Here is a 115,343-nt window from a genome sequence, read left to right on the forward strand (position 1 = left end):
CAAGGCTAAATACTCTCTAGTGACCGATAGTGAACCAGTACCGTGAGGGAAAGGTGAAAAGCACCCCGGAAGGGGAGTGAAATAGAACCTGAAACCGTGTGCCTACAAGTTGTCAGAGCCCGTTAATGGGTGATGGCGTGCCTTTTGTAGAATGAACCGGCGAGTTACGATTCCATGCAAGGTTAAGCAGCGAATGCGGAGCCGCAGCGAAAGCGAGTCTGAATAGGGCGAATGAGTATGGGGTCGTAGACCCGAAACCAGGTGATCTACCCATGTCCAGGGTGAAGGTAAGGTAACACTTACTGGAGGCCCGAACCCACGTACGTTGAAAAGTGCGGGGATGAGGTGTGGGTAGCGGTGAAATTCCAATCGAACCTGGAGATAGCTGGTTCTCTCCGAAATAGCTTTAGGGCTAGCCTCAAACGAAAGAATCTCGGAGGTAGAGCACTGTTTGGACTAGGGGCCCATCCCGGGTTACCGAATTCAGACAAACTCCGAATGCCGATGATTTATGTTTGGGAGTCAGACTGCGGGTGATAAGATCCGTAGTCGAGAGGGAAACAGCCCAGACCGCCAGTTAAGGTCCCCAAGTATCCGTTGAGTGGAAAAGGATGTGGCGCTGCCCAGACAACCAGGATGTTGGCTTAGAAGCAGCCACCATTTAAAGAGTGCGTAATAGCTCACTGGTCGAGTGGCGCTGCGCCGAAAATGTACCGGGGCTAAACGGATCACCGAAACTGCGGATTGACACCTATGGTGTCAGTGGTAGGAGAGCGTTCCAAGGGCGTTGAAGCTAGACCGTAAGGACTGGTGGAGCGCTTGGAAGTGAGAATGCCGGTATGAGTAGCGAAAGAAGGGTGAGAATCCCTTCCACCGAATGCCTAAGGTTTCCTGAGGAAGGCTCGTCCGCTCAGGGTCAGTCGGGACCTAAGTCGAGGCCGAAAGGCGTAGACGATGGACAACAGGTTGATATTCCTGTACCACCTCCCCGCCGTTATCAGCAATGGGGGGACGCAGAAGGATAGGGTGAGCGCGCTGTTGGTCATGCGCGTCTAAGCAGTGAGGTGTGGAACGAGGAAAATCCCGTTCCTATAACATTGAGCTGTGATGGCAAGGGGAATTATCCCCGGAGTCCCTGATTTCACACTGCCAAGAAAAGCCTCTAGCGAGGCGGGAGGTGCCCGTACCGCAAACCGACACAGGTAGGCGAGGAGAGAATCCTAAGGTGATCGAGAGAACTCTCGTTAAGGAACTCGGCAAAATGACCCCGTAACTTCGGGAGAAGGGGTGCTCTGGTAGGGTGTTAAAGCCCGAGAGAGCCGCAGTGAATAGGCCCAGGCGACTGTTTAGCAAAAACACAGGTCTCTGCAAAACCGTAAGGTGACGTATAGGGGCTGACGCCTGCCCGGTGCTGGAAGGTTAAGAGGAGAGGTCAGCGCAAGCGAAGCTTCGAATTGAAGCCCCAGTAAACGGCGGCCGTAACTATAACGGTCCTAAGGTAGCGAAATTCCTTGTCGGGTAAGTTCCGACCCGCACGAAAGGCGTAACGATCTGGGCACTGTCTCAACGAGAGACTCGGTGAAATTATAATATGCGTGAAGATGCGCATTACCCGCGACAGGACGGAAAGACCCCGTGGAGCTTTACTGTAGCCTGATATTGAATTCCGGTGCAGCCTGTACAGGATAGGTAGGAGCCTTGGAATCCGGAGCGCCAGCTTCGGAGGAGGCAATGGTGGGATACTACCCTGGCTGTATTGGACTTCTAACCCTTGCCCGTGATCCGGGCAGGAGACAGTGTCAGGTGGGCAGTTTGACTGGGGCGGTCGCCTCCTAAAGTGTAACGGAGGCGCCCAAAGGTTCCCTCAGAATGGTTGGACATCATTCGTAGAGTGCAAAGGCATAAGGGAGCTTGACTGCGAGACCTACAAGTCGAGCAGGGTCGAAAGACGGGCTTAGTGATCCGGTGGTTCCGCATGGAAGGGCCATCGCTCAACGGATAAAAGCTACCCCGGGGATAACAGGCTTATCTCCCCCAAGAGTCCACATCGACGGGGAGGTTTGGCACCTCGATGTCGGCTCATCGCATCCTGGGGCTGTAGTCGGTCCCAAGGGTTGGGCTGTTCGCCCATTAAAGCGGTACGCGAGCTGGGTTCAGAACGTCGTGAGACAGTTCGGTCCCTATCCGTCGCGGGCGCAGGAAATTTGAGAGGAGCTGTCCTTAGTACGAGAGGACCGGGATGGACATACCGCTGGTGTACCAGTTGTCTTGCCAAAGGCATCGCTGGGTAGCTATGTATGGACGGGATAAATGCTGAAAGCATCTAAGCATGAAGCCCCCCTCAAGATGAGATTTCCCATTACGCAAGTAAGTAAGATCCCTCAAAGAAGATGAGGTGGATAGGTCCGGGGTGGAAGCGTGGCGACACGTGCAGCTGACGGATACTAATCGATCGAGGACTTAACCTTATGTTATTTAAGTACGGTTGAACTTGAAGTTCAGCAACAATGTTGGTTTTATCCGGTTTTGAACGAACAAGAGTCGTTCAATTGTCTGGTGACGACGGCGAAGAGGTCACACCCGTTCCCATACCGAACACGGAAGTTAAGCTCTTCAGCGCCGATGGTAGTAGGGGGCTTCCCCCTGTGAGAGTAGGACGTCGCCGGGCAACCCAATCCTTTTCGATAAGAATGTCTATAGGTTAGAATTGATCAAGTAAATGAATTTGCAGTTAGCGAACCTTGCATTCTATCGGAAAGTATACATATTAATGGTCCCGTGGTGTAGCGGTTAACATGCCTGCCTGTCACGCAGGAGATCGCCGGTTCGATCCCGGTCGGGACCGCCATTTTAATTTAACCTTGTCAACCGATTATGGATTTATTCCAGAGTCGGTTTTTTATTATTTATATTTACAAAAAATCCTCCAAACCTCATAGCTTTCGAAATTGGCGTATTTTCGGTACACTAAAGCAAAGTGGAGATGAAAGGAACATACGATGACTATAGAATTCAATGTTCATTCCCTAGAGGAGACTGAACACATCGCGAATATATTGGCAGGCTTGCTATCGCCTCCAGACGTTGTGACGTTGGAAGGCGATCTTGGTGCTGGAAAAACGACGTTTACAAAAGCGCTAGCGCGTAGCCTTGGCGTCACACGGACGGTGAACAGTCCGACATTTACAATCTTGAAACAATACGAAGGCAATGTCCCTTTCAATCATTTGGATGTCTATCGATTGGCGGACAGTGATGAGGATCTCGGTTGGGACGAGCTGTTTTATGGGGACGCGGTGTCCGTCGTTGAATGGGCACATTTAATAGAAGCTGATTTGCCGGAAGAACGCTTGGATATCCAGATACAGCATACAGGGGAAACTTCGAGAAAGATTGTACTGATTCCTAAAGGGGAACGTTTTGAAAAGATTTGTGAGGCGATGACGTTATGATATGGTTAGGAATAGATACGGCGAACACGCCTTTGTCTGTTGCGATTGTTAAGGACGGAGCCATTTTGGCTGAGGTGAATTCTTCAATGGCTGTCAATCATTCGCTGCGTGCGATGCCGGTGATTGAGGAATTGTTTGCGACGGTGCAGCTGCAGCCTAAAGATATTGATGCGATTGCAGTGTCGGAAGGACCTGGATCTTATACAGGTGTCCGCATCGGTGTAACAATAGCAAAGACATTGGCTTGGACGTTGAAGAAGCCTTTGTTTGGTGTCTCAACCTTGAAGGTGCTTGCCGCGAATGCTTTTTATTTTGACGGGTTGATCTGCCCGATTGTGGACGCGCGAAGGAATAATGTGTACGCAGGGGTATATGAATTCGTGGATGGCGGATTGACCGCCATCGCGGAGGATGGGCATTTTGCGATTGAAAATCTGATGGATGTTTTAGCAAGCAAGGAGCGACCTGTCCTTTTTGTCGGCAAGGATGTTGCCATGCATGAAGAGCTCATGAAGGAAAGGTTACAGGAGAATGCCGTCATTGCTCCGTTCCCGATGCAGCTCCCGCGGGCATCTGCGTTGGTTTTCATCGCGCAGCAAGATGGATTGGAAGAGAATACACATGCATTTACGCCGGAATACCGCCGTATCGCTGAGGCGGAGGCGAACTGGCTGATGCAGCAACGGAAGGAAAAGGGCCGTGAATAACACCATATCATATCGGAAGATGACGTTGGAAGATATTCCAGCGGTCGTTGAAATCGAGCAGGAGGCGTTTGCGACGCCATGGACGCAAGAAGTCTTCGAACATGAGATGACTGGAAATGATTATGCCCATTACATTGTCGCAGTTTCGGATGATGAGGTGATTGGGCATTGCGGGATGTGGGTTGTGCTGGATGAGAGCCATATTACGAATGTGGCGGTGAGGACGCATATGAGGGGCCATGGGATTGGTGAGGCGCTTATGCGGAGGGCGATGGAGTTGTGCAAGGCGAATGAAGTGAGACTGATGACGCTTGAAGTGCGCGTGAGCAATCATACGGCGCAGAACTTGTATCGCAAGCTCGGTTTCCAGGATGGCGGCATACGGAAAAACTATTATACGGACGACCATGAAGATGCGCTCGTCATGTGGGTGGAATTGTGATGGATAAAGATATGTATATACTAGGAATTGAAACGAGCTGTGATGAGACGGCGGCTTCGGTCGTGAAGAACGGACATGAAATCGTCTCGAATGTTGTTGCGTCGCAAATTCAGAGTCAGCAACGCTTCGGAGGAGTGGTGCCTGAAATCGCTTCGAGGCATCATGTTGAACAGATTACGCTCGTCATAGAGGAAGCGTTGGCTGTGGCAGACCTTGAGCCTTCTGATTTGGATGCAGTCGCTGTGACGGAGGGACCTGGGCTTGTCGGCGCTTTATTGATCGGCATCAATGCTGCGAAGGCATTCGCGTTTGCCAATGGGTTACCGGTCATCGGAGTCCACCATATTGCGGGACATATTTATGCGAATCAGTTGATGCAGCCTATGGAGTTTCCGTTGTTAGCGCTTATCGTCTCCGGAGGGCATACGGAATTGGTCCTTATGGAACAGCATGGGTCATTTAACTTGATCGGTGAAACGCGTGATGATGCAGCGGGGGAAGCGTATGACAAAGTGGCACGCGTCCTCGGGCTGCCGTATCCGGGAGGGCCGCATATCGATAAGCTTGCGCTTGAGAGCGATGAAGCGGTCGACTTTCCGAGAGCGTGGCTTGAGCCGGATTCGTATGATTTCAGCTTCAGCGGGTTGAAATCCGCAGTGATCAATTATAAGCATAATCTTGAGCAAAAAGGCGAAGAGGTCGTGCCTGCTCATGTGGCGGCGGGCTTCCAGCAAAGTGTCGTTGAGGTGTTGACAGAGAAAACGTTGAGGGCAGCGAAGGAATATGGCGTGAAGCAAGTCATCGCTGCGGGAGGCGTAGCTGCGAATAAAGGCTTGCGCGCTTCATTGGATGAAGTTTTTGAAAAAGAGGGGATACCTTTTTACGTACCTCCAATCTCGCTTTGCACGGACAATGCGGCAATGATTGCAGCTGCAGGTACTTCGATGTTCCAAAGTGGAAAGCTCGGTACGATGGAAATGAATGGCCGACCGGGCATGGAGCTTGCTTCATGGAATAGTGAGAATAAATGAGTAAATGAATGAAGGAAATCGTCGAGTTCTGACGATTTCCGTTTTTATTTGTCCCGAAATGAATCCGACTTGTCAAGAGGGAACATTCGTACTTATGCACAATTGTTGATAAGTTGTGGATAGTTCAAAGATTCGTGTGTATGACCGATTCATGTTTTGGATAACTGCGTTGGTAATCGCTACAGAAAATGTGGATAACGTGGATAACTATGTTCATATCCTATTATATCAACGTGTGGACTGTTGATAAGATTGTGGAAATCAAATGGATGGGATGTCGAAAACGGAAAAAAGCTGTCGAATGGCGTTCATTCCAGTCGACAGCTATTTTTAGGCTTCCAAATTCAATTTTTCGAGCTCTTCCTGCAAATTCAGCCATTCCTCAGAAAGGTTGTCGTGTTGCAGCTGGAGTTCGTCGATCTGTTCCTGCAGCTCCATCAGCTTTACATGATCGTCTGCAAAAACAGGATTCAGCAACTCTTCCTGCAGAACGGAGATTTCGGCATCCAATTTGCCGAGCGACTCTTCGATTTCCGCAATCGCCCTTGTCAATCGGCGCTCTTGCCGTTTAACTTCTTTATCCTCTTCATTCCGCCGGTTCTTCGGCTGGGCTTTTTGATTTGAAGCTGCTTGTTCTGCCTGCAGTTCCTCAAGCTCATTTTTCTTTTCAATGAAGTAATCGTAATCGCCGAGATACTCCGTAACGCCAATAGGGCCGACGTCAATCACTTTCGTAGCAATCCGGTTGATGAAGTAGCGGTCATGGGAGACGAAGAGGATCGTGCCTGGGAAGTCATCCAATGCATTTTCCAACACTTCCTTGCTGTCGAGGTCGAGATGGTTCGTCGGCTCGTCAAGCACGAGCGTATTCGATTTTTGTAGCATGAGTTTCGCTAATGAAAGACGCGCCTTCTCGCCGCCAGATAATGAAGCGACTGGCTTTTCGACGTCTTCTCCAGTGAACAGGAAACGCCCGAGTACTGAGCGGACATCCTTTTCATTCATCATCGGCCACTCATCCCATAACTCATGGAGAACTGTCCCCGTACCAAGGATTGTCGCTTGGTTCTGGTCATAATAACCGAACTGGACATTCGTTCCGTAGCGGATCGTCCCGTCAACCGGCTCCTGCCTTTTGACGATCGTTTTCAGCAATGTCGACTTGCCAATCCCGTTCGGACCGATGATCGCAATCCGGTCTCCTTTGTATGCATGCATGTTAATATGCTTGGAAACAGGTTTGCCGTCATAGCCGACAGCGATGTTATCCAATGTAAGCACATCGTTGCCGCTTGGCCGATCGATTGAGAAAGAAAAGCTTGCGGACTTCTCATCCCCATCTGGCGCATCCATCCATTCCGTCCGTTCAAGCTGCTTCCGGCGGCTTTTTGCCATCTTGGAAGTCGATGCGCGTGCGATATTCCGTTGGATGAAATCCTCGAGCTTCGCTTTTTCGCTCGTCTCGCGCTCATATAACTTCTTGTCCCGCTCATAGTTCTTCGCCTTTTCAACAAGATAGGCGCTATAGTTGCCGACATACTTCGTCACTTTCCGCCTCGACACTTCATACGTGATCGTCACGATCTGATCGAGGAAATAACGGTCATGGGAAACGATGAGGATCGCCCCTTCATAGGAGACGAGGTATTTTTCAAGCCAGCCGAGTGTCTCGATGTCCAAATGGTTCGTCGGCTCGTCCAAGATAAGGAGATCCGGTTTGCTGAGCAGCATTTTTGCAAGCGCCAACCGCGTTTTCTGTCCGCCTGACAACAGATTGACGTTCTTCTCGTAGTCTTCGGGATAAAAACGCATGCCATGCAGGACTGAACGCATATCTGACTCGTACTGATACCCGCCGGAATCCTTGAAGTCAATTTGCAATGCGTCATAATCCTTCATGACCCGCTCGTATTCTTGCGGATTCCCGTAAACGGTAGGATCCGCCATTTGTGCTTCGAGCTTGCGGAGCCTCTTTTCCATTTCAAGCAGCGGCCCGAAAACGGTCAGCATCTCATCCCAGATGTTGAGGGGGGAATCAATGCCCGCGTGCTGTTCAAGATAGCCTACCTGTACATCTTTCGGCATGATGATATCGCCAGAGTCCGCGGACATCTCTCCCGCAATGATTTTCAGCAATGTCGACTTGCCGGCACCGTTCCGTCCAACGAGCGCAACTCTGTCACGGTGCTGCACTTCGAGTCGGACATTATTCAATATGTCAGTTCCTGAGAACGATTTCGTAATTCCATTCACTTGTAATACGATCATTGAGCACACCTCTATTCCACTTTTAGTGTAATCGAATGGGCGTGCCGGTGCAATCGTTGGCTTTACTTCAGCACGTATCTGGAGTACGATAAAATGAGCTCATTGCACGTACGTACAGGAGGTAAGAAATGGCTGAATCGACTCCAAGAGTTCCGCAGGCGACGTCTAAACGCCTTCCTTTATATTATAGATTCCTACAAAACTTCGCGAATGCCGGCAAGAAGCGAGTATCGTCCAGCGAATTGAGCGAGGCGATGAAAATCGATGCCGCGACGATCCGCCGTGACTTCTCCCATTTTGGAGCGCTCGGGCGCAAAGGCTACGGCTATGATGTGAACGACCTCCTTTTATTCTTCCGAAGGGCACTGAATCAGGATGAAGAGACGGATGTTGCATTGATCGGCGTAGGAAGCTTAGGAAACGCATTTCTTAAATATAATTTCCAGAAGAACCATAATACGCGTATTGTTGTTGCGTTCGACCCGAAGGCTCCGAAAGAAGGGAAGACGATTAGTAATATCCCGGTGTTTCATCCGGACATGATGGAAGAGAAGATTAAGGAATTGGGCATTAATCTTGTCATTCTCACCGTTCCGACGAGGGCGGCGCAGGAAATTGCGGATCGGATGGTCGATATCGGTGTAAAAGGAATCCTCAATTTCACCCCTGTCCGTCTGACAGCGCCTGACTGGATGCGCATCCATACGATCGATTTGTCGGTAGAGTTGCAGACATTGATTTATTTCATAAAAAATGACGAAAAAGATTCACAAATAGAGTGACCTGTTCAATAGTAATAGAAGTTGTTTTCATGTAAAATGGATTACATATGAAGGAGGTGTCCGAAATGGCTCCAGGAGTAACTAGTTTAATTCTAATCGCAATCATAGCATTGCTCATTTTTGGACCGAAGAAGTTGCCGGAGATCGGAAAAGCGTTCGGCTCTTCATTGCGTGAATTCAAATCAGCGACGAAAGGACTTGTGTCCGATGATGACGACACGGTCAAAAAAGTGGAAGACAAGAAAAATGATGTGCAATAAGTAAGGATGTCTGTCCGATGAAAGAGAAAAATTTAACAGTCATTGAACATATAGATGAAATTAGAAAACGACTGATGGTAATCGTCGTTTTCTTTGTTATTGCGGTAATCGGGAGCTTTTTCATCGCGAAGCCGATCATCAAGTTCCTGCAATCAGAGGCAGGATATGAGGAATTCCATGCGTTCAACGTAGTCGATCCGATAGCCCTGTACTTGAAGGTCATCATCTTCTTAGCGGTCGTCATCATTTCGCCGGTCATCATGTACCAGTTCTGGTCGTTCATTTCACCGGGGTTGCATGAGACGGAGCGCAAAGTGACGTTGAGCTATATCCCGTTCGCTTTTATGCTATTGCTCGTTGGAATTGCGTTTTCTTATTTTGTCCTTGTGCCGTTCGTCATGAATTTCATGAAGGAACTTTCCGCGGAGCTCGGCATAACGCAGACGGTCGGTATTAATGAATATTTCACTTTCCTGTTTCAAATACTGATTCCGTTCGGCGTTATATTCCAGCTTCCGATCGTCCTATTATTTCTGTCGAGACTCGGCATATTGGATCCTGTGAAACTGGTGAAAATCCGAAAGGTAGCATATTTTGTCCTGTTCGTCATTGCGGCATTCATCACGCCGCCGGACATCATGTCGCATTTATTGGTGACTGTTCCCTTGTTCTTGCTTTACGAACTGAGCATCATCATCTGCCGCGTCGGCTATCGAAAATTCCTGAAAGCCGAGGAAAAGCGGAAGCTTGAAGAAATAAAGGCTGAACAGCAACGTCAGATTGATGAAGTGATGGGGAATTTGGAGAAATAAACTGGAGTCCCGCTTTCCGGGTGTTGGGAGTGGGACTTTTTTGTGGAGTTCGGATAGTTAGAAAGTCCCGAAATGAGCATAACTATATGAAAGTTGCGCAAAACTCGTTGGGAAACTCGCGCATAACTCCGTCCAATTACGCCATAAGTCGTCTAGATTGCGTCATAACAGATGCAAATTTGCGTAAAACTTATTGTATCCACTTGGTAGATTGTAATGAAATCCCAGTATGATTCCAGTATGATAGGTAGTGAAGGACTTACATATACATAAGAAGTAAAGGGGGAACAAACATGAATCCATTGTTATCCATATGGAGCCAGCCGACGAAGACGCTTCAATACATGCTTGAGAAGAAGTCGGTTGGATACGGATTTCTCATTTTTTTATTAGGATCAATCAGCACGGGTGTTATCTCTACGGCAACAACAGGTTGGTTTAATGGACTGCCATTGTTTATAATTGTTTTCATGTCAATTGTAACGTCATATGCCGGAGCATTGCTCGGATGGGTGATTGTGTCCGCGCTGTATACATGGATTGGGAAATGGCTTGGGGGGACTGGGAAGTATTCCGAAATGATCCACGTGACGCCAGCCGCAACAATTCCGATGATCTGGCTCGCTCCGATGAACTTCCTTATTCTTGCTATATACGGCTCACGTTTATTCGAAGTGCCGACGGAGAACTTTGGAGTCACTAATCTGCCGCTTGGGGTTTATTTCTTAATGAACCTTATCTCACTAGGAGTAGGTATTTACGGGACGGTAATTTCTTGTAAGGGAATTGGGCTTGTCCATAATTTCTCAGCATGGCGTGGATTCGGTGTCGTTGCAATTCTAATGGGTATTGGCATAGTTCTTACGATCGTATTCTCACTAATTATCGGTCTTGCTCTCATTTCATTTTTTATGGCTTTAGGATGAATTAAAAACGGCTTCCCGCGATGGGGATGCCGTTTTTTATTGCAGAAAATGAATAAATGTTTGCTGAAGATTTTTTTGCCATTGCTCAAGCTTCTCATAATTCAGTTGGACGACCATGACGAAACCGTTCATGAGGAAGTGGGCAATCATTGGTGCCCAAATACGCTTCGTATGATGGTAGATGAATGCAAACACCATTCCAGGTGCCATATAGATGAGCAGATGTTGAAGTTCTCCGTGGACGGCCGCGAATACAATACCGCTTACAATCGCCGCGATCCAGAAATTCGTCTTTGTATAAATGCCTCCGAATAAAACCCTTCTGAAAATGATCTCTTCCAAAAGCGGTGCGAAGATGACGATTGAAAAGATGATGATCGGTGACAGTTTGGCGACTTCGCTTAGTAAAGCGGTATTTTCAGAGCCAGGCTCGATACCGAGAGCGATTTCGATGATGCCGGCAATCATTTGCCCAGCCATCGCCATGAAAAATCCTAATACTCCCCAGAGGATTGTCATCAAGGGCGTCGCTTTCTTCCCTTTGAAAATATCCCAGAACCGTTTGTTCCGCGTTGTCATGAAGAGGATGATCGGTGCGGCGATCATGTTGGTAATAAACAGCGCCCAAGCGAAGCCATAAAATGCCGCGTCTTCCTTTTCCATGCCGGCGGTGTTTTGAAAGTAGGTGAAGAATCCTTTCGAGACAGGAATGCTTCCGAACTGCATTGCTATGTATAAAAGAACGATCGAAATAGAGATTTTCCAGTTTTTCATTGCCAACTTCCTTTCTTCTATTGTCCATTTTAGCCTTTCTAAGAAGACAAGCAAAGTGAAAAGGGTATTACGGTTTGAGACTGTCTGCACGCGTAGATAGGGGGCGGCTGACATTTTGTTTTATCCTACCTTCAGCGAGTATTTTGCTTGCAATTTTTGGGCAACTTTATTATGATTAGAAATGTATTAGCACTCTTGATTGATGAGTGCTAAATAGAAGATAATTTGTCGAGGAGGGTGTTTCACTTGTTGAAACCATTAGGTGACCGTATCGTAATCGAACTGATCGAAGCAGAAGAAAAAACGTCAAGCGGTATCGTATTGCCGGATTCTGCAAAAGAGAAACCGCAAGAAGGAAAAGTTGTAGCGGCAGGTACTGGACGAGTTCTTGAAAACGGCCAGCGTGTTGACCTGGAAGTAAAAGAAGGCGACCGCATCATCTTCTCAAAATATGCTGGAACTGAAGTGAAATATGAAGGCAATGAATATTTGATCCTGCGTGAAAGCGACGTTCTGGCTATCATCGGTTAAGTCGCCCTTATAAATAAGTACACGAAAAAACAGGAGGAATTCATAAATGGCTAAAGAAATTAAATTTAATGAAGACGCGCGCGGCGCAATGCTACGCGGTGTAGATACACTTGCTGACGCTGTTAAAGTGACGCTTGGACCAAAAGGACGCAACGTCGTTCTTGAGAGAAAATTTGGTTCACCACTTATCACAAACGACGGTGTGACGATCGCAAAAGAAATCGAGCTTGAAGATGCATTCGAAAACATGGGTGCAAAACTCGTAGCAGAAGTCGCTTCCAAAACGAACGAAATCGCTGGTGACGGTACGACGACTGCGACTGTTCTTGCGCAGGCGATGATCCGTGAAGGCTTGAAAAACGTAACAGCTGGTGCAAACCCTGTCGGCATCCGTAAAGGAATCGAAAAAGCGGTTGCAACGGCAATTGAAGAGTTGAAAGGCATTTCCGATGAAATCGAAAGCAAGCAGGAAATTGCACAAGTTGCAGCTATTTCTTCAGGCGACGAAGAAGTCGGCGAATTGATCGCTGAAGCGATGGAGCGCGTCGGCAACGATGGCGTCATCACAATCGAAGAGTCGAAAGGCTTCACGACTGAGCTTGATGTTGTAGAAGGTATGCAATTCGATCGCGGCTACGCATCTGCTTACATGGCGACAGACACGGACAAAATGGAAGCGGTTCTTGACAACCCATATATTTTGATCACAGATAAAAAGATTTCTAACATCCAAGAAATCCTGCCGGTTCTTGAGCAAGTCGTTCAACAAGGCAAGCCGTTGTTGATGATTGCGGAAGACGTGGAAGGCGAAGCACTTGCAACTCTCGTTGTGAATAAACTTCGCGGTACATTCAACGCAGTAGCTGTTAAAGCACCAGGATTCGGCGATCGCCGTAAAGCGATGCTTGAAGATATCGCAATCCTTACAGGCGGAGAAGTCATCACGGAAGACCTTGGCCTAGATCTTAAATCCGCTGACATCAATCAGCTTGGACGCGCTGCGAAAGTCGTTGTCACAAAAGACCATACGACAATCGTTGAAGGAAATGGAGATTCACAGCAAATCGCTTCACGTGTCGGCCAAATCCGTGCGCAACTTGAAGAATCAACTTCCGAGTTCGACAAAGAGAAGCTGCAAGAACGCCTTGCGAAACTTGCTGGCGGCGTAGCAGTTATCAAAGTCGGAGCGGCAACTGAAACTGAATTGAAAGAGCGCAAACTTCGCATCGAAGACGCATTGAACTCTACTCGTGCGGCTGTTGAGGAAGGTATTGTATCCGGTGGTGGTACAGCGCTTGTGAACGTATATTCAAAAGTTGAAACACTTCTTGAAAGCACAGAAGGCGATGTCGCAACAGGCGTGAAAATCGTTCTTCGTGCACTTGAAGAGCCAGTTCGCCAAATTGCGAACAACGCAGGCCTCGAAGGCTCTATCGTTGTTGACCGCTTGAAACGCGAAGAAGTCGGCATCGGCTTCAACGCAGCGAACGGCGAATGGGTCAACATGATGCAAGCCGGTATCGTGGACCCGACTAAAGTTACTCGTTCTGCACTTCAAAATGCAGCATCCGTTGCGGCAATGCTCCTATCTACAGAAGCAGTCGTTGCAGATATCCCGGAACCAGCTGGAATGGGCGGCGGCATGCCTGACATGGGCGGAATGGGCGGCATGATGTAACAAGAAAAGCGCAAGCGGCTTGCTTAGCCCTGACACCTCGAGGGGCTAGCCGATTGAGTTGGATATGAAAGCTCCTCATAAGTCAGTGGACTTGTGAGGAGCTTTTTTTCATTCTATTTGTCAGTCTGGAATTATCTCATAAGCCATCTTTAAGATGACGTCTTTATGTTGAGGATATTTCAGTAAAAGCTCTTCCTGTGTAAACAACTCAAAGTCCTTGTACTCAAAACCAGGCGAAACCATACATCCGACTAAAGAGAAAGTATCCGGATCCATCACTGATGATCCGAAAATAGTGTTTTTTGGAACTAACGCCTGTGGGACTTCTCCTTTATCCAAATTCAATCCTAATTTAATTTCTTTATACCCCCCATTTTCCTCAATCACATGAATGGTTAGAGGACTTCCCGCATGATAATACCATACTTCATCAGATTTCAAACGATGGAAATGGGAGATGTCTTTCGAAGTTAAGAGAAAGTAAATACTCGTATAGAGCATGCGTTTCCCCTCGAAATTCATCGTTACTTCCTGATCGGAAATCGTTTCGGTCGAATGGAATGATTGTTTATAATAACCGCCCTCTCGATGTGGAGTTAATCCAAGGTTGGATATGAAAAATTGTGCATTATGGCTATTCACTTTTAACTACCTCCAATTGTTATTCTGACAATACCAATTTACTACTTCATTGCTACCTCTACTCTGAAGCATTCTCTAATTGTACAAATTCAGTTGGCTAGTTGCAAACATTTAAAACATTAAGAAGGCGAATATTACCTATACTTTTGGCTATAATTCTAGTCGTTCGCACAATTAGCGAACGATATAACGTTTTTTAAATTAATCATTCGGTTTTTTATTGACACCTTGATTTCCAGGTGTTATTATTGGGTAGTAAAAATTGAATAATATTCTCGTATAATATTGGGGATAGGGCCCAAAAGTTTCTACCAAGCTGCCGTAAATAGCTTGACTACGAGGTAGTATATATAACGATAGAGATAAATGACTTATTTATTTCTATTGTCTACCTTCCTGAAGTCAAGCACCGGTATCTACACGGTGCTTTTTTTAATTTTTACACAAGCAATTCAATCATATTAACAGGGAGGATCATTTAGATGACAAAAAATACAAAGAAAATAGCAATGCTATTATTCACTGTTTTAGTGACTGTCGTTATGGCCGCTTGCGGAAATAACTCAACTAATAAAAAGGAAGATAAGGCTGGAGCTGGCGAAGAAGGCTTGAAAATTGCAATTGTAACAAGCCCATCTGGCGTAGATGATGGCAGCTTCAATGAAGATAACTATAACGGTATTTTGAACTTTATTAAAAACAATCCAACAGCAACAGTAAAGGCTGTTAAAGAGCCAACAGGCGATCCAGCAGCTGCTGTACAAGCTGTTGCCGATATCGTGGCAGATTATGATGTAATTGTTACACCTGGTTTCCAATTTGCTGGGGTTTCGAGCATCGCTGTAGAAAATCCGGATAAGATCTTTATCATGAATGACACTGAGCCAGCTCCTGTAGATGGCCAAACTGATTTCGACAATATTTATGCAATGAATTTCGCCGAGCAAGAGAGTGGTTTCTTTGCAGGAATGGCTGCAGCACTTGAAACGAAGACAAACAAAGTAGCGGTTGTAAATGGGATTGCTTATCCTTCAAATGTAAACTATCAATTCGGTTTTGAATCAGGCGTGAATTACGCGAACAAGGTTTATGGAAAAAATGTTGAACTTGTTGAACTATCTGGTTATGCAGGAACTGATGTAACGGGTGCTAATGTTGGCGGTAACTACGCAGGATCCTTTGCGGATGAAGCGACTGGTAAAGTAATCGGCAATGCATTGATTAAACAAGGTGCTGATATTATCTTTGTTGCTGCAGGTGGAACTGGTAATGGTGTATTCACAGCAGTTAAGGAAGCGAAGGGCGATGTTAAAGTAATTGGTGTGGATGTTGACCAATATGATGACGGTGCAACTGGTTCTGAAAATATCGTTTTAACGTCTGGTGTAAAATTCATGGCTATGAATATTGAAAAGGCTTTGAATTCGGTTGCTGATGGATCCTTTACAGGCGGAAATGTAGTTCTTCATGCAGATACAGATTCCACAGGTTTTATTAAAGAAGAAGGTCGTCACCAATTATCTGAGGATACGCTAAGCAAATTGAATGAGGCGTACGAGTTAGTGAAAGATGGCACAATCGTACCTGCATCTAACTTTAATGAACATACTCCAGAAAAGTTTCCAGGACTATAACAGTAAGTAAAGACACAATGACAATAGAAGTTTATCAGTTCCCTACTAAATGTTTAGGGAATGATGAACTTCTATTATTTTTCCGATTTCCGAGGGAGGAGAATGAATGATGTCTGAATATATCGTGGAGATGAAACATATTACGAAACGTTTCCCTGGAATCGTAGCAAATGATGACGTATCCATTGGCATTAGGAAAGGTGAAATTTTTGCCTTGCTTGGTGAAAATGGTGCAGGCAAATCAACATTGATGAGTATTCTGTGCGGGATGTACGAACCCGATGAAGGAGAAATCTATATTCGGGGAGAGAAGGTACAAATCAGTTCGCCGAACCACGCGGCAAATCTTAACATCGGAATGGTCCATCAGCATTTTAAGTTAGTCGATGATTATACGATTACAGAGAATATCATTTTAGGGGTTGAGCCCACCAGCAAATTCGCCGGTCTCTTTCCTTACGTAGGTATTCGAAGTGCTAACCGTAAAATTGAAGAACTGTCCAAAAGCTTTGGTTTGGAAGTGGAGCCTACGAAAAAAGTAGCCGATCTTACCGTTTCCATGCAGCAACGTGTTGAGATTTTAAAAGTGCTCTACCGTGAAGCTGAAATCCTTATTTTTGATGAACCAACGGCAGTCCTAACGCCACAAGAAATTGATTTTCTCCTCGGTATTATCGAAGGTCTCCGAAATAGTGGAAAAACAATCATTCTCATCACACATAAGTTAGAAGAGATTAAGAAAGTGGCCGACCGATGCGCGGTATTGAACAAAGGTAAATTGATTGATGTGTTGGATGTGAAGACAACATCGACGAATCTTATGGCTCAATTAATGGTCGGTAGGGAAGTAAGTTTTGAATCTGAAAAAGCACCTGCTCAATTTAAAGAAGAAGTATTGAAAGTAGAACAGTTAACCGTGAAAAATGAGGACGGATTTGAAGTAGTCAAAGACGTTTCCTTTACGATACGCAGTGGCGAAATATTCGCGATTGCAGGGGTCGCAGATAATGGCCAAGTTGAAATAGCGGATGCCATTGCCGGTTTAGTAAAGGCGAGCGGCGGAAAGATCTTCCTCAATGGGCAGGACATTACGAATGACAGTATACGAAACAGAACTGAATCCGGAATCTCGTATGTACCTGAAGATCGTCAACGATTTGGACTGTTTTTGGATTTTGATGTAGCGACGAATTTAGGTTCAAAGCAGTATTACAAAGAGCCGTTTTCGAATAAAGGAATTCTGAATAAACAGGAATTCGATCAATTTGGCAGTCAGTTGATTGATAAATATGATATTCGAAGTGGACAAGGGATTAAGACGCAAGTTCGTTCGATGAGTGGCGGCAACCAGCAAAAAGCAATAATTGCCCGTGAGATCGAATTGCAATCCCCGCTTATGATTTTCGTTCAGCCAACACGGGGAGTAGATATCGGTGCTATCGAAAACATTCATAAGATGATTATCGAACAACGCGATCAAGGAAAAGCGATCTTACTTGTTTCGTTAGAGCTGGACGAAATTATGAATGTAGCGGATACAATCGGTGTTATCTATAATGGCCAATTTCAAAAGATCGCAAGCAGTGAATCATTAACGACAAATGAAGTCGGCGAATATATGATGGGGGCAAAGCATGAGTAAGGATAAAAAGAAAACAAGTCTACGTTATCGTCTGATTTGGCCACTAAGAAATGAAAAATGGCAACCAATCAGCATTCCGGTTGCCTCTATACTAGTCAGTTTCATAGCTGCGGCGATTATCATCCTGTTGCTCGGTAAAAATCCGTTCCAAGCATTTTACAACTTGTTCCAAGGAGCAGGAATCTTGCCGAAGCCAACGTACGCCGGCTACAAGAGCATGTTTACCGACTTTTTGCAATTGCTGAACGCCATGACGCCAATGGTATTTGCCAGTCTGGCAGTGGCCGTTGCCCTTAGAGCAGGACTATTTAATATTGGGGTTTCCGGTCAAATGCTATTCTCCGGGTTTTTAGCGACCGTTATTGTCGGTTACAGCGGGTTGGATGCTTTTATTGCAAAACCGCTTGTATTGCTGGTCGGAATGGTTGCCGGCGGCTTGATGGGTGGATTAGTAGGATGGCTAAAATATAAATTTAACATTCATGAAGTCGTAACGACGATTATGTTCAATTACATTGCTCAATACGTCATAAGCTTCTTTATTCATATGTATTATATTGATCCGATTTCAAGACAGTCTAAATATATTACGGAAGCAGCGCGATTGACGTTAGTAAATGTTGAGATCGCAAACTTGAAAATGAATATTCCATTGGGCTTTATTTTGGCCATCGCAATCGCGATTATCATCAAGTTTCTTATGGACAAAACAGTTGTTGGTTTTGAAATTAAAGCAGTAGGATCCAACCGGGATGCGGCGAAGTATACAGGAATAAAGGTCGGTAGCAATACGGTCTTAGCCATGGTCATTTCAGGCGGTTTAGCCGGTCTGGCAGGTGTGACGTATTATTTAGGCTATTTTGGTTCCATACAGCCAAAAGTGTTAACAAATATCGGTTTTGACTCCATTGCGGTGGCACTATTAGGAAACGCTCATCCAATCGGGATTATTTTTTCATCTTTCTTAATATCGATTATTGACCAAGGAAGCACGTATATGAGTTCACAGGCTGGAATCAGACAAGAAATTGCTTCTGTGATCATCGGGTTAATCCTATTGTTTAGTGCATGTGGTGCGTACGTGAAACATAAAGTCAGCCGCTTGAAGGAAAAAGAAGTGGATCGAAAGGACAGTGAATCATAAATGGATACGATTATTATTGATGGATTATCCTTTGCTCTACCTCTTTTTATCATGGCGATCGGCGGTATATATAGTGAGAAAAGTGGGATTACCAATTTAGCGCTTGAAGGCTTTCAAGGGTTCGGTGCATTCATCGGAGCTATGTCAGCTGTTTTGATCGCAAATGCTTCTGGAGCAGCTATTGAGGATATGTTCTACGTGGCGTTACTGTTTGCGATGATTGGCGGAATGGGATTTTCCATTATTCATGCTGTACTAAGTATTAAATTTAAGGCAAATCAAGTCATCAGCGGTGTCGTCATTAATATTTTGGCGTTAGCCCTAACGACATTCTTAACAACACAGATCAATGCCCTCGTATTCGGAGCGGCTTCGGACAAGTTCCGATTAGGTGTATCGGAGCGATTTACGATTGACGGTTTAGCCAATATACCTGTGGTTGGTGCGGTATTTACGAATGTGTATCCGTTCCAAGTAATCATCGTTGTCATTGCTATTTTTGCATGGTATGTCTTATATAAAACAAAGTTTGGATTGCGCCTACGAGCGAGTGGGGAAAATCCTCAATCCGTTGATGCAGCAGGTGTAAGTGTATCGAAAATACGGTTTTCTGCGGTTCTTATATCAGGACTCTTATCAGGTCTCGCTGGTATGTGTTTTGCCTATTCCATTTCAGCCCAATTTTCTTCAGGCATTTATATGGGATATGGATTCTTGGCGATTGCAGCGTTAATCTTTGGTAACTGGAGAATCCTGCCGACGTTGGGAGCTTGTCTTTTATTTGGTTTTGCTAAATCGGGTGGCATGTTTATTGCCCAGTCGATGGCATTACCAAGTAGTTTCACTGATTTATTCATGATTTTACCGTATGTAGTAACGTTGTTGTTATTGATCTTTTTCTCTAAATCAAATCGAGCTCCAAGAGCGTTGGGCGAAATTTATGATAAAGGGAAGAGATAATTCAACTTTCCAAATTAGCTTTATCAAATATGAAGAAGCTTCTCTTTAGTCATATTGACTTTTGAGGAGCTTCATTTTTTATTCTCAAGTATGTATTTCACATAAATTAACGTAATTTTGCGTAATTCATGCACAAGCATTTGTGCAGTGTTGACAAATCGGAAATTTCTGTTGTGTTACTTCAACAATGTAATTGTATTTTATTGGCTACAAGGTCTAACGACTCTTACGTAAGGAGCTTGTATAATAAGGCTGAGATACATGAAACAACAAAACTACGGGCTACTAGTAGATTCATTAGTAGTCTGTAAAACACAAACTAAGTTTGGAGGTTTCAATATGACAAAGGAAAAGGGCAATAAAAAGAAGTTTCAACTTCCTCATATTTATGTCATTCTTTTTACATTCAGTGCGCTTGCAGCCATTTCGACGTACTTTATTCCTGCAGGTCAGTTTGACCGTGTGCCAGGTCCTGACGGAAGAACATCGATTGACCCGAACTCATTTACAGAAGTCGACGCTGCACCAATTGGCATAGCTGATTTCCTTACTGTTATTCCGCGGGGACTGATTGATGCGGGGGAAATTGTCTTTTTCACGTTTATTATCGGTGGTATGTTCGCGGTGCTGAAGACGACCGGAATCATTGAAGTGGTCGTGGACAGGATGGCAAACCGTTTTGCGAAAAACAGTATTTTGCTCATACCGATTTTAACAACAGTGTTTGCGATTGGGGCAACATTAATTGGAACCCCTGAGCTATCGCTCGTTTATATCCCTGTTATCATGCCGTTAATCATTGCTTTGGGGTATGATTCCATAGTGGCTGCATCGATTGCTCTTGTCGGTACGGTCGTCGGGTTTACTACTGGGGTTTTAAACCCGATTAACGTAGGATTATCGCAAAAGATTGTCGGTATCCCGGTGTTTTCAGGATTGCCGCTTCGTTTAGCTCTATTTATTGTTTGTGTATCGGTGGGAGTCTTCTTCATCATGCGCTATGCAAAAAAGGTTCAGCAGAATCCTTTATACAGTTATGTGTATGAAGATGATCAAGAAAAAAGGCAACTTTACAAGCAGAGAGATAAAATTGAAGCGAAAAGCATGAACAAAAGACAGCAATATGCTTCAGTTGCTGCACTCCTCTTCCTTGGCTTCTTAGTGTATGGTGTGCTTCAGCACGGTTGGTTCATGGTTGAGATGGCAGGATTATTCATCTTTATGGGGATTGTTGTTGGCCTGATTGCCGGACTGAACGCTACCCAGATTTCAAACGCTTTCACGGAAGGATTCCGAGATGTGCTTATGGGAGCCATTATTATTGGGCTTGCCCGATCTGTCGCTGTTGTGCTTGAAGACGGACAAATTATGGATACGATCGTTTACAGCCTCGGTTCAATGGTCGGTGAGATGCCATCTGTTCTCGGTGCAGTAGGGATGTATCTGGTCCAGTTGGCCATTAACTTTATTATCCCGTCCGGAAGTGGACAGGCCTTAGTCACGATGCCGATCATGGGGCCACTTTCAGACCTGCTCGGCGTAACAAGACAGACAGCTGTACTTGCGTTCCAGTTCGGAGACGGCTTTGCCCATATTCTATTCCCGACGTCTGGATACTTTATGGCTGCACTCGTTATCGCCGGCGTATCTTGGCAAAAATGGATTCGTTTCTATATGCCGCTATTCCTTGTGTTCTCAGCAATTGGGATTGTCACATTAGTGGTCGCTCAACTGATTCAATACACAGGCTGAACGCCAATAAAAAATCCCCTTCCGCTTCTTTTAATAGAAGTGGAAGGGGATTTTTCGCTGTTTCGTGTTCCAGGGTCCATTCATTTTTAGCAAGGGTCCATTCTTTCGAGTCCAGGGTCCATTCTTTTCAACGACGGTCCATTCTTTCGAGTCCAGGGTCCATTCTTCGCGTTCAGGGTCAATTCACGACGAGGGCTGATCAATACTGCACGCCATGCCGGGAGTGTGTCTTGAATGCTTCATCATTCGGCTCGAAGTAATCTTCTGTGTATTTCGCTACGAATTCACCATTGGCGATGTGGCCCGCACCCCATGTCGGGTCCATTGTGAGCCATTCGCCATCCACTTTAACTTCCACCCATGCGTGTCGGGAGAAATTGAAGCCGGACCCGGCCGTTCCTGCTATATATCTTGCTTCCATGCCTGACGCGCGGAGCAAGGCGAGGGCGAGATACGTATAGTCCTGGCAAATCCCTTTTTCAAGCTGTAACACTTTTAACGCACTATCATCCCATTCAAACTCGCTGTTTTTCTGTTTTTGTACATCATAGGCAATTGACTTAGCCGTAAATTCATAGATGGCTTTAGCTTTCTCGCGATCTGACATATCTTCAGTTATGAGCTCTTTCACAATCGCGATAATTTCAGGGGCATCGGATTGAACTCCACGTGATGGCAGCACATCACGTTGGTCCTCCGTTGCTGTACTTTTTACTGTGAACTTGGCTACATCATAATAATAAAACTTAGCACTGTTTTTCTCTTTTATTTTCGGAACACTAACGGTTACGTCGTAGGTTCCAGGTCCGAAGCGTAAATAGAATTCATCGTCGAATTTGTAATTATCGACGGGAATAACGGACAGCGCCTCGTCGCCATCTTTTTTCGTCGTTATATAAAGATGTGTCGTCTCTTTTGCAAATGGGGCATCTTTGTCAATACTGCCTTTTATGCGATACGTTAAATTGGTTTCTTCACCGCCGGCTGTCGGATAGGTGAGATTGACGCCTCGTTCCTCATATGTCGTCATGTACTTGATCGGTTCAGTGACAAGGTCGGATTCATTATCGATATAAAGAATCGTTCCCTCTTGAAAATAATTGTTTCTCTCCTCGTCAGGAACGTAGACTTTTAATTGATGGACACCTTTTCCGTAAAATAAAGGGACATCATACGCGAATTTGCCGTTCTTAACTGTTAGTATGTGCTTCCACGTTTCTCCGTCTTTTTTGAGTTCAAGCATCAGTTGTTCGTTTGGTCCTTTAATGGAAGGGATTTCCCCTTTGAGTGCGAAGATTTCGCTTTCTTTTACATAACCGCTATCCGGAGCCTCAAGTGATAATCCTGCTTCCTGGGCAAAGGGGGTGTATGTAAGGTCTCGGTGGATCGCAGGGTTGACGTTGAAAACAGTGAATTTTGCAAGGTCATAGTAATAATTTTTCTGTTTCGTACTCGGGAGCATTACGGAAACTTGGTATTCTCCCTCTCCATTGAACAGCCTTACGTCCTGTTTGAATTTACCCTCTTTAATTGGCGCATAGTATTCCATCGAGTCATCGGAAAGCGCTTCTCCTGTATATCTAATTTTGATCCATACAAAGTCTTCTTGTAATTGGTCCTGATTCTCGACCGTTCCTTCAATGGTGACAATTTCATTTACCGCGAAGTTTGTGTGGGTTGGTTCGAGTAACGCAGCGCCGACTTCCTCGCTGTAGGATGTCAGTTCCAATGGCGTCAATTCAAGTTCAGCGTTTTTCTTATCCACTGCCGCTTGATAATCAATCTTCTGTTCCTGCTTTTTTTGCTCGGGCGTTGGCTGCGGTTCTTTTATGGCTGCAGACTTATCCGAGCATGCTCCTACTAAAAGCAGGCATAGCATTGAAACAATTAGTATATGGTTTTTTTTCATAGAGATCGGATTCCCCCTTGGAATTTTTCGGTATCTATACTATATCAAGTTTTCGCAATTAAATCTTAGGCCTGTCGATTGAGGTATTAAGTACTGTTTAACAAGTTGGTTGAACCGTTATTGTTAATTACCCCTAACAAAATGTTAATAAAACTTTACATAGTGTTAAGAATAACATACATTAGAAGTGGGAGGAATTGACATGCTGAATAACAAGGTTCGAGAGCTGCGTGCCCGTCATGAGTATACGCAAAGCGATCTCGCCAAAATGGTTGGTGTCACGCGGCAAACGATCGGCTTTATTGAAAAAGGAGAGTTTTCTCCTTCGGTCACGTTGGCCCTGAAAATTGCGCAAGCATTCCAATGTGATATGAACGAAGTATTTTGGTTGGAAGGGAAGGAATGAAATGAAAGGCGATATGAGGTATACGTATCCGATCTGGCAAATGGGGTTCATATTATTACTGATTGCACTCACGACGATAATTGGATTCACCTTGGATTATGAATTATCAAATGGTACGGATAGCTTCCTGTTTCAGTTTAGTTTGGAGGGCGTCGGGTTTTGGTGCCTTGCCGCTTGGCTCGTCCTTTTAGTTATCTATCTACTTATATTTGGCTGGAAAATGCATTATCATAATAAACGGAATCCGAGTCGACAGATGAAATTCTTGACGTTGAAACCGCAGGAATATATGGAGGATGACGAATTGTTTGAGGAAGTCACAAGACGGGCAACACAGAAAGTCTATTCTTACTTCACGGTCGCACTTCCGTTCCTAGCAAGCTTATTTCTGATTTTACCGATTGGGAAGTTTGGTATGCTGAACGCATTACTATTGCTTGCGTTTGGACAATATTTTATTTATTACCGATCTATTCGGCAGTATATGGAAAAGGATGCCGAATAACTAGGGGAGAAGTAGGTTCGTGAATAAAGAAAAGGGGTTTATGGGGTTATTTCCTTATTCGGATGACACAACATTTGATGCTGCCTACAAGTCTTAAATTGTTTGGGTGCCTCTGAGGCACGCGATTCAGACAATACACTACAGTTGCATGAAGTAAACGAAGAAGCTGATCATCTTTGGTCAGCCTCTTTTTGTATTTATGTTGAGTTGTCATAAATGTATGCCGCACAGGCACCGATACAATTACTCCTGATTTTCCAATCCAAATCTTTTTGCATTACGAGCTCGAGCCCGTTCGGCTTCAATTTCTCGATTTCGAGGTTCGGAATTCGTGACCAATGAGTTTAGTAATTTTTGTGTAGCGATAACGACTTCCTCAACAGCAAGATTAATAGCATCCTCGTTTGCCTTCGATGGCTTGCTGTAACCAGAAACCTTCCGCACATACTGGAGCGAAGCGGAATAAATTTCATCCGTAGTAGCCGGAGGGCTAAAATTAAACAGCGTTTTAATGTTTCGGCACATATCATTTACCTCATTTGTTTGTTATTTTCTCGATTGTATCATATTCCACTAAATCGTATCATTGCATGCACAGGAGGCTGAAGAAGGTGGCGACCTCTTGGTTCTGGTATAATGGAAAGCAGACTACGCATAGTGGAGGAGACAAATGAACTTTATTCGTAATCGGCTATTAGGTTACGGAGTGGATGATACCTTGGTTGACCCGCTGTCCTTTGTCATCCTGGTTACTGTCATCACACTCCTTTGCATCATCGCGAATTTTATTACAAAACATATGATTATTCGATTCATCGCTCATATTGTGAAAAAGCATAAAATCCAGTGGGGCAATATTCTGTTGGAACGAAAAGTGCTTCGCAGATTATCCCATTTTGTGCCTGCACTCATCATTTATTACTTCGCTGCAACTTTTCCGACGTATCAGAAGGTGATTGAAACGTTGGCGCTGACGTATATTATGATTGTTGCATTTAGTGTTATCAATCGATTACTTAGCGTGTTCAACGACATTTATCAGACGTACGAGATTGCAAAAACGAAGCCGATTAAAGGATATGTGCAAGTAGCTAAAATTATTGTTGTAATTGTTGGTGCAATTTTGGTGATTGCCAATCTGATGGGGGAAAGTCCGATTATCCTGCTGAGTGGGATTGGTGCTCTGTCGGCAGTATTTATGTTGGTTTTTAAGGATTCCTTATTAGGATTAGTGGCGGGAATCCAGTTGTCGGCAACCGAAATGGTTCGAATGGGCGATTGGATTGAAGTGCCGAATTATGGCGCAAATGGGGATATCATCGATATTTCCTTGAATACGGTGGCGGTGCGGAACTTTGACCAGACGGTGACGATGATCCCGAGCTATGCGCTCATTTCGGATCACTTCATCAACTGGCGCGGAATGCAGGAATCCGGCGGCAGGCGAATTAAGCGTGCGTTGTATATCGATATGTCCAGTATCCAGTTTTGCACGGAGGAAATGATTGAGCATTATAAACAGATCCACTTTCTTTCGGAGTATATCGTTGAACGGGAACGAGAGATTGAGGAGTACAACGTTACGAATAAAATCGACAGGAATAATCTTGTGAACGGGAGGGCGATGACGAATATCGGGGTCTTCCGGGCTTACATTAGTGAATACCTTCGACGCCATCCAGGCATCCATCAGGAAAAGACATTGATGGTCCGGCAACTGGCACCGGGGGAGCATGGACTGCCGATTGAAATTTACGCCTTTGCGAATAGTGTTCAATGGACCGTCTATGAAACTGTGCAAGCTGATATTTTCGATCATCTCTTTGCTGTTGCAGGGGAATTTGGACTCCACGTGTTTCAAAATCCGACGGGCAGTGACCTGAAAGCGTTGAGCCATGAAATAAAAGGCGAGTAAATTGTTCGCAAATTGTTTGGGTGCCTGTGCGATGAACGATTCAGATAATACACTACAATTGTATGAAATAAATGAAGAAGCCGACTAAATCAACATTTAGTCGGCCTCTTTCCGCATTACTATAACTTTTGTTGAATTGTCATTAATGTGTGATGCACAGGCACCGAAGTTAACAGCCATCAATACCGCACGCCATGCCGTCGGGGAAGTCAGGCTTTTGTTTGCGGATTTCCTGATCGATGATTTGTTCAAGTGTTTCCTTGGAATGAATGCCTGCAAACTTAGTGTCACCAATGATGAAAGTCGGCACCGAAGTAATAGTTGCTTCTTCGTATGCTTGGCGAAGTGCTTCTTGATGGACCTCTTTGTATTTTCTCGTTTCTAATGCTTCGCGGTACTCTTTTTGATCTAAGCCGAGTTCACCGGCTAATCGGGTTAGCACGTCGATTTTGCCAATGTCTTGTTCTTCTTGGAAGAAAGCTCGGAGCATCCGGTCATTATATTTATTTCCTATGCCTTTTTCCTTGGCAAATTGATACCCTTCGAATGCCAAGTGTGTGTATGGTTGAGGGGACACTTTTGGAAGGACAATATGAACACCCATCTGTTCAGCCATCGGATAGACGGCCTGTTTCCATGTGCTTTGCAAATAATGATCCTCGGGCTTTAACGTTTCATTTGGATATGGACGCAACTCAAACGGCATCCACTCAACTTCCACGTCTTTTCCTTGGATTGCTTCTAGTAACGGTTTTTCCGCGAGAAGACAAAATGGACATACATAATCGGAATATACCTTTATTTTCACTGTCATCGTTACGACCTCCTTATTCCCTACGGGGTATACAAGTTCAGCTTAACATAAAGATATATGGCTTTGTCCGAGTGGGGCTTGCACATGAATAAAGCCCTTGAAAACTCCGAATGGAGTTGACAAGGGCTTTGGTTCAGACAGGGAATACTAACATTTCCTGTTATGGGATGCAATGCTTTAAATTGTTGTTGCTATCTTATTTTTTGAGCAATCCGAAGAATGAGCTGTAAGCTGCAGCAACTTGGTTGTAATATCCGACAAGCTTGTCCCAAACTGTTGTTTGAACAGTTTGAACAGCTTCTACAGCTGGCTCCTCAGCAGTTTCTTCGTCAGTAGCAGTTTCTTCTGTTACATCCTCAACTTCAGCAGGTACTTCTGCAACGTCGTCGCCTTCAACAGCGTCATCGCCTTCAACAGCGTCGTCGCCTTCAACAGCGTCATCGCCTTCAACAGCGTCGTCACCTTCAACAGCGTCGTCGCCTTCAACAGCGTCGTCGCCTTCAACAGCGTCGTCACCTTCAACAGCGTCGTCGCCTTCAACAGCATCGTCGCCTTCAACAGCATCGTCGCCTTCAACAGCATCGTCACCTTCAACAGCGTCGTCGCCTTCAACAGCATCGTCACCTTCAACAGCGTCGTCGCCTTCAACAGCATCGTCGCCTTCAACAGCGTCGTCGCCTTCAACAGCGTCGTCACCTTCAACAGCATCGTCGCCTTCAACAGCGTCTTCGCCTTCAACAACGTCATCGCCTTCAACAGCGTCGTCGCCTTCAACAGCGTCGTCACCTTCAGCAGGTACTTCTTCTGCCTCTTCACCTGGCAAGACAATTCCGAGGTGATCTTGGATTGCAAGGTTATAGTACTCAATCAAACTTACATAATTTTGTAAGATAGATTTGTACTCATTAATTTGGTCATCTGTTATAATTGAATCGGCTTGGTCAGTTGACGACGTATCTTCAGTGATATTCTCGTCAGCTGGCTTTTCTGTTTCTTCAGCATCTACTTCAGCATCTTCTTCAGCAGGTGCGTCTGTTGCATCTTCTTCATTTACAGGTGCTTCATTAGAATCTTCTTCGTCAACCGGTGACTCTACAGCTTGATCTCCGTCGACAGCTTCGTCTTCTTCAGCAGGTACTTCTACATCTTCGTCAACTGGAGTTTCTTCAACTTCTTCTTCGTCAGCTGGAGTTTCTTCAACTTCTTCTTCGTCAGCTGGAGTTTCGTCAACTTCTTCTTCGTCAACTGGAGTTTCGTCAACTTCTTCTTCGTCAACTGGTGTTTCCTCAACTTCCTCTTCGTCAACTGGAGTTTCGTCAACTTCTTCTTCGTCAGCTGGAGTTTCGTCAACTTCTTCTTCGTCAACTGGTGTTTCCTCAACTTCTTCGTCAACTGGAGTTTCTTCAACTACTTCTTCGTCAGCTGGAGTTTCATCAACTTCCTCTTCATCAGCTGGTGTGTCTGTACCTTCTTCATCTACAGGTACATCTGTATCTTCGTCATCGTTATTAGGTGCGTCTGTGTCATCTTCATCTGTTGTATCATCTTCACCCGGCTCTGCAGCTACGAAGTTTTTATTTGCAATCGTACGCATGAATTTCCCTTTTTCAGGTGAACCCGGAATGCTTGTTGCATAATAGGAAACTTTTTCACCGTGGTTTTTGAACTCTTTTTCACCATTTTCAGCTGCTAAAGCTGAACCGCCAGCTCCAAAAATAGCTGCAGTTAGCATTGACGTCGACATGACAAACGGCAAAATTTTCTTTTTCGTGTTCTTCTCATTACGATTCGTTTCGTTAACCAAGAATGATCAAACTCCCTTTTTTGTTTTTTTTTAACTCGACTACCAGATCATGAAGCGAAAAATAACACTCAGTTTAGTAAGTTGTTATGTACATCCGCCTCCTTCTCAAGATGTTGGAGCGTTTTTTATTATCCTTGCAATAGTTTCACTCGGATAGGTTGCAGTGCCCCATCTGCACATTACCAACAATAACAAAAGTAAATAACAGTAGTGTGACAACCAATTAACAAGTATTCATGGAAATATTAACCTTTGTAATAATAAAAAAGCGTAAGAAAGACTAAAAAGAGGGTAAAAACTAATCGATTTGTCCCTTGTAAGACATTTTATTCCAGTTAGTAAAATGCATAAATTATGCTCACCTTATATGTCCCGTTACTTTATTAACATGTAGAATGAATGGTCTGAATGGTCTAACGTTATATGTTACCAAATATTACATAGACCTTGCATGACTAGTAATCTATGTTATAGTGTAGTAGAAAACTGAAAAGAGTTAACCACTGGGGGAGTCTTTGTGAAAGACTGAGACGTGTATCGATACGCGGACCCTTCGAACCTGATCTGGCTCATACCAGCGTAGGGAAGTGGGTCGCACGTCTTCCAAAGGTTATCTTACGCCGATATGCGAGCCGCTTCTTCAACGATTGTGTTGAGTGAAGCGGCTTTTTTGGTTTTCCAAAACTTTAAAGGAGTGGTTGGAATGACGTTTTGTGAAGAGGTACGGAAGGAATGTGACGATGTTTGGGAGGCAAGCTTCCATCATCCGTTCATCGCAGCGCTTGCTGAAGGGACTTTGCCAGAGGATGTGTTCAAACAGTATGTCCTGCAAGACTCGTACTATTTGAAGCACTTTGCGAAAGTGCATGCAATGGCAGCAGTGCAGGCAACGGATTTATTGACGGTGCAACGGTTTGCACAACATGCGGATGGAACATGCGGGGCAGAGATTTCATTGCATGAAGGTTTCTTTGGCTTGTTGGGAGTTACGGATGAGGACATTGAAAACTTTGAGCCGGCGCCGACAGCGTATGCGTACACTTCGCATTTATACCGGGCGGCGTTGGAAGGTGACTTGGCCACGACGTTGTCCGCATTGCTTCCATGTTATTGGTTGTATTACGAAATCGGCGAGCGGCTGAAGGACGCGAAACCGGACCACCCGATTTATGACAAATGGATTGCCACGTACAGTTCTGAATGGTTCGAACAGGCAACCCGTGAACAGATCGACCGTTTGAATAAATTGACGGAAGATCTTTCGGATAAAAGACGCGGACAATTAAAAGCTCATTTCATTAAAAGCGTCCACTATGAATTGCAGTTTTGGGAAATGGCTTGGACAAAGCAATCATGGTCTCTTGAAACAAAAGGGGTGCATGTATAAATGGCTCAATTTTCATTGCTGAAAGAACTGCGTACGCAAAACCCGTTAGTTCATTGCATCACGAATATGGTCGTTGCAAACTTTCAAGCGAATGGCCTGCTGGCATTGGGCGCTTCTCCGATCATGGCGGAAGCAATCGAGGAGGCGGCGGATGTATCCTCCGTTTCCTCCTGTACGTTGCTCAACATCGGGACGCTAGATCCTTCGGCTGTTGAATCAATGATTGCTGCTGGAAAAGTTTCTTCTATTAAAGGGCGGCCACTCGTATTGGATCCGGTGGGAGCTGGGGCAACCGCTTTCCGAAAACAGACGGTCGCTACACTTCTGAAGGAATTGGATATTACGCTTATCCGCGGAAATGCCGGTGAAATTGCATCCATTGCGGGTGTTGAATGGGAAGTGAAAGGTGTCGATGCAGGAGACGGATCGGCAAATATTGAGGAGGCGGCGAAAGATGTGGCTCGCCGCCACCGTTGCCTCGTCGCTGTTACCGGCGAGACCGACATCGTGACAGATGGTGAAAAGCTCATCCGGATCACAGGAGGGCATCCGCTCATGAGTAAAATTACAGGTATGGGCTGCCTGTTAAGCGCGGTTTCCGCCGCATTCCTGTCCGTCGGTAAACATTCGCCGATTGACGCGGTTGCTTACAGTCTCGCCTTTTACAAAAGAGCGGGTGAATTAGCGGCTGAACTAGCTTCGGGTCCGGGGGATTTTGCGGTTTATTTCCTGAATGCTTTACACCAATTGGGCGATGAAGCAATCGATGCCGACCGATTCATTGTTGAAGAGGGGGTTGTGAAATGACTTCAGTTGCTCTGACGATTGCAGGTTCGGATAGTGGCGGCGGGGCAGGGATCCAAGCCGATCTGAAAACATTCCAGGAGCTTGGCACGTTCGGAACATCCGTATTGACGGCAGTAACTGCACAGAATACGCTTGGCGTTCATGCAGTTCAACCGATTGAGACGGACATCGTCATCGCGCAGATTGATGCAGTGCTGAATGATTTCACAGTTGGTGCTGCTAAAACGGGAATGCTGTTTTCAGGTGAAATTATCGAGGCAGTCGCGGATACATTGAGCCAATATGAAAGGATCCCTTTAGTCATTGATCCCGTCATGATTGCGAAAGGCGGCGCTTCGCTTCTTCAGGAGGCAGCGATTGCAGCTTTGAAGGAGCGCCTCATTCCGACGGCGACCCTTCTGACGCCCAATATACCTGAAGCGGAAGTGCTGACGGGAATGACGATTGTGTCAATGCACGATATGGAGAATGCCGCGAATCAATTGCTTCGGATGGGGGCCGGGGCCGTTCTGCTGAAAGGGGGGCATCGGATGGATACCCGTGACGCGGAGGATTTATTCATGTCGGCGGATGGCGAGTGCTTTCTAATGAGAAGCAAGCGGATCAAAACGAAAGACACGCATGGCACGGGCTGTACGTTCGCCGCTGCTGTTACAGCAGAGCTTGCGAAAGGTGCACCGATGCGTGACGCAGTCGTTACCGCAAAACACTTTATCCATGCGGCGATTGAAGATGGGCTTTACCTTGGGAATGGACACGGGCCGACAAACCATGCGGCATTTCGTGATCGGGGCATTGTGGAACGGAAGGATGTTGAATTGATTGGAAAACGTTGACGTTACGCTTTATTTCATTATGGGATCGATAAATGCTGAGAAGCCGCTATCTGTTTTGGAAGATGCCTTAAAAGGCGGGATCACTTGCTTCCAGCTGAGAGAGAAGGGGGCGCGTGCACTCGTCGGGATTGAAAAGAAAGCATTTGCAGAGAGCTGTCAACGATTGTGTGCGCAATATGGAGTGCCGTTCATCGTTAATGATGATGTGGATCTTGTTGTTGAGATTGACGCGGACGGCGTCCATGTCGGCCAGGACGATGTTGAGGCGCGATTCGTCCGAAAAAGAATTGGATCTGAAAAGATCTTGGGTATTTCCGTTCATACAGTAGATGAAGCGAATCAGGCAATTGCGGATGGGGCGGATTATGTCGGCATGGGGCCAGTCTATCCGACGATAACGAAAGTTGATGCGAAGCCGGTTGCGGGTACAGCGATGATCGAGGAAGTCGCGGGGGTGTATCCTAGCTTGCCGATTGTCGGAATCGGAGGCATTACGGCAGAGAATGCTGAACCGGTCTTCCGGGCGGGAGCGAGCGGAATATCCGTCATTTCAGCGATTGCTTCATCTGCTGACCCTGAAATGGCGGCGAGGCGGCTGGCGGAAGTGTCATTGAAATGGAGCTGGGAAAGGGGGGTGCTGCGATGAATACGCGGAAGCTTGTTCTGATGACCGTGTTTACGGCGATTGCGGTGGCGGGATCCGCGTTCGTCTCGTTTCCTGCGGGGATAGCCCGCGCGTACCCGATCCAGCACGCGGTCAATGTCATCGCGGCGATCTTGCTAGGGCCGGTTCCAGCTGTCATTATTGCCTTCATGACCGGCTTAGTGCGCATATTGACAGGCACCGGATCACTGCTCGCCTTTCCGGGTGGGATGATCGGCGCCGCGCTTGCCGGGCTGCTCTATAAGCAGTCGGGGAAGTCGTGGTTGGCGGCACTCGGGGAAATCATCGGGACGGGGGTCATTGCATCCCTCTTCGCAGTTCCGTATGCGGCCGTGCTTATGGGAACGACAGTCACCGCCTTCTTCTTCATGCCGCCATTCCTCGTCTCCAGCGTAAGCGGGGCAGTCATAGGGGTTGTCGTTGCGCTCAGGTTGCAAGCCGTGCCAATGGGGAAGAGGATACAGAGTTATTAGAATCTTTCGGGTGCCTGTGTAATACACTATTCAGATAATGCACTACAATTGCATGAAATAAATGGTGGAGCCGACCAGATCAATCTTTGGTCGGCTCCTTTCTGCATGAATATGATTATTGTTGAATTGTCATAAATGTGTGGTGCACAGGCACCGACACAATTATGCTTTTGCTTTTCGGTAGCTGTCGTAGATTTCGATGGCCACGGTTACGATGATGGTTGCGATGATCGTCCACACCGCCCAATCGATGAAATTCTGGACGGAGGACGAATTGATTTCTAGTACATTTGCTAAGTATGGAATCATCGCGTCGTTGATGAGGGCAGGGTTGCTGGCAATGACGATGAAAACGATCAAGCTGACTACTTTACTGACAGCATTTATCGTTACGAGCTTCATTGTCCATTGTCGTTCTTTCCATTTGAAGAGCGCCAATCCAATTTCGAGCAAAGCAAATGGTAAAACAATCGGCAAATACGACATCAATACCGATTGATTCAGAGCTGGCATTACCATTTGCAACCCCTCGCCATCTATTGATCGATAGACGCCTGCAAGTCGGTCCGCATTGAAATAAAGAATGACCCAAATCGCGGTCCAGACAAGTCCAAAAATGATCTCACTCCTTGGAATCACCTTTTTTTTCGAAATGACATGAACATATTTCAATTGTTCGGGAGTCCACTCCGACCCGTATGTTGTGATGGAACCATTGCTTTTTGCCAACCCGATTCTTTCAATGAAAATAAATACGATGGTCACCCAGAAGAACGTCTGGATCAGCACATGTATAATATTTGCGATGATGATTCCAATGCTTTTTATTACAACCGAGAGTATGCTTTCTTCTCCAGAAAAGAGGACAATCGTTTCAACGACATGAACTAATATGGTAATTAAGATTGCCCATGGGACAATCATTTTCATTGTCCATAGATAAGCATCGTATACTTTCGGGCCGATTAAGTGCATCGGTGTGTCGCGGTAGCTTGCGGCGAGGCGAGCGGGGTCGCCTAGTTTCGAAAGGGCTTCCTTTACTTCATCCTCAGAAAAATGCTCGGGCAGCATATCCTCGATCGTGGATCTGAGTTCCAAGGCAATATCTTCCCGTAATTTCTCCGGCAGTCTTCGCGTTACTTCATATATATAGGCTACAATCAGTTTCATCATTCTCATCTCCTTCCAATAATGTTTTCAGTTCCGCTGTCATCGTTTCCCATTCCTTTTTCAATTGCTCATAAATATTACTGCCGTACTCACTAATTACGTAATACTTCCGGGGTCTGCTTTCCGTTGTATCCCAACTGCTCGTTAAGAGTTCTTGTTTCTCTAATCGGCGAAGCAGCGGATATAACGTGCTTTGCTCAATGGCTACGCCTGCCTTTTCAAGACGCTGGACTAATGAATATCCATATTGAGGCGTCCGCAATTGACTCAATACAGCAAGAGTCAATGTTCCTCTCCGTAATTCTGTCGTGAATGATTCCATCAATGGCTCCATAGTTGTCACCTCGTGTTCTTATACTATGCATCGTACACTATTATGATTCCGCTAACAATAGGGAAGATTGAATATGTGTGGTTCGAATTGTTTGGGAATTGTTCGGGTGCCTGTGCAGCACACTATTCAGATAATGCACTACAATTGCATATAATAAATGGAGAAGCTAACCAAATCAAAATTCGGTTAGCTTCTATCTGTATATATATTACTTTTATTGAATTGTCATAAATGTGTGGCGCACAGGCACCGTAAAAGGGGCTTTGCAAGGGGTTATTATATTATATGTATTCAATATCTTTTAAATAGTTAATAAACGATAACCTGTCGAGGTAATTGAGAATTGGTGGTTTGGATAAAAATCTTATTATCTTGTAAATAATATGGAATCAATAATGGTGGAATGCTCCTAAAACGATTGATGTAGAAGGGTTTGTGGAGACGGAAGTGTATCTGTTGACAAAAGTACAGTTCTATATGATAATGAGTATGTAATTAGAATTATTATAGTTAAGCGGTTGAGAATACAACATAATTCTTGCTGCGGTTTAGGTTTTAATGAATTAACCTAGACTAACTATGAAAAATCACATTAGGAGGAATTTTTTTATGTCACTTATCGGAAAAGAAATACTACCATTCAGAGCGCAAGCTTACCATAGCGGTACAGGTGAATTCATCGAGGTAACTGATGACAACCTAAAAGGGAAATGGAGCATCGTTTGCTTCTACCCAGCAGACTTCACATTCGTTTGCCCGACTGAGCTTGGAGATCTTCAAGACCAATATGCAACTCTAAAAGAGCTAGGTGCTGAAGTTTATTCCGTTTCAACTGACACGCACTTCACGCATAAAGCTTGGCACGACCACTCTGAGACAATCAGCAAGCTTGAATATATTATGATTGGTGACCCTTCACAAACGATTTCCCGTAACTTCGATGTATTGGACGAGGAGTCCGGCCTAGCAGATCGCGGTACGTTCATCATTGATCCAGACGGTGTTGTTCAAACTGTTGAAATCAATGCTGGCGGAATTGGTCGCGATGCGAGCACGCTTGTCGACAAAATCAAAGCTGCACAATACGTGCGCAACAATCCAGGCGAAGTTTGCCCTGCAAAATGGAAAGAGGGCGAAGAAACACTTAAGCCTAGCCTTGACCTTGTAGGTAAGATTTAAGTACCAATAGCAGGCTAACGGGGATGGCCCCTTCCTTTCTTGGATAGGGGCTCCCTTTATTTTTGAAAAGTTTTCGGCAGTTGTCTTAGATTTTGAAGTGAATCATCGCATTCTTGATTCAAAATTTAAGGCAATCATGCCGAGTTTTCTATGGTTAAAATACAAGTTAAGGAGTAGATTACATGATTTTAGATGCAGATATAAAACAACAATTAGCCCAATATCTAGAGTTGATGGAAGGCGATGTATTACTTAAAGTGAGCGTCGGGGAAGATAAAGTTTCTCGTGAAATGACGGAGCTTGTGGATGAACTGGCGACAATGTCATCTCGCATTAAAGTGGAGCACGCGGAGTTGGAAAGAACGCCGAGCTTCAGCGTCAATCGCATCGGTGAGGATACGGGCGTCACTTTCGCAGGCATTCCTCTAGGGCATGAATTCACTTCATTGGTCCTTGCTTTATTGCAAGTGAGCGGCAGGGCTCCAAAAGTGGATGAAAAAGTGATCGAGCAAGTGAAAAAAATCAAGGACGAGCTCCACTTTGAATCCTATATTAGCTTGAGCTGTCAAAACTGCCCTGAAGTTGTACAAGCACTTAACCTCATGAGCGTGTTGAATCCTAACATTACGCACACGATGATTGACGGCGCGGCGTTTAAAGAAGAAGTGGAAAGTAAAAACATTCTTGCTGTCCCGACAGTTTACCTGAATGGTGAACCGTTCACGAACGGCCGTAAGACGATCGAAGAAATCCTTGCTGAACTTGGAAGCGGCCCGGATGCATCTGAGTTTGCTGATAAAGATCCGTATGACGTACTTGTTGTCGGCGGCGGTCCGGCGGGTGCGAGTGCGGCAATCTATGCGGCTCGTAAAGGGATTCGCACAGGAATTGTTGCTGAGCGCTTCGGCGGTCAGATTTTGGATACGGCTGCAATTGAGAACTTTATTAGTGTGAGTCACACGGAAGGACCCAAACTAGCTGCTAGCCTTGAAGAGCACGTGAAAGACTATAACATCGACGTGATGAACTTGGTGCGCGCGAAGCGTTTGGAGAAGAATGATATGATCGAAATCGAATTGGAAAACGGTGCTGTACTGAAAAGTAAGTCCGTCATCCTTTCAACGGGTGCGCGCTGGCGTAATATTGGCGTTCCTGGCGAGGCGGAATTCAGGAATAAAGGCGTTGCGTATTGCCCTCACTGTGATGGTCCTTTATTTGAAGGAAAAGACGTTGCGGTCGTAGGCGGCGGGAACTCCGGTGTCGAGGCGGCGATTGACCTTGCAGGGATCGTCAACCATGTGACTGTGCTTGAATTCAATGATGAGTTGAAAGCTGATTCCGTCTTGCAAAAGCGTCTGCACAGCTTGTCGAATGTCACTGTCGTTACAAATGCTCAAACGAAAGAGATCACCGGTACGGATAAAGTGAACGGAATCACTTACGTTGATCGTGAATCAGGCGAAGAAAAGCATGTTGAACTAGCCGGCGTATTCGTCCAGATTGGTCTTGTCCCGAATACGGACTGGTTGGGTGACGTGGTTGAGCGCAATAGATTCGGCGAAATTCTCGTCGACAATCGCGGCGCAACGAACGTTCCTGGCGTATTTGCTGCGGGAGACTGCACGGATAGCCCGTTCAAGCAAATCATCATTTCCATGGGTTCAGGCGCGACTGCTTCATTAGGCGCGTTTGACTATCTCGTGAGGAATTAATTGAGGAACATCAATAGATTGAAGAGGAACAGGTCATTAGTATGGACCTGTTCCTTTTTTATGTTTTTAATGGGAATTCCTACTTAGATTGTTGTTAATACATCCCATTTAAGGTGGTCGGTAAGGGCTCTTTTTCCTGATTTTCGTTTACTACACGGAAAATAGTGAATTGTATAGATGTCAATACTTTACTGGAGGGAGCGTGTGGACATGAAAAAAGGGTTATGGATCATGATGATTCTCGCCTGTGCTTTTGTTTTCGCAGCATGCGCCGATGAGAAGGATGACTCGGCTGCTACGGTCAATAAGGAAAATACTACCGACTCGGCTGAAGTGGATTTAGTCGAAGACGATAAATTGCCGTCCCTTACTGTCAATCTGATGGATGGCAACGGAAAGCCGGTGGGAACGGCCGAATTGACCGAGGAAGAAGACGCATTACGGATCATGGTGGAAGCAGAGAATTTGTCTGAAGGTACTCACGGTTTTCATTTCCATGAAAAAGGGATTTGTGAAGCGCCTGACTTTGAATCGGCAGGCGGACATTTCAATCCGACGGGAGCAAGCCATGGACTCGACCATGAGGAAGGGCCTCATGCCGGCGATTTACCGAACCTCGAAGTCGGTCCGGATGGAACAGTGAAGGAGGAATTCTTCGTTGAAAACCTCACACTACTGGCCGGAGAGGAAAACTCACTATACCATGAAGGCGGCACAGCCCTCATCATCCATGCAGAAGCTGACGATGGAAAAACCCAGCCATCCGGCGATTCCGGTGACCGCATCGCATGTGGCGTAGTGGAATAATGGTTTCATAATCTTTTAGGGTGTAGTTTTCAGAATCTTTCCGGTGCCTGTGCAGCACGCTATTCAGATAATACACTACAATTGGATAAAATAAAACCAAGAAGCCAACGTTATCAAGATTTCGTTGGCTTCTTTCTGTATTTATATGAAAAATGTGGAATTGTCATAAATGTGTGATGCACAGGCACCGTAAAAAATGCACCGGATAAAAGTGCACCGCTTAAAGAGGGGGCAGCGCATTGAGAATTGGTTTGATTTTGCGGAGGGTGAAGAGACTGAGTTCCGTCCAGATCCAACTGTAGAGCAGGGAGAAGGTGAAAATTAGGAGCAAGGTGAGCGGGTTGATTGCTGATGAGACGGTTGGGCCAAGTACAGGGAAGCCTAGTGCGTACAGGGGGACGCTGATGCCGATCGTTAATAGAAGACCATTCGTCAGGACTACTTTCGGAAGCTTATTCAGTTTGCGGAGCGTCCATCCTAACCCGAGGCCTAGTAATCCTGTTGTAAAGGGGAAGATGATTAACTCGCTAGGTTGTAGTAAGAACAGCAGGAGAATTGTGACTGTGTAGGCGAAGATGCCAGAGCGTAAGGACAGTAGGGTGGCGATCATAATAGAAGCAGTGGCAAAGGGGCTGATAGCAAATCCAATTGGGGGCAGCAATCCACCGGCTGATTGCAGAATGGCCGTGAGTGCAGCCATCAATGCCATGAACAATAGCTTTTTTGTAGGATGCCATCTATTGAAAACTCGGTGGATGTACTGTGGATGCGATGGAAGTGTTGTCGTGAAATTCATGGTCTCTCTCCTTTAGTAAGCAAGCCTTTCTCTATGTTATTGACAACGGCTGTTTTCCGTGCGGGTTATGGGTGCCGGAAAGTTGGATTCAGATAATACACGTGCACAGGCACCGGATGACGCAAAGAATCTCTTAATGACAATTGGAAGAGTTGTGCTATTCTAAATAAAAGCAAAAGGAGTTGCCGACATGATATTTCCTGAACTAGTAACAGAACGGCTACATCTGGTAGAAGTGAATAAGGAGCATGCCCAAGGGATATTCAATAACTTCTCAAATCCTGCAGTCCTCCAATATTACGGAATGGATCCGATGACTAAATTGACGCAGGCGGAAAAGCTGGTAGAGCATATTAGGAATTCCTTTTTATCGAGTCACAGTATTAGGTGGGCCATGATTCGGAAGGAAGACAACCGTTTCGCTGGTACGATCGGCTTAAATAACCTCTCGAAAGGAATGAAACGGGCGGAAATCGGCTTTGAGATCCACCCTGATTTTTGGCGAACCGGAATGACATCGGAGGCATTAAGGGCGGTATTGGACTATTCATTCACAGAGTTGGGTCTGCACCGAATGGGAGCTGTCACGTTCTTGGATAATGTTGCTTCCATTGGGCTGTTAGAAAAGCATGGTTTTATACAAGAGGGAATCCTGCGCAGCTATCTCTTCCAAAACGGACAATCGCATGATGCACGGGTGTTCTCGGTGTTGAAAAACGAATCAACTAATCTGGAGCATGCCTTATGAAGACATTATTTGCGTATAACTGGCAAGTTAGAGAGGATTGGTATCGCTGGTGTGAAGAGGTGGAGGAGGCAGAGCTTCTCCGCACCCGAACTGGCGGAGTTGGCTGCATTCTAGAGACGCTGTTCCACATAATCGACGTAGAATGGAGTTGGATCCGGGTGTTGGAAGGAAAGCCCGCTCCCCTAGAGAGCTTTGAAGACTTTAAGACTCTAGCGAAGATCCGAGAGCTGGATATGCGATTCAAGCCGGAAGTGGAGGAGTTTGTGCGGAATTGGGAGGAGAGCATGGAGCATAATCTGCTTCAGAGTAAGTTGCCCGATGGCAGGATTGTGACAGATGCTTGGGGCGAGGTAATGCGGCATATCATTGCACATGAAATTCATCATATCGGGCAGCTGTCGGTGTGGGCGAGGGAGATCGGGAAGAAGCCGGTTTCCGCTAGCGCAATCGGTCGAGAGCTTATACCGCATAAAACAGACGTTAGATGATTTCATAAAGTGATCACGGGAAATCATTAACGTATATAGGAGATATTAAATGATAGTAGGGAATCTAATTGGAGAAGGGAATACCGCTGTAATTAATCTTTACGATAATAAAATCGTCAAAGTATTTAAAGATCACTTGCCGGATACCGAATCTGCTTACGAGGCGAATAAACAACGGTTTGCATATGCATGCGGACTTCCTGTTCCTAAAATTTTAGATGTCACGAAGATTGATGGGAAACAAGCGATCATCATGGAGTATATCGAAGGGAAGACAATCGGGGAGTTGTTTTTTGAGGACATGGAGCGAGCGGAGTATTACATTGGGCTTTCCATTGACATCCAGCAGAAAATTCACGAGATGCGCGCGGAATCACTTGAGCCGATGTCCGAAAAACTACTACGGCAACTCGAGGATTCTTCTTTGGATGCATTTCAAAAAGAAATATTGATGAAAAAGTTAAATTCAATGACATATGAAAACAGGCTTTGCCATGGAGATTTTCATTTATTAAATTTAATAATGTCAGGCGGTAAAGTGACAATTATCGATTGGGTGGATGCGAGTGCGGGAGATATTCGCGCTGATGTTTGCCGGACGTATCTACTGTATTCAGAACGATCAATTGATGTGGCGGAACTCTATTTACGGTTGTATTGTGAAAAAAGTGGATTGGCGAAAGAAGAAATATTGCAATGGTCACCGATTATCGCGGGAGCAAGATTAACTGAAAATGTGACTATGGAAAGCAGGGAGCATCTATTGGCTATTGTGAATCAGTATGTGTAAATGTTTTTGCGTCGTACATTGATTGCAATCAGAAAATAAATCGGATTGTATTTTCGACATATATGCACCACATCAACATAGCAAAATGGATTGTCCCTTGAACGAGACAATCCATTTAGTTGTCATTTCTTCAATTCAATCGTTTCATTCACATCTGTTGATTTAGAACTTTGCCCTGTCATGCGTTTATAGAAAAAGGCGATTTTCTTCGTCAAATTGCCAGTTTCCCAGTATTCGGCAGCTTCCGCTTTCACCTTTATCAAGACAAGGTTAGGATCATCATAAGAAGTTTGCATTATTTTCTCATAAGCTTTGCTCCATAATTCCTTTTTCTTGTTTATATCCTCAACGACTTCTGCTCTTCCACGTACGGAAACATAGGACTTACCTGCATAAGCCACATTCACATCTTGGTCATGTGAAATTTCTTCATATTTATTGGTTTCCTTCTTCGTGAAAAACCACAAGTCACCATCAAACTCAACTTCTTGTGTTTTCATAGGGCGAGAAACAAGCCCTTCTTCAGATAGCGTAGTGAGCATTGCTGTATCAATGTCTTTGATTAACTCTCTTAATGTTTCTATTTCTTCTTGTTTCATTACACATCACCTCGGTCATATTGTAGAAGTATTTTTCCCTCTACGCGAACTATTTAAACAGGAATCGAGTTTGGGGTGTCATGGAATGAGGTTAACAACTGACTGATATGGGAAAAACAAATTAAACCAACAAAGGAGCCAGCTATGGATCAGATACTTTATATGCTATTTACCTTCGCTTATATCGCGTTACTCATTTGGGGATTTAAAGGTATCAATGCACAAGAGGTTAGCAAGTGGACGAGTGTTGTCTACCTTGTCGTCATAGCGCTTATCTATGACAACGGGATTTTAGCGATTGGTCACTGGATAGGAGAAGGAGCTCTCTTAGAAAAATTAAATACAGTTAGGTTTTGGGCGCATGCCATTGTTACACCATTACTTGTGCTCTACTCTATAGGAACGTTGCGCGAAAGCGGCGTTTCATGGGCAAGAAAAACGTGGGTAACGATTCTTTCCATCCTCTACACTATTGCCGCCATCATACTCGAAATCATATTTGTCACTGCAGACCTACGATTACAAGTTGAAAATGAATATGGGGTTGTCAGCTATGGATCAGTAGATCCGCCAAGTGGTCCTCCCATTATGATTCTTTTCGTCACTATAGCTATGCTCATTGCCGGTGGAGTGTTATGGAAGAAGACAGGATGGGCCGTGTTTTTCATAGGTGTAGTCATCATGACAATCGGCAGTGCCGTCCCGCTTGACGTTGGAAGCAATGTGATTACCAACTTATTTGAACTGATTTTGCTGACATCGTTAGTCTGGACAAAGCGGAAGCTTATACCGGGAGAGTTGCACGTGAAATGATAATTGTGTGGGTGGCTGTGCGGCACACTATTCAGATAATGCACTGCAATTGTATAAAATAAATGAAGAAGTCAACCATATCAACATTTGGTTGGCTTCTTCTTGCATTTATATTACTTAAGGTGAATTGTCATAAATGTGTGGTGCACAGGCACCGTGAAAGGTTCTTTACACTTTCTTTATACTTTTCCGGTCGAATTATTTATACTTGCCGTTTATTCTTAGATTATCAGTATTGAAAGGATGATCGTGTATGTCTGAAACTATTTTAAAAGCGACGAATGTATCTAAGATATATGGGAAACAAAAAGTGCTCGATAAAGTTTCGATTGAAATAAAACGAGGGATGATTTACGGGTTAATTGGGGAGAACGGTGCGGGGAAGTCGACATTCATGCGTACGATTATGGGATTGATTACAATCGACGAAGGGAATATCGAACTACTTGGTGAAACGAGTGCGAAAGGATTGCAGCAAGCACGAAGAAAAATGGGGCAGTCCATTGAAACACCAGCTCTTTATCCAGAATTGACGGCGCGTCAGAATTTAAAAGTCCAAGCGGCAAATGGTGGGGTCAGTGAACGGAATATTGACGAGTTGCTTCATTTAATGAACCTCAGTCATACCGGCAAGAAGAAAGCAAAGAACTTCTCGTTAGGTATGCGCCAACGTTTGGCAATCGCTTCGACACTGATGACAAATCCTGAGTTCCTTATTTTAGACGAGCCGACGAACGGTCTCGATCCGTCAGGGATTGTCGAAATGCGCGAAATCATTCAACGGCTCGTGACGGAGCGCGGAATGACCGTCTTACTTTCGAGTCACTTATTGGATGAACTTTCACAGATTGCGACCCATTACGGTATTTTGCATGACGGGAAAATTATTAGTGAACTATCGAAGGAAGAGCTGGCGCGTGAAGCTCGCCAATTCATTGAATTAAAAACGAATGACGCGCAAAAAGCAGTCGTCATCCTCGATCAGCTTGGAATCAAAGACTACGAAGTGATCAATGGAACGGAAATCAATATTTATGAAAAGCTGGACGATGTAGCTGCCATCAACCGCGCATTGGTCGTAGGGGATGTGGACGTTTCACGCATCGGCACGTCACGACAAAAACTTGAAGATTATTTCTTACAAGTAACAGGAGGGATTCCTCATGCTTAATCTGTTAGCAGCTGAAAGAATAAAGCTCTTTCGTAGAAAAAAATTATATATTGTCCTCGGTATTCTGTTCTTCCTGCCGATTATGCAAGCCGTCAGTTTTCATTTCGAGGTGCTAAATGGGAAAGAGCCTGTCCAAATCATTGAGACAGTTATCAATGGAGCGACAGCAATTTTAATGATTAAAAAGAACGGCCTCACAATTTTGCTTGTATTAAGCGCTTTTATTAGTTTTTTAATTGGTGAAGAGTTCCATAATGGAACAATCCGCAATGCGTTGTCGTTAGGTCGGAGCCGCACGCATTATTATTTAACTAAACTTGCTGTCGCTGCATCCGTTTCCATCGTCAGTGTCATTGGGCTGACGCTAATTGGTATGATCAGCTATTCAATCGCTTTCGGCTTCGGTGGCATCGCGGAGATTACAAATTATACGAGTTATTCTTTAAAAACATTCGGTACGCTCACCTTATTACTATTGTCTAGTGTATCGATCTACGTGATGATTAGCTTTCTAACGAAAAACAGCAGTTTTTCATTGATCTGGAGTTTTCTTTATACGATTGCAACAGGATTTCTTCCGTCACTGTTCCAACAAACCGAACATTTTCAGCATATGACAAACTGGTTCTCGCAAACGTTTCTATTTTACTGGGATTTTGCCCAACCAGAGACTGTGACCCAATACCCTGAGATGATTTTAGTCAGCGTCGTTACGATTGTGCTATCATCAGCAGTAGGAATTCTTTTATTTACACGAACGGATATAAAGTAGGTCGATAGCGATGGCAACGATATTAATTATAGAAGATGATAATGCCATTCATTCGCTGATCAAGGAAGCATTGACGTTGAACGGATTTGACACATTGAGTGCGTATTCAGGGACTGAAGGGAAACTGTTGTTTGAACAAAGCGAAGTGGATGTTGTCCTCTTGGATCTGATGCTCCCAGGGATGAACGGGGAAGAGTTTCTTCAGGAAATCAGGCAGAATTCAACCGTTCCGGTCATGGTTATTTCAGCAAAAAATGACCAACAATCGAAACTGGAACTTTTGTCGAATGGGGCGGATGATTATATTACAAAACCGTTCGATGTACAGGAGCTGCTTGTCCGGATTAACATCCAATTGCGCCATGCAGCGAAGGCTTCCTTCAGTGGAATGAAAGAGATCCATTATAATGAAATCAATGTGAATGTAGATACACGCGAAGTGAAGGTCAATGGCGAAACGCTCCATTTAACAGGGCGTGAATATGCAATCCTCCTTCTATTCCTCGAGAATCCGAAGAAGGTATTCAGTCGTGCTAATATTTATGAAAGCGTCTGGAATGAACCATACTTTGATGGCGATAAAACGATTAATATGCACATCAGCAATTTGAGAAATAAGCTTAATGGTAATGAGACAAACTATATTAAAACAATATGGGGCATAGGCTTCAAATTTGATTAACGAAGAGGGGCGTGAGTTGTTATGTGGGCATTGGTTTTTGCTTTCTTGACAGTCGCGCTTCTTTTTTATATGTACTTCGTCAAGCGGGAACTGCGGAAATTGAGGCAGCAGGTGAAAGAGATTCCGAAGCACGCTAGTTTTGGCAGTCGGCTTTCATTCGATTTCCGCGAGAAGGAATTGATGCAATTGGTCGATGAACTGAATCATATGATCGATGCATTTGAAGGGAAAAACCGTCAAGCGAAGCAAATGGAAGAGAATGTGAAGTTATCCATCGCCGGGCTATCCCATGATTTGCGGACGCCACTGACGTCTATCAACGGCTATGTGCAGCTGTTAAATGAGACGCGGGATGAAACAAAGAGGGTGCATTATGTGAAAATCATCGAGCAATCCGTCAAACGATTAATCGACATGACAGACCACTTCTATGACTTGGCACGAATTGAGACGAACCAAAAGGAAATGGCATTAGCCTCCATTTCGCTCTCGGTCGTTGTCGAGGAAATCTTCCTTTCATTTTATGAACAATTTGAAGAACAGCAGATAGAACTCGAGTTTCCGGAACAACTGCAAGACACGCACATCATTGCTGATAAGTTCATGCTCATCCGCGTCCTCCAAAACATCGCTCAAAACATCCTTCGATATGCGAAGAGCAAAGCGGTGATCAGCTATCGGAATGAAGGTGACGATCTTGTTTTCATCATAAAAAATGACGTGAAGGCTGAGAGTAAAGTGGCCGTGGAAAAAGTATTCACGCGTTTCTATACGGAAGTGTCGAGTCGGACGAACACCGAAGCAAGCGGGTTAGGCCTTTATCTATCCAAGAAACTCGTTGAAAAAATGAACGGAACCATGGATGCCGAGCTAACGGGTAATTGGTTTATACTCACCATCCGGTTCCTTGGCGTTGGCGTAGAAATGAAGTAATGCTGGATTTCACTTCATTTTACGTGCTCGCTTTTCGTAGGATAGAAGAGAATGAGGAAAAAGGAGCTGGGCGATTTGGCGAAGATGGCATTGCATTGTAGCAGGATCTTTTTGGGTGTCATGTTTTTAGTCGCGGGCATCAATGGCTATTTCGTGATCTTCGGGTGGGAGCCGTTTATCGCAACAAGCCCAGAAGCAATGGCATTATTTCAATTCAAATATCTGTTGATTACAGAAAAATCATTAGAAATCATATGTGGAATTCTACTTTTATCAAACCGATTCGTCCCATTGGCTATTGCAATATTAGCTCCGATTGTCACCAATATTCTTTTACTCCATCTATTTCTCGATCATTCATTACTTCCACTAGCCGTCCTGCTTGTCCTTGCTATTGGTTATCTCTTGTTCTCCTATAGAAAAAACTTCACGGGGATAGTAGAGAGAAAGGCAAATCCATCATAGATACTTTCTGAATAGTTCCAGTGCCTGTGCAACAAACTAATCAGACTATACACTACAATTGCATAAAAAAAATGAAGAAATCAACCGATTCAATAGTGGGTTGATTTCTTTTTGCATTAATATAATTATTGGTGAATAGTCATAATTGGTTAACGCACAGGCACCAATCAATTAGGCACCAACCAACTGATGTCGACCAACCAATTATGCCTTGTGTAAATGACGGAAATTTGGAATAATTAACAAGAGAAATGAGGGATTTTTCTATGTATATTCCAAAAAACTTTAAGGTTACTGATGTCGAGGAAATCAAGGGGTTCATCCAGGGAAATTCCTTTGGAACGCTTGTGACGACGAAAAAGGGGAGACCGATTGCGACGCATTTGCCTTTCGGGTTTCGTGAAAAAGACGATGATTGGTATATTACAGGGCATATGGCTTATGGCAATCCGCAGTGGAGGACGCTTGAAACGTGCGAGGAAGCCCTTGTCATGTTTCAGGGGCCACATGCGTATGTTTCTTCTTCGTGGTACTCGAGTGAAAATGTTCCGACGTGGAATTACCAATCAGTCCATCTTTACGGGAAGGCGAGCATTCTACCAAGAGAAGAATTAGTAGAAGACTTGAAGAGGATGCTTGTAAAATATGAGGGACATCGCGAAAAACCAGTGTTATGGGAAACACTTTCCCCGAAGCTTCTTGAAAGTGAACTGAAAGGCATTGTTGGATTCAAGATAAAGGTGGAGGAGGCCCAGGCTGCCTATAAATTAAGCCAGAACCGAAATGAAATGGATTATGCAAACATCATTGAGCAACTACAAAACGAAGAAAACCCACAATCACGACAAGTGGCGGAACGAATGAAAAAGAAGTCATGACTAAAAGACAGATCATAAAGGCGGGCGTTTTCAATTCAACAGATCCATTTATTGCAAAAGGTCATCGACTATATAGAAGAACATATAAAGGAAGAAATTCAACCTGAGGAACTGGCGAAAGCGACCGGATATTCTCCCTTCCATTTCTATCGGATGTTTCATCAGCATATCGGCTATACCGTTATGGATTATGTCGTGAAAAGGAAGTTGCAGTACGCGTTATATGAGTTGGTGAACGGGAAAAAAGTGATTGAAATCGCTTTGGACTATGGATTTGAAACCCATTCCGGTTTTACGAAAGCGTTTAAACGGTTTTTTGGAAGTCCACCAAGTCTATACCGGCTGCATTGCCCGACTTCATTGCCACCTAAATTGGATTTGCTGAACTTGCGTCAAAAGGAAGTTGGCGGCATCGTCATGCAACCGAAAATCGTGCAGAGGGAAGGCTTTACGATTGCCGGGAAAACCTATGAAAGTACGATGGATAACGTGTTTTACACGAGGGATGCCCCTGCATTCTGGGATCAGCGCATCGCGCCGGAAGAGGCGATTGAAACGATGTTGTATGACAAGCTATCCCCGAAAAAACATGGGGAGTACTGCGTAAATCTGAATGATCGAGAAATGAATCGGACGTTCACTTATTTATTTGCAGTCGATTGCGATGAGGAAGATGCGCAGCTTCCAGAAGGGCTGACGAAGCTGCGCATCAAACCTTCGACGTATGCAGTGTTTACCATTCCCCCAGTAAATGTAGAGCGGTTTGTGCCAGCGATAAAAGGGACGTGGAAATTCATATTGGAGGATTGGCTGCCGCAGTCGTCATACGAAGTCGATGAGCAAGGCTATGATTTCGAGTATTACGATGAACGTTGCCATGACTGGATTTATGATAAAATCACAATGGAAATTTATGTGCCAATCAAAGAAAAAGACAAAGTGTGAAAGACTCACGCTTTGTCTCTTTTTATGACGGCTGTGTATAAAAGCAATACGGGCATGAAGAAGCAAGCACTTACAAGGATGGCCGTTTTCACCGCGAATCGTGTCGCGATCACACCAATAATCGGTCCGCCGCCAATTTGACCGATGGCATCGACTTGGCCCTTGACTGAAAAGAAGGTTGCCCGTGTCGAGGAGTCAGGAATGATTTTATTCAACCAAATGTCCTCCAATGGGTACATGACTTGTCTTGTCACTTGGATTACGACATAACAGACGAGCAGGCTGACGACAAGACCCGAGAATGCGAATCCGATGAGTGAAACGACAATAAGGGAAGCGCCTATGAATAGTGCAATGTAAATATGCCTCAAATTCGAATGGATTGAACTTCGGTTAATAAAGTGAAGCACCGTAAAGGAAAGTAGGACGACAATGAATTGAAGTCCGCCCATGAACAGGACAAGTTTTTCATTCGAAAGTGAAGCCAAAGCGGATACGTCAATGAAGTGCGTCATCCATAAACGGTCGAATCCTTCGCTGTACAAGCCGATGAACAACGCGATCAGAAGCAGCATTCTCATAACGAAACTCGCTTTGGAATAAACAACGATTTTCTTCATATTTCCTTTCATGCTATCCAACGTAGAAACCCTTTTCCCCGTCTGCAATGGTTTGAAATTTTTCTCTTCCATGAAAAATAGTAAGTAGATCGCGAGTCCAAGCATGCAGATGCCCCCGATGATAATCGGTAGGTTAATCATGAAATAACCGGTTAGGATGCTAAGCGGAATTGCGATGATTTGGCCAAGCTTCCCGAATTTTGCTCCTCTAATGAATGCGAGCGATGCCCGTTCTTCCCCGATTTCATCCGCAATCCACGCCTGCTGCGCACCGCTCGTAAACGTATACCCGATGCCCCATGCAATTTGCGAGAAGATGACAGCGGCGAATAAAGGGAATATCCCTTCCATCATGAATCCGAATCCGATTAAGAAATAACCGATGATGAGTGAAAGCTTTCGGCTTTTCAGGTCGGCTAATACGCCTGTCGGAATTTCAAATAGGAAAACGGTCAGCTCCAAGACGGTTCCGACCAGAACGAGCTGGAGCGGATCGAGCTTCACGACTTGCACGTGGTATAACAAATTCACCGTGAAGATGAATGTGAAAAACAGCTGTGATAAAAAGCAAGTGAACAAGTAAACTACATATGGATCTTTTCTGTTATAAGTACTCATGATTATCCCCCTCCACCTGATTATAGGAAAAGGGAAGGCTGTCATCTTGTCCAAATTTGCGGTTTTGTGTTTTGTACATCAAACAAAAATGTTGAAAGTCAAAGAAGGTCAGTGTATAATAAAGATATAAGTCAAAGATAGTCAAGGTCAGATAACATAAACGAATGAGAACTAAAAGGAGGAAATGGCTTATGAAATGTCAAAATTGTGGTAAGAACGAAGCGACAATGAGCTTTCGCCTTCAAGTGAATCATCAACGAATGCAGATAAATTTATGTCATACATGTTTCCAAGAAGTTCAGGGGCAAATGAAGTTGCCATCCTTTGGTCAGGATGCAAATCAGTTTTTCCAAGCGAATGGGAACCCTCAAGCTCATACGCAAGTTAGGGAAGTCGATGGAAATCAAGGTAACGGTTTGTTGGACCAACTTGGCAAAAACATTTCGAATGATGCGAAGGAAGGTAAAATCGACCCGGTCATCGGCCGCGATCAAGAAGTGAAACGTGTTATTGAGACGTTAAATAGACGAAACAAAAATAATCCGGTGCTCATCGGGGAGCCTGGTGTCGGTAAAACAGCAATTGCAGAAGGGCTTGCAGTAAAAATTCATGAAGGCGATGTCCCTGCAAAACTGTTGAACAAACAAGTTTATGTGTTAGACGTCGCTTCACTTGTGACGAACACCGGAATCCGTGGTCAATTTGAAGAGCGGATGAAACAATTGATCGAGGAGATTGAAAATCGGAAAGATGTCATCGTGTTCATTGATGAAATCCATCTTCTCGTCGGGGCAGGTTCAGCGGAAGGCTCCAAAATGGATGCGGGGAATATCCTGAAACCAGCATTGGCGCGTGGCAGCATGCAGCTCATCGGGGCGACGACGCTGAAAGAATACCGTCAAATCGAGAAAGACGCTGCACTCGAACGCCGCTTCCAGCCAATCATCGTAAAAGAGCCTTCCATGGAAGACGCAATTACCATCTTGAACGGAATTAAAGACCGCTATGAAGCGTTTCATGAAGTGCGTTATTCGGATGAAGCGATCCGTGCATTTGTCACATTATCACAACGCTATATCCAAGACCGGTTCTTGCCGGACAAGGCAATCGATTTAATGGATGAAGTAGGGGCACGCTTGAATCTTAAACACTCTTCTGCAGATGCAGATTCAATCGAAAAACGGTTGGAAGAAGTCGTCCTGGAAAAAGGACAAGCTGCAGAAGCGGAAGACTATGAAAAGGCGGCAGCGTTGCGCGAAGAAGAAATTCAGTTGCGTCAAAGATTAGAAGAAGCCCAACAAGGCGGAAAATCATTAATCGAAGTGACTGTCGAAGAGATCGAGGAAATTGTAGAAGAAAAGACAGGCATTCCTGTGACGAAACTGCAAGCATCCGAACAAGCAAAGATGAACGACCTTGCAGAAAATCTACGTACGAAAGTAATTGGACAACAAGAAGCGGTTGATAAAATCGCGAAAGCAATCCGTCGAAGCCGTGCAGGATTAAAATCGAAGACTCGTCCAATCGGATCGTTCCTATTCGTCGGTCCTACGGGTGTCGGTAAAACGGAAATTACGAAAGTGTTGGCGGAAGAATTATTCGGTTCCCGTGACACGTTAATTCGCCTTGATATGAGTGAATACATGGAGAAACATGCCGTGTCCAAGATCATCGGCTCCCCTCCAGGTTATGTAGGGCATGAAGAAGCGGGCCAATTAACGGAACAAGTCCGTCGCAAACCTTATTCGATTTTGCTGCTTGACGAAATCGAAAAAGCGCACCCGGACGTTCAACATATGTTCCTTCAAATTATGGAAGACGGCCGACTGACGGATTCGCATGGCCGGACAGTGAGCTTCAAAGACACGGTCATCATTATGACAAGCAACGCCGGAACAGGGGACAAGAGAGTAAGTGTCGGATTTAATCAAACCGCACATGAATCCGTCTCCACGCTGGAGTCACTCGGAGACTACTTCAAACCTGAATTCCTGAACCGTTTCGATGCGATCGTGTCGTTCAACGAATTGACAGAAGACAATCTGCTCGAAATCGTCGACCTGATGCTAGTCGATTTAGAAGAAGCGATTGAAGAAAACGACATCGCGATTTCCATTACTCCTGAAGCAAAACACGAATTGGTGAAGCTCGGCTACGACAAACGTTTCGGAGCACGACCACTTCGTAGAGTCATCCAAGATAAAATCGAAGACCCATTAACAGACCTCATTTTGGAAGAAGACGAGATTGAAAAAGTCCATGTTGATGTTGTGGATGAAGAGATTGTCGTAAGCATAGTGTAATTGTGTGAGAATTGTGTGGGTGCCTGTGCATCACACTATTCAGTAAATACACTACAATTGCATAAAATAAATGAAGAAGCCAACCGTATCAACATTCGGTTGGCTTCTTGCTGTATTTTTATAGCTTTTGATGAATTGTCATAAATGTGTGGTGCACAGGCACCGGTTTTAAGGCACCGGTATTAGATTCTCTTCAACTCTATACTCGTAATTTCCTCTGCAATGGCTTTCGTTAAGTCTGCTGCTGTTTTAGGGACGAATGATTTCAAGATTGCGTTTACCATCGGTCCCATTACCCCTTTAGCGGTGATGTCCAAGTTCCCGACCATTTCCGTTTTTGAGTCCGAGATGGCGGCAGCTTTAAAATAACCGTTGCCCGCGAAGTTTTCATTCAATCCCGTCAAGTCGAATGTGACGAGTGAAGGCTCGCTCCATTCCGTGATGTCGATTTGCAGCTTCACGGTCTTTTGCATAATACCGATGTCGCCTTTAAACGTCCACGTGGATTGCTTGTCATTCAAAATCTCATGTTCAATATATCCTGGGACGAGGGGTGCCCACCTGTTCATGTCACTTACAAAATCCCATACCTTTTCAATCGGGATATCCAATTCTGTCGTATGTGTTCCGCTAGGCATTTTCTTATTCCTCCTTTATTATGCTAAAACAATCTCTTCGCTGCTTATAGTACGCGCAGGTGCGCTGCCAATATGCATCCCAGCCAAATAACCGAATGTCAAAGCCGGTCCGATTGTGCCGCCTGCGCCCGGATATGCGCCGCCTAATATGCCCATCGCCGCGTTGCCTGCAGCATAGAGTCCTGGAATTACTTCTCCACGTAAACTGATGACTTGTCCATGTGTATTGATACGCGGTCCGCCATTGGTGCCGAGCGATCCTGCGTGAACCTGCAATGCGTAAAATGGCCCTTTTTCAATGGGTCCAATCATCGCTTCACGACCTTTGAATCTTGTCGCGAAATTTTCAAAGTGCAACGTTCCGCGATTGAAATCGGGATCTTCATGGTGAACAGCATGTTTATTAAAACGCTCGACTGTTGCCTCAAGCTGATCCGGTTCGACTCCGATCTTATCAGCGAGCTCCCGAATGCTGTCAGCTTGCGCAACCCAATCCGGTGCGTTTTCACCAGGTGCCATCGTCACGATCAACGCGCGGTCTTTCAGCTTCTGATCAAAAACCATCCATACTCCAGACTCATTCGGCAAAGATTGTGAGTTTTGATCGTATGTGTAAAAAGATTTTGGGAGATCCATGTAAGTTGAGCCTTCATTCACAAAGCGTTTCCCGTGTTTATTGACAAGTATCGAATTCGCCATTGTACGTGCTTGCGAGTCGATTTGATTGTAAACTTTTCCTTCGTATTCAATGGTCGGGTCAACGAATGCCGGTGACCACCAAGCTTCACTCATGTTGGCTAGTGCTGCTCCTGCTTCCATCGCCATGATCAACCCGTCTCCTTCATTGTGGGAAGGTGATTGCGGGTGCGTAATCGCCCCTTTTAGGAATGAACGGACAAGCTCTTTGTTCCATTCAAATCCACCGGAGGCAATCATGACGCCTTTTCGTGCACCGATGAAAATGTCTGTCCCATCCTCTTTTTCTGCCCGGATTCCAATGACAGCTCCTTCATCATTCATCACGAGTTCCTTTCCAGGTGTGGAAGTGAGTGTTTGAATGCCGCGATCTAAAACCGCTTTAAAAAGACTGCCAGCCAAAGCCCGTCCCATTGTCGTAATGTTGTTCTCCATCCGAGTTGCAACAATAGTGAAATCAATATCTCCCGGATCGGCAGCCCCACCTTCCTCCAGAGTCAATGGAGGGAAGATCGGGTTTCTTCTGATTCTCTCTGACCATTCCCCTAAATCGTTCAAAGGAAACGGAAGGGGGTCGAGTGAACGGCCTTCCTTTTTGCCCCCAGGCAAGTTTGCATAATAGTCGCCATACCCTTTAGGGACCGCGAATCTCACGGGAGTATGCTCGTGAAGATAGTCAATCATCTTTGCACCATTTTCGATATATACATCAATCAATTCCGGATCGGGCTCTTTGCCATGCGTCAGTTTTGTAATATACATTTTCGCTTCTTCATGGGAATCTTCCAAACCAAGCTCCCTCATATAACGGTTATTCGGAATCCAAGGAATGCCGCCGGAAAAAGCTGTCGTACCACCAATCTGGTCTGATTTTTCAAAGATGACCACTTCTGCACCTTGATCATGGGCGAGGATAGCTGTTGTTAACGCAGCGCCCCCACTGCCTAAAACGACCACATCTGTTACCGCATCCCACTTCACGTCATTCTTCATAATCATTTTAATAACCCCCTTATCATTTAGAAGCGCTTTCATTGGAATGAAAAAATTTACTTTATTGACACGGTGTTGTCTTATATAATTATAAGTGAATTCAAAGTTGTGACAATAATCACTTTGCGACCAAGTGTTGAGTTGTTGTCACAATCACCGGGAGTGTCTATGACATAGATCGTTAATCGACAGGGGGAGATGAATTGTCTACAAAAACAGATCCAAGAGTAATCCGGACTAGGGCAATGTTCGAGGAAGCGTTATTGGGGCTTATGGAGGAAAAAGATTATAAAAAGATCTCGGTAAGGGAGATTGCCGAAAGGTCGACCTTAAATAGGGCGACATTCTACTTGCATTACTACGATAAAGATGAATTGCTGGAGCAAATGCTAGACGAGGCTTTGCAATATTTAAGGAACAGCGTGCAAGTGAAAGAGATTGAATTCAAATACGTCAGTGATAATCCGCACCCGATCTTCATTCGGTTGTTTACTAAAATGATTGAACAAAAACGCTTTTATACTGTCATGCTCGTCCAAGAAAAAGTACCCTACTTCACCGAGTCTGTCAGAGAAATCATTGAAACATTGGTAGAGAGAGGGACGCAGTATATGATTGAAGATAAAATCGAATTCAATGTGCCGGCGGATATGTCGATTGCCTATATTACATCAGCCTATTTGGGCGTCATCATTTGGTGGCTGAAAAACGACATGCCTTACACACCGGCATACATGGCGAAGCAGCTGACGAGACTTTCGACGGTTGGTCCGTGGGTGGAAAATCCGTATCTTTGAAGCAGTAATAAGCAAGATGAAGTTCACTGAATCGGCTTTCGTGACTGCATTCTTATTTTGTGAAAAATGACATTAGTCCAGGCCTTCTCTCATACAATATAGTTGAGGTGAATAGATGCCAAGAGTTAAATACAGAGATACAGACGTTGATTTAATGGCCAGGATGATGAGAGCCGAAGCCGAGGGTGAAGGACAACAAGGGATGTTATACGTCGGCAATGTAATTGTGAACCGCGCTGTAGCAGATTGCTTGGACTTTCGAGATGTAAGAACAATTAATGACGTCATTTTTCAAGTGCAAGGAGGAAATTATTCTTTTGAAGCTGTTCAAAAGGGGAATTTATTTTATCAACGAGCGAGAGAAACTGAAAGAAGACTAGCAAGACGGAACTTGGAAAATTGGAGACAACATCCAGCGAAATTCGCCCTTTGGTACTTCAATCCATTTGGTCCCTGTCCTCCAACGTGGTACAACCAACCTTTTACTGGCCAATTTAAACTACATTGTTTTTATGAACCGATTGCAGGGACATGTGAAAGTGTTTATGGGGGGTAGGTTGTCTAGTGGTAGAATAGAAAACGACCGGATTCTGGTAATCCGGTCGTTTTCTATTTGTTCGCCACTACTCATCTAGAAAAAGATGGTGCAACAAACGGTCCCGGTCGTCGAAAAACTGCTTCATGATGGAGTAATGGTCCGTTTCCTCCAACGTCGTTTCATGGATTCCGTCTTCCGTGATCTGAACGATTTTGGAGTGCGGGTGAGCCATGATGATCGGCGAGTGGGTGGAGATGATAAACTGGGACCCTTCCTTGACGAGTTCGTTAATCCGCGCTAACAATGACATTTGGCGGAGAGGGGACAGGGCGGCTTCGGGTTCATCCAAAATATACAACCCGTTCCCTCTGAAACGCTCCCTGAATACGGCGAAAAAGGATTCCCCATGCGATTGTTCGTGAAGGGACGTGCCTCCGAAGGAATCGATGATCCTCGGTCCGTATGGCTCCTGGTCAAGCTGTTCGATGTTCGTCGCCATATTGTAAAACGTCTCTGCCCGGAAAAAGAAATGATCCCGCGGGCGTTCGGTCCCCTTTACGAGGCGAATGTACGCATCGAGCTCCGAGTGGGAATCAAAACTGGAGAAGTTGAAATTCAACGTTCCCCCTTCCGGATTGAATCCATATGCAATTGCAATCCCCTCTAGCAACGTCGATTTTCCCATTCCATTTTCACCAATCACATACGTGATATTTGGATGAAGCTCCAATTCGTGCAAATTCCGGACGAAGGGAAGGGTGAACGGAAATGTGCCATGCGGTATTTCTTCCTGCTTCAGGCGCACCGCTCTTATGTATTGGGAATAAGTATCCAATAATGCCACGGTAAAAACCTCCTCTCATTAAGCTGATGGACATACCCATTAATACGGCTGGTTTGAGGAAAGGTTCCGGAATTGTTTGGGTGCCTGTGCAGCGCACAATTCAGATAATACACTACAATTGCATAAAATAAATTTAGAATCCGATCGTATCGGCATAATAATGACGTTATCATGCATGTATATAGATTTAGATGAATTGTCATAAATGTGTGGTGCACAGGCACCTGATATTTGTGGAATGAAGATTCATTTTCATTCCGCTCAAATTCCGTTATAATAGGACAGTTGAAGAAACAGGCGAGCCGTTTGACGGCAGCCGTACTATAGATGAAGAAAATCTTGAAAGGGGAATCATCACTTGACCGTTATCATAGGAGAAAAAATGGTTGCGGAAATTGACCACTTGGACAGAAAAGGAAATGGGCAGGCAGCAATTTGGCGTGAGAATGAATTAGGCAACAAGAGAAAGTTGAAGCTCGTCGTTCCGCAAACATTGCCGGGAGAAACCGTGCAAGTTACTGTGGAGGATCCGACCTTGAGATGGAGTAAGGTTATGCCTGAAGAGATATTAGTCGCGAATCCGGACCGTATCGAGGCGCCTTGCCCGCATTTCGAGCTATGTGGCGGCTGTGTCTGGCAGCATTGGAGCTACGATGGCCAGCTGAAGCATAAGACGGATCATGTGAAGAAAGCGTTGGAAAGCGTGGGGATGAATCCGGAGCTTGTCCAGGACACAATCGGCATGGACGAGCATTGGCATTACCGAAATAAAATGGAATTCACCTTTTCGCCTGAAGGGAACCTCGGGCTGCATGAACAAGGGAATTTCCGTAACATCATCCCGCTTGAAACATGCCTGATCGCAGGCAGGAATATGGTCGACGCGACGATGGAAGTGAGCGAGTGGGTGAAGGAGTTTGGCCTGCCAGGCTACAACAAAGATACGCGTGAAGGTCTGCTGCGCCATTTGATGGTTCGTGAGTCGTTTGAAACGGGCGAAATTATGCTTGCATTATTTGCGACGGAAGCGCCTGCCGGTAAGTTGGCGGCTGCGGCGGAAAACTTGATTGAACGGATCACGAAGAACTATCCGAACGTGAAGAGCCTGATGTGGCTTGTGAACACGGATTTGGCGGACCGCACACAATCAGAAGAGACATTCGTGTTGGCCGGCCGCGACTTCATCTATGATGAAATGGCTGGGTATCGCTACCGTCTTTGGTTCGATACATTCTTCCAGACGAACCCTGTCCAAGCGCAGAAACTGGTGGAGCTTGCACTGGAAATGGGCAAGCCTCAGGAAGACGAAAAAATGATCGACCTGTTTTGCGGCGTCGGGACATTCTCCTTGCCGTTTGCTGCGCGCGTGAAGGAATTGGCAGGCATTGAAATTGTCGAGACGTCGATTGAATCCGCAAAACGGAACGCGGTTGACAATGATCTGCATAACACGACATTCCTTGCCCGCGATGCACGTAAAGGAATCGATGAAATACACGAAAGCTGGGGCTTGGCGGATATGTTGTTGATTGACCCGCCACGGAGCGGCGCTGGCGGCAAAGTGATGCGCCGGATCGGCCGCGCCCAACCGAAGCGGATCGTCTACGTATCATGCAACCCGGACACATTCGCAACGGATTCAGCGGAATTACTGCAATTCGGCTACACCCTCCAAAGCGTGCAGCCGGTCGACCTCTTCCCGCACACCGTGCATGTGGAACTCGTCGCGCTGTTGACGTTGGATGAAAATTGATTGAATTGTTTGGGTGCCTGTGCAGCAAACAATTCAGATTATGCAATACAATTGAATGAAATAAAAACAGAAGCCAACCATATAAACATTTGGTTGGCTTCTTTCTGTATAACTATAACTAATAATGAATTGTCATAAATGTGTGATGCACAGGCACCAGATTTCTAAGAACCCAAACCAACAAAGGTCTGGGTTCTCTCCTATTTATTACTCCGCAACTTCGACAGCAGCCGCAAAATCTCAAAATACAGCCACACAAGCGTCACCATCAGACCGAACGCGCTGTACCATTCCATATACTTGGGCGCCTGCTGCTCCGCTCCTTTTTCGATGAAATCAAAATCGAGCACAAGATTTAATGCCGCAACAACAACGATTGCGACCGAAATCAGAATGCCTACGAGCCCCGTTTCATGAATGAACGGAACTTCCATGCCGAAGAAGCGGAGAACGAAATCGGCCAAGTACACAAAGAAGATGGCCCCTGTCGCAGCGACTACTCCCAGCTTGAAGTTCTCCGTCACCTTGATGAATCCCGACCGGTACGCGAGCAACAGTGAAAACAGAGTCCCAAGCGTCAACAGAATCGCCTGCGTCGTAATCCCCTCAAACTGGGATTCGAACATCGCCGAAATCCCGCCGATCGCCAAGCCTTCCAAAAGCGCATAAAGCGGAGCCGTGTAAGGAGCCACCTTTTTCACGAAAATCGTAACGAGTGCAACGACAAACCCGCCGCCAAGACCAATCCAGACGAGCGCCTGAATATCGTTCCCTGCAAAATACTGATGCCACGTAAAAACGGCAGTCGCACATAGCAATAAAAACAGGATGAACGTCTTGTTCACAGTCCCTTGAATGGTCATCGACATCCCGTCGTCTGCCCGCAGCCCCTTAAACGTATCTTCCCCTAAACTCGGATTCGCTGATCTCATCATGCATCCCCTTTCTGTGTATACAAAATTGATTAGTAGTTGAGTATACGGGGGAGGGTCGTTATAGTTTCAGGCGATCCGAATAATGATTAAATTTGACTAAGTCAATCGTCACGGGATATTTGCAACATTTCATTCACACGAACGTAATTTCAACCTCTCCAATTGCCGAATACGTGACTTTATACGTTCCTTCCTTTGCGGCGAGCGGTGAAATAAATGTCCCCGAAGAGATAACCATTCCTTTCCGCAGCACTATATCTTTCTTCGCTAGTTTCCCAGATAGCCAAGCGACAGAAGACACGGGATTGCCGAGTACGGCTGAAGAAAGGCCTTCGCTAATCTTTTCACCGTCATGAAACAGCTCCATTTCAATGTCTTCAAATTGGTTGAACGTCAACGGTTCAATCGGGTCGGATAAAACGACAAGTCCAGTCGCAGTATTATCGCAAAGCAGGTCCGCTAAAGAGAAATTCGGGAACCAGTCGATATAACGGGCATCCGGAATTTCGATGCCTGCACAAACTTTGCTGTTCCGAATGATTTCCTCTTCACTCGCATTCGGTGACAAATCTCCTTGCAAAATAAACATGATTTCCGGTTCAATCAACGGATCAAATAATGAAGAAAGCTCAATCGTATCTCCGCTATATTGAATATGTGTTGAAAGCAGTGTGCCGTATGCCGGTTCATCAGTGTTGGCAATTGCTTGCGTTTCAGCACTCGTCATACTGATCTTATAGCCGGCAATTTCAGCATTATATAAGTCGATTTTTCTCTTAATGAGTTCTTCCTGCACGAAATAAGCGGTCTCTTCGTCCAACTTATAATCGTGGCGGATAAATTCAATTGGCTGCTTTGTTTCGTGAGCGTTATAGATTTTACTCACAATTTCATCCATTTTAATCATCGGAAAACACTCCGTTTCGAATGGTGTAAAAGTAAATGTACTATATATTTCGATTTCAGTAAAGGTAATGACAATTCAATGTGTTATAGAAGACCATCTAAACCGTGCCTTCTGTTATAATTGGAACGATTTATAATGCAACTAGAGGAGAACAACATATGCATACATTGAAACAACAATGGTTCGGAAATATCCGGGCCGATATATTAGCAGGAATCGTCGTAGGGCTGGCGCTCATTCCTGAAGCGCTCGCCTTTGCGTTCATCGTAGGCGTGGACCCGCGTGTCGCTCTCTACGCTTCATTTACAATTGCCGTCATCACTTCATTTGTCGGCGGCCGTCCGGGTCTCATTTCCGCGGCAACCGGGGCAATGGCGTTAGTGCTCGTCAACTTGATGGCGGATCATGGCTTGCAGTACGTGCTGGCAGCAACCGTGTTAACCGGAATCATTCAATTGATTCTTGGGGGGCTCGGGGTTGCGAATCTAATGCGCTTCATCCCGAACTCCGTCATGCTCGGCTTCGTGAATGCGCTCGGCATCATGATCTTCATGACCCAACTGCCATACTTGCGAGGGCATGACACAATGACCTTTATTTTTGCAATCGCGACACTGGTATTGGTTTACGCGGTTCCGCGTTTTATTAAAGTGATCCCCGCACCACTCATTGCGATTGTCGTCATGACGGGCATTGCCCTTATAAGCGGTGTATCGCTGCAAACAATCGGCGATTTAGGAAGGATGCCAAGTTCACTGCCGACGTTTTTCCTTCCGGATATTCCATTGAATTTGGAAACGTTGAAGATCATCTTCCCGTATTCATTGGCGTTAGCGATTGTCGGTCTACTCGAATCATTGCTCACTTCCCAAGTGCTCGATGATATGACGGATACGCCGAGCGATAAAAATCGGGAGGCGCGCGGACAAGGGATCGCGAACTTCATCACAGGATTTTTCGGCGGAATGGCAGGGTGCGCGTTGATCGGCCAATCGATCATCAATATCAAATCAGGCGGGCGCGGACGTCTATCGACATTTACAGCGGGCGTCTTCCTCATCTTTTTAATCATTGTGTTGGGCGATGTCGTCGTCAAAATTCCGATGCCGGTACTTGCAGGAGTGATGATCATGGTCGCTGCAACAACGTTCAACTGGGGCTCGTTCAAGTTCCTGAAGCAAGCGCCGAAAACGGAATCAATCGTCATGCTCATCACCGTCGCGATCATTCTGTACACCCATAATCTTGCGATAGGCGTTGTCATTGGCGTCGTTTTAAGCTCACTGTTTTTTGTCTCCAAAATATCTCGGGTGACTGTGACGAACGTCGCGGGTATATACAAGGTGAAAGGACCGCTGTTTTTCGCATCCACGACAAAATTCATCGAGTCATTCAAGGATGTAAAGGAAAAAGAAATAATCATCGATTTTAGAGATAGCCAGCTATGGGACGAATCTTCTGTCGGTGCAATCAGTAAAGTGAAGGGGAAGCTTGAGGAAGAAGGGGTGGCGGTAACCATCCGCGGGCTGAATTCTTCAAGTGAACAGCTTTATGAAAGGTTATTATAGGGGAGGAATGTTAATGAAAATTGCTGTAGCCATCGACGGATCGGAAAACGCACTGCGCGCCGCAAAACATGCCATTACGCTCGCCCAGCACTTCCCGGAAGCACAATTGGAGTTCATCTATGTAGCGGATTACAATAAAGCGAAAGACGAGCGACTCTTATCGCAAAACGAAGAAAGCCTCCTGCTGAAACGAAAGCAGAAAGTCGATCCAGTTTTGGAGCTGGCACATAATGCGGGCGTGAAAGCGAAATTGACAATGCTAAAAGGGGACCCGAGCCAAGAAATTATAAAATACGTAAACGCCGAATCCATCGACCAACTCATCATCGGCAGCCGAGGCTTAAACACCTTCCAAGAAATGATCCTCGACAGCGTCAGCCACAAAGTAATGAAACACGTCAACTGCCCAGTAACCGTAGTAAAGTAGGTGCCTGTGCAGCACACTATTCAGTTAATACACTACAATTGCATATACTATTTTAAGAATCCAGCTATGTGAACGAACAGCTGGCTTCTTTTTGTATGAATATACTTTTCATCGAATAGTCATAAATGTGTGGCGCACAGGCACCTAATTTGAGTCTTTTTAGTTGCTTGTTCCCTACTTGTGTATTAATATTTAGTTAAGAAACAATTAGATGTCTAACTACCTGAATGACGACGTGACAGGGAGCTATCCAACAATTAGGAATGTGTTCATTCCAATCATTAAGGAGAGGGTTAGCATGAGATTACAAGGAAAAGTGGCAATCATTACAGGAAGCGCATCAGGGATCGGCAGGGGAATTGCGCTTGCCATGGCGAAGGAAGGCGCGCATATCGCGGTTGTTGATATTAATGAAAAAAAAGGGCAAGAGACGTTGAAAGAATTGAACGAGCTTACGGAAAGCATGCTGTTCATCAAAGACATTTCAAAACCTGAAAACGTCACTGAAATTGTACAAGCTGTCGTGGCGAAGTTCGGCAAGTTGGACATCCTTGTGAATAACGCCCACGCATCCCGACAAGCATTATTCGCGGAGACAACGATGGAGATGATTGACTTGTCTTTCGGCACAGGCTTTTATCCAACATTCCATTTCATGCAAGCTGCGTATCCTGAATTGAAAAAGACAAAGGGGAAAGTGATTAACTTCGCATCAGGCGCAGGTTTGGATGGCCAACCGACACAAGCATCTTACGCAGCGGCGAAAGAAGCGATCCGCGCGATTTCACGTGTGGCGGCGAATGAGTGGGGTCCGGAAGGTATCAATGTGAACCTGATTTCACCGATCGCTTTGACACCAGGCGTGGAAGCGTGGGCTCAAAGTGCGCCGGATATGTACGAAGCGATGATCAACCGCATTCCGTTGCGCCGTCTAGGCGATCCGGAAGGCGATATCGGCCGCACAGCAGTATTTTTGGCGAGCGATGATGCGAACTACATTACAGGACAAACAATCATGGTTGACGGCGGTTCAATTAAATTACGATAAGGAGATGTTCAACATGGGTAAATTGGACGGAAAAGTAGCGATTGTAACTGGTGGAGCTTCTGGTATTGGTGAAGGAATGGTAGATCTGTTCCAATCAGAGGGCGCGATTGTCATTGCAGCGGATATCAACGAAGTAGCAATACAACGAGCGAGTGAAAAGAAAAATGTGCATGGCATGAAGTTGAATGTAGCGTCCGACGAAGAGTGGGCTGCGTTTGCAAAAGACGTGAAAGAAAAATTCGGCCGCATTGATATTCTTGTGAACAACGCGGGGATTTCCTCTGAAAAAGCGTTTACGGAAATCGGCATGGATGATTGGCAAAAAATGATGGCAATCAACAGCTTCGGTCCTTTTGCAGGCATGAAGCATATAGCGCCAATCATGGCTGAACAACAGAGCGGTTCGATCGTTAATATTTCATCGTACACGGCGCAAATCGGACAAGGGTTTAACCATTACTCTGCATCCAAAGGGGCTGTCCGCGCGATTTCAAAGGCAGCAGCGACAACATTCGGTCGTCAAGGTGTGCGTGTAAATGCGCTATTCCCTGGAATTATTGAAACACCTATGACGCAAAACCTAAGCGCATCCAAAGAGTTGCTTGACCAACTCGTTCGCGCAACACCTTTGCAACGTCTTGGCAAGCCGGCCGATATCGCCAATGCAGCACTCTTCTTGGCAAGTGATGACTCTTCATATATTACGGGCGCGGAAATTGTCATCGACGGCGGCTTCTCTGCACAGTAATTGAATAAGGGAATTTTGAATGAACCTAAATCATCGAATTTAGGTTCTTTTTCTATAACAGGGGCCGTATATGATAAAATGGTATTGCTTATTTAGAAAGTAGGAGAAAAAATGAAGGAAGAAACAATTTTTGACATCATACACAATATGGACAAGTTCACGAACAACTTGATCATTCAATGGAATAAATTATTCAATGAAGATTTGGGTGTATCCCATATACTCCTTCTCGGTCATTTAGCATCCAATGGGAAAAGCCGGCCTTCTGATATCGCGAAAGTACTTGGACTGACCCCTCCCACTGTTACTCATTTAACAGAGAAACTTGTCAAAAAGGAACTTGCCGTCCGCTCTACTGATGAAGAAGACAGACGCATTGTTTACTTGACGATTACAGAAGCGGGGAATGAAATTTTACAACGCGCAAACCTCGAAGGCCAAGCATTGAGAAAAAATCTATTTGAAAAACTAACTCCCGATGAGCAACAGCAAATGCTGCATATTTATCAGAAGTTAAATGAGTGATATTATCTTGGTGCCTGTGCAGCACACTATTCAGTAAATACACTACAATTGCATAAATGAAATATGAGAAGCTAACCAAATCAACGATGAGGTGGCTTCTTTTTGTATTACTATACTTTTCGTTGAATAGTCATAAATGTGTATCGCACAGGCACCCAATCAATTCTGACAATACACTACAATTGCATAAAATAAATGAAGAAGCCAACCGTTGCAACATTGAGTCGGCATTTATTAGTATTTTTATTACTTATCTTGAATTGTCATAAGTGTGTGTCACACAGGCACCTGCTTAAATTACATACCAATGGTGTCTGAATGTTGGTATAATTAATTAGTAATAGAGTGAAGTTTGGAATATGGTAAGACAAGAAAGAGATGAAAACATAAATAAACAGATGATAAATAAATGAATGAATCGGGGGGGGATCGCCATGAAGCTGGAACGTTTGCGCCAGTCATTTGAAGAGCTTGCAAGATTTACAGATGAAGGGGAGGGCATCAATCGGCTTGCCTACACCGAGACCGAGCGGAATGCACGGGACTTCCTGATGAAGCAGCTAGAACTTGCGGGGCTGACAGTACGGATCGACTATGCAGGAAACGTCATTGCCCGGCGGGAGGGGCGTTCTCCTGACCTGCCGGCTGTCGCGACTGGCTCGCATATCGACTCCGTCTATGCGGCGGGCGAATTTGACGGAACGGCGGGCGTCCTTGTTGCACTTGAAATCATGCGTTCGCTCGCGGATGAAGGCGTCGAGACAGAGCACCCACTCGAAGTCATCATATTTGCTTGCGAGGAATCTGCACGCTTCGGGGCATCGACGCTTGGAAGCAAAGCGATGTCAGGTCGTCTGGACCCAGCATACACACGATCGCTCACGGACAAAAACGGCATAACGCTAATGCAGGCTTTTGAAGAAAACGGACTTGATCTGGAAGAAGTCCATTTGGCAAAACGCTTTCGAGATGAAATCAAAGCGTTTGTCGAGCTGCATGTCGAACAGGGCCCTGTACTTGAAAAGCAGGAGGCGGCAATCGGCGTGGTGACTGCCATTGCTGCGCCGATCCGTTTTCATGTGCATATAGACGGAACAGCGGACCATTCCGGCACAACGCCGATGGATTACCGTCATGATGCTTTACTAGGAGGCGCGGAAATCGCACTTGCCGTCGAGAAGGCAGCACTCGCCGAGCTTACGTACGGTACAGTCGGCACAGTCGGTGTCTTTTCCATAGAGCCAGGTGCGATGAATGTAGTGCCTGCCGCCACGGATCTCTACGTCGATATTCGTGGCACGAACGTGGAATCACGCCAGCGTGTCGTCGATGCCCTCGCTACAGCGGTGAACGACACCGCGAAAAAACGCGGCCTGGACATTTGGATGGACGAGATGTCCCGTGAGGAACCTGTTCAAATGGACAGCGAACTCGTTGCCGGATTAAAAGCCATCTGCGAAGAAAAGGGAGTCGTATGGCTCGAAATGCCAAGCGGCGCGGGGCATGACTCCATGAATATGGCATCACTCTGTCCGACCGGAATGATATTCGTCCCATCGAAGGATGGCATCAGCCATAATCCAGCCGAATATACGTCAATGGAACAGCTGATGGTTGGAGCGGAAGTATTGCACGCCTTCATGTTGAGACAAGCGAACGTTCTCTGAAAAACGAATTGCTTGGGAATTGTTTGGGTGCCTGTGCAGCACACTATTCAGTAAATACACTACAATTGCATAAAACAAATGAAGAAGCCAACCAAATGGAATGCCGGTTGACTTCTTCTCGTATTTATATACTTTTTATTGAATTGTCATAAATGCGTGGTACACAGGCACCTGAATCAAGCCTTTTCGGCGATAGTGAAGGTTTGTAGATGCTTGGAACTAAGTCTAAAAGAAGTAACTTTTTTCTTCCACTGCTTGACTACATCAACGTGGTCATCGTAATGGTAAAGAAAGAAATTCATCTCTTTTTTTCTGCCTTTTATGTTGATGACATATGGAATCACAGCAGTCTCTGGATATAGAAACGATTTTTCAGTACCTGGGAATATATGATTTCTCTTTACGTATTGAGCTTCATTATAATATTCACTAAATCGATTTTTTTCTTCCTTTTCTAAGTGTGTTCCGTTAAATGTGATAGTTATATCTTTCGGGTCAAGTTTTGGATGAGTTGTATATTTATTCAAAAACCATCCTACAAGTGCGCTTGTGGGACTCGTTATAAATATTATAATTGCTCCGATTACTATAGCAATAATCGTCCATATCATTTCCTATCAACTCCGTAATCTGTAGGTGCTTGTTGTATGTATTATCGTAACAGATTGGTTTGATATTGTGTTTGACAAATTAGTAACTTTTGTAACTAACCAAGTAAGAATTGAAAATGTTACTCGTTCAAAACTAGATGATAGGAAAGGCAGGAACGGTTATGATATTGTGGTTTCGGCAATTACCACAGCCAAGACTGGATTTGTCAGAATGGAAACCTTTCATTGAAAATGCATGGTTTCGAAAGCATTATATGAAGTTTGTTTATCTGTTAATGGCTGCTTTTTTTCTTGGGCCATATTGGTTCTTCAAAGGGAGTTTTACTCATGTGACAAACTTTCCCATACTTTTCATCGTTATGTTGGTTTTTGTTATTCACGAAGCCCTTCATATACTTGTCATAAACAAGAAAGGCGATATGAGCTTAACGTTCAAAGGAATCTATTTTTGGCTCAATACAAATGCAGTACTTTCCAAAAAGAGATTTTGGATCTTTATGAGCTTACCTTTTATCGTATTAACGATTATCCCAGCTATTACGTCGTTCTATGTATCGGGTGGTTTCAAAGCACTCATTTTATTTGTCAGCTGGTTTAATTTAATAATTTCTGCTTCCGATATAGTTAATTCATCTTTGATTTTAATAAAACCAAATAGTTCTGTGTTTTGCAGGGGGTACTACCGAATAAAAGAAAATCATTGAGTTGTTGATATTTCGGTGCACACTATTCAACTGCCTATAGGATTCGGCGCTTTTAATTTGCGAGCTATACAAATTCGCCCAATAATAGGCATACCAATTGTTATGCTTCGTCCTCTATTGGTTTCCAGTCTTTTCACCTATTTTATAAATATAGTCGTTTACACATAGGAACGGTTGTGACTCGTATTCGTATAAAAGATAGATCATTCAAAGGGGTGTGTGAAATGAAGCGTAACAACAATAAATTCGCACTGGCGTTGATTGGTTGTCTAATGCTAGCTGCATGTAGTGATAAACCGGAGCCAGAAGTAAAGTCGGAGGTCACAGTAGCAGCAGATGAAGGCGAAACAAAGCCGGTTGCCGCCGATGAGCAAATTCCTAAAGCAGCGCGGACGATAGAGGAGATGATGACCCAGCCTGCCGGCAAGTTGGTGGAAGCGCATATGGACCCTGAAATCGAAGCAGCAAGGACGGTCAATTGGGTTTATTATCATCGATTTTATGAAGATACGTTCAAAGGGATCATGGAGAAAGAGTTGCCTACATATTTTGAGGAGCATCCGGATTTGAGCGCGGACGAGATCTATGATTATCTTGTGTATCAATTAGGTTCGGGGCAATATTCGACATTCTATGACCCGTTAACGGCATATGCGCATGGATATGTCATGCCGGAGTTGCCGGAAGGCGAGGATGAAATTGAGATTGCGAAGAGACAACAGACGAATGTCGTTATCTTGATGGATGCAAGCGGAAGCATGAAGGCGGAAATTGGAGGCGAGTCACGTATGGCTCTTGCGAAGCAGGCGATTGAGGATTTCACCGGCCAACTGCCTGATGATGTCAATGTCTCCTTATTTGCATACGGCCATAAAGGTGCCGGGACGGAAGCGGATAAACAGCTTTCCTGCAGTTCCATAGAGGAACTATACCCACTCGGTGCGTATAACGCGGATTCATTCCGAAATGCTATGGATTCTTTCAAGGCGAGTGGATGGACGCCGCTTGCCGGTGCGATGGAAATGGCGCATGAGTACCTTTCCTCTTATGACAAAGAGGAGTACAGGAATATCGTTTATATCGTAAGTGATGGCGTTGAGACGTGTGACGGGAATCCTATTGCCGCTGCGAAACAGCTGCATGACAGCGAGATCGAAGCGAAGGTGAATATTATCGGCTTCGACGTCGATGATGAAGGGCAAAATCAGCTAAAAACAGTGGCGGAAGCTGGCGGTGGTGAATATGCGACCGTGCGAAACCCGTCCGAGTTTGAAGGAGTTCTCATTAAGAAATGGAAGCCGAGCATGATGCAAGTGATGAACCAGCAAGGTGTCAAGCTCCATGAGTTGGTTCATCAAAAGGAAGCGCTCATTGCAATCCATGATCCACTCACAAATCTATCTGACAGAGAGACAGTGCGAATCACAAATGCAGTCGCTGAATTGAAGAAAAAGAAGCTCATTGACGATGAAGTAGCGAACGAGGTAATAGAGATCGCAAAGGAAATGGGCGAGATGAGATCAGTACATTTCAGTGAAATAATAGAGCGGAAGAGTGAAGAAGCGAGACAGGCGAAGGAAGAGATCGACGCGAAGGTGGAAGCGTGGAAAGAAAAGTGGTCTGCAGAATTGGAGAAGGATGAATAAGTTAGTATAAAATGGCGGCATCTGTGGGATTGGAATAACCCTAGATGTCGCCATTTAGTATTATGAGGATTGATTTGTTTGTTCTGTGTATTGTTTAAAGTTATCTAAAATCGCTTGCCAACCTTGACGTTGAAATTCGACTGGATTTTCAGTTTCAGCGTCGAACGTTTCAATGACCTCAGTCTCGTTTCCTTGACCTGTAAAGGTGATGTTGACTTTTCTTCCATCTCCCATTGTATAAGAAATCACCTCATGTAATTTCACTTCATCGTAGACTCCACCAAAATCGAACCCCATGCTACCATCTTTTGCTTCCATTCTTGAAACGAATTTCCCACCTGCTCTAAGATCATTTTCAGCAAATGGTGTGTGCCAATCATCCGATGGACTGTTCCATTTTTTAATATGATTTGGATCTGTCCAATAATCCCAAACCTTTTCCACTGGTGCCTGAACAGTTGCTTCTACTGTAAGTTCCTCAAATGTTCCCACGTTTCTCCACCTCGTAAGTTGAATTTGCCTTCGTTATCTATGATTAACTTCCTCCATTATATTAAACCTGTAAAGGAAAGACTATTCAAACATTGAGTTGTTTGATGAGTGTAGGAGAACAGGAGAAGTGGTTCTTCTTGTTGAATTAAATAAGTAATGTGGATTAGAAGGGAGAAAGGGGGAGGGGAAATTTAAAAAAGGGTACGGAAGTATGTTGATATGCAAGCAAATTGCAGGGTGGGTTTTCGGGATTTTATATATGGGGATGTTCTTTTATCTAAGTATCCCTATACAAAAACTTTCTGCAGTGCAGGAAGATCAGATACAAGTGCAATAATTTAAAGCTATGTTATAGATTCCGGTTGATTTTTCGGGGTTTGTGAAGTGTTACACTTAAACTAACGGAGCAAGATAGTTGAATAAGTATTTGTCTCGATAAAAGCTAAAAGGGGGAAATAAAATGAAAAGGTTATTAATTATAGTAGCTTTGCTGGTATTTGTTTTAAGTGCCTGTGTTACTAACGATGCGAAGTCACATAGTATTTCTGCTGTTGAATTAACAGAGAGGGAGAATGCGATACTCTCGACCACTTCGGATAACTCATTTGTTTTTGATTTCAACGTTGACAGTGAGTATAAAGAGGTTTCTGTATGGATTGAAAAGTACGAATTAGGTAAATTGGTTAATGATAGAATAAGTTCTATAACATCACAAGTAGAGGAAAATGGTTCTATTATTTTTGCAACCTCAAAAGCAGTTGGCAGTCAAAAGCAATATACCTTTAATATTGGAATTAGCAGTAATAATAGCATTGGTTCTACAAGTCGCATCGAGACGAATTCAGATGATTTAGGAGCTATGTCAAGTGTTTGGGGCAACATCCAAGGAGAGAACAATTCAATTGAAGGAGAAGTAGTATTAGCAAGTATCTGCTATTCAACTGATGGTCATATGAGTAGTCTTACTACCGATTTTTATCAAGATGTTGATGGTTATATGAATGAGTTAGAAAACTATGACGTAGTTTATCTTCTGAAAGCTGAATTTAATAAGTGAGGAATGGATTTGTGTAAATATTCTTCAACTAACGGTGTGCTTTACTTGAAGAACATTGAGCTACTAGGACAGCTCAATGTTCTTATTGAACTAACGCAGCAGGTTAATTGAAGAATGAATAATAATTTTGATGACTTTGTGTTACACATTATGGATAATAAATATATAAAAGGACGTATAATATGAATGATTTAAAAGGTGTGAGAATTTATTTTCTTATGTTACCTTCTATCCTTATAGGAACTCTTGCAATGGTGTCGTATGGTGTGACTATGAATCTTTGGATTCAAAACATAATAATTTGGATAATAGGAACTGTTTTAGGTTTCGTCTTTATAATTAAGAACAAGAATAGAAAATTTGTTATTGGTAATTTTAGTTACACCATTATTATTGTAGCTTTATTATTTTTTCCGTTTTTCTTTAATGGATTAGATGGTGTCCATCGCTGGCTATCTATTGGACCAATCAATCTATATATAGCAAGTATTATTTTGCCTTTATTAATTATTCATATATGGAAATTAGCATTAAATAATCGTGAACGCTATGTATTAGGATTAACCATTATTACATCAGTGATATTGCTATTTCAGCCAGATGCAGGTCAATTAACCGCATTTGCATCTGCGATTGCATTCATTGTATGGAAAATAATTAGTAATAGAATGATAAAGATACTATCTATCACATTTACAGCAGCCTTGTGTATTGCATCGTGGGTTTTTCTCGATGATTTAGCACCAGTTCCTTATGTAGAACATATTATCTATTTAGTTGCAGACTTGGGGAGTTTTTGGTTCATTTTAGGTATTTTATCACTTATATTATTATTAATTCCATTCTTTTTTTATGGTCGGAAAAGTATTATTTCTTTATCATTAGGAGTTTACTTTCTAATGACGATGATTGTAACTTTAATTGGTCATTTCCCAATGCCAATCATGGGATATGGAATATCACCCATTATTGGTTACCTAATTTCTATTAACTGGCTAAATAAAAATAAAGAAAAATTTGTCTAGAAAGTTATTCAACGAACGGGCACTTTAGAAAAAACGGGCACCATAGTAAAACGAGCATAGAGATATATTTTTCAGCTCATTTTTATAAGCATTGTTAAATCAACCTATACCCTTAACATAAATTTTAAAGAAGCAACGCCGATTTATCAGCGTTGCTCTTCATGGTTTATCGGTTCTTTGTTTTTCAGATCACATGTTGTATATTATCTCTTCCGAACAGGAAGCCAAATTTCACTATAGGCATGATCCTTTTTATGCTCATCCATTATAGTAAAGGAAAAGGAAGGTGCATTAATTACTTCATAATCGGAAGTGGGGAGCCATTCTGAATATGTTTTTGCCATTGTATCTTGTAACGTTGATGGAAATGGCCCTTCGTTTGGAAATACTGCCCAACTACAAGCTTTGACTGGGACTTTATCTAATCGATCACTTACTTCAGATTCAGTCGTTAAAACACCGATCATGTGAGTTAACTCCCCTTCTTCTTTTAGGAAATTTGCGTCAGCGTGATACGAGGCATTAACGATTTTCTTAGGCTCTATATTTTGAAATGAACGCATTTCTTTTCTTTGTTCATCCGTTATGCTTTGTGCAAGTTTTACGATTTCGTTATTCACACCTTCAAATTGCATAGGGACACGTTTACTAACACCGACTAGAGTAAATGCTGGTTGATCTTCGATTCTAAATTCCAAAGAAACTCCTCCTTTTACAGTAATAACGAATGAAAGTTTGGGAAATGTTTTGCTACTCCTGTTTTTTATGACATCTGAAGGTAAATAGCCACACCATTTTTTAAATGCCCTCGTAAAACCATCCAATGATTGATACCCATATTTAAAAGCAACATCAGTTACCTTTTCTCCACTTACTAAATCCTTATTGGCTTCCGATAGTTTTCTGTTTTTGACATACTCATTTAGTGTCATCCCGGAAAGATGAAAAAATACCGTTCTAAAGTGATAATCGGAAACCCCAGCATAATCGGATATACTCTCAAGAGACAGGTCATTGGTTAAATGATCTTCAATATAGTCAATCACTTGGTTTAACTCTTTTAACATCGAATCCCTCCTTTCATAAATCCATAATAGTATAGCCAGTATAAAATCACTCGACATTTTCAATGTAAAAATATCGAATTGCTTACCCTCTGTATTAGGCAGGAACGTCATACAGAAGGGGACACTAAGTTTCAGAACCTGCATGATCGGAATCAAAAAGAGAAGGTCGTCATACATAAACATGCCGTTAGGCCAAATGGTGATGGAACAGCTCACCTATCAATCATTAAAGAAAGCTTCCCACTATTCCTATATACTAGATGGCAAAGACGAGGCAAATTTGAAAGGGGTAAATCTCACTTGAAAATACATGGAACGAAAAAGCTATTGGATGCAATCACATTTGAAGTGACGGTGGATAGCACGAATGAAGAAGAAAACGAGCTTTACGCATGGCATGCAAATTTGCTAACGATTGACCGGCGGAAAACGCTCGTGCTCATGAATAACAGCAGCCGATATGTCGTCGTGCTGCATGGTTTGAAGGCAAAGGAATTCAAGAATTTAGATCAGGTCATTCAGGAAGCAATCCGTAAGACGTTCCGGGCGGAGCGAATTCGCGAAGAGGTAATTGACCGCTATCTTAAAGAGGCGGGCCCTGTTTCATTCCATAAAACGAAGAACCGGTCATTCGTCGCCCAATTAAACAAGACGTGTGACAACATATGGTTTGGTTCCCGTGACTTGGATCCTGATTCACTGATCAATACAGAAGTGGCGAAGCGGGCGAGCCGGTGGTTGGTAGGCGTGGGGAAGAAGGAAATGGTCCGTCCGTATGAAGAACTGCGCAAGGATTTGACTGCAATGGCGGGGGAGGCTATTTTTACAACAAATGCCGCCGTCATGAAGATTTCCATGCCATTTGAAGGGCTATCCATCTGGCGGCGTGTGCTCGTTCCGCTCGAACTGCCACTTACCGGGTTCCACGACATGCTACAGATTTTGTTCGGTTGGACAAACAGCCATCTTCACGAGTTTTATGTGTTCGACCAAACTGAAGCGGTAGAGCCCTATCCCCATTTCTCGCCCTATCATGTCACAGGCGATTACAAACCGGTATTGAATATCGTAATGGACGAGGAATTGATGAGTCATCCGAAAGAAGTGGATCGGGTGCTTGAAGAAAACATAATGTTATCTGATGTCGTTCCAAAATATACAGTCATGAAGTATATATACGACTTCGGTGACAATTGGCAGCATGAAATCATCGTGGAGAACATCGTGAACGACGGGCCAGTCGAATCACCGGTTTGCCTGGACGGCGAAGGCGATGCGCCACCCGAAGACTGCGGAGGGGAACCGGGTTTCCAAGAGTTCTTAGATGTCATGGGCGAACCGTCCCATCCGGAGCATGCTTCGATGAAGGAGTGGGCAGCAGGGCAGTTGTATCGAGGGTTTGATAAGGGATTGGTGAATCATCGGTTGAGGGGGATATGAGGTAGGCCAAAAAAATGCATTCAATAATTAAACGGGTACCAACATCCTACAACTAACAACCCCTTCATAGCCACGAAAAGGCTTTGAAGGGGTTTTAACGTTGGATTCATTAACAACTTCCGAACCCTACACCTGCGCGCCATATATAGCTAAATACTGTTCCTGCAATACAAATCCATTATTGCTCCATCCAAGTGTATTCAGAATATAACCTAGTCCATCCGCATGATATCTTCCGGATATTTTTTGATAAGCTAACAGTTCGTAGACTCCGTTGGCATCAAAGTCTACCGGATATAAGCCGCTTAAAGGATCTACAAAACCATTTATCGGGCTTTTCAGCTTGCCATTCCTATCGTATATTTCATTTAAATAGTCCGCTCCTCTGAGTGATATATCAATAATATATCTCTCGTCATTCGGTCTGCTCACAACTTCAACCTTATAATTGTCTTGATACGTGACCTCATAGTGGAATTGATTATTATAAACATCAGAATCAAAAAGGATTCTCGCCATATTCCCCGCAAAGGAAACAATATAATAGTTTATAATCCCACCACTGCCGCCCGTAGCAATACCTATTACGATCTGATCTACGCCATCCCCTGTGAAATCTCCCAAGAACAATGTCGGATTATAGCCGACATTGTTATGAAGCGGAATCATTGTCGTTATTCCTGTTCTATCGTCCCTAACGTGAAGCGTTATATTTTGGATGAATGGACTATCAGCCGTTTTTGTGCCAGTGAGATAGATTTGATCGATCACTTTATCACCCGTTACATCTCCACTAACAAACGCCACAACACCTGGATATCCCATAGCAGCTGAAACAACTGAATTATTCATGATCCCCCCCCTTTCCATAAAGACTATAGATATATCTATCCTATGGGTTATTGGACTGATTGCTACTACTAGTCATGGGATCATCGAAGCTGGCAAGATCGGTGACTATAAAAATCAAAGAACGGGTAGAGGATATATATAATTGGGAGGTAACTAGTAATGAAAAATCATGTTATTGGCATATACGAAAATGAACAACAAGTAGTTGAAGTCGTTGAGGATTTACTAAAGAAGGGATATACAACTGATGAAATTTCAGTGATTGCTAAAAACACAAAAGAACTACCGGAAATTGCAGAGGAAGTGAAACCCTCCATTAAGGATGGAGCCATCGCTGGAGCAGCAACGGGAGGAGCAATTGGTTTAGCGGGAGTGATAGCAGGCTTATCCACTATATTGATTCCCGGATTTGGTGCTGTGTTGGCAGCAGGTCCTATTATCACCACAATCGGAGGGGCAGTCATAGGGGCCAACTCGGGTGCTGGCGGATTTAAGCATGCACTTATGGAAATGGGAATCACAGATGATGAAGCTGAACGCTATTCAAAAGATGTTGAGGACGGTAAAATTCTTGTGTTTCTTCATTCGAAAGAGTGAGGGGGGATTGGAATTAGTTTAAGGTTTGAAGAAAATCATCATCTTCTGCCGATGGAACAGCTATAAAAGCTCTATACACAAAACAAAAAAGCAATCATCCTTCGCTAACTCGTAAGTAGCTGGATGATTACTTCTTTGGACAAACAGTTTCATAACGAACCAACCGCATTTCAAGCATGGACCGGCCGTAACACCATCCGGTCCATACTTGTTACATGCTTAATTCACAATCAATATTATTCATTACAAATAGATTGTCACCTGATCAACAATAATTCTAAACGGTTTTGCTTCGAGATTAAAATTTCGATCGATCTGGATCTTTTCGATTGGAGTCGGATCCGGGAGTGCAATCCCATCTTCTTCTGCAAATTCAACTAACACCGCCAGAACATCTCTCGCATTCTCAATCGCTTCCTCAAGCGTATCCCCGGAAGTAAAACCCGGATATCCTATCTCCAAAAGGTCAGGAAAACGGACAACAACCTGATAAACGCCCTTCTTTTCGTAATGATGCTCGTAATAAAATACTGCTGTGTGTTTGATTTCTTGTAACATGGATAAAAACTCCTTCGCATAGGGATTCTCCCTCGCCGAATGAAGCCGAGTCAAAAGCACCGACCCTCATCCGGCTAGAGAGTGTCCTCGGCGAAATCGAGTATCGCATGGATGTCGTTGTAGTACGTCATAAAGAATACTCCTCCGATTCATGTAGGCAGTCAATCAATAGTCTTGTTAATCAAAATTACTATGAATGTCTCCAGATGGCAACCTTTCTCTTCCTCATATGTAGATTCACAGTTTGAGAAAATGGATGAACAGTCTATAATTGAAAAAAACAGTCTATAAGTAGACAAGCACGTAAACATCCGAAAAGGTGATAACAATGACCAAAAACCCCATCACAGCCAGAGAACGCCTCCTCGAAGTGATCCGCATCTTGGAAGCCCATTCAGACGAAGATGATATGCTGTCGATCCACGACATACATAGCCGTTTTCCCGAGGACTTCCAAGTGGGTATCGGGGCGGTGCGGGAGGATGTGGCTGCCCTCGAGGAGTCCATCGTCTTTCCAGTTTCCGCGATGCAAAAGAAGCCCGGGATGCCGAAGCATTATTATTATGACGGCAGACCGTTTGAAATCCATGAACTCCGCTTGCTCATGGATGCCATCAGTGCTGCGAAATTCATCTCACGGAATGAAACGGAACGCATGCTCATGAAGATCCGCAAGCTGACGAGCCGGAGACTAGCCAAACAATTGACGAATGTATTGCATGTGGCGGAACCCTCAGCACAAGATGCGACCGATATCGTTGCAACAGTGCAATTGCTGCACGAAGCCATCCATGATAAACGGATCGTCGCCTTCCAATACGGACGTTACGGGACAGACCTCCACTTCCATTTGAGCAATGAAGGGCAGGACTACCTCGTCCATCCACTCGGTCTCGTTTGGAACAATGACCGCTATTATTTGGTTGCGTATTTCACTGAGGCGGATGAAGTCCGGCAATACCGGCTAGATCGGATGCGGAACGTCCGCGTACAGGATAAGCAATTTGTGCCGGATCCTTACTTCGATTTACAAGAGTACACGAAGAAGATGTTCCATATGTTCGGCGGCGAGCTGATTTCATTGGAAGCAAGATTTGCCGATAAGCTTATCAATGTCGTCATCGACCGATTCGGACTCGATGCAAATATAAAAGACAATGAGGATGGGACGTTTCTACTGAAAGCGCAAGTGGCGATGAGTGAAGGGCTCGTCCGATGGCTCTTCCGATGGGGCGGTGACGTAAAAGTCATCCATCCGAAAGAACTAGTGGGCAGAATGAAAATGGAAGCAGAAAAAATTTATAATCAATATGAATAACCTTTGCGGATATCCGCAAAGGTTCATCGTCGTGTGCCTCCATAATAAAGGAGTAAGAAAAAAGGAGGACATTATGATGAAGAAATTAATGATGTTATGTAGCGTGTTAGTTGTGATAATCCTGGCGGCATGCGGGGATATAGACGAGAAAAATACCCGGGAAGTGAAATCAAGCGCGGACGGGGCAACAGAAGCCCAAGAAGCAACGGAAACGGTAAAGGAAGAAGTCGAAGAAAAAGAAAAGCCGCTCGGTACGCGGTCCAACCCATTGCCATTCGGTGATACGATCACAGTCAAAGAAAATATATACGATGATAGTTTCAATTCCTACGAATCGCTTGTAGAGATCACACTCCTTGAAACAATCCGCGGTGAAGAAGCGTGGAAAATGATCCAAGAAGAAAATATGTTCAATGAACCGGCAGCAGAAGGCTTCGAATACGTCATGGTGAAAGTGAAAGGATTTTTGAAGGAATCCGAAACGGAAGATGACAGCCTCTATTTCACAAGCGGGAATTTCAATTTCGTTTCGAATGAAGGGGAAGTGTATGACCGGGCAATGGTAGTCGCTCCTAATGAATTGTCCAAGGAGCTTTACAATGGCGGCACTGCAGAAGGATATATTGTGAATCAAGTGAAAGTTGGAGATGACTTCAAGGTCTCCTATGATTCGAGCGAAGGATCCCCTGTGTTCTTTTTTGTGCAATAAGTGGCTGGGGGTTATCGAAAGTACGGATAGTTATTCAATATTAGGAACTTCTGATAATGCTATGCTGAACATGAGAAATGAAACAAGGAGGCGTTTACAAATGAAATGGGAAGAGGTTCGTAAGTTATATCCGAATCAATATGTAAAGCTCAATATCCTTGATTTTCATGTCGTAGAAGATAATAAGATTGTGACAGACGTCGCCTTATTAAATGTCATTGATAGTCCTCAGACGGCTACGAAAGAATTGCTCCGTGCAAAGGGTAATACCATTGTGTATCATACAGGCAATGACAGAATCATGATTGAAATAAGATAACCGGTTCGAAAGCTGGGGAGATAAATGGAGATGAAAATGATGAAGACAAAACTGTTGGCATTCTTGTTGTTAACTGTACTCACCTTAGCGGCTTGTTCATCTAAGGATGACGCTAACGAAAAAGCGGATACCAGTAAGCAAGAAGAGAAGAAAACCGAAGACGCGAGCGGTGCCGTGGCAGTCGACAAAGGGCTTCTGAACGTCGAAGTGACAATCCCAGCTTCCTTCATGGAAGGGGAGGACATTGACTCCGTCGTAGCCGAAGCAAAGGAAGACGGCATCAAAGACGTCAAGAAAAACGAAGATGGATCCGTCACATACAAGATGACAAAAGCGAAGCACAAAGAAATGATGCAAGAAATGAAAGCAAACGTAACTGAGTATGTCGATGAACTAATCAATGATGAAGACTTTGCCTCCATCCACGACATCACGCACAACAAAGACTTCTCCAAATTCACACTAGAAGTCGACAAGGAAGCATTCGAAAACAGCTTCGACGGATTCGCAGCGCTAGGCCTCGCGATGTCAGGGATGTTTTATCAGGTGTACGATGGTGTGGATGCAGAGAAGCTGAACGTAACAATCGATACTGTGGATCAAAGTACTGGAGAAGTATTTAGTACGGTTAAGTATCCGGAGGCATTTGAGGATATGGAGTAAGGAGTTGGAGCCGGGAGCATATTGCTTCCGGCCCTATTTTTTGGTGTAAGCCCGTTACAAGAGTGCATTATGCCTTATTTCTACATCGGTTGCTGCACATGAATGACCCGATCGTTCCATCTGAACTAGTGCAACCACTTCCAAGGCAGTTTGCTGGAATTTACGAGCAAGAATTGGAGAATCAATCTGACACGTTTGCCGCAACGATGCTGGGAATGCTTCGTCAAAAAGTGACAAGGTATCCAGCCGACTATCTCATTACGGTTGTAATAGGGAATGGGTGGGCGGAAGTGAATAGTTACAATGCGGGCCATAGACTTGGACAAATGGCCAAGGAAAACATCCTTTACTTGAAACGTTTTGCTAAAAAGGATTCAAAGGAAGAGGCGATTTTGGATAAATGGCTGCAAGGGGACTTTTCACAAGTGAAAGATGACTACTTTTACTTGAGATTTCAAAGTGACTCGGAATACGGAAACTGCGATATTTGCGAAGGCCACTCTGACATTCATATACGAACCCAAAGAGCTGAAGAACATTTTGTGCGTACCCTTTATGGTGAAGAAGGATTGCAACGGCATCGGGAGCAGTGGGATGAAGGAAATTTATCACTAATTAATGGAGATGGAAAAATGAAGACTTCGCCTCCATCAAGGACGTCAAGTACAACAAAGACTTCTCCAAGTTCACAGTAACGGTAGACAAAGAAGCATTCGAGAACAGCTTCGATGGATTTGCACAATGGGACTTACGATGTCTGGGATGTTCTATCAGGTGTATGATGGTGTGGGTACAGAGAAGCTGAGTGTGACAATTGATACGGAGGATCAGAGCACTGGTGAAGTATTTGGTACGGTTAAGTATCCGGAGGCACTTGAAGATATGGAGTAAGGATTTGGGGCCGGGAGCATATTGCTTGTGGTCCTAATCTTTTGGCTTTTTTCACGCCGAGGGACTTACATAAAGGAATAGAGTAAAATTAACATAATAGAAATTGAAACAATGGCAATCGCAATTTCTGTCGCCGTTATCCCGGTACAGACAGAAGCGGCAGTGAAGAATCCGTTTAAGGACGTATCCGATGTTTGAACCCTTTATGGAATAAGGTATAATTAATGAAAAGATAAAGAGTGGGTGAGTATAGTGAAACTTATTAAGTTTGATGATGCCAAGGCGAAAAAGGCTCATTCTGGCCATCCGTGTATTCAAGTTGATGCGAAGAAACAATTATTGATGGAAGCGGAAGAAATAAATGATTGCTCATATTATGTCGTCACAGATTCTGAGGAAGAAAAACAATTAAGAGATGCGTTGGCTAAAACATTCCCACTCCTTACAGAAGATGATATAAATAAGATGTTGGGAATTAAAGCAAAGAACCTAAACCAATGACGGTCTAGGATCTTTACTGTTCCAATTTGGAATATTACTCCTTACAACAGCGGCAACTATTGTATGTGTTCAGGTTACTACAACCAAATGAATTTTTAAAATACTTGTTAATATCGAAAAGTACTGGAGAAGTTTTTGGTACGGTTAATTATCCGGAGGCTTTTGAGGATATGGAGTGATGCTTAGGGGTCGGAGGCTTAATGCCTCTGGCTCTTTTTCTTATTACCCATTTCGAGTCAATTGGTAATTTAAATGATAAACTTACGCTAGGTAATAGGCAACTTCATAATAGTAATGGCGATTTCCGCTCATTCCTCTTTCAAAATAAGCGGATACCGATGCCGAAGTATTGTTTCCATCCAATCGGGTGATCACGAAAATAAAGAACGCCATCTTTAAATTCTCGCAATGCATCTCCGTGATATTCACCAATACTTCCTCGTCCATGTCATCACAGTCTCTTCATAATGTTAACGGGGCTTAAACGGATAAGGTTGTCATATCTTAGTTGCATGTCTATTCAAAGAGAGGATAAGACCTAAGATGGTGGACTTACATGGGAAACCCGTGTTAAGTATCTGCATATTGTGAATAAAGTACAATACCAGAAAGGATGATACAATGACCCGAAATCCGTTGACGGCGAGGGAACGTATTCTGGAAGTGATTCGAATTTTAGATGCGTTTTCGGATGAGGATGAGATGTTGTCAATCCAAGATATACACAGTTATTTTCACTGCGACTTGCAAGTCGGAATCGCTGCAGTTCGGGATGACGTGGCCGCGTTAGAAGAATCAATCGTTTTCCCAGTTACAGCGGTTCAAGAGAAAAATGGTATGCCGAAATATTATTATTATGACGGCAGGCCATTTGAAATGTACGAACTTCGTCTCCTCATGGATGCCATAATTGCAGCGAAATTCATTTCCAAACAGGAAACCGATCGTCTTTTCATGAAAATTCGCAAACTGACTAGCAGAAGGCTTGCGAAGCAATTGAGGAATGAGCTCAAAGAGGCCGGACCGTCAGTGAAAGAGTCGGGCGAAATTGTTGAGAGAGTCGAGCTATTGCATGAAGCGATTAATGACAAAAGAGTCGTCACTTTTCAATATGGTCGATACGGGACAGACCTCCAATTCAGCTTTAGCAATATAGGGGATTACTACCAAGTCCATCCTCTTGCCCTCGTCTGGAACAATAATCGATATTATCTAGTTGCGCTATACAATTTGGAAGATGAAATTAGGCAATACCGACTCGACAGGATGAGGAATGTCCGTATATTAGATGGGCATTATGTACCTGACGCCTACTTCAATCTTCACGAGTACACGAGCAATATGTTCCATATATTTGATGGTGATTTTATTTCATTGGAAGCAAAGTTTGCCAATCCTCTTATCAACACCGTTATCGACCGTTTCGGAGCGGATGCCAATATTAATGATCAACAAGATGGAACCTTCCTGTTAAAAGTGAAAGTTGGAATGAGTGAAAGTCTTATTCGGTGGCTCTTCCGATGGGGTGGCGACGTCAAAGTCATTCATCCTGAAGAACTCGTTTCGAGAATGATAGAGGAAGCCCAAAAAGTAATTGAACAATATCAGTAACCTTTAAAGATATCTGCAAAGTTCGATTTTTTAAAAGACGAACAGTTGACGAAAAACAAGGAGGGTTTTCAGATGAAAATAAATTATAGATGTGCAGTATCTGGGGATATTGCAGAAGAAATAGCCGAAGTGAAGTCCGAAAGTGGTGTGGGGGCAGACGTTATGAATGAATCAACTGAAGATACGGATATAGAAGTCAAAGAAGATAAAGTCGAAGATTAGGACTGTTCCTTTCCGACTTCATAACCGTTCGCACGCACTCGTTCTTGAAGTCTCAACCATCCTACCCACAACATCCATTCAATCGACCCCAAACCTTATGGGAGTTGAATAAATAAATCACTAATGAGTTATAAGAAATCATGGATAAAACCAATTTGATAAATGATGCATTTGGTAAGGGTTATTTGCCCAAAAAGTGATTTATTCTTATTCGAATAAGCTATTGATCAATATAGAAAAAGACATACATTGTCATTAACAATTATATCGCACCAAAAACTTTTCAGTTATCTATTTTTACAATTGTTAGAGAAGAGCTTTGGAAATTCACTTCTTTACATATCAATGCAAGGTAGGAAATGAAATTAAAACCTAGAAAATATGGAAAGGAATATTCTCTAGGTCTAAAATCCAGTTCCTTATATTCAAGGTTTAAATTCATCTATTTTATTTAATATAGCAGTAAAATCATGTTCCTCTATTGTAGAAAATACATCCGATTTAAAGCCTTTGTCTAACACGTATTTAAAGTTATCGAATGTATAAATAATCATTTGGTCCTTACTTTCTAGGTTTCTTTTTATTCTATCAGTTTTTTCAATTAAGCAAGTATATTGATAAGCCTCATCAATTAACCTAGTATTACCATCTGGATGAGCATAAGTGTAATGTTGTTCTGATGTCAATGCGATTAAGTTCTCAGTGTAATCTGCAATCTCCGGATGTGAGTATTGAGGGAATATATGGTGCATATAACTAGCCTTAATTCCATCATATCTTTCATTAACTACTTCAGATTGAGAATTATTATATTTATCGTTAAATCGGCGTAAAGTCTTTTTGGCCCTTTCCACTCTGTACGAATATGTATTACTTGCTTCAACGGGAGGAATATAATCCCCTCTAGCAACAGTTTTACTTTTACCTGAGTACTCGTCACGCCAATTACTTTGATTATAAGCTATTTTATCTAAAGTGATAATATCTTTTGATAAAAAGCCTCTATCAGTACCTTTTTTCTTATACCTGAATGCAAGTGGATTTAATACTTTACTAAAAATCCTACTTGCTTCAACAGGCGTATTTATAGGAGTGTTATCAATGGAGAAAGTTGTAAATGTGTTCTTTAATTCGCGAAAACTCTCAACTGTTTGTTTTTCGAAAAAAAGTTCAAAAGCATCCCATAAATCACTATCTTTTAAAGTCTTTACAATATAGTTACATAGGAATTCTCGAGCATTTTTTTCTCTAAGAGCAATAAATTCTAATATATCCATGCGATTAACTGAAAAGAGTATAGATGCACCTTTCTTTTCTTCATTTAACACACCTGCGGCAGCTAACATTTTCATTGGTTGTCTAAATAACTTATTGTATTCATCTAAAGTTGATTTAGCAGTCGGATCAGGTTTACTGAACATTTCTTGAACATTATCTACGGCATATTGAGAATGCCAAATGTGAGGGGAGATAAATGGTTGACTCCCCCCATCTTCTAAGTAGACAATTATGCAATCTGCAACAAAACAAACTACATCCCACGCACACTTTTGATCAATCCATCTACCATTTTTGTTTATTCTTATATCGTAATTATTGCCATCAAGAAAATTCTTCATATCTTCAATTGTCATTTTTTAACACTCCATAAAAATATACACTAGTATTATCAACATTAATAGATTGGGTAGATAAGTTTCGAGCGATTCTATAAAATTCTCGATATTCGTCAGATGAAAAGAACTCCAATTGTCTGTCTGTTAATTTTATATCATCTTTAGGAATCAAAATAGCTACAGAACCATCTGAAATAACATTGGGAATATTTTTGATTACTCTAGTATTATAAGTCATATTTGGAGTTAGGTAAACATTACTATCATTAAAAAAAGAAAATACGTTGAGTTTTTTTAATTTGTTTAATTCAATGTAAGTGTCATAATTAGGAATACTAGTTATTCCTTTGCCATTATTATCGATATTTCGAGCTTTAAGGACTCTTACACTATTTTCTATTTTTGATGAAATGGTATTTTTTTTGGTGATTTGTCTGTCTCTGAAGACATTAAACTTGCCTAAGTCCATTCTACCTAACATTTCATCGAAAAACTCATTTCTATAAATTATGAAGTAAGGGAAAAATATATCTGTAATATATTTCTGGTTTTGTACAATGGTCTTGTTTTGTTTCATATTATATATTAAAGTACTTTTTGGTTTCGATATTGTGTCAATAATTAAACATATTGTTTCAATGGAGACACCTGTAAATCCATGTCTCCCAAAATCTAAAATGGCTTTAATTTGTGTACTTCTTAGAATTGATCTGGTTATATCAAATTCTGATGAACTTAAGATGGATTTTTGAAGTACTAAAGCTACATGGTCACTAATTCTAAGGCATTTTTCCAAGAAGAAAGCTGCGAGATTTGTAGTTTCTTTATTCTCATTTAGTTCCAAATAAATTTTAATATCACTTCTCTTCATTTTAGTAAAAGGGGGATTACCTATTACCAAGTCATACCTTTTATTAAATTCATATGTTAAAAAATCAGCAGTTATAAAGTTTATATTAAAATTAGATGGAATGTTATTTTTTTTCAAGAATAGCTTTACAATTTCTATACTCTTTTCATCTATATCAATAATATCTAAATTGACTTTATTAACAGATTCATATTTTTTGAATATGAAAGGTAAAAAACCACCTATGCCGACTGACGGTTCTAAAACATGTATTTCATCTTTATTAAAATTAGGTAGATGATTGAATATTTCATTTACTATAAACTTGTTAGTATAGTAAGCTGAAGTTTCCTTTTTCCTAGTATTACATAGCTCCGCAAGTCTCATTAATGACGAAATCTCCAAATTATATTCATTTGTTTTGATGAATTCGAAAAGATTATTCTCTTCCTCTAAATTATACCTATCTATAATTTTTTTCAATTTAAGTGTATTGAATTTTTCTTTACTCATAAAGTTTTTTATTTTCTTTGCTATTTCAAGAAGTATGTTAGATGGAACAGCTTCACCAATACTTTGTCGAATATTCATCTCATTTTCTTTATAAATTTTCTTTTTATCAATTAAGTTGAGGCTATTCAATTCATCTAAATTCAAATCAACCCATTTAAATTCTTTGGGTATATTCATCATTGACATAAGTTCTCTGATACTAAAAACTCTATCTTCCTCAGGGTGTACAGTGTTTTGAGCAGCAAGTGCATCATTTCTCGTACTAATACAAGCGGGGAATTTATCCCACTTATGCCTTGTGTACTTATCTCTGACGCGTTTACTGTTTTCAATTACTTCACCATTAACTATCCTATGTGGTCGTTTTAATGGATCCTTGTTATCAAATGCGGATTCACCTTCCTTAAGGTCACGAATCCAATCTCTCATTCTGGGTTCGTATGTTCTAAAGGCGTGGTAAAAATCATCTGAATTAATTTCTCCCCATTCAAGTTGAGGGTAATTTTGAATAACCTCTCTTAATGTTTTTTCTTTTGTGTAATTTGGATATAAATCTAGAGGAGTAATATCATTTTTATATTTCTTATTTACCCCAATTAACACTGTTCTAGTTCTTGAAGAATTAGACCCATAGTTCATGAAGTTTAATATGCGTCCGGTAATTATATATTCCTCTCCGAGTTCTTTTCTAATGTAATCCCCAATAGCCATAGACTCATTATTAGGTGTTATGCATAATGTTTTTTCAAAAGCCATTACATTTTCAAAGATAAAAAATCTGGGTTGAATTTCTTTTACTAACTCAATCGATTCCACAACTAAACTATTTCTATTGATGTCTTGTGCATTTTTTTTATGATTAATTACACTGATACCTTGACAGGGCGGGGTAGCGATAATAACATCAACATTGTCATTACCAAGCTTCTTCCACTTGTCTATTTCTTCAAAAATCAAATTCTTAGTTTTAGCTTCTGATATATCTCCAGAAATATATCCTGAATCAAAATCACATTTATTGTTATATTTTTGAACATTCAATCTTTTTTCTAGCAATTCATTTGTTGCAATACATTTATAACCTTCCATTTTAAGGCCATAACAACCGACCCCTGCAGAGCTAAACAGTGATATATATGTAAGTGTTTTATCTTTTAGCATCTAAAAATCCCTTTCTTAACAAATAATCATTGTAACATTAACCTTTATTATCATCAATTTGTTGTTGCATCATCTGTATCGCAAAATTAGAGCTTGTTACAGAAGAGAAACCTCACGTATCTGTCTTGCCATCGTGCGCGCCATAATTCAATACAGTGAAAGAGGACTACTCGTCCGTATAGTTCAATCAATTTTGAACCTACAAAGGGAAAAATTATTTCATTTTTTTATAAGTGGTTTTTATCTCTTCCATAGTTGGATAGTTTTTCTCTTTGCTTTCAAATAGTGCAATCAATGCAAGCATTTCATCTCGAGTAAGCTTGTGACCAGCTATGTAAAAGTTTTTCTGGGGGTCATTTACAAATTGCTCAAGCTGTATGTGATAAAGAGAAGTGTATAATTCAAATGTAAACTCTTCGTCAGTCAAAAAATTTTTACGGGCTGTACGATGTAGTGACCTTAAATCTTCTTCGGTATAAACTCCAGATTCTAGCGCTAAATCATATAAATTCACATTTAAAGCAACTGCTAGGTTACGTAAAATTGTAATAGACGGAATGAATTTATCATTTTCTATTTGTGATAAATATGGACTAGATACTCCTGAAATACGAGATAGTTCTGTTAGTGATAGCATTTTTGATTTTCTTAATAGTTTCAATCTTGCTCCAAATGATTGTTTATCAACTGTCATCAATCAGCCCTCCTTCCCTAAGCATACAACACCTATAATTGGTTATCAAACATATATTTGAAAATTATTGATGGCGTGGTCGGTATCAATCTCTTCTATACAAGCAATGGTTTAGTTTTATTTTGTTCTATTATTTTCTATTAGTCATTGGTTGAATTGTTTGATGAGTACTATTTACTATGTGAAATAATTACGGTTAAAAGAATTGAAAGGGTGTTACCTATGCAGAAAGCACATATTATTTGGGGGAACTATCAAGAAACAGAGGATTTGATCAAGGAACTAGAGCAAAATGAATTGGACATCATCACTGTTGTCGATGATGAAATGAAAAGTAGTTTGAAAAGGCGAGGTGATATTGTATATGCTTCAAAAGAGTATGTGTTAAATACGTGACATAGCCAGGTAACAGAATTCCACTATTATTATATAGCTCCTTTCAGGAGGAAAGATGGCAGCACTTGGAAAGTTGAAAAAGTGATTGGATTAGTACATGAGTTTATGTCTGATAAAAAGAGCTAGGCATCTGAAACCGAGTACATGATAATCGTTATGTAATAGAGGGAATGAAGGAATCTACGTAATCTTGAAAAGCAGTAGGTCCCATAAAGAATCAGCCTCGCAAATCGGCCGCAACGAAACAGATCGCGTTTTCGATTTCCCTTATCCTGGTGTCCACACTTAATTGACCGGGATGTATATTTCGGATTGACGAGTTCAAACATAATGCGACAAGTCTTGCTTTGAATCGAATGAACTCCTTCGGTTAGTTGTGACTCAGATTGTGATTATTGCAGATGAATAGAGCCACTGTCTGCGGGACAGAAGGCCACCAATATAAAAAATAACCTCTTGTATAATTAGTTTGCATGCAAACACGCATGACACTAATGTATAGGAGGCTTTTTTATGATTAATTGTCGGAGGATTCTGGAACTGTATTCTGAAGGAGTCAGTCAAAGAACGATTAGTTCTAGCACTGGACACCCAAGGAATACTGTTTCCGATGTGGTTCGCAGCGCTAAGAAACTTGGCATTGAAGAGTTGGATGATACAATGACCAACTCCTGGCTAGAGACATTTCTCTTTCCAGAAAAGCAAACCCTCATGAAGGGGTACTTCCATGTTGACCGGGACAAGGTGCACAAGGAATTTCAAAAAAGAATGCCACCCTAACCTTATTGCATCCGAGTATGCGACGGAAGCGCGTGAATGATTACGACCGCCGGAATGTACCACCTCTACCATCTTTTTTACTAACGAATGACAACAAATCTATCAAAGAGTGACATACGTTTGCCAGTCTATACAACGCCATGATCCCTGCTTGAAGGAAACATGGCAATATAATCACTGGGGAAGGCCATCAATCCTTTAGCTCACAACTTCACACCGAGTGATGGGCATGACAGCCTTGGCGGAAAGCTAGCACATGTTGCTGGTTTCTGGGCTGTCTATTGCGTCAATGCTGCACTGAATTTTAATTTATTGCTGGCTTGTCCATTGCAAGGTATCAACAACATCTATCCTTCGAACGATTTTCATAGCTATAACACCATAAACTCTAAATTAAAATCAAATTGCCTTACATCATCCATCAAACTAATCATAGCTAACTTAGCTGCTGTCGATCTTATTGTCTTCGGGTCATCAATCCTATATGACCCAGGTGGCCTAAATGCAAAAACAAACACGATTTCTTGATTCGTTTCTTTTATTAACTTGGTTAATCCAGACAATTCTGGTTGACTATGAAACACATTCGAAAACTTCCTAGCCCCTTGGGATATAGTTGTTTCCTCTCCAGTTTCTTTTGACACACCGCCGATTTTATTTCTAATACTTTCATAATAGCTATCAAAAATTGTACTATCATGGGAAATTGCATCATTTAGAATTCTCATTGAATGAAGAATCTGATGACTTAATACACGTACATCACCATCTAACCCATCTTTCACATGAACCAAATATACTTTTTCATTATTAATTACCAAAAGATCACAAAGCTCAATATTATTGACTAATATCTTATCTAATACGTAAATGTTTTCTATGTTATTATGGGAAAAATTATAATCCCCCTCTGAACCTTCTTCCCATTTGTTAAGTTCCGGTAAATCGGTCGACTCTACAATTTTAGTTACTACCTTTTCTTTAAACTTATTGTCGATTTCTTCAATAAAACTTCTGTCAAGACAATACCAATTTCCTTCCATCAACCAATATGTTTTATTCTCGATGATTACTTGAAAGTCCAACAAATTTAATAAAGAACGCTCCACTAATTCCTCATTTTCATCAACTATTTGTGAAGCATCTAGGAAAACCTCTTTGAACCCTTCTTCACGAAATAAAATCTCTTGGTCGAAAAACTCATAGAAATACATTTTAATATCAGTTAAACTACTATCATATGGCATATCCTTTTTTGAACCCTTTTTCCGCAAAAAGTATGACTCTCTACTCAAGATAGGGAGTACAACATTAAGGTTTGTAGAACAAGTACCGTGAATTATTAACTCTTTTAATTCTTTTTCAAGGGCTTTATCTAATTTTTCTAAAACGGGATCCTGTCTATTCACCTCGTAAAAAGGATTCAATACAAAAAGTGGTGTCTTGTCATTTAAATCTTTTACTTTTTTTAGAAAATCGTCTAATTCGGATAAACTCATTGACTTACCCAAGTTTATCGAGTCTTTTGCCAAAAACTTATATTCCTTCTTGCCGCCGTCAATTTTCAAATTGAAAATTTCCTCGATCCTTTCTTTTGGTAAAAACACATTAAGTTCCCTGAAGAAGTTACTAAACCCACTTTCGGAATTAATATTGACAAATCTAGAAAACTGATTTTGACCACTAATTCGGTTACCAGAAAAAAATCTATCTTTTGTTTCTTTGATTATATTCTCATTGGGCTCTATTATTCTGGATAGTAGATCAAGACCGAAGTAATGATCTTTAAAACCTTCTATGACAAGATAGCCCGTTCCCCCAGTTATGCAAAACACCTCTTTTTCCACTTCAAGAAATAAAACAAATGAATGATTTACATTTTTTAGTTCACCCAAATCAGAAACTAATTCTCCTATAACAAATTGCCATTCCGGTTTAGTCGAATTTTCCCTTGTATATAGTCTATAATTATTAATATGATTGGCTGAAAAATTCTGGGAGTTGTTCTTGCTCTCAAATTTATTCCCTGTTACTCGCCCCTCATTATACCTATCTACTATCTCATCGCAATATTCTTTGAAAGTAATACCTGTGGTAAGAAGCCTGTATATTGTAAAACTCGCTGCTTTCACATTCAATCTCTCCTATTCACCTTTAAATTTCCCAGTATCTAACACAACATGACACAAATTAATAGCGCGTGTGGACCTGTTGATTAAAATCTTCATGTTCAGCCATCGCCCTTAGCACCTATTCGACACAAGGTTATAAAGTCCTTCTTTTTCTGACAAAAGCAATCAAACTAAAAAACCAACCGTACATCCACCGCCACAGCAAACTTTCCGACTCTCTTTTGCAATTCAACATAATCTATAAAAATCAATAGGAAGCTTATCAAAAATCAGTCTGATAAGCTTCCTATTCTCCAATATACAATTCTAGTGCATTTCGTTTGCTGGCCAGTTTAATTCATCGTTTCCTTCGGCGATGCCTTAAATAACACTTTTACATCCTTTTCAGGCTTGCTTATCAGCCCAAGTACTTTGGCAACAATCAATAAGATGATTAGTATGCCTAAGCAGACAAGCCCTACGATGAGAGAACTGCTCCGCAGCATCAATACTAGTTGATTAAATCGCCACCTAAAAACGGACTGTATACTCACGATAGGCTTCATTCAGAAGAGGCTCTTCCCGAAGCGCTTTTGTAACCCCCTGTTTTCAAGTTATCCGGAACGAAAGCTTCAGGAACCCCCAAAAATACCCCAAGGCATGGATATGCGCCATAAGCCAATTAGCTGATTTCATATCCAGGAACGCTTCAACGTAACTGTATTGACTGTATGGCAGAGTTGCGATGAAAACGTAGGCCAGAAGGGCTTTTCCCGTTGAACGATCTGTAATCTGCAACGTGGTCCCAGCCCAATCCACTTCAATGATCTCGCCCGGTTTTCTCCGGATAGGCATCGTCAACTTATACTTCTTTGCGTATTTCCCATGCCTCTCACAAAAGGTTCGGTAGGCATAGGGGATATTCCCACCCTCACGCGCTTCCGTCGCATACTCATGATGCAATAAGGTTAGGGTTACATTCTTTTTTTGTAATTCCTTGTGGTTTAGTCCTAGATCCTTGTGCGAGTATGCGGATTTCTATATGTTAGAGAGAGCCTCTAAGCGGGTAACATTGACGCTTGACTGGATTGCAAAGTCGACGACCTAGTGACTATCTCGTTTAATAATGGCTAATAAATAGGAGACACAAGGGTAATGAGAAACACTATACTAATGATGATGTCCCGAACATTTCTACAATCTTGAGTACCTCACTACCACTCTGCCAAGTTAGGTACTTATTATTAGGGTTTACACTAATTATCTGAAAAATAGTTCTTTACTGTGCTATAATATCATTAGAAAAATTAAAGGAGTGTTACCTATGTTTAAAACACATATTATTTGGGGGAACTTTTCAGAAACGGAGGATTTAATTGAGGAATTAAAGAAAAATGATGACTTGGATATCATAACTGTCATCGATCATGAAGTGAAAAAATGTAGTTTGAAAAGACTAGGTGATATTACATATGCTTCAAAAGAATACGTGGAAAATGCTCGACTTAGCCAGGTAACAGAATTCCACTATTATTATATCGCCCCACCCAAAAGAAAAGGCGGTCCAGCTTGGAAGGTTAAGAAGGTGATCGGGTTGTTACATGAATTTCAGACTTGCAAAAAGCGTTAGGTATAAAAACGAGTGTATGACGGTCAGTACATAAAGGAAAAGGAACATTGAAATCTTTGCGGATTTTCGAAAGTTAGAAGGCTACATAAAAAATTGCACACTTGACCATGGATTTACCGATATTTGGTTCATTTATTCATTCCATCATTTTTTCCTCTATTTTAGTCTCATGTACATAGTGCATGAGATTTTTTTTCAGAAGTTCTAGATGAAAATGCTTTAAAGTATTTAATGCATCTTTTTTATATTGTATCGAACATAACACAATTTCTGGATTGTAGTTAAGTTAGATAATGTCCTCAACCTTTTTCCCACGTTCTTGAAATGAGCCGTTTATGAGGATTACATACATTGGTGTACTCATTATGTTTTTATAAAAATAGGTACCAGGCAACGAACAATTGTGAATTGCGGGTGCCTGGTACCTCACATCAATTCCAGTTTCATCAACTTGAATATTTGGTGTTTTCCGGTCACCACCATGTCGCACTTTTTATGTAAAAGTAGAGTGATTCACCAGTGAGCATGATAAATAATGCGTAGTAAAAAAGACTTGTGTATGATCTCCTGCTATAGGTATAATTTATATAGAAATGGAGTGAAATAAAAGTGAGTAAAGTTTTAACTTCTATGTTTCTAGCGTCATTTATTGTTTTATTAACTGGATGTGATTCAGAAGAAAAGTATCAAAATACAAATGTAATTACTACGGTAGAAAAGTATCGAAATGCAATTACTGCGATAGAAAATCAATATTGGAATCAGGCCGTATTAGTATTAAATAAACTACCAGAAGACTATGAGGACGTTTCAGTATTAAATGCTTACGCTAATGCCAGATTGCATTATTCTATGTATGATGAAAACAACAATTATAAAAGTAATGCTGATGCATTAGTTGCATTGGAGAGCATCCCTACGAATTATGAAGGGGAGTTTGCAAGTAGCATTAATGACTTTAAAAATGAAGTGATTGAAATGGAATTCAATTATCTAAAGAATAAACTAGTTAAATTTGTGCGTAACGGAAATGAATCCATGGAAGAGGTAAATGAAATAAAAGAACAATTATCGTTATATGTTTCCAATGAGGAAAAGGAAATTATTGATATCTATTCAGAAATATTTATTAAAAAGTTAAATACCGAATCTGCCATACATAAACTCGAGAAAATCCCCAAGGAATACAATGGAATCCTTCAGAAAGAAATTGAGGCAATGCGGAAGATATTTGCTCGACAACAAGAAGCAATAGAGAAAACAATAAACTTATCAGAGCAGAAGAAATATGAGGAAGCTTGGAAAACCATTGGGAAGATTAATTGGTTATTTAATGATCCTGAATTTAAGGCATTATTGTCTTATAACATTGCTATGGACTATAAAGTTAGGGGAGATAAGAAAAAGGCCATAGAAGAAATAATGGAAATTCCAGACGATTATAATGGAGTCTTTGTTGATAAAATAACAAAGTTTAAGGAGTTAAATAAGTCGGAAATAAGTGAAGTTAAAAGTGAAGAAAGAAGAACGGAACGCTTAGTTGAAAAATGGGAAGCAATGAAGGAACCTTCAATTGGAATGTCTGCTTCGGATGTTAAGTCATCCAGATGGGGAAAGCCGATGCGTGTCAATAAAACAACGATAAAATATGGTGTAAGAGAACAATGGGTATATTCTGGCAATAGATATTTATATTTAGAGGACGGTTTTGTGACAGCTATACAGGAATAGTATAGAAAATAATTCTTCAGATTCATTGATCCAACGGTTGAATTCGTTACTACAATGTTGGAGAGGAGCCAGTCTCTTGCAATGGAAAAGACACAGTTAGTTTCATAATAGGACTATCAAAAATAATCCATCCTTTTATTGTGACAAACTCAATAGGATGGATTATTTCATTTCAGACATTATCTGTTAAACTAGTACACCAAGCTCCACAACATTCACATAATAACTAAGATACTCTATAAAGATCTCCTTAAGCTCCTCCTTCTCCAACATAGGAGACAACACCACAGGATAGCTCTTATTAAACTCCAACAGGACTTGTCGTCCAACCCGAACATCATCACCTAAGTCATCTCGCCCCGTTATTTTTTTCTTTAATACACTGGAAAGCCCTAATTCATCGACAATCGACAAGATATTAAAGACGAATTGTTTATTGCGGAAAACCTCGTATTTAATCATATAGTTAAAGAGATCAAGGTTATCGACGATGACCTCATAGTAGTGTTTGCGTGTTGCTTCGTCTTCGACTAGGTCGGTTATATATTCAGCTCCGATTACGGTTTTGTAAATGTAATTTTCCCAGTCGAAGCTCTTCAGCACAATGTTGTTGAAGTTCGTAATGCTTTCTGTAATCTCTGGGTATTCTCGTAGCAAGAAATCACGTTTCTTCAAGACGAGCAACGAGTGCCAAAACTGCTCGTCAAAGTGTAATTCACGATTGCTATCTAGATAGTGGTTGCCGACTGTCTCGAATGCTTCTAGAAACAATTGCTTCCTGGCTTCTTCACTTCTTTTCGCCATATAGATGGGGAAGTCAGGTGCTTCTTTTATATAGACCGTTTCATCAGTGAAGTAGTCATCGTTGTTTTCGATCGTGTCATTTAAGAAGTCATTGTAGAATTGTTCGTTTTTCTTGTAGCTTTTGTTTAGCAGTTTAATCTCCACTTGCTTCCAATCCTTTCACAGCTGTTGCATATTTTTCAATGACGCGGTCGGAAATTTTGTAGATCACTTCGTCGAGCGAATCGACATCTAGTTCGTATACCATCTTCGCTTTCATGAGTCGATACAGCTTGGCGTCTAGCTGGTCCGTTGGCAATTCTACATCGTCTAGATAGACATGACCGTCGTCGCCATAATCAGGATTGGTCGCGAAACGGTGTAAGGCTTTCTGAAGTCCCATATAGATGTACGGGTTATTTAACGTTCCGCTCATCGGCATGCCAGCGAACTGCAGATCTTCAATTTTGTAATGAATGATAATCGTTTCACTGCCGAGTTCTACTTTAATATCAGAATTCAACGTAGCGTCAATCTTCCGTTCAAATAAGTCGAACGGTTTTGTGGAGCTGCCTTCAAAAATGACGGTATTCGAAAAGCCGAGTAGTGCATGTTTCGGAACGACGATGTCGTCTTTGAATTCTTGATAGAAACCGTTTATATCTTCATTTTCCCGGAATGAAATGTCTGTTGTTGCTTGAATACTCATTTGGATGGACGTTCGTGTGTTGATTGATAAACGAGATTTTGCAATTTCGATGGAACGCTCACTTGGTTGCAGTTTGAAGAATTTATTATCCTTGGATTGGATAATTAAGAACAGCTGAGCATGCTTTCGAGCGAGTAGCTGTTGTAAAAACTCGGATTCTACTTCGTATTCGATATCGAATCGATACGTATCGGTATTTTCCTTTAGATCAACGTTCAACGTAAATCCGCCGCTCTCATAGCTGTTCGACGTATTCGTTAACACCGGGTAAGGGAAATTGGCATCCTTTTTGTAAATCATTTTACACCTCTACATAATAGACGAACTTTAATGCGCGGTTGTAGTTGTTTTTCAGATCGAAAGTCAACTCAGCTACGCCTTGATTGATCGTCACGTGATTTATTTTATTGTTGTTGAGTGGGCATGTTGCACCTGTGGATTTATCGATGACTTGAATGAAATTGTCTTTCAGTTTGAATGCGCTTCTATATTCCTGGCCCATCCCATCAATAATGGAAATGCTGACGTTGCATGTGGAAGCTTTCTTAACTTCGTCATTGCTAGAAAGATTGAATCGGACGATTTCTTTATTGCCCATAAGCAAGCGCTCTACAGTGTTCGGATGAACGTTGAAAATGCTAACGGGCTTGTCATCGTTTGTATCGGTATCACCCTTAGATCTATCCCTTTTCACCGGTTTGATCAGCTTTGGCGGTGTCAATTTGGCAGGGTCTCCAGGTTTTTTCTTTCCTTTTTGAGGAGGTAAATCATCATCCAGTTTGACGACGGGTTTCTTCTTATCGATGACAACAGCTCCCATTGCTTTCGACAATTCTTGCTTAAACTGGATTTCAGAAACGTACAGCAAGTCTTTTGTATCCATTTTGCCATCTGTTGGGTTATGCTCTTTCACCGCTTCGTCAATGACGGCAGTCATCGCTTTCGACAAGTTGTTAATGAATCGCTTCGCTCGTTTTTGCAGCACGGGATCTTTAATGTGATCATGTGTGAGCTCAGTATGCGACTCGTTTTCTAGTGATTTCAAGTACGCATCTTCTTTCATTCCGCCGATTATGACTGCATTGAAAGGTTGATTCGCTTTGTTCTTCACTTTTTTGTCTTCAATTTTCATTCCAATTGTTCTGACAATCGCGACTCTACCTTTTGGTATTTCCTCATCGTAACGGAAATACAGGTTGAATTCGTAATCGTCTTTGCCGTCCGATACTTGAAGTGTGCGGGCAGGCTGTTCTAAATAAGTACTCACATAGAGTGGAGTGAATACTTGTTTCATGTCCGCAACTTTTTGCGTGTAGTACTCAGGATTTTTCACATATTCCTGAATGTTGTCGGCGTTAATCTTTCTGCCATTGACGTCGACTTCTAATTTATTCAGAAGGATTGAAACAAAGAAGCTGTCGCACACACTGCGAATGATTTCCGTTTCATCGCTATATTCTTTTCGTAAGAACGGAATGATGATCTTCAAGCCGCGCGTTTTCTTTTCGAACACTTCATGGAAGTTGTTCTCGAAAGGATAGAACTTTGTTTTATTGGCATCTAGATATGTAATATCGGCGAAGTAACCTGTAGAACGGTAACTTTGACCTTGATAGTCGTGCTCAATCAGCTGGACCGTACCGCCTAAATGCTGATCTCCGTTGGCATCACAGTTTGCAAAGTACATCACATTTAAATCTGAAGCGGCGTTGGAAGCAATTTTACCAACTCCGTGAGACCCGCCGCGAGAAGTTTCTACAGCAGCATCCTCTTCCTCTGAATGGACCCCTTTGTTGTATGCGTATATTGCCCATGTGTCTTTGGGTGAATGACTCTGGCCGTTTTTAGCGCCACTCAAGCCTCTCGTATTGGAGTCTTCGAAAGAGATATAGTGTACCTCTTTTTCCTCAGACGTTTTAACCATATGTTCAATTGCTTCTTTTGTATAACTATTACGACCTTTCAAGCAATGAATCCGTTCGATGACTTCGGCAATGCCTGGGACCTCTTTCTTTTTGATTGTTCCTGTTGTAATTGTGAACTTTACTGGACCTTCATAGCCAAGCAATCGTCCATCCAATGAGTTCTGGATGTTTTCACGAATGAGCCCAGCTACTTTTAAGTTATAAAAACGTTCTAGTATTTTATTGAAATTGGATTCTTCTATATTAGGAATCGGGGAGAACTGCCAATAGGACATACTGCACCTCACATGCTTTTTCATATTGTATTCGTAATGTCTTGGATCTAAGACATATAGTTAAAGTATATAGGAGAAGGGGAGGAGGATCAATGTACCTTGTAGTAATGTTTTAGGTAAGTTCACCCATTATACACCAGTAGAGTTATGGTAATTTGTTCGCGTTGGGACTGACACGATACTAAAAATATTCATAAACTAATTATCCCTCGTTGTGGTACATTTAATTTAAAACTTTCACTCTACTCCTATCGATTCCATCAAATTCCATGTTAGACTATAACCAAATAGGGATTTGGTTGGAAAAAACGATGGAGAAGGGGAGTTTCATTATGATAATTGATAGGGCTATTTTTAGGAATAGGAGTAATGAAGAGGTTGTGACACTAGAGTCGATAACTGGCCACCCTGATTACTTAACAGTAAAAGAGAATTTATATTGTGCTTTCCCAAACTGTAATTGTAGATTAGTATACGTTCCTGAGGGGGTTAAGGTAGCATATTTTAAAAAGTGGAAAGGCTATGATCATGTTGACGATTGTCCATTTTATAGGGAAACTATAAAGGGGGCAAAATCCTTTCGTATCATTGGCAAGCATGTTTCCAGGTTGCGAGATGGACATGTGAAAAATGTATTGAATGAAACGTTTGACAGATATAACGAAACTTACGAGGAACGTGCAAAGAGGTTGGAAAAACAAAACTCCAATGCTAGGAAAAGGAAAAACAGAGTAATCGAGCGACAAGACTCTATGGACTTTGAGGATGTTATCTTAACGCTCCCTACAACTTCTATAAATGTGGAAGAAGTTAAGGAAGGAGTCAGAAATCCCACTGTTAGAAAGAGAATGTCGATATTAGACTTTGACTTTTCGGATATTGGATTGACGATCAGTACCGTAGGATTTTTAAGGGATGTTCGTATACAGGAAAAGTTTTCACTCATCAGTTTAGTAGATAAGCACCAGCGGGCAATTTTCCCACTTTATCTAGAAGAGGCATTTTATGAAAACTCCTCTCTAATTATCAGTTCTATGATCGAGGGATTAAAACAACTCAATGAAAAGAGTGAAGATGAAATAATTGTTACGGTAATTGGGGAAGTGGTTTTTAGAGATGGCCAGTTTGGTATGCTCGTAATGGATGAAAAGAAATTGCATTTTAACCGGATGCGTTTACCTTCTCTTATATTGTCGGGAACCACTTTGTTTTGACTTAACCCGAAGAAGTATGATAGCCGAGCTAATTGCAAGGTGCTGTGAATGTGTTCACGTTCTCGTTTGTTGTCTGAATAAATGGTACAATGTTACATATCAGAAATCAAAGGGGGATGTTGAATCAATGAAAGCCAGTGAAACAAACCTTCAAGAAATCATCGAAGGAACGAAGCAATATATCATTCCAATGTTTCAACGTACATATAGCTGGATTGAAAAACAATGGAGGCAGCTATGGGACGATTTAATAGATTTGATCGACGATGGTCAAAGTTCATCGCATTTTATCGGGTCTATAGTTTCTATTCCCCTTAATGCAAATACACATGGTGTGCAACAGTTTTTAGTTATTGATGGACAGCAGAGGATGACTACGCTGCTTATTTTGCTAATTGCTGTCAGAGATGCCGCAGTAGAGTATGGGGAGCAGAATTTAGCTGATGAAATCCATAATACTTTATTGATTAATAGCTATAAGTCAGGAGAGGAAAAGTACAAGTTCCTTCCAACCCAGGTAGATAAGGAGATTTTTAAGAAACTTGTTAACAAGGAATCATTAGAGGGCCAAGAAGATTCTTTAATAGTTAAATCTTATCGTTTTTATTCCTCGATAATCAATCAAAAGCAAGACCTTTCAACTCTGAAAAACACCATTACTTTCAACTTATCGATTGTAAGCATTGTGCTCTCTCCTGATGACAATCCGTATCTAGTGTTTGAGAGTTTAAATGCTAAGGGACAACCTCTTACCCAAGCGGATTTAATTAGGAATTACTTATTCATGCGAATACCTGCCAATGAGCAGGAAGATTGTTATCTTCGTTATTGGCTACCGATGCAAAATAAATTAGGTGGAAACCTAACTGAATTCATTCGTCATTTTCTCTTAGGCGTAAATATCAATGTAAAGCAAAATGATGTGTATGTCAGGTTTAAAGAAATGGTGGATGGCCTGGATGTAATAGAATTCCTGAAAAAGATTGCTTCTTTCGCGGATAATTATGCAAAATTACTATCCCCTACATTGGAGCATAATATGAAAATCCGTGCAATGCTGGAGAGGATCAATGAATTCGAAGCAAAAACGGCTTACCCTTTCCTTTTGTACATTTATCGGGATTATAAAAAAGAAAAATATAATGAGAAAGAGCTTGTTTGTATTTTACAGATTGTTGAGAATTTTCTCTTAAGACGTTTTGTTTGTGGGATCGATTCAAAGCCATTAAATAAGTTATTCGCTGCTCTTTACAATCAAATAAGCACTTATGATGCAACGGACTCTGTTTTGGAGCTAACGGCTTATTTACAAAACCGGGGATATCCAAAAGACGGGGAAGTAGTAGCCTCACTAAAAGAAGTCCAGCTCTATGGGCAAGGGGATCGTCGTAAGAAGGGATCCTTTATTTTAAAAGCAATTGAAAGATCGTATCTTCATAAAGAAGAAGTTAATTTAACAAGTACATCAATCGAACATATAATGCCACAAACATTGACGGACAAATGGATAGAAGAGTTGGGAGACAATGCAGAGTATGTTCACTCCCATTATCTGCACACGTTAGGCAACTTGACGTTAACTGCATATAATTCTGAGCTGTCGAATGAGTCATTTTCTGTGAAAAAGAAGTCCTTCAAGATGAGCAATATACAGCTGAATAAAGAATTGTCGACGTTCGAAAAATGGGATCAAAATGCTATTAAACAACGTGCAAGCATATTGAGTGAACGGTTTGTTGAAATATGGCCTTACTTTGGAAAAATGGAGAATGAGGCTAAAAAAGTTACAGGTAGTTCGCCCAGACTGTTAATAATTAACAAAACGTCCTATCCGGTGAAGACATGGCGAGAAGTAATGGAAAGAACTATATTAACTGTTTATGAAAATTCTACACAAGATTACGAGACGATCATGAATAAAAATCCTGGTTTCCTTTCAATTAAAGGAAATGATATGAGGAATCCGAAGAAAATTTCAAACGGTCATTACATGGAAGCAAATCTCAGCGCCCAAGCTATTTACAATTTTTGTTTGAAGGTTTTAGACGACATAGGTGCTGATAAAGAAATTTGGCATGTAGAAACAGAGTTGAAGTCGTAGTGAGTGTTTGTACTAGAATATGGTACTTGAAGTTCAATTAAATTTAATAGTAGGAGGTATTCGTATGAGTCCGAATGAAGATGGTTCTCAACAGGAGAACTTATCATTGATTAAAGAAGCATTCTTATTCTTACAAAACGAAGATATTGACATTTCACTTGAAGATGTGGAAAATATTATGCAATTTTCCCCTCGTGTTAAAGAGTTATTTGAAAAAGCAACTGAATTATCGCATGACTCCGGGCAAAATGTATTTGACATTATAAAAAAAATAATCTCAGTTTATGAAGAAGAGTTAAAGAGAGAGGACCTTACGTTTGAACAAAGGACAGCCATTTATGAACGTATTGACAAACATGCATTAAATGCAATGCAGCAGGATGATAATAATAAAAATTTTATAGGTGGAGCAATTGGAGTGGTACTAACAGTATTAGTGGGTGGTGCAATAAAGTTTGGTCCTAAAATAATTAATTCTATAGTTAAAAAGTAATTCATCTATTTAACTTTTAAAAATGGGTACCTGTACGTGAAACCGTTCAGATTATGAACTACAATCACAAAAGAAATAGGAAGCTAATCATATCAGTACATGATTGGCTCCCTTTTGCATATTTTTAGTACACAATGGTTACGCATTCAATTCTGCTTAACCATAACCTTTTTTTTCCTCTCAAAATTCCAATGCAATCGATACTCACAAATCTCCTTCATCCACCCAAACAGTATTTCATCATGCTCTTTTGCCACCTCTTTCTGCGGGGAGAAAATTCCGTCTTCAAATTGGATCAGACCCTTAGAAGTGCCACTCCACTTTGTCATTGGCATAGTCTCAATGAGCTTAGCAACTTTGGCCTCATCATAATCATGTAATGCCAGTCCTTGCTTATCGGCCAGGTCTGCATCTCTGCGATAAGGCTTCTCCATCAGATAAGCATGAAAGAAAGGTGCCGCTTCTATCGCTGTAACCGGCTTATACCAATCGGCAACCCCTCTTGAAAGCATATACTTCAGCAATACCATCTTATAGCTTTTGTTCATGCCGGTACGGTTCATTTCAATCAGCCAGCCTTTATGCTGCTTTAACACTTCGGTTTCTAGTTCATTCAACTCCCCAGCGTGTTCCAAGAGGACAGGGTAGGTTTTGAACTTCTGTTGAATCGCTTTTGAATCCTCTTTTGCCTTTAAATGATATTCCAAGTAAGAAGGCCGATGACCGAGCTCTTCTTTTAATTCAAAATAAGCATTGATTAATCGCTGCTGAATCGGTTCGTTCTGTTTCATGGCTTCCAGTAAATCGATGACGGCAGTTTCGAAATGGAATTCGAAATAGGTCGGTTCCGTAAATGTTTCACTGCTAATTTTGGCAGGCAGTTCATTGTCATCTGCGAATACTTTATATTTCTGGCGTGCATTACGGTAATTTCCAATGAGATCGATGATTGTACAATGTGATTTGCCGGCCGCAAGTCGCAGTCCGCGTCCGATTTGTTGAGTGAAGACGGTAAGTGATTCCGTTTGACGAGCGAACAACAATGTATCTACAGAAGGGATATCGACACCTTCATTGAATAAATCGACTGTGAAGATGATGTCGAGTTGCCCGGATTCTAGCATGCACTTGGCGGCAGTCCGGGTCTCCCTGTCTGTGTTGCCATGAAGGGCGAGTGAGCGGTGGCCTGCTTGCTGGAAATGCTCACTTAGGAAAACGGCTTGCCGGATGGACGAGCAGAATCCGATTGTGCGGCTCTGTTTATGCTCCTTCCAAGGTGTCAGCACAGCTTCCGAATAACTGTCACGTATTTGAAGACGGAGCAGTTCCTCTTCGTCGTACCGATTGTTACGCCATTTCAATTGGCTGTAATCCGTTTCATCTAATACGCCGTAATAGATGAAAGGGGATAGCCAGTTTTGCCGGATGGCGTCCAGGAAGTGGATGGATATGGCTTCGTTGCCGTCACACAAGCTATAGACGTCCTTGTTGTCCAATCTGTCAGGTGTTGCGGTCAGGCCAAGCAGGAACTTCGGTATGAAATGACCCAATACCTTTTCATATGTAGGGGCAGCGGCATGATGAAATTCATCGACGACAATCAAGTCGAACGCAGTCGGTTCAAAACGCTGCAAATGATGTCGCATAGCAAGTGTCTGAATTGAAGCGAAAACGAAATCTGCGTCATTCTCCTTTTGCTGACCGTTATAAATTCCGCTTGTTCTGTCAGGGAATACATGCTTGAAAGATTGCTGTGCTTGCAAGAGTAGCTCCTCGCGATGTGCGATAAAAAGGACTTTTGGATAGGCTTGGGCAAAGAACGCAGCCAAGTACGTCTTGCCGAGCCCCGTTGCAAGTACAACCAAAGCTTTTTCATATCCAGCTTCTACTGTTTCATTCAACGCGTCCAATGCGAGTTGCTGTGCTGGGCGCGGTTCTAGGCTAGTTGATTCATAAGAAGATGCTGGGTCTGCAACTTGGTCATCCAAGATAGTTGCTCCGAATGTCATTTCAAGCTCGGTTTTTGAATCATACACAGCGCTGAACGGCAATTTCCAGTTTGTTTCATCGTATCTAGTCCTGTATTTTGCAATCTGTTCATTGTTGATCTGGACAGTGTTCGGCGACAAAAAGAGATTCATGAACTCATGGGCAGCCGTTTCAAATATTTCCGCATCAACGGTGGATGGGGCATATAGGTTCCATTCGATGCCGCTCGTTAGTGCAGACTTCGACAAATTGGAAGATCCAACGATGACAGTGGCACTATCCGTTGATTTAAATAAATAAGCTTTCGGATGAAATGAAGTGCCGCCGCTTTCCATCATGCGGATCTCGGCAGTAGGGATCTCATCTATCAGCAATTGAAGCGCATCTGGTTGGGTGATGGACAAATAATCGCCAGTCAGTATTTTAATATCCGCCCCGCGCAATACTGCCTCCCGTAAGACAGGTAACACTTCCTTTACACCAGACTTCATAAGAAATGCCGTCATCCAGTAGATTGTGTCAGCTTCAGCAGTAAGTTTCTTCAAGTCATCCAACAAGTTCTGTGTAAGTAAGCGCAGCTTAGTCATCTTCTACTTCCACTAAAAAGATCCGTTCCTCGAAACCGCCGCGTTTAGCGGCTTTCTCCGAACGGACTGCCTCCAGTTCTTCCACTGTCACTCCGTGAAACTTCGCTGCAGCGTGAATCAATTCCAACAAATCAGCCAGCTCCTCAACGGCATCATCAGAAGCGATAGCGCCTTCATATTCCGCCAATTCCTCATGCATCTTCTTGTTCACTTCCGTTATGTATTGTGAGTCGTCCAATAGATACGTTACACACGTCTTCCCGTCCTTCTCGATAATTTGTGGGATGAGGTCACGTACAAGTTTATTGTAGATAGGCATATGAATTTCTCCTTTAAGGTGCAATTTTCTATATTTTAGCATAGAGGTTAAATTTGCAGTCGATAAACATCTTCTGTCATACGTATTCCATGGAATGAATTTCTCCAACTAACTTGCACACTCTTCCTCACTACCATAGAGCTGTGTGGGTTTTCAAGCGTCGTTGACTATAGATAGTAGAGTAAATAATATACTACTATAAACAGGGAGGACAACAAAATGGCAGCAGCTTTTCAACCAATACATGGTGTCATCAATAGTAAAGATCTGGAGTTAGGAGTGGACTATACAATCGTTTCTATGCATTGTATGAGTTTCGATACTCTAGATTGGAATGAAGATTTGGAAGACGACTACTCTGATGAGCAAGACTTCGATGAATTGGAAGTAGTTGATAAAAAGTGCGGCATTAATAGTTTGAATTTTTTTCGTTCCAAAAAGATTAACAATGCACACCGACAGTTATTAATGGAGGAACTTGGAAAACTTGGTTGTGAGTATTACATCCATGAAACACCCTTTATTCCAAATTCAAATTTTTATTTGCCAAAGCAACCCATCGAACTAATAGCCGCGTATACGTTTGGACTTGGAGTAGTTCAAATTTTGAAGGGGAAATATAAGGGCGAGTATATGTTATATAACTACGAGAAAATGGATGCTTCGGATTTAGTAGAAGAAGATAAGCATAATGAACAAATGAGGCTACGTTTGTATTTTCAATATAAGAGCCCCTTTGCCTTCTACGATAAGTATGTCAATGAGCTAATTAGAAATAATTGGTATCTTGCATCTATACTAATTGTGAAACATAAACAATACATGAGGGATTTTTTCCTAACTGTTGCTGCTTATCATCGAGAGAAGGAAGAAGGTAGCATACATCTAGATACGGCGCGGATGATTCGAGGGATGAAACTAGAGTAACAAATAATAGACAGATCTCAATGCTTTTTGAGATTTGTCTTTTTCAAAATTCAGGGTCGGAAAATAAATAATAGTTCGTTAACTTTAATTATGATATGGTAAAATTAAACTGCTATCTATTTAAACAGGTGGAATAGCTGTATTGGCTTCTTCTTTACAAAGAGAATCAATTGTGGGGGATTATTATGTTAAAGTCTAAAATTGAACTTTATAGCTCGGAACGAGTAGGCCGCATTCATAGTGATATTGAATTTTTGTCAGAGTTAGTTTGCTTGTCTCATTTGGGAATCAAAAAAGGGGAGAAAACAGCAGAATTCCATGATTCATCCATTCGTTTATTAAACTATATAATCGAAACCGAAAATGCTTCACTTGCTTTATTACTAACAAAAACCTTATTTGAAATCCAAGAGCATGCTAAATTTTACTTGTCAGCAAATGCAACGAATGTCAGGCAACTTTGTGACCTTGTCTTAATCCAGTTTAGCGATTCGGAGGCGGAAATTTATTATTATGTAATGTGTTTGCTTAACTATTATGATGAATCTATAAGTGGAGTTTTTCAATCCCATGAAAAGTCAATAGGGGAAACTAATATTCAATCGATACTTTCGGCAAAAATAAATGAAATGGACGGGAATCTTTATGAGAGCTATGACCTGAAGCTGACAATGGAATTACTACATAGTTATTTAATTATTAATTTTGAGTCCGTTCATCCATTATTGTTAGATATGCTTTCAGATTGGGATCGATTTGAAAAAGATTTATCTCAAGAAAATCTATCCAAATTACTGTGGTATGGCTTCATCTTAAATCAGGAACAACTTTTGAAAGATGTAATTGTTGATTACGATGATAGATTGAAAAGCGATTTATGGTCAATTCGTTTTTATAGGTATATTAAGCAAAATCTATCCAAAAAAGAAGGATTGGATTTTGATAAGATACAACGTACCATTGTCCGATTTAAAAAGGAAAAGATATTTTCATCTAAAGAAAAAGAAGTGATTGCTGACAAGCTCCATTCCTTATTTGAAGAAAAGAGGAATAAGGTTACGAATAGGAAAGATAAAGGGACTAAGATAACCAAAAGCGTAGTCAGACTTTCGTCGTATAATATTCCAAGTAGTATGAAATTAAGTGATATAAAGCATATAGTCAAGGTTGAACTTGCCGTATATGAAAACAAGGAAATGCAAAAGGTTATTAAAACAATCCCTGTCTTGGCATTAACAGATAATAAAAAGACAGCTGTCTTTGTTAATAAGCCAATGATAAAACAGATAAAAGAAGAGGCAAAGCCGGGATTTATACTAATTGAAGGAGACTTGAAAGAAAAAAATAAGAATAAGAAAAACAATAAAGCGTCGTTAAAGATAATAACCAATGGTGGTAAAAGATTAGAAGGCGTTAAACTTTTTACTTGGCCATCAACGGAAATATCTGGAAAAGAGTTGGCGCCAGAAAGCGATTCCAATGGTTTAAATGAAAAAAGTGATTTGCGCAAAATGGGCTATCAAATTACAGATTTAACAAGGGAGAAGAGGTGGGCAGTATTACAACGAGCCGTTCCAGCATTGGGCTTAAGAAGGATAGCCTACACGATTGCCGGGTTTGTGAAGATGCGAAAAGGCCAAAGAAATGGGCATAAAAAATTTAGATACGCGATTGCAGAATGGGAATATGATTTACAAAGATTAAAGAACAAGTATTATAAAAAGGATTTTAATTGGCCGACAACTTAAAATGAAGAGGTGAAACGATGGATAGATTTATGAGGGTTTCAAAAAGATGGTATCAAAAAGCATCAGACGCTAATGATAGTTTTGATCAATTTATCAGTATTTGGATATCCTTTAACGCTATATATGGGCGGAGAAACGGTCAGGAGTTTTCAAAGATAAAATCAATCATTAATGATTTTGATAATGCTGCAGTTCGCAATATTTTATCGTGTGAAGAAGTCCAGTTTTTCTGTAATATCGAGCCTTCCATAAAGTTTTTAGGTAAACACCAAGAAGTTCTAAATACTTCTGATTCACAAGAGAGATTAAAAAGTAATTTAACTCGTAACCCAAAGGAAGCTTTATTTAACTTAATGTTCATTTTAAATAAAGTGAGGAACAATTTATTTCATGGCGATAAAAGAATCGAGAGCAGTAGAGATGTTGATATTGTAAAGCATGCTTATCCGATTGTCAGGGAAATCGTCAAAAGCCATTTGAGCGTTGATGAAAACATGGATCCGGTTATTGTAGAAACTTCGCAAAACCATTCCGTTGAGAAGAAATTACTGGAAAAAATTGAAGGCCTTAAAATAGAATTATCAAATGTGCTAAATGGCTATGAGTTAATCCCAAGAAACAAAAAACATCCAATTTCTATTTTATTGGATAGAACTAACATACAGGGGAATGCAATTGAAATGGGTGTTCTTTCACCACAACAAATGGAAGAAATTCGTTATGACTTGTTAAATCTATACAATCAAAACAAACCAGAAGTCTTAATAGATACAGAAGAAGTCTACCATTTTGTTGATAAAAGGATGAAAGAAGTAATTGAGAGTGGCTGTACTGAAAGGGGTTTAAGACAGTTCTATATGGAGTTTATTGAATTACAGGAAAAATATTATGATAAGGGGTATGATTTTAAACGGTAATGCTTACCCAGCATTACCGTTTATAGGTTATCATTGGAATTTCAATTGTCTAAGAAACTGCCGCCGTACATTATCTTGATGATTGGGTGTATGTAAATACGTGACACACGTCTTACCGTCCTTCTCGATAATTTGTGGGATGAGGTCACGGAAAAGTTTATTGTAAATAGGCATATGATTTTCTCCTTTGAGTACAATTCTCTGTATTTTAGCATATAGGTTAGCGGCTCGAATGGATAAATTGGAAAGGTGACATATCCACTTATGAACTACTGCATGATGTAGCTTGCTACAAGAAAGACAACTGGACAGCCGATCATACGATTCAATGATTGACTGTCCATTCAAATTAAAGCTCCTCCACCAACCGAAACCCCTTTGTCTTCAGATGATTCATATGATGTTCAAACGTCTTAATCATTTCAGAGCAATCGATGACATCAAATAGCATACCATCTAGTTCTTCTCGACTTATACGTGTAGAAACGATGCATCCTTTCGTAGGCAGTTCATCTGCCTGGCTATAATCGTATGCATGGATGAGGACCTTTTCTGCCGGGAGGATGGCGAAAACTTCTCTCGCTATCCGGATGATGCAACTGCAGACATAGTCTTGATAGAGTGTGAAATAATTGGTTTTGCCCATCTTTCTTCGTGATAGATTGCCTTTTGCAGTAAGTGATAACACCTCTGTCGGCACAGTTTCTTGATTGCCGGTTTGGTAATAGGCTGTCAGCTCTCCGTTGTTGAATTTTTTGCCGCCTAATTGTTCAATGTCCTCGAAAGGGTGATAGGTGTGGAGAGCTCTGAGCCAAGCTTCTTCATTCCCGTCCAATACCTCTGCGGCTAATTCCCGTTTTGCTTGTTTTTTAGTCAATAGAAGCTGATTTTGCTTAACTGCGTCAGCGAGTTTCTTTTCGAGGGTGCGTTTTTGGGCTTCGCCGCGCTTAAGCAGTCGGCTTATCCATGACGGTTTGAAGACGGCAAGTTCTTGGCGGATCCGTTCCGCATTTGGTCCACTGCCTCCAAACGCCTCCAAATCCTCCTTGACAATACCATCCCAGTCCACTGGATCCTCCGATTCCAGGTGGATGGAGATGAGCATGTTGACGTATGAGTTATACGCTTCCACTTCTTTAGCATCGGTGGGGGAAGCGGTCGCCTTATTAGGAATCGTCTCATAGGCAGTGCGCTGTGGTCGCTTTTTCCGTTTCGTTAATTGCTCTGAGTATGAAAGACCTGTCCCGGGAATGCCGACATTGGCACGGACACCTCGTTTCCCGACCGTCACCGAAGCTCCGCGCCGGCCGATCGACGTGCTGACTCCGCTTTTACTAACATTCAAACGGACACCGGGTGCAATTTTGATCCGTTTTTGAAATCGAAACCCCATTTTAATCCACCTTCCTATTTTTCATGTATTACTTTCCATTATTCTAATCATAATGAAGTGCTAGTTTAATTTCAAAATAACTATTTCCGAAATCCAAAGAGCTCATCGATCAGATGACCTGAGACTTGTCTGGGGCTTTTTTAATTACGGAAAATTAAGGAATTAATCGAGTGAATCAGGTATAATGTAGGAGTGAACCAAGGTTAAAAAGATGGACTAATAGATTATGAGTGGGTGAAATAATGAAACTTTTCGGGTTCTTATCTACTAAGCGAGAGGATATAGCAACAGTGAAACAGGTACTAGAAGAAGCGCGAGTGGAAAACGTTCCTGCCGCAGCTGATCCGGATATCCGATATTACCAGCTGCAGAATCAGCAACTCTATTATGACTTGGAAATGAAAGATCAAGCGAACAAGAAATTGATTGCTGAACAAAAGAAGTATGAGGAACTCGCTAGGAAGAAATCCGTTGAAATGGATAGCCTAAAAGGAATCATCCGCCAGCTCGAAGCAAAAAATGCAGAACTTGCCGTGCGGCCCACTCAACAAGAACTTGCCGAGAAAGATGTGCATATTCAGCGGTTAGCATTGCGGCTGAAAGAGGTTGGGCAGGGGGTGGTCTCTAAAGATGCCTATGAACTGGCACAATCGGAAACAATAAAGGTTGAGCAAAGACTTCAAATGATGACCGCTGCGGCAGAGCAGCTGAAAGCTAAGGCTGATCGGCTTGAGGTGGAAGTCAACTCGAGAACGCCAAAAGCCATACATATGGAATTGGAGAAAAAATACGCTGTACTGCAATTTAGCCATTCGTTAAGAATGTTGGAAAACAATCGATTGGCTCAGCTTCTAGATGAAACAGAAAAGAAATTTAACCAGTTACAACAGGTCATCAAAGAGATGGAGATGCCAACATCTGTTACAGGCGAACAAGCTGCGACCATGGTGGATGAAATAGCGAGTGCAGAGAATACGGTCGATGATATTGGCTATAAGGAAGATGTTTTAGCCGTCCTTGAAGAAGCGATTGCTGTACAGCTTGAGTTGGAAGAAGAGGAAAATGAATACTTCGCGCCACCAACTCATTTACCGACAGGACAGGTAAATGATCAACCGCTGCTTGCCGAGAAGGAAATTGATGAAAATCAGATGTTGCAGTCGATGTCCGAAATGATGCTGACGACGATGTCTGCTTTAGAAGAGGCGAAGGTTCCTGAAGAGTCTATAGCTCCTTCATTCCCGGCTTATAGTGAGTCCTCATTTCTACCGCGTGACGACAAGTCGGAATATGGATTTCTGTTTAAAGTAATTAGCAAAATAAAGTCTTTGATCAGACCAATTCGGAAAATAGATTTTGACAGTACAGATAAGGTGGATCACGCATCGGCATTTGCGGAAGGAATCATCCGGAAACGCTCATACGAACATAATCGTCGTCTGCAGGGGGTTGAAGATAAGCCTTATGTGGCGCGTGTCGATTACGTCACGAAGAGCGGCGCTGAAACGATGTACATCGGGGATCAAAGCATCGATGGATATGTGACCTCTTGGAAGGCGGAAGCAGCCTCGCTCTATTATTTGCGGACAGTCGGCCAACCGATTACCCATAAGACTCTCGGTGATGTCATCGTCGATTATATCCGACAAATTGATATACGGAGTGGTAGTATCAATAAGCTCCATCCGCCGCTCACCGCATCAAGTCAATACTTCCAAGATGAAGGATTGGTGTCAGCGCTTTCGGAAAAACGGGGAGTGGACATGCAGGCAATTGTAGCGACATTGCAGCGCGAGCAATATGAAATCATCCGACTCCCTATGACAAAACCGATTATTATCCAAGGTTCAGCGGGAAGTGGGAAGTCTGCCATCGCCCTCCACCGATTAAGCTATCTGTTATATAAATACGAAGATCTTTCACCGGAGCGCGTGGCTATACTAGGGCCGAATGATGCGTTCTTAGCTCATATTAAAAACGTACTTCCTACCCTTGGGGACATCGGTATTAAACAGATGACATTTCTCAAAATGGGTTGTGACATTCTTGGACTTTCTGAGTCCGGCATCAAACGTCATAGCGTTGAAGATCTCGAACTCATCAAAACAAAAGGTTCCTTGGAATTTCAAGCAATTGTACAGAGAAAAACGATGGGCACATTCAACGATCTCCGAATTTGGGCAAAACCGGTGACAGCCGATTCAATTGCCGTTCCGATTCTACCGATTTTGCGAGAGATGGAAAGATATCCTGACTTGTCTCTAAAAGAAAGGGAAAATCTCTACTTCAACTTCTTCTTGAAAAGCGTGCAGAAAGAGATGAGGGAACGAAATGAAGTATCCCGAGAATGGAAGCAATGGGTACGGAACGAGGCGAAAGAGATCGAGAAGCAGGAAACTACTAGTTTGTCGCTCATCCAGACTAATTTCATTTCAGAGAGAATTGCCGAACTGGGGGAGCAGTGGAAGTGGATGAAACTGGTTGATTTTCAAGCTGAAGATCCTTCAACAGGGACAAAAAAGAAGGCGGATGCGAGTCGTCTACAGTTCATCGCAGCGATCCAACATGCCATCCAATTGAAATTGGACGATCACGGAGTAAACCTGAAAGGCTGGATTTCCCAAGTGGTGGACGAGTCACTCCTCTCAGACGACTGGCATAAGCATATGAAGCGGAAAATGCGGGAACAGAGAGAAGTTGTACTTCTTCAGTATATCGTTGCGCAACGTGAAGAAGTATTTAGTACGGCTGGTTTGACTGAGAATACTGCCGTTAAAGCACAGCTCGAAGAAGTTCAGGCACGTCTGTTGCAGGAATTTACGGCGGAAAAACAGGACTTTTTTAAAAAAACGGAAAGACATGATCCAACAAGCACTGTATACAGAAAGTCTTGCAGCAATAGAACGTGCCTATTACCGACAGGTTACAGCTGCATTAAAAGAGCAGTACAATCTCCAATACAGCTTCAATCACCAGTATTCGGGATTTGTGTTTGAAGATGAGCTAGAACTATCCGCTACTGAAGAGAAAAAATTTCGAAATTACGTGAAGAAGAATTTGAAAGCTGACCTCGTTGGCTGTTATGAAGCTGCGGTTCAAGCTGCAAAAGATCAAGGGTTGCTGCCGGCAGCATACAACAGTGCAAGTGCCATGTATTATGAAGACTTGCCGGCACTTCTGCATATTGACAGGCTTCTGAACGGTCCTCCAAAAGATCATTTGCTGTCCTACTTGATTATCGACGAAGCGCAGGATTATATGCCATACGAAATCACGGAGTTGCATGCACTTACCAAAAGGAACGGCATCATGCTCATAGGAGATCTTGGGCAGAACCTAAACCGGGCCAATACGCTACGAGACTGGAATGTATTAGGAGAATTGATTGGCGACCTCTCGCTATACGAGCTGAAAGCGACTTACCGTTCGACAGCCCAAATTGTAGAGGTGAGCAATGAAATCATCGGGCCGTTCGCTACCGGCAAATATTCACTCTCAGCAGAGACTTTCCGGGACGGTGAGCCGGTTGAATTTGTAGAGTTCACTCCTGACAAGGAAGAAGAGGAATTGATTCAAATCCTGGAGCAAGCCGTCTTCGATAGCAAGTATGAACCGGTAGCCGTCATTGTGAAAGATGAATCGATGATCGAGCGGTACCATTATATGATCGATCCATATTTCTCTGTCGCTATACAGACTGCGGGTAAACTGCCAACAGGTACAAAGGTAGTCATCACCACTCCTTCCGCTGTTAAGGGACTCGAATTCGAAGCGGTCGTCATTGTCCGTTTCAGCGATTATGAACCAACTGATGATGACCGTAAATTAGCCTACGTCGCGACAAGTAGGGCATTGCACCAGCTATACATTATGGTGGAAAAAGGGAAGGCCAGTTTGATTTAGTCTGGCTGTATCATGCCGAAGGATCTTACTCTTTTTGATTCGAATGAGAATGGGGGAGTGTATATGAATCGCGTATTGCTGACAGATGAAGAACGATTACAAGCACTTTACAAGAAATTAAGAGAATCAAGGCGCAGTGGGCCTATCGGTTTCAGTGCGCCGCTAGCACAATTATCGTATCGAATTTTGCAATTGGAACGAAAGTTGAAAATCCATGATCCGGTCAGACGATACGATTGCATCGGCATCATGATGGAACAAGCCTATTATATGAAGACTGAACAGAAAGACCGCCATGTTGCAAAGCTTACATTCGAGCAGATTTTACGGCTGGATCCGCATAACCCTGAAGCGAATTACCGTTATGCCTTTCTCCATTATGAAGATGGGGAGTGGGTCAAAGCCATCCGATTTTTCAAAGCAGCGATCCAGGATAATTCCTCAGATTTTCCCTTAGCGAAAGATCAGATTGTGAAGGCGAATCTGTTCATCAGTTATTGTGCGATGATGCTTGTAAAGGAATCCATGCGTACCGTGGAAGACTTAAAGTCAGATAAAAAGCTAGATACGGAAGGCGTCAGCATAGATGAACTTACCGCTAATGTGAAAACCTTGTTGGCGCAGACTGAATATAGGTTGGTGAGCAATGAGGGTGAAGAGTTCATTTCAAAAGTGAGGTATGAAGAACTTGAATCGAACGTTGAGTCAGGCGCAATATGGCTTGATATGACTTTGGATCAGCCTTATGTAAAAAGCGGCTACCAGAGTAAGGAAATATCCCGCCTGAACGGAATTTTGCTGAAGAGATTGCTGTTGAAATCAGCTAAACAAGAAACGCTCGCTTTGGCTGAGATTTCTGGCTACCAGGAAGAATTTGTAGCTGAAAGTCATGATGTCAGCTGGGAGAATTATCGGCAAAAGATCCGTCGACTCAATCAGAGACTAAGTGACGTCGGGCTTCCAGTACAGTTCATCCAACATGTTACTGGCACTCAAAGTTATAAGATTGAACCATGTAAATTTTCAATCATCGAAAATGAAGCCAACTAATATCGCAAAAAATCCCTCTACTCAGTAGCGGGATTTTTCTTTGCAGTAACTTATTCGTGTGACAGGGGTGTCACAGTCATCTCCGTATACTTTGGGTATCAAAAGAAACGGAGATGATGAGATGACGAAGAAGTGGAATGCATTATTAAACGGCTATGGATATGAAGTGACTGAAGTAAATGAAGGGCAATTTGATTTATGCAATCTTACCCGGCAAAATCAGCGTTTCCTAGTTACACTTTTAGAGAAGTTGTCGATCAGTGTGTCTGTTTCAGAAACGATTCTTACGATACATGGAGAACCCGTGGCGGAAGAAAATTGGATAGGCCATTTAGAGACATATGTTGATGGCAGAAGTGGGTCCAGCTATGGACCTACTGAAATCCCATTGGATACGATCGACGTGTACATTGCGGGGATTGTCATGCAACTGAATCGGCTAGGTTGTGTAATGACCTATTCATGTGATGGCCACGAGCGGAGAAAGCCTGTCCTTTATTTTGCAACGGCGGGATTTGCACGAATGGCGAAAAGCATACTGGAATATTGCGGACTGAACATCAAACGAAGAGGCGCGAAACTAACAATCTACATAGATCGGAAAAACCTGCCGGGTATCGCTGTGCAACTTTCCGGATTCTCGCTTGAACTTGCTGAGAAAATTCATCAAGAACAAAATGAACTTGTCAGTGAAAAGTCGTTTAACGAGACGCTGGAAAAAGTCCTTGCCATACCCGGGGAAAGTGGGGAAGAGGAATGGATCCGGGAATTTGTAATCCAAAAACTGAAACCTTTAACAGATCGAATCGAAGTGGATCATTATGGGAACATCGTGGCAGTAAAAAGGTTCGGACCAGGCCCAACTGTATTGTTGAATGCGCACTTGGATACGTATGAATCGATTGCCGATGGGCGTGAAATTATTAAAACAGGAGATATCTGGTCGAGCAGTGATGGGATTTTAGGGGCCGATGACCGGGCAGGTGTAAACGTTGTGTTGGCTGCTGCCAAATCGGTTGGAAACAGTCAATTTAACGGAACGGTCAAATTCATCTTTACTGTACAGGAGGAAATAGGACTTCTTGGTGCACGGCAAGTTACGAAATCAATTCTTTGGGATGTCGATATGGCATTTGTCATCGACCGGCGGGGCACGCATGATATCGTCACTTCCAGAGGTGGAGTCGATCTGTTTTGCACACCCGCTTTTGGAAATGCGCTTGAAGGAATCGCCCGGAGATCTGGTGACCGCAGATGGCGGACTGTTGAAGGCGGATCCAGCGATACGTATATATGGGCCCAGAGCGGAATTGAAAGTGTGAATCTATCAGTTGGATATGCGAATGAGCACACGGATAATGAGACATTGGATGTGAAGGCT

At 42.6% G+C, this 115,343-nt stretch carries 111 protein-coding genes, 1 tRNA gene, 2 rRNA genes and 2 riboswitches (2 of these 116 cut by a window edge); of the genes, 79 read left to right on the forward strand and 35 right to left on the reverse strand.

From position 1 onward, the window contains the following. From OC538_RS13625 to tsaD, 7 genes are all read left to right on the forward strand, one after another. Positions 1–2,468: ribosomal RNA gene (locus OC538_RS13625) — 23S ribosomal RNA — on the forward strand (it extends 466 nt beyond the left edge of the window). Between the two features lie 84 nt (positions 2,469–2,552). Beyond that, positions 2,553–2,668: ribosomal RNA gene (gene rrf / locus OC538_RS13630) — 5S ribosomal RNA — on the forward strand. A gap of 104 nt (positions 2,669–2,772) precedes the next feature. Further along, positions 2,773–2,848: transfer RNA gene (locus OC538_RS13635), tRNA-Asp, on the forward strand. A gap of 151 nt (positions 2,849–2,999) precedes the next feature. After that, positions 3,000–3,452 (forward strand): tRNA (adenosine(37)-N6)-threonylcarbamoyltransferase complex ATPase subunit type 1 TsaE, encoded by a 453-nt coding sequence (gene tsaE / locus OC538_RS13640; RefSeq protein ID WP_251695937.1) that lies wholly within the window; start codon positions 3,000–3,002, stop codon positions 3,450–3,452. Next, positions 3,449–4,159: a tRNA (adenosine(37)-N6)-threonylcarbamoyltransferase complex dimerization subunit type 1 TsaB gene (tsaB, locus tag OC538_RS13645; protein ID WP_251695939.1), complete on the forward strand. Its 711-nt coding sequence runs from the start codon at positions 3,449–3,451 to the stop codon at positions 4,157–4,159. Before tsaE ends, tsaB begins: the two co-directional genes overlap by 4 nt. Further along, positions 4,152–4,601, forward strand: a complete 450-nt coding sequence (rimI, locus tag OC538_RS13650) for a ribosomal protein S18-alanine N-acetyltransferase (RefSeq protein ID WP_251695941.1) — start codon at positions 4,152–4,154, stop codon at positions 4,599–4,601. The genes tsaB and rimI overlap by 8 nt, the downstream gene beginning before the upstream one ends. Beyond that, positions 4,601–5,632 (forward strand): tRNA (adenosine(37)-N6)-threonylcarbamoyltransferase complex transferase subunit TsaD, encoded by a 1,032-nt coding sequence (gene tsaD / locus OC538_RS13655; protein WP_262176277.1) that lies wholly within the window; start codon positions 4,601–4,603, stop codon positions 5,630–5,632. The genes rimI and tsaD overlap by 1 nt, the downstream gene beginning before the upstream one ends. Before the next feature lie 330 nt (positions 5,633–5,962). Here the strand turns inward: tsaD and OC538_RS13660 are convergent, their stop codons facing one another. After that, positions 5,963–7,900 carry an ATP-binding cassette domain-containing protein gene (locus OC538_RS13660; RefSeq protein ID WP_251695945.1) on the reverse strand — a complete coding sequence of 646 codons (1,938 nt, stop codon included), beginning with the start codon at positions 7,898–7,900 and terminating at the stop codon, positions 5,963–5,965. 128 nt (positions 7,901–8,028) lie between these two features. On the opposite strand from OC538_RS13660, the gene OC538_RS13665 reads away from it, so the two are divergent. From OC538_RS13665 to OC538_RS13680, 4 genes are all read left to right on the forward strand, one after another. Then, complete coding sequence (locus tag OC538_RS13665) at positions 8,029–8,682, forward strand: redox-sensing transcriptional repressor Rex (RefSeq protein ID WP_251695947.1); 654 nt, start codon at positions 8,029–8,031, stop codon at positions 8,680–8,682. A 65-nt stretch (positions 8,683–8,747) separates the two neighbouring features. Beyond that, positions 8,748–8,942, forward strand: a complete 195-nt coding sequence (locus OC538_RS13670) for a twin-arginine translocase TatA/TatE family subunit (protein ID WP_060205182.1) — start codon at positions 8,748–8,750, stop codon at positions 8,940–8,942. Between the two features lie 17 nt (positions 8,943–8,959). Continuing rightward, the gene (gene tatC / locus OC538_RS13675; protein ID WP_262176288.1) at positions 8,960–9,754 is read left to right on the forward strand and encodes a twin-arginine translocase subunit TatC; all 795 of its coding nucleotides are present in this window, start codon (positions 8,960–8,962) and stop codon (positions 9,752–9,754) included. Between the two features lie 293 nt (positions 9,755–10,047). Next, a complete protein-coding gene (locus OC538_RS13680) occupies positions 10,048–10,680 on the forward strand; it encodes a Yip1 family protein (protein WP_262176292.1) in 633 nt (210 codons plus the stop codon). Positions 10,681–10,716: 36 nt separating this feature from the next. Here OC538_RS13680 and OC538_RS13685 read toward each other — a convergent pair whose 3' ends face one another. Beyond that, positions 10,717–11,454: a CPBP family intramembrane glutamic endopeptidase gene (locus tag OC538_RS13685; protein WP_262176297.1), complete on the reverse strand. Its 738-nt coding sequence runs from the start codon at positions 11,452–11,454 to the stop codon at positions 10,717–10,719. 246 nt (positions 11,455–11,700) lie between these two features. Here OC538_RS13685 and groES point away from each other — a divergent pair, with 246 nt between their 5' ends. Continuing rightward, positions 11,701–11,985: a co-chaperone GroES gene (gene groES / locus OC538_RS13690; protein ID WP_147059641.1), complete on the forward strand. Its 285-nt coding sequence runs from the start codon at positions 11,701–11,703 to the stop codon at positions 11,983–11,985. Between the two features lie 46 nt (positions 11,986–12,031). Further along, on the forward strand, positions 12,032–13,663 hold the full coding sequence (gene groL / locus OC538_RS13695) for a chaperonin GroEL (RefSeq protein ID WP_251695955.1): 1,632 nt from the start codon (positions 12,032–12,034) through the stop codon (positions 13,661–13,663). Positions 13,664–13,783: 120 nt separating this feature from the next. Here the strand turns inward: groL and OC538_RS13700 are convergent, their stop codons facing one another. Then, a complete protein-coding gene (locus tag OC538_RS13700; protein ID WP_262176306.1) occupies positions 13,784–14,305 on the reverse strand; it encodes a cupin domain-containing protein in 522 nt (173 codons plus the stop codon). A 255-nt stretch (positions 14,306–14,560) separates the two neighbouring features. Continuing rightward, positions 14,561–14,662: riboswitch (purine riboswitch) on the forward strand. A gap of 125 nt (positions 14,663–14,787) precedes the next feature. On the opposite strand from OC538_RS13700, the gene OC538_RS13705 reads away from it, so the two are divergent. From OC538_RS13705 to OC538_RS13725, 5 genes are all read left to right on the forward strand, one after another. After that, positions 14,788–15,939 (forward strand): BMP family protein, encoded by a 1,152-nt coding sequence (locus OC538_RS13705; RefSeq protein WP_262176309.1) that lies wholly within the window; start codon positions 14,788–14,790, stop codon positions 15,937–15,939. 109 nt (positions 15,940–16,048) lie between these two features. Next, a complete protein-coding gene (locus OC538_RS13710) occupies positions 16,049–17,581 on the forward strand; it encodes an ABC transporter ATP-binding protein (protein ID WP_410055886.1) in 1,533 nt (510 codons plus the stop codon). Further along, the gene (locus OC538_RS13715; protein WP_251695961.1) at positions 17,574–18,725 is read left to right on the forward strand and encodes an ABC transporter permease; all 1,152 of its coding nucleotides are present in this window, start codon (positions 17,574–17,576) and stop codon (positions 18,723–18,725) included. Before OC538_RS13710 ends, OC538_RS13715 begins: the two co-directional genes overlap by 8 nt. After that, on the forward strand, positions 18,726–19,685 hold the full coding sequence (locus OC538_RS13720; RefSeq protein ID WP_262176319.1) for an ABC transporter permease: 960 nt from the start codon (positions 18,726–18,728) through the stop codon (positions 19,683–19,685). It abuts the gene before it with no gap. A 339-nt stretch (positions 19,686–20,024) separates the two neighbouring features. Further along, entirely contained in the window at positions 20,025–21,437 is a 1,413-nt protein-coding gene (locus OC538_RS13725) for a YfcC family protein (RefSeq protein ID WP_262176322.1), read from the forward strand. A gap of 199 nt (positions 21,438–21,636) precedes the next feature. On the opposite strand, the gene OC538_RS13730 is transcribed toward OC538_RS13725, so the two are convergent. Continuing rightward, positions 21,637–23,346, reverse strand: coding sequence for a transglutaminase-like domain-containing protein (locus OC538_RS13730; RefSeq protein WP_262176325.1), 1,710 nt, complete (start codon positions 23,344–23,346; stop codon positions 21,637–21,639). A 202-nt stretch (positions 23,347–23,548) separates the two neighbouring features. On the opposite strand from OC538_RS13730, the gene OC538_RS13735 reads away from it, so the two are divergent. Both OC538_RS13735 and OC538_RS13740 read left to right on the forward strand, forming a co-directional pair. After that, positions 23,549–23,752 (forward strand): helix-turn-helix transcriptional regulator, encoded by a 204-nt coding sequence (locus OC538_RS13735; RefSeq protein ID WP_262176329.1) that lies wholly within the window; start codon positions 23,549–23,551, stop codon positions 23,750–23,752. Position 23,753: 1 nt separating this feature from the next. Continuing rightward, complete coding sequence (locus tag OC538_RS13740) at positions 23,754–24,257, forward strand: hypothetical protein (RefSeq protein WP_262176332.1); 504 nt, start codon at positions 23,754–23,756, stop codon at positions 24,255–24,257. 243 nt (positions 24,258–24,500) lie between these two features. Here OC538_RS13740 and OC538_RS13745 read toward each other — a convergent pair whose 3' ends face one another. Then, entirely contained in the window at positions 24,501–24,782 is a 282-nt protein-coding gene (locus OC538_RS13745; protein ID WP_262176337.1) for a DUF2277 domain-containing protein, read from the reverse strand. Positions 24,783–24,927: 145 nt separating this feature from the next. Between OC538_RS13745 and OC538_RS13750 the strand changes: the two genes are divergently transcribed. Next, positions 24,928–26,172, forward strand: coding sequence for a mechanosensitive ion channel family protein (locus OC538_RS13750; RefSeq protein WP_262176340.1), 1,245 nt, complete (start codon positions 24,928–24,930; stop codon positions 26,170–26,172). A gap of 169 nt (positions 26,173–26,341) precedes the next feature. On the opposite strand, the gene OC538_RS13755 is transcribed toward OC538_RS13750, so the two are convergent. After that, complete coding sequence (locus OC538_RS13755; protein WP_262176343.1) at positions 26,342–26,986, reverse strand: DsbA family protein; 645 nt, start codon at positions 26,984–26,986, stop codon at positions 26,342–26,344. Between the two features lie 1,086 nt (positions 26,987–28,072). Between OC538_RS13755 and OC538_RS17985 the strand changes: the two genes are divergently transcribed. The 6 genes from OC538_RS17985 to thiW all read left to right on the forward strand — a co-directional run bounded on the left by OC538_RS17985 (position 28,073) and on the right by thiW (position 32,957). Then, positions 28,073–28,498 (forward strand): pentapeptide repeat-containing protein, encoded by a 426-nt coding sequence (locus OC538_RS17985; RefSeq protein ID WP_410055887.1) that lies wholly within the window; start codon positions 28,073–28,075, stop codon positions 28,496–28,498. A 787-nt stretch (positions 28,499–29,285) separates the two neighbouring features. After that, positions 29,286–29,393: riboswitch (TPP riboswitch) on the forward strand. 100 nt (positions 29,394–29,493) lie between these two features. Continuing rightward, positions 29,494–30,177, forward strand: coding sequence for a thiaminase II (tenA, locus tag OC538_RS13765; protein WP_262176350.1), 684 nt, complete (start codon positions 29,494–29,496; stop codon positions 30,175–30,177). Continuing rightward, positions 30,178–30,984, forward strand: coding sequence for a hydroxyethylthiazole kinase (thiM, locus tag OC538_RS13770; RefSeq protein ID WP_262176351.1), 807 nt, complete (start codon positions 30,178–30,180; stop codon positions 30,982–30,984). Next, positions 30,981–31,820, forward strand: coding sequence for a bifunctional hydroxymethylpyrimidine kinase/phosphomethylpyrimidine kinase (thiD, locus tag OC538_RS13775; protein ID WP_262176355.1), 840 nt, complete (start codon positions 30,981–30,983; stop codon positions 31,818–31,820). The genes thiM and thiD overlap by 4 nt, the downstream gene beginning before the upstream one ends. A 19-nt stretch (positions 31,821–31,839) precedes the next feature. Continuing rightward, positions 31,840–32,466, forward strand: coding sequence for a thiamine phosphate synthase (gene thiE, locus OC538_RS13780; protein WP_262177814.1), 627 nt, complete (start codon positions 31,840–31,842; stop codon positions 32,464–32,466). Beyond that, complete coding sequence (gene thiW, locus OC538_RS13785) at positions 32,463–32,957, forward strand: energy coupling factor transporter S component ThiW (protein WP_262176358.1); 495 nt, start codon at positions 32,463–32,465, stop codon at positions 32,955–32,957. The genes thiE and thiW overlap by 4 nt, the downstream gene beginning before the upstream one ends. Before the next feature lie 162 nt (positions 32,958–33,119). On the opposite strand, the gene OC538_RS13790 is transcribed toward thiW, so the two are convergent. Both OC538_RS13790 and OC538_RS13795 read right to left on the reverse strand, forming a co-directional pair. Then, entirely contained in the window at positions 33,120–34,127 is a 1,008-nt protein-coding gene (locus tag OC538_RS13790) for an HAAS signaling domain-containing protein (RefSeq protein WP_262176362.1), read from the reverse strand. Next, positions 34,099–34,461: a PadR family transcriptional regulator gene (locus OC538_RS13795; RefSeq protein ID WP_262176365.1), complete on the reverse strand. Its 363-nt coding sequence runs from the start codon at positions 34,459–34,461 to the stop codon at positions 34,099–34,101. Before OC538_RS13795 ends, OC538_RS13790 begins: the two co-directional genes overlap by 29 nt. Positions 34,462–35,070: 609 nt before the next feature. On the opposite strand from OC538_RS13795, the gene ahpC reads away from it, so the two are divergent. The 3 genes from ahpC (at position 35,071) to OC538_RS13810 (ending at position 38,159) form a co-directional block, all read left to right on the forward strand. Beyond that, complete coding sequence (gene ahpC / locus OC538_RS13800) at positions 35,071–35,640, forward strand: alkyl hydroperoxide reductase subunit C (RefSeq protein ID WP_251695994.1); 570 nt, start codon at positions 35,071–35,073, stop codon at positions 35,638–35,640. A gap of 182 nt (positions 35,641–35,822) precedes the next feature. After that, complete coding sequence (gene ahpF / locus OC538_RS13805) at positions 35,823–37,352, forward strand: alkyl hydroperoxide reductase subunit F (protein ID WP_262176369.1); 1,530 nt, start codon at positions 35,823–35,825, stop codon at positions 37,350–37,352. A 210-nt stretch (positions 37,353–37,562) separates the two neighbouring features. Next, positions 37,563–38,159, forward strand: a complete 597-nt coding sequence (locus tag OC538_RS13810) for a superoxide dismutase family protein (protein ID WP_262176371.1) — start codon at positions 37,563–37,565, stop codon at positions 38,157–38,159. Positions 38,160–38,379: 220 nt separating this feature from the next. Here the strand turns inward: OC538_RS13810 and OC538_RS13815 are convergent, their stop codons facing one another. After that, positions 38,380–38,955, reverse strand: a complete 576-nt coding sequence (locus OC538_RS13815) for a hypothetical protein (protein WP_262176373.1) — start codon at positions 38,953–38,955, stop codon at positions 38,380–38,382. A gap of 190 nt (positions 38,956–39,145) precedes the next feature. On the opposite strand from OC538_RS13815, the gene OC538_RS13820 reads away from it, so the two are divergent. From OC538_RS13820 to OC538_RS13830, 3 genes are read left to right on the forward strand one after another with little or no spacing between them, the layout of a single operon-like run. Then, positions 39,146–39,703 (forward strand): GNAT family N-acetyltransferase, encoded by a 558-nt coding sequence (locus OC538_RS13820; protein ID WP_262176375.1) that lies wholly within the window; start codon positions 39,146–39,148, stop codon positions 39,701–39,703. Beyond that, entirely contained in the window at positions 39,700–40,191 is a 492-nt protein-coding gene (locus tag OC538_RS13825; RefSeq protein ID WP_251696004.1) for a DinB family protein, read from the forward strand. Before OC538_RS13820 ends, OC538_RS13825 begins: the two co-directional genes overlap by 4 nt. A gap of 49 nt (positions 40,192–40,240) precedes the next feature. Beyond that, positions 40,241–40,981 carry a phosphotransferase family protein gene (locus tag OC538_RS13830; RefSeq protein ID WP_262176379.1) on the forward strand — a complete coding sequence of 247 codons (741 nt, stop codon included), beginning with the start codon at positions 40,241–40,243 and terminating at the stop codon, positions 40,979–40,981. Positions 40,982–41,103: 122 nt separating this feature from the next. On the opposite strand, the gene OC538_RS13835 is transcribed toward OC538_RS13830, so the two are convergent. Further along, positions 41,104–41,580, reverse strand: coding sequence for a pyridoxamine 5'-phosphate oxidase family protein (locus tag OC538_RS13835; RefSeq protein WP_262176381.1), 477 nt, complete (start codon positions 41,578–41,580; stop codon positions 41,104–41,106). Between the two features lie 144 nt (positions 41,581–41,724). On the opposite strand from OC538_RS13835, the gene OC538_RS13840 reads away from it, so the two are divergent. The 8 genes from OC538_RS13840 (at position 41,725) to OC538_RS13875 (ending at position 48,239) form a co-directional block, all read left to right on the forward strand. Then, complete coding sequence (locus OC538_RS13840; protein WP_262176384.1) at positions 41,725–42,393, forward strand: phospholipid phosphatase; 669 nt, start codon at positions 41,725–41,727, stop codon at positions 42,391–42,393. A 253-nt stretch (positions 42,394–42,646) separates the two neighbouring features. Further along, on the forward strand, positions 42,647–43,564 hold the full coding sequence (locus OC538_RS13845) for an ATP-binding cassette domain-containing protein (protein ID WP_262176387.1): 918 nt from the start codon (positions 42,647–42,649) through the stop codon (positions 43,562–43,564). After that, positions 43,557–44,336, forward strand: coding sequence for an ABC transporter permease (locus tag OC538_RS13850; RefSeq protein WP_262176390.1), 780 nt, complete (start codon positions 43,557–43,559; stop codon positions 44,334–44,336). The genes OC538_RS13845 and OC538_RS13850 overlap by 8 nt, the downstream gene beginning before the upstream one ends. A 10-nt stretch (positions 44,337–44,346) precedes the next feature. Then, positions 44,347–45,018, forward strand: coding sequence for a response regulator transcription factor (locus OC538_RS13855; protein ID WP_262176393.1), 672 nt, complete (start codon positions 44,347–44,349; stop codon positions 45,016–45,018). A 21-nt stretch (positions 45,019–45,039) separates the two neighbouring features. After that, on the forward strand, positions 45,040–45,951 hold the full coding sequence (locus OC538_RS13860) for a sensor histidine kinase (RefSeq protein ID WP_262176395.1): 912 nt from the start codon (positions 45,040–45,042) through the stop codon (positions 45,949–45,951). A 51-nt stretch (positions 45,952–46,002) separates the two neighbouring features. Next, complete coding sequence (locus OC538_RS13865; protein WP_262176398.1) at positions 46,003–46,416, forward strand: hypothetical protein; 414 nt, start codon at positions 46,003–46,005, stop codon at positions 46,414–46,416. Positions 46,417–46,682: 266 nt separating this feature from the next. Continuing rightward, complete coding sequence (locus OC538_RS13870) at positions 46,683–47,294, forward strand: FMN-binding negative transcriptional regulator (RefSeq protein WP_262176401.1); 612 nt, start codon at positions 46,683–46,685, stop codon at positions 47,292–47,294. 51 nt (positions 47,295–47,345) lie between these two features. Then, the gene (locus OC538_RS13875) at positions 47,346–48,239 is read left to right on the forward strand and encodes an AraC family transcriptional regulator (RefSeq protein ID WP_262176403.1); all 894 of its coding nucleotides are present in this window, start codon (positions 47,346–47,348) and stop codon (positions 48,237–48,239) included. A 5-nt stretch (positions 48,240–48,244) separates the two neighbouring features. On the opposite strand, the gene OC538_RS13880 is transcribed toward OC538_RS13875, so the two are convergent. After that, positions 48,245–49,477: an MFS transporter gene (locus OC538_RS13880; RefSeq protein WP_262176405.1), complete on the reverse strand. Its 1,233-nt coding sequence runs from the start codon at positions 49,475–49,477 to the stop codon at positions 48,245–48,247. 191 nt (positions 49,478–49,668) lie between these two features. Here OC538_RS13880 and OC538_RS13885 point away from each other — a divergent pair, with 191 nt between their 5' ends. Next, positions 49,669–51,780 carry an ATP-dependent Clp protease ATP-binding subunit gene (locus OC538_RS13885; protein WP_262176408.1) on the forward strand — a complete coding sequence of 704 codons (2,112 nt, stop codon included), beginning with the start codon at positions 49,669–49,671 and terminating at the stop codon, positions 51,778–51,780. A 182-nt stretch (positions 51,781–51,962) separates the two neighbouring features. Here OC538_RS13885 and OC538_RS13890 read toward each other — a convergent pair whose 3' ends face one another. Beyond that, complete coding sequence (locus OC538_RS13890) at positions 51,963–52,418, reverse strand: CoxG family protein (RefSeq protein WP_262176411.1); 456 nt, start codon at positions 52,416–52,418, stop codon at positions 51,963–51,965. 18 nt (positions 52,419–52,436) lie between these two features. Beyond that, complete coding sequence (locus OC538_RS13895) at positions 52,437–54,113, reverse strand: FAD-dependent oxidoreductase (protein ID WP_262176413.1); 1,677 nt, start codon at positions 54,111–54,113, stop codon at positions 52,437–52,439. Between the two features lie 197 nt (positions 54,114–54,310). Here OC538_RS13895 and OC538_RS13900 point away from each other — a divergent pair, with 197 nt between their 5' ends. Both OC538_RS13900 and OC538_RS13905 read left to right on the forward strand, forming a co-directional pair. Beyond that, positions 54,311–54,904, forward strand: a complete 594-nt coding sequence (locus tag OC538_RS13900; protein ID WP_262176415.1) for a TetR/AcrR family transcriptional regulator — start codon at positions 54,311–54,313, stop codon at positions 54,902–54,904. A gap of 115 nt (positions 54,905–55,019) precedes the next feature. Then, positions 55,020–55,460 (forward strand): cell wall hydrolase, encoded by a 441-nt coding sequence (locus tag OC538_RS13905; protein WP_251701191.1) that lies wholly within the window; start codon positions 55,020–55,022, stop codon positions 55,458–55,460. Between the two features lie 67 nt (positions 55,461–55,527). Here OC538_RS13905 and OC538_RS13910 read toward each other — a convergent pair whose 3' ends face one another. Then, positions 55,528–56,286: an AAA family ATPase gene (locus tag OC538_RS13910; RefSeq protein ID WP_262176420.1), complete on the reverse strand. Its 759-nt coding sequence runs from the start codon at positions 56,284–56,286 to the stop codon at positions 55,528–55,530. A gap of 382 nt (positions 56,287–56,668) precedes the next feature. Between OC538_RS13910 and rlmD the strand changes: the two genes are divergently transcribed. Beyond that, positions 56,669–58,039 carry a 23S rRNA (uracil(1939)-C(5))-methyltransferase RlmD gene (gene rlmD / locus OC538_RS13915; RefSeq protein ID WP_410055888.1) on the forward strand — a complete coding sequence of 457 codons (1,371 nt, stop codon included), beginning with the start codon at positions 56,669–56,671 and terminating at the stop codon, positions 58,037–58,039. Positions 58,040–58,239: 200 nt separating this feature from the next. Here rlmD and OC538_RS13920 read toward each other — a convergent pair whose 3' ends face one another. Together OC538_RS13920 and OC538_RS13925 are read right to left on the reverse strand one after the other, a co-directional pair. Further along, a complete protein-coding gene (locus tag OC538_RS13920; RefSeq protein ID WP_251696041.1) occupies positions 58,240–58,971 on the reverse strand; it encodes a Bax inhibitor-1/YccA family protein in 732 nt (243 codons plus the stop codon). A 136-nt stretch (positions 58,972–59,107) separates the two neighbouring features. Further along, positions 59,108–59,881, reverse strand: a complete 774-nt coding sequence (locus tag OC538_RS13925; RefSeq protein WP_262176426.1) for a 2-keto-4-pentenoate hydratase — start codon at positions 59,879–59,881, stop codon at positions 59,108–59,110. Between the two features lie 158 nt (positions 59,882–60,039). Here OC538_RS13925 and OC538_RS13930 point away from each other — a divergent pair, with 158 nt between their 5' ends. From OC538_RS13930 to OC538_RS13955, 6 genes are all read left to right on the forward strand, one after another. Then, positions 60,040–61,449, forward strand: a complete 1,410-nt coding sequence (locus OC538_RS13930) for a SulP family inorganic anion transporter (protein WP_262176428.1) — start codon at positions 60,040–60,042, stop codon at positions 61,447–61,449. A gap of 13 nt (positions 61,450–61,462) precedes the next feature. Beyond that, positions 61,463–61,876: a universal stress protein gene (locus OC538_RS13935; protein WP_262176431.1), complete on the forward strand. Its 414-nt coding sequence runs from the start codon at positions 61,463–61,465 to the stop codon at positions 61,874–61,876. Between the two features lie 298 nt (positions 61,877–62,174). Then, a complete protein-coding gene (locus OC538_RS13940) occupies positions 62,175–62,924 on the forward strand; it encodes an SDR family NAD(P)-dependent oxidoreductase (protein ID WP_262176433.1) in 750 nt (249 codons plus the stop codon). Positions 62,925–62,937: 13 nt separating this feature from the next. Then, positions 62,938–63,672, forward strand: a complete 735-nt coding sequence (locus OC538_RS13945; protein ID WP_251696051.1) for an SDR family NAD(P)-dependent oxidoreductase — start codon at positions 62,938–62,940, stop codon at positions 63,670–63,672. A 111-nt stretch (positions 63,673–63,783) separates the two neighbouring features. Further along, on the forward strand, positions 63,784–64,197 hold the full coding sequence (locus tag OC538_RS13950) for a MarR family winged helix-turn-helix transcriptional regulator (RefSeq protein WP_262176436.1): 414 nt from the start codon (positions 63,784–63,786) through the stop codon (positions 64,195–64,197). A 434-nt stretch (positions 64,198–64,631) separates the two neighbouring features. After that, on the forward strand, positions 64,632–65,864 hold the full coding sequence (locus OC538_RS13955; protein WP_262176439.1) for a Zn-dependent hydrolase: 1,233 nt from the start codon (positions 64,632–64,634) through the stop codon (positions 65,862–65,864). Positions 65,865–66,040: 176 nt separating this feature from the next. On the opposite strand, the gene OC538_RS13960 is transcribed toward OC538_RS13955, so the two are convergent. Beyond that, on the reverse strand, positions 66,041–66,475 hold the full coding sequence (locus OC538_RS13960; RefSeq protein WP_262176441.1) for a YfmQ family protein: 435 nt from the start codon (positions 66,473–66,475) through the stop codon (positions 66,041–66,043). Between the two features lie 161 nt (positions 66,476–66,636). On the opposite strand from OC538_RS13960, the gene OC538_RS13965 reads away from it, so the two are divergent. Beyond that, positions 66,637–67,179, forward strand: a complete 543-nt coding sequence (locus tag OC538_RS13965; RefSeq protein ID WP_262176444.1) for a DUF3267 domain-containing protein — start codon at positions 66,637–66,639, stop codon at positions 67,177–67,179. Between the two features lie 224 nt (positions 67,180–67,403). Continuing rightward, positions 67,404–68,825 (forward strand): vWA domain-containing protein, encoded by a 1,422-nt coding sequence (locus OC538_RS13970; protein ID WP_262176448.1) that lies wholly within the window; start codon positions 67,404–67,406, stop codon positions 68,823–68,825. A 60-nt stretch (positions 68,826–68,885) separates the two neighbouring features. Here OC538_RS13970 and OC538_RS13975 read toward each other — a convergent pair whose 3' ends face one another. Further along, positions 68,886–69,317, reverse strand: a complete 432-nt coding sequence (locus tag OC538_RS13975) for an SRPBCC family protein (protein WP_262176451.1) — start codon at positions 69,315–69,317, stop codon at positions 68,886–68,888. A gap of 460 nt (positions 69,318–69,777) precedes the next feature. On the opposite strand from OC538_RS13975, the gene OC538_RS13980 reads away from it, so the two are divergent. Together OC538_RS13980 and OC538_RS13985 are read left to right on the forward strand one after the other, a co-directional pair. Continuing rightward, positions 69,778–70,374: a hypothetical protein gene (locus OC538_RS13980; RefSeq protein WP_262176455.1), complete on the forward strand. Its 597-nt coding sequence runs from the start codon at positions 69,778–69,780 to the stop codon at positions 70,372–70,374. A gap of 182 nt (positions 70,375–70,556) precedes the next feature. Beyond that, positions 70,557–71,399, forward strand: coding sequence for a hypothetical protein (locus OC538_RS13985; protein ID WP_262176459.1), 843 nt, complete (start codon positions 70,557–70,559; stop codon positions 71,397–71,399). A 203-nt stretch (positions 71,400–71,602) separates the two neighbouring features. Here OC538_RS13985 and OC538_RS13990 read toward each other — a convergent pair whose 3' ends face one another. After that, a complete protein-coding gene (locus OC538_RS13990; RefSeq protein ID WP_262176462.1) occupies positions 71,603–72,466 on the reverse strand; it encodes an AraC family transcriptional regulator in 864 nt (287 codons plus the stop codon). A gap of 300 nt (positions 72,467–72,766) precedes the next feature. On the opposite strand from OC538_RS13990, the gene OC538_RS13995 reads away from it, so the two are divergent. Continuing rightward, entirely contained in the window at positions 72,767–73,906 is a 1,140-nt protein-coding gene (locus tag OC538_RS13995; protein ID WP_262176465.1) for a plasmid pRiA4b ORF-3 family protein, read from the forward strand. Between the two features lie 126 nt (positions 73,907–74,032). Here OC538_RS13995 and OC538_RS14000 read toward each other — a convergent pair whose 3' ends face one another. After that, positions 74,033–74,758 (reverse strand): VCBS repeat-containing protein, encoded by a 726-nt coding sequence (locus OC538_RS14000; RefSeq protein ID WP_262176467.1) that lies wholly within the window; start codon positions 74,756–74,758, stop codon positions 74,033–74,035. A 159-nt stretch (positions 74,759–74,917) separates the two neighbouring features. Here OC538_RS14000 and OC538_RS14005 point away from each other — a divergent pair, with 159 nt between their 5' ends. Next, entirely contained in the window at positions 74,918–75,355 is a 438-nt protein-coding gene (locus OC538_RS14005) for a general stress protein (RefSeq protein WP_262176471.1), read from the forward strand. A 243-nt stretch (positions 75,356–75,598) separates the two neighbouring features. Here the strand turns inward: OC538_RS14005 and OC538_RS14010 are convergent, their stop codons facing one another. Next, positions 75,599–75,913, reverse strand: coding sequence for a type II toxin-antitoxin system HicB family antitoxin (locus OC538_RS14010; RefSeq protein ID WP_262176475.1), 315 nt, complete (start codon positions 75,911–75,913; stop codon positions 75,599–75,601). A gap of 328 nt (positions 75,914–76,241) precedes the next feature. Between OC538_RS14010 and OC538_RS14015 the strand changes: the two genes are divergently transcribed. The 6 genes from OC538_RS14015 (at position 76,242) to OC538_RS14040 (ending at position 80,314) form a co-directional block, all read left to right on the forward strand. Further along, positions 76,242–77,231 carry a helix-turn-helix transcriptional regulator gene (locus tag OC538_RS14015; protein ID WP_262176478.1) on the forward strand — a complete coding sequence of 330 codons (990 nt, stop codon included), beginning with the start codon at positions 76,242–76,244 and terminating at the stop codon, positions 77,229–77,231. A gap of 76 nt (positions 77,232–77,307) precedes the next feature. Then, positions 77,308–77,940 (forward strand): hypothetical protein, encoded by a 633-nt coding sequence (locus tag OC538_RS14020; RefSeq protein ID WP_262176481.1) that lies wholly within the window; start codon positions 77,308–77,310, stop codon positions 77,938–77,940. A gap of 100 nt (positions 77,941–78,040) precedes the next feature. After that, positions 78,041–78,259 carry a hypothetical protein gene (locus OC538_RS14025; RefSeq protein WP_262176484.1) on the forward strand — a complete coding sequence of 73 codons (219 nt, stop codon included), beginning with the start codon at positions 78,041–78,043 and terminating at the stop codon, positions 78,257–78,259. Positions 78,260–78,298: 39 nt separating this feature from the next. Further along, on the forward strand, positions 78,299–78,922 hold the full coding sequence (locus OC538_RS14030; RefSeq protein ID WP_262176486.1) for a hypothetical protein: 624 nt from the start codon (positions 78,299–78,301) through the stop codon (positions 78,920–78,922). Between the two features lie 98 nt (positions 78,923–79,020). After that, complete coding sequence (locus OC538_RS14035; RefSeq protein WP_262176489.1) at positions 79,021–79,617, forward strand: hypothetical protein; 597 nt, start codon at positions 79,021–79,023, stop codon at positions 79,615–79,617. A 448-nt stretch (positions 79,618–80,065) separates the two neighbouring features. Further along, positions 80,066–80,314, forward strand: a complete 249-nt coding sequence (locus OC538_RS14040; RefSeq protein WP_262176493.1) for a hypothetical protein — start codon at positions 80,066–80,068, stop codon at positions 80,312–80,314. 261 nt (positions 80,315–80,575) lie between these two features. On the opposite strand, the gene OC538_RS14045 is transcribed toward OC538_RS14040, so the two are convergent. Next, complete coding sequence (locus OC538_RS14045; RefSeq protein WP_262176496.1) at positions 80,576–80,761, reverse strand: hypothetical protein; 186 nt, start codon at positions 80,759–80,761, stop codon at positions 80,576–80,578. 174 nt (positions 80,762–80,935) lie between these two features. Here OC538_RS14045 and OC538_RS14050 point away from each other — a divergent pair, with 174 nt between their 5' ends. Both OC538_RS14050 and OC538_RS14055 read left to right on the forward strand, forming a co-directional pair. Continuing rightward, the gene (locus OC538_RS14050; RefSeq protein WP_262176500.1) at positions 80,936–81,925 is read left to right on the forward strand and encodes a helix-turn-helix transcriptional regulator; all 990 of its coding nucleotides are present in this window, start codon (positions 80,936–80,938) and stop codon (positions 81,923–81,925) included. Between the two features lie 72 nt (positions 81,926–81,997). Continuing rightward, positions 81,998–82,147, forward strand: a complete 150-nt coding sequence (locus OC538_RS14055; protein WP_262176504.1) for a hypothetical protein — start codon at positions 81,998–82,000, stop codon at positions 82,145–82,147. Between the two features lie 425 nt (positions 82,148–82,572). On the opposite strand, the gene OC538_RS14060 is transcribed toward OC538_RS14055, so the two are convergent. From OC538_RS14060 to OC538_RS14070, 3 genes are all read right to left on the reverse strand, one after another. Then, the gene (locus OC538_RS14060; protein ID WP_262176508.1) at positions 82,573–83,781 is read right to left on the reverse strand and encodes a hypothetical protein; all 1,209 of its coding nucleotides are present in this window, start codon (positions 83,779–83,781) and stop codon (positions 82,573–82,575) included. After that, positions 83,771–86,287 (reverse strand): DNA cytosine methyltransferase, encoded by a 2,517-nt coding sequence (locus OC538_RS14065; protein ID WP_262176511.1) that lies wholly within the window; start codon positions 86,285–86,287, stop codon positions 83,771–83,773. Before OC538_RS14065 ends, OC538_RS14060 begins: the two co-directional genes overlap by 11 nt. Before the next feature lie 214 nt (positions 86,288–86,501). Next, entirely contained in the window at positions 86,502–86,981 is a 480-nt protein-coding gene (locus tag OC538_RS14070; protein ID WP_262176514.1) for a helix-turn-helix domain-containing protein, read from the reverse strand. Between the two features lie 222 nt (positions 86,982–87,203). Between OC538_RS14070 and OC538_RS14075 the strand changes: the two genes are divergently transcribed. Further along, the gene (locus OC538_RS14075) at positions 87,204–87,377 is read left to right on the forward strand and encodes a hypothetical protein (RefSeq protein ID WP_262176517.1); all 174 of its coding nucleotides are present in this window, start codon (positions 87,204–87,206) and stop codon (positions 87,375–87,377) included. Positions 87,378–87,890: 513 nt separating this feature from the next. After that, entirely contained in the window at positions 87,891–88,157 is a 267-nt protein-coding gene (locus tag OC538_RS14080; protein ID WP_262176521.1) for a hypothetical protein, read from the forward strand. Between the two features lie 371 nt (positions 88,158–88,528). Here OC538_RS14080 and OC538_RS14085 read toward each other — a convergent pair whose 3' ends face one another. From OC538_RS14085 to OC538_RS14095, 3 genes are all read right to left on the reverse strand, one after another. Next, a complete protein-coding gene (locus OC538_RS14085) occupies positions 88,529–90,289 on the reverse strand; it encodes a DUF6119 family protein (protein ID WP_262176525.1) in 1,761 nt (586 codons plus the stop codon). 332 nt (positions 90,290–90,621) lie between these two features. Then, positions 90,622–90,834 (reverse strand): hypothetical protein, encoded by a 213-nt coding sequence (locus tag OC538_RS14090; protein ID WP_262176529.1) that lies wholly within the window; start codon positions 90,832–90,834, stop codon positions 90,622–90,624. Between the two features lie 43 nt (positions 90,835–90,877). After that, on the reverse strand, positions 90,878–91,129 hold the full coding sequence (locus OC538_RS14095; protein ID WP_262176532.1) for a hypothetical protein: 252 nt from the start codon (positions 91,127–91,129) through the stop codon (positions 90,878–90,880). Positions 91,130–91,592: 463 nt separating this feature from the next. Here OC538_RS14095 and OC538_RS14100 point away from each other — a divergent pair, with 463 nt between their 5' ends. Both OC538_RS14100 and OC538_RS14105 read left to right on the forward strand, forming a co-directional pair. Next, positions 91,593–91,898 (forward strand): hypothetical protein, encoded by a 306-nt coding sequence (locus OC538_RS14100; RefSeq protein ID WP_262176535.1) that lies wholly within the window; start codon positions 91,593–91,595, stop codon positions 91,896–91,898. A gap of 609 nt (positions 91,899–92,507) precedes the next feature. Further along, positions 92,508–93,629 (forward strand): hypothetical protein, encoded by a 1,122-nt coding sequence (locus OC538_RS14105; protein ID WP_262176540.1) that lies wholly within the window; start codon positions 92,508–92,510, stop codon positions 93,627–93,629. Between the two features lie 186 nt (positions 93,630–93,815). Here OC538_RS14105 and OC538_RS14110 read toward each other — a convergent pair whose 3' ends face one another. The 3 genes from OC538_RS14110 to OC538_RS14120 are packed head-to-tail and all read right to left on the reverse strand — an operon-like array spanning position 93,816 to position 97,321. Then, positions 93,816–94,577 carry a hypothetical protein gene (locus OC538_RS14110; RefSeq protein WP_262176544.1) on the reverse strand — a complete coding sequence of 254 codons (762 nt, stop codon included), beginning with the start codon at positions 94,575–94,577 and terminating at the stop codon, positions 93,816–93,818. Further along, entirely contained in the window at positions 94,567–95,421 is an 855-nt protein-coding gene (locus tag OC538_RS14115; protein WP_262176549.1) for a hypothetical protein, read from the reverse strand. The genes OC538_RS14110 and OC538_RS14115 overlap by 11 nt, the downstream gene beginning before the upstream one ends. 1 nt (position 95,422) lies before the next feature. Further along, positions 95,423–97,321, reverse strand: a complete 1,899-nt coding sequence (locus tag OC538_RS14120; protein ID WP_262176553.1) for a hypothetical protein — start codon at positions 97,319–97,321, stop codon at positions 95,423–95,425. Between the two features lie 332 nt (positions 97,322–97,653). On the opposite strand from OC538_RS14120, the gene OC538_RS14125 reads away from it, so the two are divergent. From OC538_RS14125 to OC538_RS14135, 3 genes are all read left to right on the forward strand, one after another. Continuing rightward, positions 97,654–98,535 (forward strand): hypothetical protein, encoded by an 882-nt coding sequence (locus OC538_RS14125; protein WP_262176557.1) that lies wholly within the window; start codon positions 97,654–97,656, stop codon positions 98,533–98,535. Positions 98,536–98,662: 127 nt separating this feature from the next. After that, a complete protein-coding gene (locus OC538_RS14130) occupies positions 98,663–100,636 on the forward strand; it encodes a DUF262 domain-containing protein (protein WP_262176561.1) in 1,974 nt (657 codons plus the stop codon). A gap of 64 nt (positions 100,637–100,700) precedes the next feature. Beyond that, positions 100,701–101,129: a hypothetical protein gene (locus tag OC538_RS14135; protein WP_262176566.1), complete on the forward strand. Its 429-nt coding sequence runs from the start codon at positions 100,701–100,703 to the stop codon at positions 101,127–101,129. A gap of 146 nt (positions 101,130–101,275) precedes the next feature. Here OC538_RS14135 and OC538_RS14140 read toward each other — a convergent pair whose 3' ends face one another. Continuing rightward, positions 101,276–103,705, reverse strand: coding sequence for a DEAD/DEAH box helicase family protein (locus OC538_RS14140; RefSeq protein ID WP_262176569.1), 2,430 nt, complete (start codon positions 103,703–103,705; stop codon positions 101,276–101,278). Further along, positions 103,698–104,024 carry a nucleoside triphosphate pyrophosphohydrolase gene (locus tag OC538_RS14145; RefSeq protein ID WP_262176574.1) on the reverse strand — a complete coding sequence of 109 codons (327 nt, stop codon included), beginning with the start codon at positions 104,022–104,024 and terminating at the stop codon, positions 103,698–103,700. The genes OC538_RS14140 and OC538_RS14145 overlap by 8 nt, the downstream gene beginning before the upstream one ends. Positions 104,025–104,243: 219 nt before the next feature. Here OC538_RS14145 and OC538_RS14150 point away from each other — a divergent pair, with 219 nt between their 5' ends. The 3 genes from OC538_RS14150 to OC538_RS14160 all read left to right on the forward strand — a co-directional run bounded on the left by OC538_RS14150 (position 104,244) and on the right by OC538_RS14160 (position 107,616). Continuing rightward, positions 104,244–104,951, forward strand: coding sequence for a hypothetical protein (locus tag OC538_RS14150; protein ID WP_262176578.1), 708 nt, complete (start codon positions 104,244–104,246; stop codon positions 104,949–104,951). Between the two features lie 185 nt (positions 104,952–105,136). Beyond that, a complete protein-coding gene (locus OC538_RS14155; RefSeq protein WP_262176582.1) occupies positions 105,137–106,699 on the forward strand; it encodes a hypothetical protein in 1,563 nt (520 codons plus the stop codon). Positions 106,700–106,716: 17 nt separating this feature from the next. Next, complete coding sequence (locus OC538_RS14160; RefSeq protein ID WP_262176587.1) at positions 106,717–107,616, forward strand: methylamine utilization protein MauJ; 900 nt, start codon at positions 106,717–106,719, stop codon at positions 107,614–107,616. A gap of 30 nt (positions 107,617–107,646) precedes the next feature. Here OC538_RS14160 and OC538_RS14165 read toward each other — a convergent pair whose 3' ends face one another. Further along, positions 107,647–107,790, reverse strand: a complete 144-nt coding sequence (locus OC538_RS14165; protein WP_262176590.1) for a hypothetical protein — start codon at positions 107,788–107,790, stop codon at positions 107,647–107,649. Between the two features lie 175 nt (positions 107,791–107,965). After that, a complete protein-coding gene (locus tag OC538_RS14170; protein WP_262176594.1) occupies positions 107,966–109,009 on the reverse strand; it encodes a DUF4236 domain-containing protein in 1,044 nt (347 codons plus the stop codon). 290 nt (positions 109,010–109,299) lie between these two features. Between OC538_RS14170 and OC538_RS14175 the strand changes: the two genes are divergently transcribed. The 4 genes from OC538_RS14175 to OC538_RS14190 all read left to right on the forward strand — a co-directional run. Next, positions 109,300–112,005, forward strand: a complete 2,706-nt coding sequence (locus OC538_RS14175; RefSeq protein WP_262176599.1) for a hypothetical protein — start codon at positions 109,300–109,302, stop codon at positions 112,003–112,005. Next, a complete protein-coding gene (locus OC538_RS14180) occupies positions 111,998–112,912 on the forward strand; it encodes a 3'-5' exonuclease (RefSeq protein ID WP_262176602.1) in 915 nt (304 codons plus the stop codon). The genes OC538_RS14175 and OC538_RS14180 overlap by 8 nt, the downstream gene beginning before the upstream one ends. A 63-nt stretch (positions 112,913–112,975) precedes the next feature. Beyond that, positions 112,976–113,962, forward strand: coding sequence for a tetratricopeptide repeat protein (locus tag OC538_RS14185; protein WP_262176606.1), 987 nt, complete (start codon positions 112,976–112,978; stop codon positions 113,960–113,962). A gap of 121 nt (positions 113,963–114,083) precedes the next feature. Further along, a protein-coding gene (locus tag OC538_RS14190) for a M20/M25/M40 family metallo-hydrolase (RefSeq protein ID WP_262176609.1) crosses the window boundary here: on the forward strand, positions 114,084–115,343 show its 5' portion. The gene runs 108 nt beyond the window's last position; 1,260 of the gene's 1,368 nt are visible here — the first part of the coding sequence; its start codon is at positions 114,084–114,086; the stop codon falls past the right edge of the window.

It is taken from the genome of Saccharococcus sp. Marseille-Q5394 (genome assembly GCF_946901335.1).
GTDB classification, from domain to species: Bacteria; Bacillota; Bacilli; order Bacillales_A; family Planococcaceae; genus Sporosarcina; species Sporosarcina luteola_C.

Coding starts and splice junctions, on each gene's coding strand:
- tsaE (WP_251695937.1), top strand. CDS start 3,000: ATGACTATAGAATTCAATGTTCATTCCCTAGAGGAGACTGAACACATC.
- tsaB (WP_251695939.1), top strand. CDS start 3,449: ATGATATGGTTAGGAATAGATACGGCGAACACGCCTTTGTCTGTTGCG.
- tsaD (WP_262176277.1), top strand. CDS start 4,601: ATGGATAAAGATATGTATATACTAGGAATTGAAACGAGCTGTGATGAG.
- OC538_RS13660 (WP_251695945.1), bottom strand. CDS start 7,900: ATGATCGTATTACAAGTGAATGGAATTACGAAATCGTTCTCAGGAACT.
- OC538_RS13665 (WP_251695947.1), top strand. CDS start 8,029: ATGGCTGAATCGACTCCAAGAGTTCCGCAGGCGACGTCTAAACGCCTT.
- OC538_RS13670 (WP_060205182.1), top strand. CDS start 8,748: ATGGCTCCAGGAGTAACTAGTTTAATTCTAATCGCAATCATAGCATTG.
- tatC (WP_262176288.1), top strand. CDS start 8,960: ATGAAAGAGAAAAATTTAACAGTCATTGAACATATAGATGAAATTAGA.
- OC538_RS13680 (WP_262176292.1), top strand. CDS start 10,048: ATGAATCCATTGTTATCCATATGGAGCCAGCCGACGAAGACGCTTCAA.
- OC538_RS13685 (WP_262176297.1), bottom strand. CDS start 11,454: ATGAAAAACTGGAAAATCTCTATTTCGATCGTTCTTTTATACATAGCA.
- groL (WP_251695955.1), top strand. CDS start 12,032: ATGGCTAAAGAAATTAAATTTAATGAAGACGCGCGCGGCGCAATGCTA.
- OC538_RS13705 (WP_262176309.1), top strand. CDS start 14,788: ATGACAAAAAATACAAAGAAAATAGCAATGCTATTATTCACTGTTTTA.
- OC538_RS13710 (WP_410055886.1), top strand. CDS start 16,049: ATGTCTGAATATATCGTGGAGATGAAACATATTACGAAACGTTTCCCT.
- OC538_RS13715 (WP_251695961.1), top strand. CDS start 17,574: ATGAGTAAGGATAAAAAGAAAACAAGTCTACGTTATCGTCTGATTTGG.
- OC538_RS13720 (WP_262176319.1), top strand. CDS start 18,726: ATGGATACGATTATTATTGATGGATTATCCTTTGCTCTACCTCTTTTT.
- OC538_RS13725 (WP_262176322.1), top strand. CDS start 20,025: ATGACAAAGGAAAAGGGCAATAAAAAGAAGTTTCAACTTCCTCATATT.
- OC538_RS13730 (WP_262176325.1), bottom strand. CDS start 23,346: ATGAAAAAAAACCATATACTAATTGTTTCAATGCTATGCCTGCTTTTA.
- OC538_RS13735 (WP_262176329.1), top strand. CDS start 23,549: ATGCTGAATAACAAGGTTCGAGAGCTGCGTGCCCGTCATGAGTATACG.
- OC538_RS13740 (WP_262176332.1), top strand. CDS start 23,754: ATGAAAGGCGATATGAGGTATACGTATCCGATCTGGCAAATGGGGTTC.
- OC538_RS13745 (WP_262176337.1), bottom strand. CDS start 24,782: ATGTGCCGAAACATTAAAACGCTGTTTAATTTTAGCCCTCCGGCTACT.
- OC538_RS13750 (WP_262176340.1), top strand. CDS start 24,928: ATGAACTTTATTCGTAATCGGCTATTAGGTTACGGAGTGGATGATACC.
- OC538_RS13755 (WP_262176343.1), bottom strand. CDS start 26,986: ATGACAGTGAAAATAAAGGTATATTCCGATTATGTATGTCCATTTTGT.
- tenA (WP_262176350.1), top strand. CDS start 29,494: ATGACGTTTTGTGAAGAGGTACGGAAGGAATGTGACGATGTTTGGGAG.
- thiM (WP_262176351.1), top strand. CDS start 30,178: ATGGCTCAATTTTCATTGCTGAAAGAACTGCGTACGCAAAACCCGTTA.
- thiD (WP_262176355.1), top strand. CDS start 30,981: ATGACTTCAGTTGCTCTGACGATTGCAGGTTCGGATAGTGGCGGCGGG.
- thiE (WP_262177814.1), top strand. CDS start 31,840: ATGGGATCGATAAATGCTGAGAAGCCGCTATCTGTTTTGGAAGATGCC.
- thiW (WP_262176358.1), top strand. CDS start 32,463: ATGAATACGCGGAAGCTTGTTCTGATGACCGTGTTTACGGCGATTGCG.
- OC538_RS13790 (WP_262176362.1), bottom strand. CDS start 34,127: ATGAAACTGATTGTAGCCTATATATATGAAGTAACGCGAAGACTGCCG.
- OC538_RS13795 (WP_262176365.1), bottom strand. CDS start 34,461: ATGGAGCCATTGATGGAATCATTCACGACAGAATTACGGAGAGGAACA.
- ahpC (WP_251695994.1), top strand. CDS start 35,071: ATGTCACTTATCGGAAAAGAAATACTACCATTCAGAGCGCAAGCTTAC.
- ahpF (WP_262176369.1), top strand. CDS start 35,823: ATGATTTTAGATGCAGATATAAAACAACAATTAGCCCAATATCTAGAG.
- OC538_RS13810 (WP_262176371.1), top strand. CDS start 37,563: ATGAAAAAAGGGTTATGGATCATGATGATTCTCGCCTGTGCTTTTGTT.
- OC538_RS13815 (WP_262176373.1), bottom strand. CDS start 38,955: ATGAATTTCACGACAACACTTCCATCGCATCCACAGTACATCCACCGA.
- OC538_RS13820 (WP_262176375.1), top strand. CDS start 39,146: ATGATATTTCCTGAACTAGTAACAGAACGGCTACATCTGGTAGAAGTG.
- OC538_RS13825 (WP_251696004.1), top strand. CDS start 39,700: ATGAAGACATTATTTGCGTATAACTGGCAAGTTAGAGAGGATTGGTAT.
- OC538_RS13830 (WP_262176379.1), top strand. CDS start 40,241: ATGATAGTAGGGAATCTAATTGGAGAAGGGAATACCGCTGTAATTAAT.
- OC538_RS13835 (WP_262176381.1), bottom strand. CDS start 41,580: ATGAAACAAGAAGAAATAGAAACATTAAGAGAGTTAATCAAAGACATT.
- OC538_RS13840 (WP_262176384.1), top strand. CDS start 41,725: ATGGATCAGATACTTTATATGCTATTTACCTTCGCTTATATCGCGTTA.
- OC538_RS13845 (WP_262176387.1), top strand. CDS start 42,647: ATGTCTGAAACTATTTTAAAAGCGACGAATGTATCTAAGATATATGGG.
- OC538_RS13850 (WP_262176390.1), top strand. CDS start 43,557: ATGCTTAATCTGTTAGCAGCTGAAAGAATAAAGCTCTTTCGTAGAAAA.
- OC538_RS13855 (WP_262176393.1), top strand. CDS start 44,347: ATGGCAACGATATTAATTATAGAAGATGATAATGCCATTCATTCGCTG.
- OC538_RS13860 (WP_262176395.1), top strand. CDS start 45,040: ATGTGGGCATTGGTTTTTGCTTTCTTGACAGTCGCGCTTCTTTTTTAT.
- OC538_RS13865 (WP_262176398.1), top strand. CDS start 46,003: ATGAGGAAAAAGGAGCTGGGCGATTTGGCGAAGATGGCATTGCATTGT.
- OC538_RS13870 (WP_262176401.1), top strand. CDS start 46,683: ATGTATATTCCAAAAAACTTTAAGGTTACTGATGTCGAGGAAATCAAG.
- OC538_RS13880 (WP_262176405.1), bottom strand. CDS start 49,477: ATGAGTACTTATAACAGAAAAGATCCATATGTAGTTTACTTGTTCACT.
- OC538_RS13885 (WP_262176408.1), top strand. CDS start 49,669: ATGAAATGTCAAAATTGTGGTAAGAACGAAGCGACAATGAGCTTTCGC.
- OC538_RS13890 (WP_262176411.1), bottom strand. CDS start 52,418: ATGCCTAGCGGAACACATACGACAGAATTGGATATCCCGATTGAAAAG.
- OC538_RS13895 (WP_262176413.1), bottom strand. CDS start 54,113: ATGATTATGAAGAATGACGTGAAGTGGGATGCGGTAACAGATGTGGTC.
- OC538_RS13905 (WP_251701191.1), top strand. CDS start 55,020: ATGCCAAGAGTTAAATACAGAGATACAGACGTTGATTTAATGGCCAGG.
- rlmD (WP_410055888.1), top strand. CDS start 56,669: ATGGTTGCGGAAATTGACCACTTGGACAGAAAAGGAAATGGGCAGGCA.
- OC538_RS13920 (WP_251696041.1), bottom strand. CDS start 58,971: ATGAGATCAGCGAATCCGAGTTTAGGGGAAGATACGTTTAAGGGGCTG.
- OC538_RS13925 (WP_262176426.1), bottom strand. CDS start 59,881: ATGATTAAAATGGATGAAATTGTGAGTAAAATCTATAACGCTCACGAA.
- OC538_RS13930 (WP_262176428.1), top strand. CDS start 60,040: ATGCATACATTGAAACAACAATGGTTCGGAAATATCCGGGCCGATATA.
- OC538_RS13935 (WP_262176431.1), top strand. CDS start 61,463: ATGAAAATTGCTGTAGCCATCGACGGATCGGAAAACGCACTGCGCGCC.
- OC538_RS13940 (WP_262176433.1), top strand. CDS start 62,175: ATGAGATTACAAGGAAAAGTGGCAATCATTACAGGAAGCGCATCAGGG.
- OC538_RS13945 (WP_251696051.1), top strand. CDS start 62,938: ATGGGTAAATTGGACGGAAAAGTAGCGATTGTAACTGGTGGAGCTTCT.
- OC538_RS13950 (WP_262176436.1), top strand. CDS start 63,784: ATGAAGGAAGAAACAATTTTTGACATCATACACAATATGGACAAGTTC.
- OC538_RS13955 (WP_262176439.1), top strand. CDS start 64,632: ATGAAGCTGGAACGTTTGCGCCAGTCATTTGAAGAGCTTGCAAGATTT.
- OC538_RS13960 (WP_262176441.1), bottom strand. CDS start 66,475: ATGATATGGACGATTATTGCTATAGTAATCGGAGCAATTATAATATTT.
- OC538_RS13965 (WP_262176444.1), top strand. CDS start 66,637: ATGATATTGTGGTTTCGGCAATTACCACAGCCAAGACTGGATTTGTCA.
- OC538_RS13970 (WP_262176448.1), top strand. CDS start 67,404: ATGAAGCGTAACAACAATAAATTCGCACTGGCGTTGATTGGTTGTCTA.
- OC538_RS13980 (WP_262176455.1), top strand. CDS start 69,778: ATGAAAAGGTTATTAATTATAGTAGCTTTGCTGGTATTTGTTTTAAGT.
- OC538_RS13985 (WP_262176459.1), top strand. CDS start 70,557: ATGAATGATTTAAAAGGTGTGAGAATTTATTTTCTTATGTTACCTTCT.
- OC538_RS13990 (WP_262176462.1), bottom strand. CDS start 72,466: ATGTTAAAAGAGTTAAACCAAGTGATTGACTATATTGAAGATCATTTA.
- OC538_RS14000 (WP_262176467.1), bottom strand. CDS start 74,758: ATGAATAATTCAGTTGTTTCAGCTGCTATGGGATATCCAGGTGTTGTG.
- OC538_RS14005 (WP_262176471.1), top strand. CDS start 74,918: ATGAAAAATCATGTTATTGGCATATACGAAAATGAACAACAAGTAGTT.
- OC538_RS14010 (WP_262176475.1), bottom strand. CDS start 75,913: ATGTTACAAGAAATCAAACACACAGCAGTATTTTATTACGAGCATCAT.
- OC538_RS14015 (WP_262176478.1), top strand. CDS start 76,242: ATGACCAAAAACCCCATCACAGCCAGAGAACGCCTCCTCGAAGTGATC.
- OC538_RS14020 (WP_262176481.1), top strand. CDS start 77,308: ATGAAGAAATTAATGATGTTATGTAGCGTGTTAGTTGTGATAATCCTG.
- OC538_RS14025 (WP_262176484.1), top strand. CDS start 78,041: ATGAAATGGGAAGAGGTTCGTAAGTTATATCCGAATCAATATGTAAAG.
- OC538_RS14030 (WP_262176486.1), top strand. CDS start 78,299: ATGAAGACAAAACTGTTGGCATTCTTGTTGTTAACTGTACTCACCTTA.
- OC538_RS14035 (WP_262176489.1), top strand. CDS start 79,021: ATGAATGACCCGATCGTTCCATCTGAACTAGTGCAACCACTTCCAAGG.
- OC538_RS14045 (WP_262176496.1), bottom strand. CDS start 80,761: ATGGACGAGGAAGTATTGGTGAATATCACGGAGATGCATTGCGAGAAT.
- OC538_RS14050 (WP_262176500.1), top strand. CDS start 80,936: ATGACCCGAAATCCGTTGACGGCGAGGGAACGTATTCTGGAAGTGATT.
- OC538_RS14055 (WP_262176504.1), top strand. CDS start 81,998: ATGAAAATAAATTATAGATGTGCAGTATCTGGGGATATTGCAGAAGAA.
- OC538_RS14060 (WP_262176508.1), bottom strand. CDS start 83,781: ATGACAATTGAAGATATGAAGAATTTTCTTGATGGCAATAATTACGAT.
- OC538_RS14065 (WP_262176511.1), bottom strand. CDS start 86,287: ATGCTAAAAGATAAAACACTTACATATATATCACTGTTTAGCTCTGCA.
- OC538_RS14070 (WP_262176514.1), bottom strand. CDS start 86,981: ATGACAGTTGATAAACAATCATTTGGAGCAAGATTGAAACTATTAAGA.
- OC538_RS14075 (WP_262176517.1), top strand. CDS start 87,204: ATGCAGAAAGCACATATTATTTGGGGGAACTATCAAGAAACAGAGGAT.
- OC538_RS14080 (WP_262176521.1), top strand. CDS start 87,891: ATGATTAATTGTCGGAGGATTCTGGAACTGTATTCTGAAGGAGTCAGT.
- OC538_RS14090 (WP_262176529.1), bottom strand. CDS start 90,834: ATGAAGCCTATCGTGAGTATACAGTCCGTTTTTAGGTGGCGATTTAAT.
- OC538_RS14100 (WP_262176535.1), top strand. CDS start 91,593: ATGTTTAAAACACATATTATTTGGGGGAACTTTTCAGAAACGGAGGAT.
- OC538_RS14115 (WP_262176549.1), bottom strand. CDS start 95,421: ATGATTTACAAAAAGGATGCCAATTTCCCTTACCCGGTGTTAACGAAT.
- OC538_RS14120 (WP_262176553.1), bottom strand. CDS start 97,321: ATGTCCTATTGGCAGTTCTCCCCGATTCCTAATATAGAAGAATCCAAT.
- OC538_RS14125 (WP_262176557.1), top strand. CDS start 97,654: ATGATAATTGATAGGGCTATTTTTAGGAATAGGAGTAATGAAGAGGTT.
- OC538_RS14130 (WP_262176561.1), top strand. CDS start 98,663: ATGAAAGCCAGTGAAACAAACCTTCAAGAAATCATCGAAGGAACGAAG.
- OC538_RS14135 (WP_262176566.1), top strand. CDS start 100,701: ATGAGTCCGAATGAAGATGGTTCTCAACAGGAGAACTTATCATTGATT.
- OC538_RS14140 (WP_262176569.1), bottom strand. CDS start 103,705: ATGACTAAGCTGCGCTTACTTACACAGAACTTGTTGGATGACTTGAAG.
- OC538_RS14145 (WP_262176574.1), bottom strand. CDS start 104,024: ATGCCTATCTACAATAAACTTGTACGTGACCTCATCCCACAAATTATC.
- OC538_RS14150 (WP_262176578.1), top strand. CDS start 104,244: ATGGCAGCAGCTTTTCAACCAATACATGGTGTCATCAATAGTAAAGAT.
- OC538_RS14155 (WP_262176582.1), top strand. CDS start 105,137: ATGTTAAAGTCTAAAATTGAACTTTATAGCTCGGAACGAGTAGGCCGC.
- OC538_RS14160 (WP_262176587.1), top strand. CDS start 106,717: ATGGATAGATTTATGAGGGTTTCAAAAAGATGGTATCAAAAAGCATCA.
- OC538_RS14165 (WP_262176590.1), bottom strand. CDS start 107,790: ATGCCTATTTACAATAAACTTTTCCGTGACCTCATCCCACAAATTATC.
- OC538_RS14170 (WP_262176594.1), bottom strand. CDS start 109,009: ATGGGGTTTCGATTTCAAAAACGGATCAAAATTGCACCCGGTGTCCGT.
- OC538_RS14185 (WP_262176606.1), top strand. CDS start 112,976: ATGAATCGCGTATTGCTGACAGATGAAGAACGATTACAAGCACTTTAC.